Origin of the sequence: Magnetovibrio sp. (assembly GCF_036568125.1) — a bacterium.
GTDB lineage: Bacteria > Pseudomonadota > Alphaproteobacteria > Rhodospirillales > Magnetovibrionaceae > Magnetovibrio.
Map to the genome: position 1 here is coordinate 56,445 of NZ_DATCTF010000019.1, position 115,343 is coordinate 171,787.

Consider the following 115,343-nt stretch of genomic DNA (forward strand, 5'->3'; position numbering starts at 1 on the left):
AGCGCACCTGCGACGATTTCCGACGCCGAGGCCGAACCGCCGTTGATCAGCACCACCACCGGCAAGCCGTCGGTCAAGTCGCCCGGACGCGCGTTGTAGCGCTGCGCCGCATCGGGATGCTGTTCGGAACGGATGGAAACGATCTCGCCATGTTCCAAAAAGGCGTCCGATACGGCGATTGCCTGATCCAAAAGTCCGCCCGGATTGGCGCGCAGATCGAGCACAAAGCCTTTCAAGGTTTTATTCTTATCGTCTTTTTGCAGGTCTTTGCGCAGGCTTTTCATCGCCTTGGCAAGGCCGCTTGCGGCCTGCTCGTTGAACGACGTGATGCGCACATAGGCAATGTCGCCTTCCAAACGCGAGCGCACGGAGCGAATTTTCACCACCGCGCGGGTCAGCGTGACATCGAACGGATCCTTGCCTTCGCGAACCACCTTGATGGTGATCTCTGCGCCCACCGGGCCGCGCATCTTATCGACCGCTTCGGAAAGAGTCAGCCCCATGACCGGTTCACCGTCGAGATGGGTGATAAAATCGCCCGGCTGCAAGCCGGCGCGAAACGCCGGGGTATCGTCGATCGGCGACACCACCTTGACCACGCCGTTTTCCATGGTCACTTCGATGCCCAGACCGCCGAATTCGCCTTTGGTCTGAACCTGCATATCTTCGAAGCTGTCGGCGTTCATGTAGTTGGAATGGGGGTCCAGCGAGCTCAGCATGCCATTGATGGCGGCTTCGATCAGCTTTTTGTCAGACGGCTTTTCGACATAGTCGCCGCGCACCCGTTCGAACACATCGCCGAACAATTGCAACAACTTATATGTTTCCTGCGGATCCTTGCTTTCCTCTGCACGCACCTCGAAGGGAAGGGACAGGGCCGTCGCGCCCAGAAGAAACGCACCGACCAAGGCGGTGGTGATGTTCGGTCGAATGGTCATGCCTTGATTATCCCTTTGACTAACCCTGAGGTATCGATTTGCGTTGCGCGAGCCATGGTAGTGGGTTGATGGGTTGGTTGTCGCGGCGAAACTCTACATAAAGAACCGGCTGTTGACCACCGTCACTCAGGCCGTCGCTCATCACCGCGACGGGTTCACCGGCCAAAACCAGTTGGCCGATGGCCGCCCCGATGCGTCCCAGCCCGGCGAGAAGGCTATGATATCCTTCGCCATGATCAATGATCAAGAGTTGCCCATAGCCGCGAAACGGACCGGAAAACACGACTTTTCCGTCAAATGGCGCAATGACGTGGGCGTTGGCGCGGGTCTCGATCGATAGCCCTTTGCTGGTCATGCCGCCATCCAATTGCTGGCCGTAAAGTCCCGCCAAACGCCCCACGGCGGGAAATGGCAACTTGCCGCGCGCTTTGGAAATCGAACCGATGGTGCCCAGTGCGGCCAGATCGGCGGCGGCGGGGGTTTCCTGCGGAGCGACATGCAGGGTTGATCGTGCCTTGCGCTCCGCCTCCGCTTGGGCCTCGGCCAGGGCGCGGGCCTTGCGTTCGGCTTCGATGCGCGCCGTATTCAGCTTTTCAACTAGGTCACGCAGGTTTTTGGCTTGCTTGGCCAGTTTACGGGCCTCGGATTGGGCGGCGCGGCTTTTGGAAATCGCCTCGGCACGCAGCGCGGCCTTTTGCTTGCGCATGGTTTCAATGCGCTGTTCTTCTTCGCGTAGAACTTCAGCCGCGCCTTGCACGATCTGACGCTGATCGTCGACCTTCAGCCGGGCTGCGGCAAGATCGTCGAGTTCGGTTTTCAAGGTGTTGGCGCGTTTTTCGATCGCCGGCACGGCGGCGCGCAGCAAGATCGCACTGCGCACCGTGTCTTCGGGCGGAATCGGCTGGGCGATCAAGGCTTCGGTGGGAAACCGGGCGATGCGGCTGAGCGCCATGGTCACGCCCGAAAACTGCTTTTGCCGTGCCCGCAGTTGAACTTCCTTTTGCCGCGCGGCCCGTTCCAGACGGTTGAGTTCTTGTTCCAAACCGGCGACCGAGGCCTCTTGATCCTGCACCCGTTTCGCCGCCGCGACCAGTTTGCTGGAAAGACTGGCGAGATCTTGCTTTAGCGCAGCAGCTCGGGCTTTTTGGCGGTCGCTTTCGGCTTGTTGGCGCTTGATTTTTTCTTCGACGCTTTGCAGCTTGCTGTCGGCGTCCTTGACGTTTTGCGCCAGCGCGGGTGCGGTGGCGAGCGCCGTTGCGACCGCCAGCAGAACGCCACACAAATAGCCGGTTTGCTTACGCGCCAACAACCTCATCCCGGTCCAAGATGAGCGTGCTGCCAGTCATCGATCCCGGCACGCTCAGCCCCAACAGTTGCAAGATGGTCGGTGCGATGTCCGCCAAGCCACCGTTGCGCATGCCCTTGACCCAATCCGGTCCATTGACCAAAACGGCTGGGACCGGAAACAGGGTGTGCGCGGTGTGCGGGTTGGACCCGTCGCACATTTTTTCGCAGTTGCCGTGATCGGCGGTGATCAACATCACCCCGCCCGCAGCTGTGACCGCAGCCTCCAGTCGGCCGACGCAGGTGTCGACGGCCTCAACGGCTTGTATAGCAGCATCCATCACGCCTGTGTGACCGACCATATCGCCGTTGGCATAATTAACGACGATAAAATCGTATGTGCCCGCCTCGATGGCCGCAACCAGATTGTCGGTGACTTCGGGTGCCGACATTTCGGGCTGCAGATCGTAGGTCGGCACGTTGGGCGATTTGACCAAAATCCGGGTTTCGCCCTCGAACGGTTCTTCCCGCCCACCGTTGAAGAAGAACGTCACGTGGGCGTATTTCTCCGTCTCGGCGGTGTGCAGTTGCGTCATGCCCGCCTTGGAAATCACTTCGCCGAGAATGTCGTTGAGTTCGATCGACGGAAACAGCGCTTCGAAAAAGGCGTTGTGTGCATCGGAGTATTCCACCATGCCCGTGCAAGCCGCAAATTCGATGGTGCGCGAACGCTTGAAACCGTCGAATTCCGGGTCAGCCAATGCCGACAGAATTTCCCGCGCCCGATCAGCGCGGAAGTTGGCCATTAACAGGCCGTCGCCATTTTGCATACCGTCGAAATCGCCGATCATGGTCGGCTCGACGAACTCATCGGTGATACCGTTGGCGTACGCGGCGTTGATGGTTTCCAGCGCACTGGCGGAACGCTCGCCCTCGCCCTCGGCCAGGCAACGATAGGCTTTTTCCACCCGGTCCCAGCGGTTGTCGCGATCCATCGCCCAATAACGTCCGGTGACGGTAGCGATGGAAATGCAGTTCATGTGACGGATATCGACTTCGAATCGCGAAACCATGTTGGCGGCGCTTTTGGGTGGACTGTCGCGCCCGTCCAAAAATGCATGTACCTGAACGGGAATACCGTGCGCGCAGACGATTCCCGCCAACGTGCGCATGTGCCATTGGTGGCTGTGCACCCCGCCCGGTGACAGCAAGCCCATCAGATGGCAGGTGCCGCCGGTAGCTTTGAGTTTGTCGATGAACCGCATCAAGGCGGGATTGTTGTCGAGCGAACCGTCGTGAATGGCGCTGTCGATGCGCGGCAAATCTTGCAGCACCACCCGCCCCGAGCCCAACGTCATATGCCCGACCTCGGAATTGCCCATCTGGCCGTCGGGCAAGCCGACGCCGAGCCCCGACGCGTTCAATTGCGATTTCGGACAGGTCTTGACCAAACGGTCCCAATTGGGCGTTTCGCCCATCTTGATCGCGTTGTTGAGCGATTCCTGGCGTTCCCCCCAACCGTCGAGGATACACAGGACAACAGGCTTCATGCGTGGGCGTTCAGAGGTGCTGTTCATCGTCTATATATATGCCTTATCAGGTGCGTTTTCACATCAACAATCAATTAAACAATACGAACCCATTTGCGCTCATTCGCGATGATAGGGATGCCCGGTTAAAATCGCGTTGGCGCGGTACAATTGTTCGGCCAGCAGGCCCCGCACCAGCATGTGCGGCCAAGTCATGTCGCTCAGCGACAAGACCAGATTGGCCCGATCAAGAACCGCTTGGTCCAGTCCGTCGGCGCCACCGATCACAAATGCCACGTCCTTGACGCCTTCGTCGCGCCAGCCGCCGAGCAAGGCCGCAAACGCCTGACTGCCGAGCTTGCGCCCCCGTTCGTCCATAGCCACGACATGGGTGCCGTCGGCAATCGCGGCCAACAACAGTTCGCCTTCGCGGACCTTCAATTGGGCGGGGGGCAGGTTACGCTTTTCCTCCACCTCGCGCAGTTGCGGCGCGGGGTTGAGACGAGCGCTGTAATGCGCGTAGAGCTCACGCTCCGGCCCGGATTTCATACGGCCCACCGCGATGAGATGGGTGCGCATGAACATCCTTCGGACCTTAGACCAGGGCTTCGGCGGCGGGACCCTGTTTGGGATCCGGGCCGCTGGCGCCCCACATCTTTTCGATGTTGTAGAACTCACGCACTTCGGGACGGAACAAGTGCACCACGACATCGCCACCATCGACCAGCACCCAATCGCATTGGGGCATGCCTTCGACGGCGACGCTGATCATACCGGCCTTTTTCAGCTGGGTACGCAGATGTTCGGCCATGGCCCCGACGTGGCGCTGTGAAGTGCCCGACGCGACCACGAGATAATCCGCAATATCGCTTTTTCCCGTGAGATTGATGACGATGACGTCTTGTGCCTTGTCATCATCGAGTGAGCGTTCCACCACATCGAGCAAATTGGTGCCGACAGGCGGTGTTTTCTCAGATTGAGGAATGGTTTGGTTCCTCCAAGTTGTTTCCATAACAGTCTCTCTAATATCCCTTAACATCCAGCTAATGACGTGCGGATGACACGTCGATATGCCTGCGGATGCGGGTGGCCGATTGGCCGTGAAGGGGCGTTCGCAAGAACACCCATGCGGGGGGTAACATATCCACGAGCCGCGACGCCTTGGCGACAGGGATGCGGGCGCTGAAAAAACGTCGCGCCGCCCTGCCGTTCTGCGCCCTCAAAGAATAAGGAGCCCGTGGGAAAACCGCAATGGGAACGCGGCGGAAAATATCCCGCCAGCCTTTCCATCGCGGCATCTGGCGCAAATTGTCCGCGCCAATAATCCAAACAAACGCGTTTTCTGGATATTCGGCCTGCAACGCCGCCAAGGTATCCACCGTGAAACGCGTATTCAATTTCTGCTCGATATCGGTGACGCGAATGCGCGCATCGCCCTTCGCCACAGTTTTTGCGCTCGCCACGCGCTGTTCGAGCGGCGCCATTCCGGCCTCGGACTTGAGCGGGTTTTGCGGCGACACCAGCCACCACAGCTCATCCAGGCCCAAAATCTCCAAAGCCAGCTTGGAAATGTGCAAATGACCGTCATGGGCGGGGTTGAACGAGCCCCCCAGAAGACCGATTTTGCGTTTGAGCTGTGTCACGACGTTATCCAGGACCTCAAGACGGCCGGGTCTGGCCGGAGCCGACGACCTGGTACTTGAAACTGGTCAATTGTTCGACACCGACGGGTCCGCGGGCATGCATTTTGTCCGTCGAAATGCCGATTTCCGCACCCATGCCGAACTCGCCGCCGTCGGCGAACTGGGTCGAGGCGTTAAGCATCACGATGGCGCTGTCGACTGTGTTGAGGAACGTTTCCGCAGCTTTTTCATCCTCGGTGATGATCGCGTCGGTGTGGCCGGAACTGTGCGCCGCGATGTGACCGATCGCGTCATCGACGCCGTCGACGGTTTTGACCGCGATGATCGCATCAAGATATTCGGTATCCCAATCTTCTTCAGTGGCGGCTTTGACCCGCGCATCGGCGGCCTGGGCAGCGGCATCGCCACGCACTTCGCAACCCGCATCCAGCAGGTCCACGACCAGATCCTTGAGCACCTCATCGCCCGCCGCTTGGTCGACCAGCAGGGTTTCGGTCGCGCCGCAAATGCCGGTGCGGCGCATCTTGGCGTTCAGCACGATGGTGCGGGCCTTGTCCATGTCGGCGGCGCGGTCCACGTACGTATGACAAATGCCTTCGAGGTGTTTGAACAACGGCACCTTGCTTTCCGCCGTGACCCGTTCGATCAACGACTTGCCGCCGCGCGGCACGATCACGTCGATGTAGCCCACCATGGTGAGCATTTCGCCCACCGCCGCGCGGTCCGTGGTCGGCACGCGCTGGATCGCCTCGGCGGGCAGACCGGCTGCCTTGAGGCCATCGACCAAGCAACTGTGGATCAGGCCGGACGACAAAAAGCTCTCCGAACCGCCGCGCAAGATCGCCGCGTTGCCCGCTTTCAAACACAATGCACCCGCATCGGCGGTGACGTTGGGGCGGCTTTCGTAAATCACCCCGATAACGCCCAGCGGCACAGAAACGCGGCGGATTTTCAAGCCGTTGGGACGGTCCCATTCACTGAGCGTGCGGCCGACGGGATCGGGCAGTTCGGCAATCGCTTCCAGACCTGCGGCCATGGCTTCGATGCGCTCGTCGTTCAGAACCAACCGGTCGATCATCGCCGGGCTGAGATTCTTTTGCTTCGCCGCCGCGACGTCTTGGGCGTTGGCATCCATGATTTCGGCCTTGCGCGCACGGATGGCTTTGGCGCCCTCGCGCAGGGCGGTATTTTTGGCCTCCGCGCTCGCCATCGCCAAGACGCGACCCGCCGCCCGGGCGGCTTCGCCGATGCCTTTCATCAAGGCGGGGATATTGTGGGTCATGTCATCCATTGCTCTATCCTAGCTCAACATTCCTAGCTCAGGGCCATATCGTCGCGATGGACGAGTTCGTCGCGACCGCGATAGCCTAGCACCTGTTCGAATTCAGACGATTTGCGGCCAATGATCTTTTGCGCATCATCCGATGAATAGGCGCTGAGGCCACGTGCCAGTTCAACGCCGTTTTTATCTTCGATCACCACCGCATCGCCCTTGTCGAACGTGCCGTGCACGGCGGTTACACCGATGGGCAGCAGACTTTTGCCGGCCTTCAAAGCCGACAGCGCGCCGTCGTCCAAGATAACCCTGCCGCTGGGCTGCAGCGAGCCGGCGATCCAACGCTTGCGTGCGCTGGCGGGGGTCATGGAGGGCCTGAACCACGTCGCTTGCGCGCCATCACTCAAACGCTTCAAGGGGCGTTCATCCGCCCCCAGGGTGATCGCCATGGCGCAGCCGTTTTGCAAACAAATCTTCGCAGCCGCCAGCTTCGTCACCATGCCGCCCGAACCTACCGAAGAGGCGACGCCCCCGGCCATGGCTTCGATTTCCGGCGTGATGGCATCAACCTCGGCGATGTGTCGGGCGGTGTCATCCACATTGGGATTGGCGGTATACAGACCATCGACGTCGCTGAGCAACACCAGCACATCTGCACTGGCCATCGCCGCAACTCGCGCGCCCAAACGGTCATTGTCGCCGAAGCGGATTTCATCGGTGGCCACGGTGTCGTTTTCATTGATCAAGGGCACCGCGCCCAAACGCAAAATCGCGCCCAGGGTGTTGCGGGCGTTGAGATAGCGCCGCCGGCTTTCGGTGTCGTCCAGGGTCAACAGGACCTGCGCCACGGTGATGTCGTGGTGGCCCAGAACCTCTTGATAGGCATGCGCCAGACGGATCTGTCCAGTGGCGGCGGCGGCCTGTTTTTCGTCCAGCTTCAACGGACCATCCGCCAGCCCCAAATAACGCCGTCCGACCGCGATCGCACCGCTGGACACCAAAATCACGTCCTGGCCGCGCGCCTTCATTTCGGCGACGTCTTCGGCCAACGCTTCCAGCCATTTACGGTGCACGGTGCCATGGGCTTCGTCCACCAACAGGGCCGAGCCGATCTTGATCACCACCCGTTTGGCGCTTTGCAGACGATCCGCACTCACGGCGCGTACCCCTCTTCGTCCTCACCGGCTTCGGCCGCTCTCGCGGCGCGCACCGCATCGAACAACAGGTTCAACATATCGTCAATACCGATGCCTGCGACGCCGGAAATGACATGAACCTCTTGGCCCGAGGCTTTTTCCAAGGCGGCTTTTTTCTCGGCGATTTCGTCGGCTTGCAACGCATCGCATTTGTTCAGCGCGACAATCTCGGTCTTATTTTCCAAGACTTCGCCGTAGGCATCCAATTCGCTGCGCACGATGCGATAGTTTTCCGCCACGTCTTCAGCGGTGCCGTCGATCAGATGCAGCAATGCGCCGCAGCGTTCCACGTGGCCTAAGAAGCGCGTACCCAGACCGTGGCCTTCGCTGGCGCCTTCGATCAGGCCGGGAATGTCGGCGACCACCAATTCACTGTCCATGCGCCGCACCATGCCGAGGTTGGGGTGCAACGTGGTGAAGGGGTAGTCGGCGATCTTGGGATGCGCGCCGGACACGGCGGAAATAAAGGTCGACTTGCCCGCATTGGGCAACCCCACCAAACCGACGTCGGCGATCAGCTTCAAGCGCAGCCACACCCACATTTCCTCGCCGGGATACCCGGGTTCGGTGCGGCGCGGGGCGCGGTTGGTGCTGGATTTGAAATGTGCGTTGCCCAAGCCGCCGTCGCCGCCGTGAAGCAATACGATGCGCTGGCCGACCTCGGTCAGGTCGGCGAGCACGGTTTCCTTGTCTTCGGCCAGCACTTGGGTGCCGCGCGGCAGCTTCAAGACCAGGCTTTCGCCCTTGGCGCCGGTGCGGTCGCGGCCCATGCCGTGATGACCGCGCTGTGCCTTGAAGTGCTGTTGGTAGCGATAATCGATGAGCGTATTGAGGCCTTCGACGCATTCCAGAACGATGTCCCCGCCACGTCCGCCATCGCCGCCGTCGGGTCCACCCAACGCGACGTATTTTTCGCGGCGAAACGACATACAGCCATTACCGCCGTCGCCGCTTTTGACGAACACTTTGGCTTGGTCGAGGAACTTCATGTCAAATGGCCCTTACAGCCTCACACACACGGGTCACAAAAGGGGGGCAACGAAAAAAGAGGAAACGGCCCGTGCCATTCCCTCTTTTTCGAGAATCAATTCGGGCTGAACGTATCGTTACGCAGCCGGCTCCACACCCACGTAGGTGCGGCCTTTTTTCTCGGAAAACGCCACTTTGCCTTCGATCAGCGCGAAGATGGTGTGGTCTTTGCCGATGCCGACGTTCTCACCCGGGTGAACCTTGGTGCCACGTTGGCGGATGATGATGTTGCCGGGGATCACGGCTTGACCACCGAACTTTTTCACGCCCAGACGACGGCCGTCGGAATCGCGACCGTTACGGGAGCTACCACCTGCTTTTTTATGTGCCATGAGTGCTTACTCCTTGCTTGCCTTGGGCTCTGCCTTCGGCGCGGCTTTCTTGGCCGGCGCTTTCTTGGCTGCGGTTTCGGTGTCTGCTGCGGCCTTCTTCGGGGCTGCGGCTTTCTTCGCCGGGGCTTTCTTGGCGCCGGTGGCGCTGATGCCCGTGATCTTCACCAAGGTCAGGTCCTGGCGATGACCGTTTTTGCGGCGGGAATTCTGACGACGGCGCTTTTTGAAGATGATGATCTTCTCGCCACGCGTCTGACGCACCACTTCGGCGCTCACGGAAGCCTTGTCGATCAACGGCGCACCCACGGTGGGGGCTTTGCCTTCTTCGCCGATCATCAGGACTTCGTCGAATTGTACGGTGTCGCCGGCTTCGGCAACCAGCTTTTCAACGACCAAAACGTCGTTTTCGCTGACGCGGTACTGTTTACCGCCGGTTTTAATCACTGCGAACATGGTTTCGCTCTCTTTTTTCTGTTCCGCGTCCTGTGGCGCCGGAAACTATCCCGGACTTCGGCTCAGAGTGAAAGCCGCCTCGGACTGCGCATTACAAAACCCCGGAAAATCACTTTCCGGGCTAGGAAGGCGGCAATATACCCCGAAAACGGCGCATGTCAACGCTTTATGGCGTTCACCCCCAACGCCGGACGACACTCTATATATGGAGTAAAATTTTGGGCAAAATTTCGGGCGGACAAAAACCCGCAAAGAAGCGCATTGCCCGGCTTGCGCCCTCATAAGCTTTCGGTTAGTCTCCGCCCGCCTTAGGCCATAAGAACACCCAATACGGAGAGGTGCCGGAGTGGTCGAACGGGGCGGTCTCGAAAACCGTTGTGCGCTTGCGTACCCAGGGTTCGAATCCCTGTCTCTCCGCCATTATTTTTATAAGTATATACTTATGGTTACGCCCTTTTCGCGCTGCGGAAAGGGCGTAATACCTTGTGCGGTAACTCTAAATTTGGCACACTTTTGGCGCAGTCAGTAAATTAGTGGGGCTACGCCATGGCAACATTCACTAAACGTGAAGGGAAAAAGGGTGCATCTTGGCGCGCTCAGATTCGTCGCCAAGGCGTTCCCATCCAAACACGCACCTTTGCTAAGCGTAGCGATGCTCAAGCTTGGGCACGCGAAATCGAAGGCATGATGGATAAACGGACATTTGTGCCCCTTGGTGACGCTGAAAACACCACGTTGCATACTGCCCTGGGACGCTACCTTATTGAGGTTACACCTCACAAAAAAGGCGCGAAACAAGAAACGGCGAGAATTGACCTTCTGCAAAGAATGAAATTATCAGAGTTCACGCTCACCCGCCTCCGTTCCGCAGACATCGCCAGTTGGCGCGATGATCTGGTCTCCATGGGTAAAGCTCCCACCACAATCCGCAACATGACCACGATCATTTCCCAAGTTTATGAGACGGCAAAATACGAATGGGGGATGGAGGGGCTGCACAATCCGGTCAAGGGCGTGCCGATGCCGAAGCACCGCCCTGGCCGCGATCGCCGTCTGGTCGATGATGAAGAAGACCGTTTGCTGAAGGCTTGCGAGGAAAGCCGGAGCCATTGGCTCAAGCCGATCACTATCATTGCTCTTGAGACCGGCATGCGGCTTGGCGAGATCCTCTCTCTTAAACGCACCAACATTGATTACAAGGTTGCTGTCGCTCACCTGCCGGACACCAAGAACAACACAGCCCGCGATGTGCCACTGAGCACTCGCGCTATAGAAGCGCTTCAGGCTGCTCCAGCCTCTACGGACAAGGAAGGCCGAGCCTTCCCTATCACCACCCATTCTTTCGAACACCACTTCAAAAAAGCCCGTCAATCTGCAGGGATCGAAAACCTACGTTTTCATGATCTTCGGCACGAAGCCACCTCTAGGCTATTTGAGCGGGGGTTGGATATAATGGAAGTCGGCCACATTACCGGCCACAAGACCCTCGACATGCTCCGTCGGTACACACACTTGAAGGCTTCGGATTTGGCAAAGAAATTGGGCTGATAAAGCCCCTTAGCGGTTCTTGGCGTAATACTCACCCAGCCATGCGTGGTATGAGGGAAGGCCTAAGTACAATTGCTGTGTGAAATCGGACAGGTTTCTTAGGTTTGAAAGTTGTACTGACGAATGCTCAACAAGTTTAGCATGAGTACCACCAAGGTCTTCCCATGCCTTTTTCAAACTCCAGTTAGCAAACAACTCGTTACCCGTGAATACAATTAAAGAGGCTCGTGGCTCGCCTAAAGGTCCTGGCTCTCTTCCCCATAAGGCCAATTCTATTAATCGTTTCTGGTCATCAAGATTAAATTCTGGATTGAGTGTCGATACAACTAAGAAGGACCCGGGAAAGCGTTCGCCCAATGCTTTTAGCGTATCCAGGTCTGCATCCTTTAAGCACGGACTTGCAAAGCTTTTAGCTTCGCCAAAAATATATTGAACCTCACCTGCTTCATTGAACATACGGCTACGTTGGTAAAAAGCGACAAAATCAATCTCACGTTCTTTGTTCGGCAACTGAAGATGTACCCCAGTACAGTAAGCCAGCTTGGCCCTCCCACCGAGAGAGAGCAACCTAGAAAACACCCGTAGCGATAAAATGGTTGAATAGGCCCCACGCGCATAATCCGGCTCTGCAAATGGCCCAACGGGGCGAAAATGCCATGGGCTTTTGCTGAACTCAAAGTCCCCTTGCGGAAAAGAAAATTCATTTAGGCAGAGCTCACAGGGAAGACTGTATCCAATACCCTCTAGGCTGTACCAATTATCATGATCACAGTGAGAACACGGAACACTTAGGCCCAATCTGACGATGTTCATGTCTGTCAAGTGAGACAGCTTGATAGTATCAAAATGACCTCTTCGACTTCTCGCTTTCAGCAAGTTTTTGAATTTTTGGGCTTGCACGCCTGTTGCTCTAAATTGTTGTTCTTGGCCATTTTCTGCACCAGATTTGTGCCGAATGCTCATGGCCGATGTATTTAGAATTTTGATCGTATCTGCATCCGCAAAAACGCTTGCATCATGCAGAGAGTGTATTTTTTTTATTGCCTGATTAGCTATACGGCCTTCATACGACGGGCGTGTTTTAATCCCATTCTCTTTGAACCAGCCTGAGATCAACTCCTCTCCACTTAGAAAGCTTATGTAAACTTGGCTATTTTTGTACTGCTGAAAAAACACCCACCCTTCTCTGGAAACCAAGGCAGCCTCCCCTCCACTATTCAAGCGAGGGAAATCGGGCGTTTTGTGGTTTGACGGCATTGCCAGTGCAATGTCAATCTCTTGACTATAAGAGCTAAAACTCAGGACATTTACCCACCTAGCGTCAGCTCCATATCTTTCTGCAAAATCTGGCGCAAGTGACTCAAACTTAGTCGAGCGATCACTTTTAGAAACTAAAGCTTCATGACTCGAAGATTTACTTGTTATTCGTACTTTTTGAGACTGCGGAGCGAGGTCTTCATCATCAGGTTGAGACCATATCGAATCATACCAAAGTTTTTTTGCCCACCCTTCTGTTCCAACTCCATCCCGAATTTTTTGTGACAATTCATCCACGATATTTTCTGGTATTGACCTGCCAAATTCGATTGTTGAATGAACCATCACTTTGTTTGGGTTTCCTGGGAGGGGCCTATGATTTTTTTTGATGAAATCAACTAAATAATTTTCAAAAGCGTCAAACCACCTAACATCAATTGCTACAACATCGCGTTTAAACAGCCGAATGTTCCAAGCATCTATTAAATCTAAGGAATTCCGACCATCGAAGATAAAGACAAGAGGCCTCCAATTATCGCTGTAATCAAGCTCAAGGTCATGTTTGGTTATTGAGAAAGGGGTGGCAAGCTTCTCTCGATACACTTTGAGTGCCGATTGAGCATCAGCCTTTAGAGTAATGGGTTCGAATACATCTCTATACCCTTGCTCAACGAATTGAAGACCGGAGACCTCTGGAAAACCGCCAAACAAAACTTCTAATGAGTTTGAATATTTTCCACCTTTTACAAATTCAACAAATGGTTGGCCATCTTTACGGACAAATTGAAACATCTCACTATATAGGTGACGGTAATAATCAAATATATTCAAAGAACATCGAAAATCGAATTCTCCATGATGATTCTGGGTAATGAATTTATCCAAAGGTACTATCAAATTTGTGAAGGATGTTTTTGTCGCAGCATAACCTAATTTTGCCGCCATACCGGGAACGGCTTCAACCAACACATCCGGCTCAAAATACCTCAGATAGCCTTGTGCAAGATCACGCCCCCTCAATGAAAATACGCCCTCTTTCCATTTCGTTGGCAACCGGTCTGAAACAGGAATAATCGGATTAAATTGCCCCCCCCAAAGACACGCACAATACCGGACAAATTGCATAATAGATTGCTTGTCTGACGGGTTGACTAACAACCCAACCCTCGTCGGCCTTAACCGGATATCTCCGTAGACTGTAGACATGGTCGCACTCCTCAAAGACAGCTTATGAACTTACATTAGGCCACACCAATATGTGTTATTGCGACAGAAAAATCGAATATAAGTACACACATCAAGTAAAGAGAGCTTGAGGTCATAATTAAGGATCAAGGGTGAAGAGGGAGAGGACGCTTTAAACGAATAGCTACAAGATCAAAAACATAGCAAATCCCTGATGCATCCCTCCTCTTATTAGAACAAATACGCCAGAAAGGCTGCATAATTTAAGCATTATAAACCTCAGTTCAGATAGCCTCTTCGGGCCATGACCTGAACCTCAGAGACATCACCATCTATGCCATACCAAACAGTGGCGATACGAAATGCAATCGCATTGTGATAGGGATCAAACCGGATTGCCTCAATCGATCCCAAGGGGAGCTCTAGAGTGTTTTCAAGCTCGCCTGACAAGTCCAATATTTTGTGGTCATATGTGGCCTGATCACAGTCCATATATGCCTCATCGATTACAACTTGATAGTCTACACAGACTTTCCTTGCTTCCTTCCATTGTAGCGCCATCACTCCCTCCCCTTCGGCTTTGATGAATCTGATGCCCACGCATCTGTGCCAGCCGAACCCTTCTTAGGCATTGGACCCATTTCCATATCCGAAAATGGGGCACGACCACTCACATCGGAATTAATCGGCGGCGGTACCACAGGGTTCACCGGACCGCCACGCAGCGGATCACCGCCGGTCCCGCTATCGTCAAGGCGGCTCCCGATTTCACCTCCAATATTTCGTGTCAAATTGGTTCCACCTCGTACGGATTGACCAAACACATTCTTCGACATTGCAAGACCTACTCCTGCCGCACCGGTAATCACGGAGGCAACACCAGCTGCTGCACCTGGCCCATCTTGAGCACCGGCCAAGTTACTCGCCCAGGTCTTTGCCTTAAGGTGTAACAGAACCGAGATGAAACCAATTGCTATGAGCTGCATATAATATGAATCGAAAAGGCTGAACGCTGGCGCCGCCAAAATGGCCACTTGCTCTCGTGCATCTAAACATCTTTTTTGAGCATCGTTTCCTTTTTCACGTGCCTCGTTCCACTGATCAAACCAGTTCTTTGATGGGTCAAAGGTACCGTCCGTAAACAGTGGATTGATGTCCGGTGCAATCGCACAAAGTTCATCGGCTTTCTGCTGCGCTTCTGCAACGCGCTCATGCGTTTCATCTGTACTCGGATCAAGAACGGAACGAACCGTTGCTTGATGAGTTTGTATCGCGAACCCGGTGAAGCTGATCACGACAGATGCCAACATCACGGTCAACATCGCACCAAGAAGAATACGGCCCATGGCATGAAGATAAACGCGCCCCGGCGGAGCGACATAAACTGCTAACAACAGCGGAGCCATAATGCCTGCTATCGCGAACATAAATGCAGCTTCAATCATAAATGCTGCCTGCAATATGACGATAAATAGCCACGGTGCGAGTAAGAGCAAAGCACCGAAGAACCGCTCAAAAATTTCTAGGTTGTACCAAGGCGCACCAGTGATAATTTTTGTGGCAAGAACAATCACCCATTGAACCATATATTCCACCTGCCAAACGAGGCGCGTGTATAGGGTATATTCCTTCGGTGGATGCTGTGAACTGGCAGGAGAGAACTCCTGCATCATCGCCTCCGCGAAAGCCACCGCAAAGTTCTGCATTGGCCACAACAAGAATTCAAAAATGAACATGGGTGAGGCAAAGGTAACCACCACGACAGCTGTAATCAGCATCAGTTTTGGAAATGATGAAGCAGCTTGGCTCACGTACCCGCGATCGATGACCAATCGCAAGCCCATAACGACGACGACAAGTGTAAGAATGCTCTTCGCGACTGGATAGATTCCGTCATAGAAAATGGTAGAGCCACGGATTGCAAAATCATTCGTAAATGTGGTCAAGTCCTGAGCGAATTGACAAGTGAAGCATTCCATTACGACAGCTCCTTTGGTCCGCCATTTTGCTCACCAAATGCAGAACTGCGCCATATAGCCCATGCCAAAAATAAGAAGCCGAAAAAGAGCGAGGCATCTTGCCAATTTGGTCCGTTCCTGAACGCAAGATAAGCAAGCGGAATATAAATCAGAGCCAAATAGATGAAGGCGTGCTTTTTGGCGAAGGGATGCCCCGGAATCAAAGCCGTTAAGAAAGACGATTTTGCGGAAGGTTTGCTTGCGTCAGACAACGGCAATGGAGCGGTCAATATTTCATGACCGCGCGCCTCCCATTTGCGACGCTCTAGCTCTGGCAAATTTGCGTATGCAACCAGGCCATTAATACCCTGCGTATCTTCGCAAACGCCGTGCTCAGAAAGATATGCGTGCACACCCAAGCACAGCGCGCTCACATGATCGCCATTGGAGATGTGTGTGTCGTCAGATTGTTCCATAGGAACCTCCTTAATTTTTGAAACGCTTTCCGATCTCCCTTTGCGGTTCAAAATGGTTAAGACGACACATCTGCAACGGTATTTCATCCAGCTACTTTTGACAAGCCTAAAATGTATTAGTTATAATAGTGCTGGCGAGGATAATGTCATACGCATTCGCGTAACATTACCACCAGCTTTCGCCCACGCCTTCGGCGGAGCTCAAGGACACAAAATGACAAAAGCCCCCCCAAAAAAAACTAAAGAGCACCGTGAGCGTGTTTGGTCTGTCCGCTATAACGCGACTGAAAATGAACGGCTTGAATTACTAGCCGCTGACGCCGGATTTCAGAGCACATCCACCTATATTCGGAACGCTTCTCTTAAAGAGATTTTCTCTCGGACAGATGCAAAGACAATTCGTCAATTAATGATACTCGGAAACAACCTCAATCAGCTCACTCGCAAAGCACACGCAGATGGTTTTTCAACGATTGAAGAACGCATCCTGAGGCTTATTGATGAGATTGATAATTCAGTCCGGTGCATAGGCAAAAAAAATGATCACAAAGAAAATTCTGAAGCTTGAAGACGACCCCTCAAGGAGGACATTAAAAGGGTCATCTCATGATGAAGAACGAGCCACAAGATTGCTCGTCAGAGGCAAGCGTATTGGCATCATCGGGCCATCTAAAAATGTGTCTAATTCCAATCCACAAGGAAACCGCCGAACCGTTCCGGCCGTGCCTGTAGGATCAACGCCACGACCACGGTTTCAACATCGCCAAGATGCAATCCAACTTGCCGAATATTTTCTTGAAGGGGAGCCAGACGCCAATGGCGAACGCCCCCACAAAGACGGTAAGGGGCGTGTCGAATATGCAACCTCGATAAATTGCCAATTACCTGACAAGAAGCCCCTCAGCGCCGAAGAAGTTCGGCGCGTAGCAAATTGGATGGGGGAGACCGCTGCCCTCAACACGCGCGCCCGAAAAGCGTCCACACTTCACTATGTCGTCTCACTCCATGAGATCGATGCCGACAAATCCACTCCCGAACTTTGGAACGACACTGTAGAGCGCATGTTGAAAAGTTTAGGAATGGATGAGCACCAAGCATTGTTGGTCATCCATGGCGATACTGACAACCCACACATGCACATCATGGTCAATCGCGTACACCCGACAAAGCATACCGTAGCAGATCCTCTACGCGATCTAATTGCCCTGGAAGAATTAAACCGACAGCTTGAAAAAGATTACGGTCTGCGCGTTGACAAGGGACGCCATATCGATCCCGTGACAGGCCAGACCTACGACTGGGATAAAGTCCGCAAAGGCGAGATACACGTCCCTAAAAATCGAGCTCGTAAGTCTCGTATTGAGATGGAGAAATTTGCCCGGCAGGTTAAAAAAGATTTGGCAGATAAACCATTTTCCACGGCCATAAGTTGGGATCAACTTGAAGAACGCTTGTCTAAAAATGGATATCACCTCAAACCCTCCGGTCGAGGCATGAAAATATGCGACATCGCCGAAAACGAAGTGAAACTGACAAAGATTGCCGGCAAAGGAAATGGCCGTGAAAAACTCGAAGAAAGGCTTGGTCCTTGGAACGATTATCTAGCCTCAATCGAACTAGAAAATACTCGTGAGATGGCGCAAGAAGACGGTCAAAGCGAGAAGCCTGCCTTGCCACTGGGTACGCAAGAGAAGCTAAACAAACCTGATCCCCTTGCTGAATTTCGCCCCTCCCCAATTGGAAAGCCGCAACGATTAAATTACCGAGATGACAAAGAGCCTAGCGAGGAGGAAGAAAGCCAAATCGACAAAGGAGAAGACAATAAACGCGATGAAAAGAAATGCATTTACCGCAAGCAGATCGATAAAATCAAAGGGCACCCCTGGGTTGTTGGCATTAACCTACCGGAATGTTCCGAAATTAAAAACGAATCAGAGCTCAGAGAATTGATTGCATTCATGACCCCCAACGAAAGAATGGGGACCTACTGTGCAACAAAAGCACAACACGAGAAGATGATTGCAGCTGATGCGCCATGGCTAGAACTAAGGCAAATTGAGAAGACTTTAGGTAGGATAGAAAGGTCACTCGACGGCAATCAACTTGAAGTGATCAATCTGGCTCCGCTCGCAGTTGACCCTGAAAACGAATCAGACAAAGCCTGGGCACGTGGAACGCTTGATTTAAAAACTGAAAAGCATATTGGGCAACTTTTGGAAGCCACATGGAACGCTCATGTTCTCGCAAAGAAGAATATGAACAACAGGATCAATCCATCTGAAAATGCAAAAATGTCATCTCAGCACAGAGCTGCATTCAATCTAATTAAAGCATTCATGCACGAAAAGGGCATGGCTATACCGAATATGTTCCACCCAAATCAAACAAAGAGAAGCAGAGGACGTGGGCGGGGCAATTAAATATTTTACGCTCTACAAAGAAATAGCCGACTCCAATGAGGGCATCACCCGATCAAACATTCCTCCTATGCCACAAATCAAAATGTTCTCATTGCGTGCTTTAGGAACGCAAGCACCACAACACCTAACGGCCGCACAGCTCATTGAGATACCGTCCTCCAACACCGGAAGCCATCATCCCAATGGACGAAAGGCCGATCATGAACTAACAATTTAACTGGACCAGTCAGTGGGGGCTGATCATAAAGACCTCGCGGAGAAGTCTGGGGTGTCTCTTCCGACCGTAAAAAGGCTGGAAACAAGAGAGGGCGAATTAGGAGCTCACGCAAGCACCGTCGCTGCTTTAAGAGCTGCCTTAGAAGCCGCTGGCGTCCATTTTGTGGATCCTAACGGCATGGGACCGGGGGGGGGCGGTTGCGTCAGAAGGATAAACTTTTGGATATTCACTCTCAAAAATTTGATGTCTCACTCTCCTTTGCTGGAGAGGACAGGAAGTACGTCAACGAAGTGGCCCAACAGCTTGTGGATTTAGGCTTCTCCGTTTTCTACGATAAATATTTTGAAATTGAGCTAATTGGCCTCGAACTCGTGTCTACGCTCCGAGATATATATGGGCAACGGTCTAGGTACAGCGCTGTATTCATTTCAGATCACTATTTACATAAACGCTGGACAGAACGGGTAGAATGGGAAGCAATTTTAGACAAGTCAACCTTAACGAGCCGCAGCTTTATCATCCCAATCAAACTAGATGAATCATGGCTCCCAGGCTTACCTAGTTCTTACGGCTATATCGATGCATGTCAACTGCCCCCCGAATCTGTAGCACGTAAAATATCTCAAAAATTAGGCACGCCGACGATTAACGTAGAATCTGACGCAGAGCTTTTCACTCTTCTTGCCTCAGATTTTCACCTTGTATGGCAGTTCATGCAAGAATTCCGCGATGCTCCTAACCGTTGGATGGCGACATTCAGGAAAGACCCTATTGATATTGAAGTCTTAGAAAAATTTGGGCAAGAACTTGTTCAATATGACTTGGCAACAGTTGATAGCTCATTAAACGGTGACGGCGATTATTGGGTGGACATAAATCTGACTGATAGAGGAATTAGATTCATGTCTCACTTGAGGCAGAATCTAGTACCTAATTGGTAAAACGTTTTCATTGGACGCAGCTAACTTCACACTTCATCTTTTTCTATAGTCACCGGGACGGAATGACATCAAGCCACTTCTCGGAGGCCCCTACGGGTTTCTGAATGCAGCTTAACCGCATGCCATCATGGCACCCTCAGGGACGTGGATGCGTTGAACCTTTGGCGGATTGCTCTCCTTAGCAACCTCAAGGTCATAGTGAGCCTGTAGGTTGGTCCAGAATTCTGGCGTTGTGCCGAATGCTCCAGACAGCCTGAGAGCCGTGTCTGCGGTAATCCCACGGTGGCCGTTCACCAGGTGAGTAATACGGTTTGTGGGCACACCTAGGGCCTCAGCCAGCTTGTTAGCGCTTAGCTCCATTGGGACCATGAATTCTTCTTTTAAAATCTCTCCAGGATGAATGGGGGCAATCATCACTGCTCTCCTTGCCGGGTGTTAGTGGTAATCTACAATCTCTACGTCGTAAGCGTCTCCGTCCTTCCATACAAAGCAAACGCGGTATTGATCGTTGATCCGTATTGAGTGTTGCCCCAGCCTGTCTCCCTTGAGGGCTTCAAGCTGATTGCCTGGAGGGCACGTAAGGTCCCTAAGCTCCCTAGCCGCATGGACCATAACCAGCTTCCGTAGGGCAACACGGTCAAAGGCTCGCCATTTCCTGTGGAACTTCTCCCTCTTGAATAGGGCCTCTGTAGCTTTGTCGCGGAAGCTCTTAATCATTCTGTTATGATAGTGTTATTTACGCATTACGTAAAGCGTAATAGGTGAAATGTTTCATGAAACTTTCGTGTTATGTTTCTGGAAAGCCTGCCCGCCCCATTTATACCGGCAAATATTGGTATCACGTGATACCAGGAATTGCCCCCATTGCTGTCAACTACATTTGCAGCCTAGGCACGCTCAAGTGATGCCCCCTGCATTAACAGGGGCCGGTGTATTCCACAGTGTATTATCACCGACAAACTGGACCAGTCAGTGGGGGCTGATCAGTTTTGGCGTTGGGAGTTTCAATAAAATGGCTGATCAAAAATCTGAAAAAACTTTCCCTCAGACTATGAAGGGCCCGCCAGAAGCGTGTTACGCTCTGAAATCGCAACTTTACCCCCTTAGCGACAACCTATTTTCATTTCTAAAAGTCTGCGCGCCTGCTTTCAAACTCTATGCAGACCCACTTATGCTTATGTCAGCTTTTGACGCAGTCTAGACATCATTTAATTAGGTAGCTGTCCCCAGCATCCAAACTTTGATTATCTGGTAAAATCAATCATGGAAGAGATTCTGTCGATCACGAAGAAATATGATGAGGCATATGTTCAGGAGGGATTTGAAAACCTCGAAAGTCTCAAGACCTTCTCGCTCGTCTTCTACAAAGATGTGGCGGCGATTTACGACTGCATTACGAGGATCAAGAACGTAGAGCGGAACCCTTCGGGCTTCTCGATAGATGATGCCCCGGTTCTCGGCTTGCTAGTACGTGTCTGGAAACTTCTGAATGAGGTCATTGCCTATTACGAACAGGATAACGCTGAGATTATCAGCATCATAGAGCGTCCCCTCATCGAGGCGGCGGTGGTTGCTACCTACCTGATGTCGCACGGTGACGACGTAATCGTAGACTACCGGAAATGCTCTTACAAAGATCGCTTAAGAATTCTTCGTGATCTCGAAAGTGGCTCTGCCTTCTATGAAACCAAGGCGGGAAAACGACTACTCAAATCGGTGCAAGAGAAAATGGCATTTGAGGGCCTAACGAAAGACGATTTTGACGATCAAAAAAAGAACCGCTGGCGCATTCAAGGAAAAACCTTCTTTGATATCTTCGCTGAAGTCGAGCATGAAGATTTATATGCGGCGACGTATGGGATGATGTCGGAATCGATTCATGGTTCATGGAACGAGTCCATGGATTGGTGCCTGGCCAAAGAAGATGACGGTACGTTCAAGGCGTATCCGTTTCATTATCCTGCTGATGTTCGGTTTGCTTCTCCGATGTTGCGCTTTACCAATAAGCCCTATCGTCTCTGGCTACAGCGTATTGATGCCTACGACGACGGGCTGAAGGCACAACTTGACTGGATTGAGCGAGTCAATAACGCATTATTTTTGAAATTTGATGAGAAATTTGATGGTTAGATCAAAAGCCGATTACGATGGTCTCTTTCTGCCACGCGACGGTGTAGGCACAGGCCACCTGAACATTTCCGGGAAGGATACACAGCTAAAATTACTAAGTGCAGGTCCCTGGGAAGGAGGGGATGAAGAGTTTCGAGATTTACATGGTGTTCTAAGCGACGGAACGAAAGCCTCCCTGATCGAGTGCGTCTGGTTGGGAGCGACAGATCATCGCTGGGGGGAGGAGACACAGTCTGAGCAGAGATTTTTTCCTCACTACGTGCTTACAGGGGAATCATATATTTCATCCGGTGAAGATAAGATAAGAGCTATCAATTATCATTTCGAAAACGTCCATTGTCTCGTGAATGGTTTCAAAACTTTCGGGAACATTCATCCAACTCAAGATGAATTTAGAGACATCCTGAAGTCAGAGCACGAAAGGCATCAGGGAATTGCAGAAAACCATAATTGGGGAACTTCCGAATTTGATCCTGAAATAGGCGATCACCCTTTTCTCATGTATTTCAGTGGTCTGTGGGAAATTGTGAAATGTCATGCCGAACTTGGTGCTGTAAGCTTGACGAACCGTTCGTCGCATGGCTTCGGTAGCTCGCAGGGCGTCGGCATAAAAAACGAAATCACTGTGAATCTTGAGTTCGCGAATTTAATGCCGGTCTCGAAAGCCTTCCAATCATTAAGCATATTGCACAGCTTCTTTGAGTTGTGCCTTGGAAGAAGACAGCGTTACCTATGGATTGAAGCCGTATTGGACGATAAAGGTGTCGAGTCCAGTGGACGGATGCCGCCCCAGTTAGATGTCCATTGGAGTTATTGTAACGAGCAGATCACAGGTGAAACCGAACCCACACAGTATGGGGACATCCTAATTGATCCCGGAGCAGAAAAAGAAGAATTCTCCAAGATGCTCTCAGGTTGGTTAAACACCAATTCTGTTATAGGAGAGGCTCGGGGTAGATTTTCCAGCGCATTCCATTCTGGGGCGTACGGCATAGATCGTATCGTGGGGGCGGCCAACATGTTTGACCTTCTCCCAGAATCTCATGTTCCCGCAAAGATCGAACTGGATGATGAAACAAATGCGGCAGTGGAAACGTGCCGAAAACAGTTTAAAGGACTTCCTGATAGTTTTGCCCGACAGTCTGTCCTCTCTGTGTTAGGGCGGGTAGGCACGGCGAGCCTCCGCGACAAAATTTGCCATAGAGCCGATATATTAATCAAAGCCGCGCCAGAGAAATTTGCAGAAATACATTTGCCTTGCAGTCAGGCAGTCCACTGCCGGAATCATTTTGTCCACGGAAGTGATGTGGCGTTCGATTACAGAGAACATTTCAATGGGTTTGCTTTTCTCGTCGATACGCTTGAGTTCGTTTTCGCTGCCTCTGACCTTATCGAACTAGGATGGGACTATAACAGTTGGCGCGCAAAGGGGTCTTCTTTGAGCCATAATTTTGGGGCTTATGTGGTTAATTACGAAGGCAACCTTCGAATTCTAAAGGGCCTATTGAAGTCTTAGGCTCAAATCTAGTTTGAAACTCGAAGTTAGCTTGTCTTGTGCTTCCTGCATGCAATCATGGACCGCTTGCGGTCCTGTGTGCCGTGCCACGGGCACGATAAGCACACAACAGGTTGCGTGAGCTCGTCTCGCGCTCAGTCTGATTCTGATTATCCGATTCTTTCAATTATTATTAAAATCAGATTCTGATCTGAATCAGCCTTTTCTGTACCAAACGATAGCCGGGCCTTGCCCCCAGGACGCTCGCTACAGCGCTCCCTGAGGGCGCGCTTCGCGACCTGGGGACAACCCGCTTCGCGGGCCGGTGGCTAATATAAAAAGAAGGTGATGGTGATGGGCATACTCTAAGCATCCTCCAAGAATGCTTCAAGCATACCCTTATCTCCATCGAGCTTCTGCTGCATTCTTTGCTCGTTGAGTGTTTTTCTTTTTATTTTCTAATGCCCTAGCATACTCCTGATCTAATTGTGCATGCTTCCACATTCCGTTCTCAACAGAAAATAGTTTTGCGATTTTTGGTCGTATTTTTTTCCAAACATGCGAAGAAGTTTTTGAGATATTTCTGAGCACCTCATCATCATCAGGTAATGCCCCCCCTGCCTGCCAGTAAGCTATTCGCAGCAAAGAATACGCACCATGTTCCACAGTGCTTAACATCATTGTTTCTTTCAGATAGTCACCAATAAACGTTGGCATCCAAATTTGAATGCACCCGCTTGTACGTTGAATCTCTGTTTGGTAAGATTGGCCACCTATTGAATTGGACCCCTTTGCTGCCAGGCGGGGGTCTTTTTCTTTTGTCATCACTCACCCCCTTCAACTTCTTGAGCGGAATGGCTACGTTTCGGTTTTATATATGCCAACCCTTTCCCACCGGTTGAGAAGCGGTGATCTAGGTCGGTTTTGTTTGGTGATGTTTTTAGTGATCGTTGTCGAAGGAATGCTTCGACCTCATCTGGATCGTAAAATCGCAAGCTACCTGGGCCACCTGGTTGGTAAGGCTCCAGTCCCTTGTGCTCAACAAGATAATCAAGTCGCCTCTTATCCAAGCAATCTTTGAAACGATCAAGCTGAAGGAGTTTGTTCTGTGTAAGTAGCGCAGACACGACAGGCCTCCGTGCTGACCGCGCAATACGCGCGGTTAGTTACGAAAACCACCTAGTGTCTCGTGTTGGTGGCGGCGCACCCCCAATGGGTCCGTTTTGCTCGGATCACCGTGATCTGGGGGTGTCCCCCGGCGTTCGTGCACCTCACAGCGGGTCCCTTCTGAGCAGCCACCCGCAAGCCCCACCCTGTTTAGGCCCGGGTGCCTCCCTGCCCCCTCGAATCCGGTGGGGGCTCCACTTCCTTGGTTTCCGTTTACATACCTGTTTTCTGCTCTATCTAGCCAACGCAGATCACAACGATGACATAAGCAAAATCAAGCAGGGCAAACCCGGCGCGCATATGGATGATGCGCATCGCTGTATCAGCGACTTATGAACAATGTCAAACATCCCCATTCCAAGCAAGCACATTTTGTTCTGTTTTGGCACAATTTTGGCGCAGTAATTTGTGTGATAGGTTGGGAAAGGGTGTGTCAGAATGTGACAGGATTGTATATTTTTGTGATTATTTTTCAGATAGTTAAACCAACACCTCTTTGTCACAACGAATGCCAAATATTCAAAAAGTCGGTCTCGAAAACCGTTGTGCGCTTGCGTACCCAGGGTTCGAATCCCTGTCTCTCCGCCATTATTAAGGGGCTCTGCGACGACATGCAGGGCCCCTTTCGTTTTGAACCGGTCTTAGAAACTGATAAGCCGGGAAATGGCTCAGGGTTTCTTCATCAAGCTCCGTTGGTAGTTCAAATAGGGCGCGGCGAGACTGAAGCCTTGAACGTCGAGCGCCCCGGTGGCGATGGAACTCAACGCATAACCATCAAGATAATCGAAGCCAGTGCAGATGGCTGCCGTCAGCAGACTGATGGAGCGGATACCGTGCGCGTAAGTTCGCAATTGATTTTCTTTGGCGTTACTGACGAAGGTTTCGATGTCTTTAATCAACATCCGCTCGCTCTTGGTCTGAGAAAAAACGTCGATTCCAACCGCGTGCAGGCCCGCCGTGCGGTAAGCGGGAAAGTTTCCATGGTCGGGAGAAAAGCGCGCAATCACGGCGCGCGAGGACCGACGCAGCGACGAGGTAAATTCCAAGATGCGGGGTTGGGGTATATTTTCCGGAAGACCGACCATTTCAAAAACAATTCGGTCTGTGTTGTTTTGCATAATGCTTTCTAAATTGGCCAGGTACTTCAACCGCCGCTGTATATTGGCAAGAGTCTCAAAATGCACAGGCAGTGCAATCAGCGATCGCGCATGGTTTTTGATGAGCTTGGCGAGTTCCTCCGCCGCGACATGTTCGGTCAGATGATCCAGTTCGAAGAGTTCTTGCGGCGATGGCGTGGCGCCCAGAACGCTATAGCCTGATTGATATTGACCGAGCTTGTCCTTGTGCACGGGAATGCAGACATACGTCGAAACGACACGCGTGCGCGTCACCAACATGGGGCGATAGATAAATTCGATGTCATCGAGATATAGCGGTGTTTCATATCCGGCGGGGGGGCTGGCGACGGCACGGTCTTGATCCGCTTTGTCTACCATTTCCGCGATCAGTTGATTCTTGTCGGGAGCTTTGGAAATCAGCACCTCGCCCTTTTTGTCGATGGCAACGTCCATGACACAGATCAAGCTGCTTGCCTCTTTGACACCGACCAGGGCACGCGCGATTTCTTCATTGAGCACGTTGGCCTTAAGGTGTCCCTGCAAATGCGGCAAGGCGTCGAACACCACGAGATAGCTCGCATCGTCCCGGCGTATGAACAGATCACGCGCCGTCAAATGAGCCTTAATGATGCCCTCCACTTTGATGTGGATTTTTTCTATAGAGCGGTCCCATTTCGCGCCCAGATGGTCTTTGATTTTTGTCAGATCGAGTAAATAGACCTGATCTTTCAATTCCTCTCCCTTATGAGCTTTCAGGATGGAGTTCAGGCGGATTTGAAACTCGGTCAGTTGCTTGGTCGGTTGCTCACTATCTTCGGCGCCATTTTGATACGCCGATTTCAGGCCTGGCCACAATGTTCCCAGTATGCGTTCGATAACGGTTTGCAGCTGATCGGTCATGTGTGCGCCCTTGCATATTTGGCTATGACGCCAAGATATCGTTAACCGCTTCCAACAATTGACCCTCGGTAAACGGCTTGGCCAAAATCTTCCCGGCGCCGAAGCGTTCGGTTAATTTCAAGAAATCCAAATTGCGCGTCCGACCACCGCCGGATATGGCGATAATTTTCAAGTCGGGAAAATCCTGTTTCAGGTCGATGATGGTTTCGACCCCCTCTTTTTCCGGCATGATGATATCGGTGATGATCAAGTCGAAGGGGGAGGCTTTTTGTTTTTCGACGCCAATGCGGCCGTTTTCGGCTTCATCGACTTCGAAATTCGCGCTTTCGAGAATCTCACGAATGGTAAAACGCGCCAATTCCTCATCGTCGATTACCAAGACACGTGTCATGAAATTTCTCCAACTCCCAAATACTCGGTAAATGATAACACCATAAAAAACATATGTGAAACGGCACCGCTATCGCTTGAGCATTGCACGGAAGACATCGGATGGCTGGGCCATCGCTTCGGGCTGTGTCACATCCAACGGCGGAGCTATGGCGACAGAACTGATGTAATCATATTCTAGGTTTACTGCTGAAATGCAGGTGTCCATGTCTTGAAGACCGTGGGCGTGGCGGGTACAGCCCTGTTCCCGGGTCGCCTGGGTCAGGGACGTCAATTCGGCATGAATGTCCTCACTGCTACGCACATCGTATTGAAAGCCGAGCCCAACAGATCCGATCAAATCCATGGGGATGGCACCAAAATTTGAAAACCCGTGATCCAAGCGCAGCCAAATGGCCTGTCCGAATGGGGTCAGGGCATTGATGGCTTGGTAAAGGGTGTCGCCATCGACGTCAGAAGGAACCTTGATGATTTCGAAGATTACGTTATCCCTGACGGACCACACACCGTCATTGCACGCTTCGATAAAGAGCGTCGCCAGATCCGGGTTAGACATGGTGCTGTAGTGTACCGGAACGATTATGTTGGTGAACATATATCGGTCTAGAAAATCTTGAGCTTGAGCAACGGCCTTGTGCAGGGCCTCTTTGTCCAAAGCATAGACGTGACGATGTTTGGCGAAGAACGCATCTAAAGCTTCTTCGGAAACGTAAGAGCCCTCGCCGGTGTTCCAAACATTTTCACAGACGTAACCGATGATTTCGCCGGCGTGCACATCCCACATGGGAAAATAGCTGAACTCCGCATCCGTCAGAACGATGTCATGCTTGAGCGACGACGGATTGTTTTCACCGCTGGCCGCTTCGATATGCTCGACATCGAGTGGTACGAAATCCAGACCGTCATCGTGAACACCGACCGCGCGCCAGATTTTCAGTTGTTCCGTGGTCACATTCAGCACTTTTTGGGCCGCCCGCAGAACTTCCAGGTCCGTAACACCGGGTTCGATCACCAGCAAGCTGGTCGGGTCGTAGCGAACGCATGCGACGTCCGGGGTCAAAGCTTGTTCCATGCGCACGCAATGATCATGGGTCATAGGGCCCGCGCCGACCGCATGAAGCAGACGCAAGGTGGCGATGTCCGCGCCAGCCTCCAGCGAACTGTGCAACACCCTCCACCATGGACCGACGTCCGCATTCAAACCGCCTGCGGGGAAAAAAGTACTCATGAGCTTTGTCCTGACGTCGATTTAGACTTGGCTTTTTTTGTGATAGGGCCTTGTTTTAAGGGAAGGTACAAATCGACGCGGGTGCCTTTGCCTTCGGTGCTATGCACATCGATCGCACCGCCATGCTTGGTAACGATACCGTGGATCATCGACATGCCGAGCCCGGTTCCCTTGCCGGGTTCTTTGGTCGTAAAGAACGGATCGAAGGCACGGTTGAGAATTTCCGGGGCCATGCCGCAACCGTCGTCAATCACGCTGAGTTTTGCATAAGGGACTGCACGCAGCTGGGTATTGCGGATCAGTAAACCCATGTCGGGCTTTGACCTTTTCAATTCGATTGAAATGTGTCCGTTATGCCCGCCGATAGCGTCGCTCGCGTTGCTGACAAGATTGATAAGGGCCGCGTTGATCTGCTTCTCATCAGCATGAATACGGCCATTGAATTTGCTCATGGAAATGTTGAGTTCAATGGACGATGGCGTGGTGGATTTGATCAAAGGAAGCGCATTGTTCACGATATCGTGGATATCGTGATCTTTATATTCCGGGTCGTCCTGACGGGAGAATTCGAGAACCCGTTGCACCAATCCGCTTACCCGCTCTGCCGCTTGCAGCACCATGCCGAGTTTTTTTTCTTCGCTGCTGTCGACAGTCAAGGTCCGCTTGACCATGGCGGTCAAATTCAAAATAGGCAAAAGCATATTGTTGATATCGTGCGCCATGCCCCCCGCCAAGTTGCCGAGGCTTTCCATGTTTTGGGCCTGGCGGCGTTGGCGTTCGGCTTCTTCCCGGTCGCTGGCATCGCGGATGATGGCCGTACACAGGTCGGTGGTGCTCTTGGGCATGGGCGATAATGTCAGTTCGATCGGAAACTCCTGACCATTGGAACGCCGCCCGTATAAATTCAGGGTCTTGCCAAAGATATGGCCCTTGCGGGTCTTGGCGTAGTTCTGAATCGATTGCACATGTTGAGCTTTGAACCGCTCGGGGATGATGATGCTCACGTCGGCGCCAAGGGCTTCGTTAAAGGTGTAGCCGAACATATTCTGTGCGGCGGGATTGAACTGCGTGATGTGGCCTGAATCATTGATGGCGATGATCGCATCGTGGGCGGTTTCGACAATGGCAAGGCTACGCTCCTCGCTTTCGGCGAGTTTTTCCATCGTGTAAATACGCTCACGCTTCATGCGTAAGGAAATGAGCCCATAGGCCAAGTCGTTCGCCAGTTCATCGAGTAAATTCCGCTCTGTTTCGTGGAGGTCCCTTGCCTCTTTGTGGGTCAAGAATAAGAAGCCGAACGTCACGCCCGCATCCTTTAAAGGCCACAGGTACATCGAAGAGATCCCCAACCGCGCACGGAGCTTGTGCCAATTCGGCAGATGAGGATTGCCCTGCGTGGATGAAAAATGCATGGGACTGGAGGTCGCGGATAAATCCAGCGCGTCGACATCTTCGATCACCTCTTCGATGACATCCTTGTGAAGGCCGTACGCCGCCCTGGGAACCAAGTGCTTGCCGTCATCGAAACGAACAAAGGCGGTCCAGGCCGTTTGATATCCGCCTTCTTCGACGATGACACGACAGATGTTTTGCAGCAATTGATCTTCACTGGTCGCATGAACCAAGACTTCATTGCAATGCGATATGGTGTGCAAGGCACGATTGCTGCGTTCCATGTTCAGCAGTGACTGGCGCTGGTTTGTGATGTCAATTCCCGATGACAACATGGTCAAGATCGAACCGTCAGGTTCATGCAGGTAGGTGTTGTTCCAAGCGACCAGACGACGTTCACCGCTATGTGTAATGATTTCATTTTCGAAGTACCCAACCTCGTCGAGATCGCCATGGAGAATTTTATCGGCCACTCCCCGGATTTCCGCGCGATCGTCCGGGGCAATGGCAATATCGAACCAGTTCTTGCCCATCAATTGCTCTTCCTCATAGCCGAGAAGATGGCAGGCGTACTTGTTGATCAAGATGATATTGCCGTCTGTGTTCAAGGCGACGACCATGGTACCCGCTAAATCCAGATATGTGCGCACGCGGTCTCGCTGGCGGGCAATCTCGTTGCGATCGGCAATGCGCTCATTGATGTCCTCGATCACGCCGATAAAGTAATCGGGATCGTCATATCCACCACGCACCAATGTCCCCGTGACATGAACCCAGGTTTCCGCACCATTCTTGCGAATGTAACGTTTGTCCATTCTATACGTGGCGATATCGCCATTCCGCAGTTGGTCCAGGTAACTCAGATTCAAGGGCAGATCATCGGGATGAGTGATGTCTTGAAACGTCAGGTGCAACAATTCGTCGCGGCTGTAGCCAGTGATGTCGCACAACACCTTATTGACCCGCAGCCACCTCCCATCCAAACCAATGTGCGCCAAACCGACGGCCGCTTGCTCGAACGTTGAACGGAAGCGTTCCTCACTGGCGATCAATGCGCGTTCGGCATTGCGGAAGTCGGTAACATCTATAGAGATGCCACCGATGGCGTAAATTTCTCCATTGGGTGTTTCGAGAGGAAATTTTTTGGTCAAAAAAGCGCGTTCAACACCGTTGATGGTCAAGCTTTCTTCGATGTCGAGCGCGGTACCCGTTTCGACGATGGTCCTGTTTTGTTGTTGAAAACGTTCAACTTCATCGGCAGACAGTGACCGTTCGTGGAGGCTTTGCATCACCTGTTCGCGGGTTTCGCCGAATATATCGCAATAGGCCTTGTTGACTTCGGTGGCCTTGCCGTCGAGATCGGTGAGGAACATGATCGCCTGGGCGTTGTCGCGAAACCCATCGTACTGGGCTTCTTTGAGCTGAATTTCCCGGATCACCGGCAGTGTCACCCGCATGTAAATAAACATGATCAGCATGGCGATGGCGAAAGACAGAAAACTACCGTAAATGGCCATCTTGATATGCGGCGCCTGCAGGTCGGCAATGTCTATTTTAAGCACCACCCCCAAACCCAGCGTGTCGATATATTCGTAGGCCGCCAACACCCGTTCGTTACGGTAATCCAAACCGACAACGGTTCCGCGTTGGCCGCTCAAAGCCAAACGCATAGGAACCGCAATATCGCTTGCTAGCGGCACATACATTGGCGAAAAACGGTCCCAATCGCGTTGGCGCAAAATGAAATGAATTTCATCGCCGGATTTTTCACCGATGGTGATTTCGCTAAGCCCTGCATGACGACTTTTTGCCAAGCTCAGCCGTGAGATGACGGCATTACGCATGTCGGTCGATTTCACATCAACACCCGGCGACAGTGGAAGTTGGGCAAAACTTTCAATCATGCTCACCTGACTGGCGATCGTTTCATGCAGCGATTGCGTGACTTGCCCCATCGTCGCCCGGTAATGGAGATAGAGGGTTGATAATGTCGCCGTAACAAGCCCACCCACCATCACTGCGGACATCAACATGATCCGTCTGCGCAAGAGCTGGTCTGTTGTCGTGGACCTCAACACATCTTCCATGGACCCTTTGGGTATGAACCGAGAGCGGACGAAGTACCACAGCCATATCGTTATGATCGCGACGATGATAAGGCCGATGGAGATAACCACGAGATCGCGGACCGTCCAGGGATCGACTTTCCCGCCATGCCAAGTCCTATAAATATCTTCATATTCCTTGGAATCGAGGAAAACCTCGGTGGCGCTCTTCAGTCGTTCGAAAATTTTGTCTTGTCCTTTGGCGACCGCCAACGCGCGGGTAACTACGGCCAGCGGTTCACCCACCGGGATCAAAGCGCCGGGCATGTTGTGAAGCTGCATGTGCTCAAAGACCACCGGCTCAGGCAATGCCAACGCATCGACTTTGCTGGTCAGCAGAGCGTTGACTGCGGCGGTGGTGTCGTCAAACAGACGAACGTCGTACCCGCCCTGTTCCGTCAGAATTTTACTTGCTGCATTGCTGAGCGCTGTGGCGATACGTGAGCCCTCGGCAACACCGTTCGCAAAAAAGTCGTAGCGATCCCATGGAACAAAAAATGATATATGGAATTGTTCGAAAGCCGCTGTGAAATTCAAAAAATCCTCACGGTCTGGGGTGATGCCCATGTTGGGGATGATCTGTGCTTGTCCCGTCTTGACCGCGTCTTGGACTTCAGGCCAAGTATCGTAGACTTTGTATTCGATCTTAAGACCGGCCCGTTGGGCGATGGCTTCCATAATCTCAATGGCAAAGCCGGTGGGCGCGCCTTGTCGATTCGTGTCGTAATATGGCGGGAAGTACTTGGGAACGGCGGCGACCACGGGATCATTGACAATAGGCCGACCTGCAGCGCGCGTATTGGCTTCACGATGATCGGTATTGGATGTGGTCGGTATTTCATGGGCTTCGATTCCACGGGGTGCTGCGATGATAGCCATCATCGCCGCCAAAACCACAAGCGGAAGAGCTTTGAAGCCCAAAATGAAACTCCCTCGGAAAAACCCGGAAGAGAAAAATCATAGCACGAATACAATTGTAAGACTATATACTTATACTGGCATTTCGGGATCTGGCGAGAGTATCAAAGCATGGGCGATAACCTGCTCGACAAATGGAAAAACGACCCACGATACCGATTGCTTCAAGCTGAAGTTGAGGCGCTCGACAACCGCTTGGAAAGCAAAAGCGAATTTGGGCAGGTGCTCCGCGAGGTTTGGGGAAAACAGCAAACCGCGCTGGATGCGCCCGACCAAGCGCATCTGGCCTTTTACCGCCAAGTGTTGACTCAGATGCTGAACGGGCAGTTTGAACGCATCGTACCGTCGGATCCACTAACGGACATCGACAGTTTTGGCGCGAACCTAGCGAAACTGAATTTGGTCCTGGACCGAAAATTCACCGAGGTGCGGGCTTTGTCGGAGATTGCCCACGAAATCAATGAAGGCATTTTCATTGACGACGTTCTCAATCATATTTTCGAAACGTTTCGCCCGATTATTCCCTACGACCGCATCGGCTTTGCGGTTTTGGACGAAGATGTCCGCGGTGTGCAAATCGTCAAAGCGCGTTGGACGCGATCCGACTTTGATCACATTTGCATCCAACCGGGGTTTCATCAACCTTTGCATCAGACCAGTCTCAGCGACGTCGCGCAAAGCAAACGACCCCGCATCATCAACGACCTAACTTCGTACTTGGAACGCCACCCCAAATCCGTCTCCAGCCGCCTGATGGTCAAGGAAGGCGTGCGTTCCAGCCTGACCTGCCCGATGATTGCCAAAGGCGACACTTTCGGCTTTATGTTTTTTTCTTCCCGTGTCGCGGGAGCATACAAAACCGGTCACGTCAAAACCTTCCAAGATATCTCCAGTCAACTGGCGTCGACCCTCGAAAAAAGCCGTTTGTACGAAGACCTGACCATTCGCAATAAATTCATTCGCTCTATTTTCGGGCGATACATATCCGACGAAATCGCCGACTCTTTACTGGAAAATCCGGAAGCCTTGAAAATGGGCGGACGAAAATGCCAGGTGACTGTGTTGATGAGTGATATCCGCGGTTTTACGGCGATGTCAGAACATATGGAACCTGAACACGTGGTGTCCGCTCTCAACACCTGTTTCAATGTGATGGTCGACGTCATTCACAGACACAACGGCACCATAGACAACATCATCGGCGATGCGCTGATGGTTCTGTTCGGTGCACCCCTGAGTCATGACGACGATGCCCAACGGGCCGTCGCATGTGCCTTGGACATGCAGGCCGCCATGGCGGAAGTCAATCGCAGGAACGCCGAGTTGGATCTCCCGGAACTGGCAATCGGCATTGGCATCAACACAGGCGATGTCGTCGCGGGCAACATCGGATCGGAAGCTCACGCAAAATACAGCGTCATCGGTGCATCGGTAAACATGGCGGCACGCCTGGAATCTCAGGCCGGTCGCGGAGAAGTCTTGATTTCCCAGAGCAGTCTGGATCTCACCAGAGGTATTTTGTGCATAATCGACACGCGCGAAATCACTGTGAAGGGGTTTAGCACGCCCTTACGCGCTTACAGCATCGCCCCCCGCTAAGCACTTTGTTCGGCGCGACCACGACTGATCACGCGCGCGTGGGATCGGGTGTGGATCGTCCTGATCCGTGAGAGCGGCTTTTAGACCACATCAGGCCGACAAAAAAAGCCCCCAGTTACGGGGGCTTTTTTAAGTAGGGAGGTCGCAAACAATCGTTGCTTAGTGGTCTTTGCCCGCTTTGAAGTGGAACAAAGCACCTTCTTTCATGCCCGACGGCCAACGCGTGGTGACGGCTTTGAGCTTGGTGTAGAAGCGCACGCCTTCCATGCCGTGGATGTCGTGATCGCCGAACAGCGAGCGCTTCCAACCGCCGAAGCTGTGGTACGCCACCGGAACCGGGATCGGCACGTTGACGCCGACCATGCCCGCTTGCACGCGGGTGGTGAAATCACGCGCGGCGTCGCCGTCGCGGGTGAAGATCGCCGTGCCGTTACCGTATTCGTGATCGTTGACCATCTGCAACGCGGTTTCGTATTCGTCCGCACGCACCACACCCAGGACCGGACCGAAGATTTCGTCCTTGTAGATGTCCATGTCGGTGGTCACGTTGTCGAACAAGGTGCCGCCCAGGAAGTAGCCGTTTTCGTAACCTTGCAGCTTCAAGCCGCGACCGTCGACCACCAGCTTCGCACCTTGATCGACGCCGGACTGGATGTAGCCTTCGATTTTTTCTTTCGATTCCTTGGTCACCACCGGGCCCATTTCGGCTTCGGGGTCGGTGTAAGGAGCGACTTTCAGGGCTTGGATTTTCGGCGTCAGTTTTTCAATCAAGGTGTCCGCCGTGCCTTCGCCGACGGCGACCGCGACCGAAATCGCCATGCAGCGCTCACCGGCAGAACCGTACGCGGCACCCATCAGCGCGTCGACAGCCTTGTCCATGTCAGCATCGGGCAGGACCACCATGTGGTTCTTGGCGCCACACAGCGCCTGCACGCGTTTTCCGTGCTTGCAGCCTTCGGTGTAGATGTATTCACCCACCGCGGTGGAGCCGACGAAGCTGACCGCTTTGACGTCGGGGTTGGACAGAATTTCGTCGACCGCTTCCTTGCCGCCGTTGACCAGGTTCATCACACCCTTGGGCAGACCGGCTTCATGCAGCAGTTCGACCAAACGAATGGTCGAGGACGGATCGCGTTCGGACGGCTTCAGCACGAAGGTGTTGCCGCATGCCAAGGCGACGGGGAACATCCACATCGGCACCATGGTCGGAAAGTTGAACGGCGTGATACCGGCAACCACGCCCAAGGACTGACGGATCGAGTGGGTATCGACGTTGGTGGCGACGGCTTCGGAGAACTCGCCCTTCAACAGTTGCGGAATGCCGCAAGCGAACTCAACCACCTCGATGCCACGGCCAAGCTCGCCTTTGGCGTCGTCCAGGGTCTTGCCGTGTTCTTGCGACACCAACTGCGCGATTTCGTCTTGGTGGGCGTACAGCAGTTCGCGGAATTTGAACATCACCGCGGCACGCTTGGCCGGTGCGGTGGCGGCCCAGGCCGGAAACGCCGCTTTGGCGGACGCAATTGCGGCTTTCACCTCGGCGGCGCTGGCCAGTGGCACCTGAGCATGCGATTCGCCGGTCGCCGGATTGAACACGTCTTGAAAATTGCCCGACGTGCCGGGTACGCGCGCGCCGTCGATGAAGTGGGTCAGTTGTTCGGTCATGGGAATACCCCGTTTTCAAAAATTCGAGAGCGACGGCCTCCGACGTCATAGAAACGCCGGAAGCCGTGATCTTGGATAAGGCTGGCAATAGCGCATTTGAACGCCATTGGCATAGCCACACTTTCACGATGCGGAAGTGGCTTTCAGCCCGGATCAGTCCGTGGTTTTCAAGATGTCGCCGATGATACCAAAGATTTCATCGATCTGGGCCTTGGAAATGATCAGCGGCGGCGAAAGTGCAATGGTATCGCCGGTGGTGCGGATCAACAGGCCCTTTTCGAACGCCTTCAAGAATACGTCGAAAGCGCGCGCGCCAACCTTGCCGGGACGCGCCTGCAGCTCGATGCCTGCGACCAGACCAATGTTGCGCACGTCGATCACGTGCGGCGCACCGTTGAGGCTGTGGGCGGCGTCTTGCCAATAGGCCTCAAGCTCGGCTGCACGCGTGTACAGACCTTCATCGCGGTATACGTTTTGCGTCGCCAATGCCGCAGCGCAGGCCAGCGGATGAGCGGAATAGGTATAACCGTGGAACAGTTCGATCGCACCTTCGGGGGCCGTGTTCACGATGGTGTCGTATATGCCGTCGCGGGCGAAAACCGCACCCATCGGCACGGTGCCGCTGTTGAGACCCTTGGCGGTGGTGACTAGATCGGGTGTGACATTGAATTTTTCGACCGCAAACGCCGTGCCGAGGCGACCAAAGCCTGTGATGACTTCGTCGAAAATCAACAAGATGCCGTGCTTGTCGCAGATTTCGCGCAGACGGTCCAGGTAGCCCTTGGGCGGAATGAACACACCGGCGGACCCGACCATCGGCTCGACGATCACAGCGGCGATGGTCGATGCATCGTGCAGCGCGACCATGGCTTCCAGCTCGCTGGCGATCTCGGCGCCGGTTTCGGGCTGGCCTTTGGAAAAGCCCATGGTGTCGCGTTTGTAAAAGAACGGCATGTGATCGACGGCCGGCAATTGGTTGCCGAACTGTTTGCGGTTGTTGCCCAAACCGCCGACGCTGATGCCGCCAAAGCCGACGCCGTGGTAACCCTTGTCGCGGCCGATAAACTTGACGCGCGAACCCTCGCCGCGGGCCTTGTGATAGGCCAGCGCGATCTTCAACGCGGTGTCGACGGATTCGGAACCCGAATTGGTGAAGAACACGTGGTTCAAATCGCCCGGCATGATGTCGGCCAAACGGCTGGCCAGTTCAAATGCGACCGGATGACCGACTTGGAACGGCGGTGCGTAATCCATTTCCAGGGCTTGCTTTTGGATCGCCTCGACGATTTCGGGGCGACCGTGACCGGCATTGCAGCACCACAGACCGGCGGTGCCATCGAGAATCTGACGCCCATCGCTGCTGGTGTAATGCATGTCCTTGGCCGCAACCAACATACGCGGCGCGGACTTGAACTGACGGTTGGCCGTAAACGGCATCCAATAGGCTTCGAGATCGTTACGATTGTGGCTTGCAGCGGCCATGGGGCTCTCCTGTAGCAGGCATGATGAATAGATTGAGATCAAGCTATCAGGGCCAAGGATTTTTAGAAAACAGTTTCATTGAAACATTTAGTGTGTTGAATTTACTTATTTTATATATATTATTTATAGATATATTTAACAGGGTGCTTAAACATGTCTCATGAAATCGACATCGGCGCGCGTTTGCGCCAAGTGCGCCGCACTGCGGGATTGTCGCAACGCGACCTATCCAAACAGTCCGGCGTGACCAACGCCATGATCTCGTTGATCGAAAACAACCGCACCAATCCGTCCGTGGGCCGCCTCAAACGCATTCTCGACGGCATCCCCATTTCCATGTCGGATTTCTTCGCCTTGGAAAACGAACCGCAGCGCCAAGTGTTCTTTCAAGCCGACGAGTTGAAGGAAATCGCGGACGGTCGCATTTCCTATCGCCAAGTCGGCGCGGGCGGGGCCGGTCAAACCTTGCAGATTTTGCGCGAACGTTACCGCCCCGGCGCCGACACCGGCAAAGCCATGTTGCGGCACAATTCCGAAGAAGGCGGCATCGTCATCAAAGGCCGCCTGGAACTCACGGTCGGCAAACAAAAGCGTGTGCTCGGCCCCGGAGACGCGTATTATTTTGATTCTCGCGTACCGCATCGTTTTCGCAACGTCAGCGATGACGAGTGCGAAGTGGTCAGCGCCTGTACGCCCCCCAGCTTCTGACGGCGGCCGGCAGGAAGAATTAATTATTTTTGACGATTTTCGAATCTTTGATGATTTTTAGTGCTTTTTAACGGCCATCTGTCTAATATAATTGACGATTGAAGGAAAAGGATACCAATGGACAGTGATATCGGCGTGCGCCTCAAGGGGCTTCGTAACATGTATGGGCTTTCCCAACGCGAAGTCGCGAAACGCGCTGGCGTCACCAACAGTACCATTTCTTTAATCGAACAGGGCAGAGTCAGCCCGTCAGTCGATTCCTTGAAGAAAGTCTTGGACAGCTTCTCCCTAAGCCTGATCGAATTTTTGACCATGGATTTGGATGAAGCGGACGACAAGATTTTCTTCGCCAAAGAAGACTTGCTGGAATTTTTCGAAAACGGCGCACATCTGAAGCTCGTCGGCGCAAACCGCAAAGACCGCAAATTGAGGTTCTTGCACGAACGCTACGAGCCAGGCGCACACTCGGGGGATGAAATGCTCACCCACGACAGCGAAGAAGCCGGCATTGTCATTCAAGGCAAAATCGAACTGACGGTGGGTCAAAAAAGCAAAGTGCTGAGCGAGGGCGATTCTTATTACATCAACAATAAGATACCCCACCGTTTCAAAAACGTCGGTAAGGGGGAGGCCATCGTCATCAGCGCCGCCACACCACCGAGCTTTTAAGATTCAAAGCTGATCCCTGTTTGAGCATACATTTCACTCAAACGATCGGTGATCACACATGACACATTCGCGCACGACCGCATCCCTCAAAGCCCGCGCAGAGGAGATGACCCAATCGGGGGGGATTCCCGGTAAACTGTTTATCGACGGCAAGTCCGTCGATGCCGCATCGGGCAAGCTGTTCGATTGCATCAACCCCGGCACCGGCCAGGTCATCGCGCAAATCGCCGAAGGCGACGCCGAAGACGTCAACCGCGCCGTATCTGCTGCGCGTCGCGCTTTCGAAAAAGGCCAGTGGTCGAACATGGCGCCCAAGGATCGCAAGAAGGTCCTGATCCGTCTTGCCGATTTGATGGAAAAGCACGCCGAGGAACTGGCGATCTTGGAAACGCTCGATGTCGGCAAACCGATCGGCGATAGCTTGGCCGTCGACGTACCGTCGTCCGCCAACTGCATGCGCTGGTACGGCGAAGCGTGCGACAAGATTTACGACGAAGTTGCGCCTTCCGGCCCCAACGCGTTCGGCACCATCACCCGCGAAGCCATCGGCGTGGTCGCCGCCGTGGTGCCGTGGAACTTCCCATTGCTGATGGCGTGCTGGAAACTCGGTCCGGCGCTGGCCGCCGGCAATTCGGTGGTGTTGAAACCGGCCGAACAATCCCCGCTGACCGCCCTGCGCATCGCCGAATTGGCGATGGAAGCGGGCCTGCCCGAGGGCGTGCTCAACGTGGTGTCCGGTTTTGGCCCCACCGCCGGTCAAGCCCTGGGCATGCACATGGACGTCGATTGCCTAGTGTTCACCGGATCAGGCGAAGTCGGCAAGCTGTTCTTACAGTATTCCGGCAAATCGAACATGAAGCGCGTGTGGCTGGAATGTGGCGGCAAGACCCCGAATGTGGTGTTCGACGACTGCCACGATCTCAAGAAAGCCGCCGAGCACGCCGCCATCGGCATCTTCTACAACCAAGGCGAAGTCTGCACCGCGGCATCGCGCCTGATCGTGCAAGACACCATCAAGGACCAATTCGTCGAGGAAGTGCTCAAGGTTGCCGAAACCATGCAACCGGGTGATCCCATGGATCTCGACACCACCATGGGCGCGCTGGTCGAAGAAAAGCACATGGAACGGGTGCTCAGCTATATCCAGGCGGGCAAGGACGAAGGCGCGACGGTGCGCTGCGGCGGTGAGCGGGTGTTGCTCAACCAAGGTGGTTACTACGTCGCCCCGACGGTGTTCGACGGGGTCAAAAACTCCATGCGCATCGCCCAAGAAGAAATCTTCGGCCCGGTGTTGTCGACCATCACCTTCAAGGACGCCGAAGAAGCCGTGGCGATCGCCAACGACAGCATCTTCGGTTTGGCCGCGTGCTTGTGGACCGGCGACGTCAACAAAGCGATCAAACTGTCGCGACGCATCCGTGCGGGCAACATGTGGGTCAACTGCTGGGACGGCGGCGATATGACCATGCCGTTCGGCGGGTTCAAGCAATCCGGCAACGGTCGCGACAAATCGTTGCACGCGCTGGACAAATACACCGAAATCAAAGCCACGTGGATCGACCTGACTTAACCACAGACGACACCCTGAAACGAACGGTTACATTTTCGCCGTTTTGAGACACGTTGGAGAAACACCGTCGCTGTAGACTTATCCTTAACGATCCCCCGATCGAAAGGATTTGATCAAATGTCTACAGCGACGCCTTTCTCTCTGTCAGCCGTGTTCCGCAAAATCCCCAACACGACTTTTCAGACCTTTTTACAAAAGTACGCCACGGCCGCCACGGCCGCGACTTTCATGATCGTCGCGGTGTCCGGCGTGTTGTTGTTTTTTCATCTCGGCGAAGCCCAATTGATGGGCGTTCATGAATGGCTCGGCCTCACATTTGTTGGCGCGGCGGTCTTTCACGTTACGCGTCATTTGAAAACCTTTTCCACCTTGCTGAGCAAGCGTCGCACGCACGCACTGTTCGCGGTGACGGCGATGATCGCGGCGGCGATGATCGTGCCCGCGTCGTTCCAGAGCAACACCGGCAATCCGATGAAACAGTTCGTCGGCACGGCAAGCACTGCGCCGATTGCAGTAGTGGCGGCAATGGTGGGGAAGACACCGCAACAACTGATCGTTCAATTCACCCAAGCGGGTGTGGACGGCGTGGTCCCGAGCCAAAGCCTCAACGACATCGCCAAGGCGCAGCAACGCGACATGCGCGCGCTCTTTCGCATCGTCATGAGCGACGTCAAAAACGGTTGAGCGGATTGAAATAAAACGGGCCCGGCGCATTTTAAACGCCGAGCCCGGATCAATCAGAGATACCAGTCGTATTCGCGCTTGGAAATGTAATCGCGGAAGCTGGTGACTTCGGCAACCTTGGTCAGGTGATAGATTTCGGAATACATATCGCCGAAATAATCGGTGAGAATTCCACCTTCCTTGAACGCCACCAACCCTTCTTCGATGGTGCGCGGGAATTCGGGATCCGGTTCCGCCCCGGCGTTGCCGGTGTTGGGTTCGCCGGGATCGAGCTTGTTGACGATGCCGTGATGTAGCCCCGCGAGAACCGCTGCCAACGCCAAATACGGGTTGGCATCCGCACCCGCGACGCGGTGTTCGATGCGCCGCGCGCCGTTGTCGCCAAGCGGAATGCGGAACGCCAACGAGCGATTGTTGACCCCCCAGGTCTTGCCCATCGGCACATAGATGTTCGGCTGATAGCGGCGATAGCCGTTGATGCACGGCGCGAACACCGCCATGGACTGAAACAAAGCCGCCTGCATGCCGCCGATGGCGTTGCGCAACATCTGATTGCTCACTGGATCGTCACCGTCGCTGAACAAGTTCTTCCCCGCCTCGTTCAAAACGCTGGTGTGGATGTGCAGACCGTTGCCGGCTTGATCCAAGAACGGCTTGGCCATAAAGGTGGCACGAAAGCCGTGTTCAAGCGCGACGTTGCGTACCACCCGACACAGCAACGCCGCATGGTCGGCGGCAACAACGGCGGGCGAGGAGTGCTTGAGGTTGACTTCAAACTGACCCGAAGCGTATTCGGCGCTGGCGGTGTACGCCGGAACGCCCTGGGCGTGACAGGTCTTTTCGATGTCGCTCAGCACCGCCGAATAATCTTCCAGTTCCTCCATGCCATAAACCTGAGTGGAGATTTCCCGTTCGCCGGTGGCCGGAGAAATCGGCGCTTGAGGGCGGCCGTCGGGTGTGCGCTGAGGATCGATCAGATAGAATTCCAGCTCCAACGCGCACACTGCATTCAACCCGTCTGCACGCAAGCGCTCGTCGACACGTTCCAAGATATTGCGCGGTTCGAGAAATTCCTTGCCGCCATTGCTGGCGTCGAACGACACGATGCACTGGGCGGTCGGTTCATGCGCCCACGGCACCGGCACAAGGGTGCCGGGTACCGGAAACATAACGCCATCCGGATCGCCGTCGCTAAAGCCCACGCCGCCGGCGTCCGACGTATTGCCGGTAACGTCCACCACCATTGCCGAATACGGCATCAGCATGCCTTTTTCGTAAAGGTGCGGCACTTCGGCGCGGGGATAGCGTTTGCCGCGCATGATGCCGTTGATGTCGACGAACAAAGCGTCGACATGTTGAACGCGCGGATGGGCGTCAAGAAAGGCCTCGGCTTCCAAACGCGCCGCTTCCGGATTGTGGGACTTCATGGAAAGGTACTCCGATTATCGAACTTGAATGTCGTTAAGATGAGGCAGCGGCCAACATCTCATCTTTCTTGCGCTGGTCTTCGCGTTTCTTGTGCATGATGGACGTCAGCAACACCCCCACCGCGACAATGCCGATCAAAATCGTCGAAACCGCATTGATTTCCGGGGTCACGCCCAAACGCACCATCGAATAGATCTTCATCGGCAAGGTCGTCGCCCCCGGCCCGGTGGTGAAGCTGGCGATCACCAAATCGTCCAGCGACAACGTGAACGACAGCAACCAGCCCGACAGAACGCCCGGTAAGATCACCGGCAAGGTGATGACGAAGAACGTCTTCAGCGGCGTGCAGCCCAAGTCCATCGCCGCTTCTTCGATGGAGCGGTCGAACGAGTTGAGCCGTGCTTGAATGACCACCGCCACGTAACACATCGAAAAGGTCGTGTGCGCCAACGTGATGGTCCACATGCCGCGATCGAGCGAGATCGCCACGAACATCAACAGCAATGACAGACCGGTGATCACTTCAGGCATGACCAACGGCGCATAGATCATGCCGTTAAATAACGTACGGCCGCGAAAGCGCCCGAAACGCACCATGGAAAAACCCGCCATGGTGCCGAAAACGGTCGCAAAGGTGGACGAAATCAACGCCACTTTGATGGTCACCATGGCGGCGCTGAGAATGCCTTCGTTTTGCAACAGCGCCCCGTACCATTTGGTCGAGAACCCAGCCCACACGGTCACCAGACGAGATTCGTTAAAACTGTAAATGACCAACAGCAAAATCGGCACGTACAGGAACGAAAATCCCAGAACTAGGGAGAGTTTATTAAACCAGCTCCATTGTTTGAGCATGCCGTCTCTCCCCTACTCGCCCAGCGCGCTGCGGCGCGACTGGAATTTCTGGAACCACACGATCGGCACCACGAGCATCAGCAATAAGATCACCGCAGCGGCAGACGCCAACGGCCAATCGCGGTTGTTGAAGAATTCCGCCCACAGGGTTTTGCCGATCATCAAGGTGCTCGACCCACCCAAAAGATCCGGGATCACGAACTCGCCCACGGCCGGGATGAAGACCAGGAAGCACCCCGCGATAACACCCGGAAGCGACAATGGGAAGGTGACTTTCCAAAACGCTTGAAACGGCGGACAGCCGAGATCGGACGCCGCTTCCAAAAGCGAGTGATCCATTTTTTCCAGGCTCGAATACAGCGGCAGGATCATGAACGGCAGATACGAATAGACGATGCCGATATAGACCGCGACATCGGTGTGTAAGATCACCAGCGGCTCATCGATGATGCCAAGCCAAATCAGGAACATGTTGAGAAAGCCTTCGGGCTTCAAAATGCCGATCCATGCGTAAACGCGGATCAGAAACGATGTCCAAAACGGCAAGATCACCAGCATCACCAACGGCAACCGCCACGTTTTCGGCGCGCGGGCCATCCCGTAGGCGATGGGATAGCCGACCAACAGCGTCAGCACCGTCGACAGCACCGCAATCTTCAAACTGCTGAGATAGGAATTGACGTACAGCGAGTCCGAAAACAAACGCTGGTAGTTGGCCAGGTTCAGCGTGATCTGCAGATAGGTATCATTGACCATCTCATAGAGCGGCGCATACGGCGGAATGGCGATGCGAATTTCGGAAAAGCTGATTTTGAAAACGATGAAAAACGGCACCAGAAACAGCACCAAAAGCCACGCGTACGGAACCATCACCGTCAGCGTGCGGCCTTGAATGCCCCAGCGCCCGCATTGGCCGCTGGCCCATCGTGCCAAAGAGCAGGTGCGGATGCTTTGCACCCCCCGCCGCATCACAGTCAGTGCACCCATTTTGCCTTGTGTGCTTTGAGATGACATGCTCGTCGCCCCCCTGCTCAGCTCAGCAACACAACAGAGGCGTCGGGCGACCACGTTACATAAACGCGATCTTCCCACGTGATGGTGCGTTCCGTTTCGCGCGAACGATTGGTCATCGCCACCGTCACCATGCGGCCGTCATCCAGGCGTACGTGGTAAACCGACAACTTGCCGAGATACGCGATATCCCAGACTTCGCCCTGCAGAACGTTTTCCGTCATGTTCTTGGGTGGGTTCAAGCTGACGATCATCTTTTCCGGCCGGATCGCGACCCATGCCATTTCGCCCGCGACAGCGTTGACGCTGCGCCCCGAGCGCACCGGAGCATCGATGCCGTTGATCAGGATTTGTGCGGTGTCGGCCTGAACATCACCGATGCGACCTTCCAAGATATTCACGTCACCGATGAACTCGGCAACCTTGCGCGAATTGGGATATTCGTATACTTCGCCGGGGCCCGCAACCTGTGCCACGGTGCCGTGGTCCATCACGGCGATACGCGACGACACGGTCATCGCCTCTTCTTGATCGTGGGTCACGATGACGAAGGTGATACCCAGTTTTTCTTGAATGTTCATCAATTCAAACTGGGTTTCTTCGCGCAGCTTTTTGTCCAACGCGCCAAGCGGTTCGTCCAACAACAGCATTTTCGGGTTCTTCGCCAACGAGCGGGCCAAGGCCACGCGCTGGCGCTGGCCGCCGGAAAGCTGATCGGGCTTGCGTTTGGCGAAGCTGTTCAACTTCACCAAATTGATCATGCGTTCGACTTGGTCGGCGATTTCTGTTTTGGGCATGCGGTCTTGCTTAAGACCAAAGGCGATGTTTTGCTCGACGGTCATGTGCGGAAACAGCGCATACGACTGGAACATCATGTTCACGGGACGCTTGTGCGGGGGAACGGTCGACATGTCTTCGCCGTCGATGATTATGCGTCCCGAAGTGGGAATTTCAAATCCCGCGAGCATCCGCAGCAGCGTCGTCTTTCCGCACCCGCTGGGCCCCAGCAGGGAAAAGAACTCGCGTTCGTAAATATCGAGAGAGATGTTGTCGACAGCGGTAAAATTGCCGAATTTTTTGGTAACGTTTTCGATGCGCACGAAGGGCTTCTTATCCGCTTCGAGCCAAGGTGCAAACACCTTGCGCGCTTGTGAACTGGCGTCGGCCATGATGCCCGAGCCCTCCTCAACTGTGGAAGAAAAGTGCCGCCCCATCCGTTAACCGGGGGGGGATGGGGCGGCGTGGTCTTCAGATGTTATTGACCGCTTTTCACGCGGGTCCACAGGCGCGTCACGGCACGCTGGGAGTCCGTGTCGTACGGCGTGGTGATGTAAAGCGTCTTCAGCGCTTCCGGCGTCGGATAGATCGCCGGATCACCAATCACGTCCTCGGCGAGGAACTTCTCGGACGCTTTGTTGCCGTTGGCGTAGTAAACGTAGTTGGACGCTTTCGCCATTACTTCGGGACGCATGATGTAGTTGATGAAGGTGTGCGCGTTGTTCGGATGGGCGGCATCGGCCGGGATCGCCATCATGTCGAACCACATCAACGCACCTTCGTTCGGCGCTACATAGCTGATCTCGACGCCATTGTTGGCTTCTGCTGCACGGTCACGCGCTTGCAGCACGTCGCCAGACCAACCCACGGCGACACAGATGTCGCCGTTGGCCAGCGCATCGATGTATTCCGAAGAATGGAACTTGCGGATGTAGGGACGGATCGCCATCAACACGGCTTCGGCCTTGGCGATGACATTGACGTCCTTGCTGTCCGGATCTTCACCGATGTAGTTAAGCGCAGCCGGGATCATTTCGTCGCCAGCATCCAGCATGTAGATACCGCAATCGGCGAACTTGGCGGCGACTTCGGGTTTGAAAATCATGTCCCAAGAATTGACCGGCGCGTCGGCCATGCGTTCGTTGACCATGTTGACGTTGTAGCCGATGCCGGTGGTGCCCCACATATAGTTGACGGCGTATTTGTTACCCGGATCCCACTTGGAGGTGCGGTCCAAAACCAAGTCCCACAGATTACCCCAATTGGTCAGCTTTTCGCGGTCGAGTTCCTGAAACACGCCAGCTTGGATCTGACGGCCGAGGAACGTGCCGGACGGAACCACAACGTCATAACCGGAACCACCGGCCAGAAGCTTGGTTTCGAGAACGTCGTTGGAATCGAACACGTCATAGACGACCTTGATTCCGGTTTCGGCTTCGAACTCGGCAAGGATTTCTTCGTCGATATAGTCCGACCAGTTGTAGACGTTGACGATTTTTTCTTCCGGCTTATCGCCGCAGGCCGACAGGGCGAGCGCCGCCACGGCCAAAAGTGCTGCACCAAACTTTTTCATCTTAACCCTCCAACAAAAATGAGAATTTCATAATTCTACGGCTTGTTATGTTCCCCAACATTACACGCCCATATGCCACTTACATCATACCGATGTCCTTGGCCGTCAAGTCCAGACACATGAGCGCCTTATCCAAGAGCTCGTCAATCTCTGCCTTGGTGATCACCAGCGGCGGCGCCAACAACATGGAGTCGCCCGTCGCGCGCATAATGATGTTGTTCTCAAAGCAGTGATTGCGACAAATCATACCCACTTCTCCGACTTTGTCGAATGGCTGATGCGTTTCTTTGTCTTTCACCAATTCCAGGGCGGCGATCAAGCCGCGGCCGCGGACTTGGCCGACCAGAGGGTGATCGGCGAAGGCCTTGAGGCGCTCTTGCATGTAGGGTCCGATGTCGGTTTTGACCCGCTCGACCAAGCCTTCGTCGCGCAAAATAGAGATGTTGGCTTGCGCCACGGCTGCGGCAACCGGGTGGCCCGAATAGGTGTAGCCGTGGTTGAAATCGCCGCTGTCTTTCAAAACGTCGACGAGACGGTCGTGGACCATCACACCGGAAATGGGGATGTAGCCCGACGACATGCCCTTGGCCATGGTCATCATATCCGGCTCAAAGCCAAACGACTGGCAACCGAACCATTCGCCGGTACGGCCAAAACCGCAGATCACTTCGTCGGAAACCAGTAAAATGTCGTACTTGCGGCAAATGCGCTGAATTTCCGGCCAATAGCTATCGGGCGGCACGATCACGCCGCCGGCGCCCTGGATCGGCTCACCGATGAACGCGGCGACGTTGTCGGCGCCGAGTTCAAGGATCTTTTCTTCCAGCTTGCCCGCTGCCTTGATGCCGTATTCGTCTGAGGTCATGTCCGCGCCGTTGAAATACCAGTGCGGCTGTTCAATGTGCTCGAAGCCCGGCAGCGGCAAAGGACCTTGTTTGTGCATATAGCCCATTCCGCCGAGGCTCGATCCTGCCAACGTGCTGCCGTGGTAAGCGTTTTGACGCGCGATAAATACCGTCTTGTTGGGCTGGCCCTTGGCCGCCCAATAGCGCCAAGCCAAACGCACCACGGTGTCGTTCGATTCAGAACCCGAGTTGCCGTAGAACACATGGTTCAAGCCATCAGGCGTCACCTCGGACAGCAGCGTCGCCAAGGACGTTGCAGGCATCGTCGTGGTTTGGAAGAACGTGTTGTAGTATGCCAACTCATCCATCTGCCTGGCGGCAACTTCGCTGAGTTCCTTGCGACCATAGCCGATGTTGACGCACCACAGCCCCGACATGCCGTCGATGATTTTTTCACCCTCGGAATCCCAAAGGTACACGCCATCGGCTTTCGTGATAACGCGCACGCCTTTTGCGTTCAATTGCGCGATATCGGTGAACGGGTGCAGGTGATGCTCCCGGTCTTCTTGTTGCCATTGGCTGGTGCTGTTGAGTACGACGTTCATAGTGTTATTCCTTTAAACCAAAGCGATGTCGCAGCAGCCCGCCCACAGCAAATAGCCGGACCGCTTGCGCGCTTAAACATTCAGCAACAAGTGTTCACGCTCCCAAGAACTGATCACTTGGTCATAGGTGATCTGTTCTTCACGCTTCACAATGCAGTAGAGATCGACAAACCGGTCGCCCAAGACGCCGCGCACGGATTCGTTTTGCTCGAACCGTTTCAAGGCATCGGACAAATGGGTCGGCAGGTGTTTCGGCAAAATATAGGCATTGCCCTTTTCCTCTTCGGTGGGCGCGAGGTTTTCGATCATGCCCAAATAGCCACATGCCAAGGTGCCCGCAATCGCCAGGTACGGGTTCACGTCCGCACCGGGCAAGCGGTTTTCAATACGTCGGGCGCTTGGTTCGGAACGCGGAATGCGCAAACCGCAACTGCGGTTGTCGACGCCCCAATGGGTATTGATCGGTGCTTCTTCATAGGTAAAGCGGCGATACGAATTCACGTTGGGCGCGAACAGCGGCATCATCAGCGGCGCGTACGTTTGCAGGCCTGCCAAATAGGACAGGAACAACGTGGTGTTTTGACCGGCCTCATCGCTGAAGACGTTGTTGCCCGATTCGATGTCGTAGAGGCTCTGGTGAATGTGCAAAGCGCTACCCGACTCTTGTTGCATGGGTTTTGCCATGAAGGTCGCATAGACATCGTGGTTGATGGCGGTTTGGCGCAAGGTGCGCTTGAACAAGAACACCTGATCAGCCAGATCCAGCGCTTCGCCGTGCAGGAAGTTCACTTCCATCTGCGCTGCGCCGCCTTCGTGGTTCAGGGTGTCGATGTCGATGCGCTCCGCATCGCAATAGTCGTAAACGTCTTCGAACACGGCATCAAATTCGTTGGCGGCGTCGATGCCAAAAGCTTGGCGACCAGTCTCCTGACGGCCGGAACGCCCCACCGGCGGGGCAAGCGGATAATCGGGGTCGATGTTCTTTTGCACCAGATACATCTCGACCTCGGGCGCGACCACCGGCTTCCAGCCTTTATTTTCATAAAGCGCCAAAACCTCGCGCAGCACATGGCGCGAAGAAATTTCAACCGCGTCACCATCGGTGTAGAAGCAATCGCAAATCACCTGCGCGGTGGGCTCTTCGTACCAAGGCACGGGGCGAATGGTGGCGGGATCGGGACGCATCACCACATCGCGGTCAACCACGGAAACCAGACCGTCGGTTTCGGGAAAATCGCCGGTGACGGTTTGGGTGAACATGCTTTCGGGCATGCGGTGAGAGTCGGCCTTGAGGCCTTTGAGAAATTTTTCAGTGGGCAGGATTTTACCGCGCGCGATACCGGAAATATCCGGGACCAAACATTCGACTTCGGTAATGCGGTGCTCGATGCACCAACCTTCGATATCGGTAATTTTTTCGTCTTGTGTCATGATTCATTTCTTTGACTGGCGCGCTTTCGGCAGGCTTGGCCAAATCGCTCGAACAGCGCGCGTGAAAATGTATTGTCCATCACCTTCCATTCGGGATGCCACTGCACGCCGACGGCGAACGCTTGAGCATCCTTGACGCGAAAGGCTTCAATCAAACCATCCGGGGCGCGGGCCTCGATCTCCAAATTCGACGCGAGACGCTGCACCCCCTGACCATGTAAGGAATTCACCGTGATTCGGTTCGTGCCCGCGATATCTGCGAACAGACCGCCTTCCACCAAATCAACATCGTGGGCGGGGCCGAAATAGACGTCGGGCTCCTGCTCACGATCCTCGCGATGATCCATCATACCAGAAACCGTGTGCACTTTCTGGTAGAGCGCGCCGCCGAAGGCGACGTTCATTTCCTGAAAGCCGCGGCAAATCGCGAACACCGGCACACCGCTTTCCACCGCGCGGCGGATCAACGGCAAAGTGGTCGCGTCGCGCAACGGGTCGTGCAAGGTGCCTTCTTCGCTGGGCTCGCCATCGTAATGGTGAGGCTCGACGTTCGAGACGCTGCCGGTCAAATAAAGACCGTCGCACATCTCTAGAACATCTTCGGCGTGTGTCCCGTAACCGATGGCCGGCAAGATCAACGGCGTCACGTCCGAAGCTTGGGCCAGTGCGTCGACATACTTGGTGCCGACTGCATAATTTGGAAAGCCGTCCACGTTCTTCACGCACGCTGAAACGGCCACGATGGGCTTGGAGCGCATAATTTAAGTCCGCACCTAAGATTTGAACAGAACCATCGGGCTCTGCGTTCGATATATGCAACACTATCATGCGTATTTGAACGCCACAAGCGGCTTATGAAGATCTTTTTTAAATCTCCTCACAAAATATTATTTTTAAATATATTCAATTACTTATAAATCATTCATCGCACTAATCATGGACGCATTCGGTCATTTACCCCCAATCTCAGTGTTAAAATATAATGGACATTTCACTTGACAATCAGGGGTGTCCGAATGCCATAGTCGGCCCCGGATCAACGCGATCCTCTCTTTAATTATAAATTCCAAAGTATCAGTGGTGACGCAATGAGCACAATTCACAACGACCGCCATGCCGATTCGTATTATGCCGCATCGGCCAACCCGGCGCCGGAACGCGCCAAGTTGGAAGGCGAGGTCAGTTGCGACGTGTGCGTCATCGGTGCGGGCATCACCGGCTCATCTGCGGCCCTTCACTTGGCCGAACAAGGCTACAACGTGGTGGTGCTCGAAGGTCGTCAAGTCGGCTGGGGGGCCTCGGGGCGCAACGGCGGCCAAGCGATCATCGGCTACAACAAAGGCATTCGCGATATCGCGGGTTTGGTCGGCCGCGACGATGCGCAGAAACTTTGGGATTTGGGCCTGGAATCGAAGAAACTGCTCACCGAAACCGTCGAAAAGCACAACATCCAGTGCGACCTCAAGTGGGGTCACTTGATGATGGCCATCAAACCCCGGCAATTCCGCGAGCTGGAAGAAACCAAGGAAGAGCTTGAAACGGAAACCGGCTATCAAGGCCTGCAAATGCTGAGCAAGGCTGAAGCCCGTGACCGGGTCGGCAGCGACAAGTACATCGGCGCGCTTTATGACCCTGAGAGCGGCCATCTGCACCCGCTGAATTACACCTTGGGTCTGGCTGCCGCCGCCGAGGCCGCCGGCGCCAAGATTTACGAAAATTCGCCCGCCACCCACATCCAAGAAGGCGCGGCCCCTGTCATCACCACCCCGTCGGGTTCCGTGCGCTGCAAGCATGTAATCATGTGCGCCAACGCCTATTTGGAAAAGTTGGAGCCCCGCATCTCGAGCAAGATCATGCCGGTCGGCACCTTCATCATCGCCACCGAGCCGCTCGACGACGCGATGGCGAAAAGTCTGATCCGCGACGATGAAGGCGTGGTCGACATCAATTTCGTGCTCAACTACTGGCGACTTTCCGCTGACAAACGCATGCTGTTCGGCGGCCGGGTGAGCTATTCGGGTTTGGTGCCGTTCGACCTCAAGGCCACCATGGGCAACACCATGCGCAACATTTATCCGCAGTTGCAAGACGCCAGGATCGATTACGCCTGGGGCGGCAACGTCGCCATCACCGTCAACCGCCTGCCGCATTTTGGTCGGGTCGGCAAAAACATCTATTTCGCTCATGGTTTTTCCGGTCACGGTGTTTTGTTCACCGGCCTTGCAGGCAAACTGATGGCCGAGGCCGTTCAGGGCACGGCGGAACGTTTCGACGTGTTCACTCGCATTCCGCACATGTCGTTCCCCGGCGGCGCGCTGATGCGCAAGCCCGCGCTGGTCGCCGCCATGGCGTACTTCAAGCTGCGCGATCTGCTGTAACGCCCAAGGCTGATCCAACCCTTTTTAAAACCACCCAATTACCGAGTGCTGACCTTATGGACCTCCCCGCCAATTTGATTTTCAGTCAGGCCTTCATCGACGGCCTGTGGACCGACAGCGCGAACGGCGCGACTTATCCGATCACCAACCCCGCCACCGGCGAGGTCATCGCCACCGTGCCCGACATGGGGCGCGATGAAACCGCACGCGCCATTGCGGCGGCGGAAAAAGCACGCCCTGCCTGGGCCGCGCAAACCGCGAAGACCCGTGCCGCGATCTTGCGCACATGGTTCGACCTGATCATGGGCCATCAAGAAGAACTGGCGAAAATCGTCACCTTGGAATGCGGCAAGCCGTTGGGCGAGGCGCGCGGCGAAGTCGCCTACGGCGCATCGTTCATCGAATGGTTCGGCGAAGAGGCCAAGCGCCTTTATGGCGAGGTCATTCCCTCACCCGCAGGCAACAGCCGCATCGTCACCTTGCGCCAACCCATCGGCGTGGCCGCCGCGATCACGCCATGGAACTTCCCGCTCGCCATGATCACGCGCAAATGCGCACCCGCCTTGGCGGCCGGTTGTCCGGTGGTGGTGAAACCATCCGAAGACACGCCGCTGACCGCCTTGGCACTGGCCGCGCTGGCGCACAAAGCCGGTTTCCCGGCAGGCACCTTCAACATCGTCACCGCCAGCCGCGGCGCAGAGGTGGGGTTGGAACTGTGCGAAAACCCGATCGTGCGCAAACTGTCGTTCACCGGCTCGACCCCGGTGGGTAAAATTCTCATGCGTCAATGCGCCGACACGGTCACCAAGGTGTCTTTGGAACTGGGCGGCAACGCGCCGTTTATCGTGTTCGACGACGCCGACGTCGATGCCGCCGTCGAAGGCGCACTGGCGTCCAAGTACCGCAACGCCGGGCAAACCTGCGTGTGCGCCAACCGCTTTTTGGTGCAAAGCGGCGTCTACGACGAATTCGCGCAAAAAATGGCCGCCGCCGTGGCGAGCTTCAAGGTCGGTAACGGCCTGGAAGACGGCGTCACCCAAGGCCCGCTGATCAACGCCAAGGGATTGGCCAAGGTCGAGGAACTGGTCGACGACGCCCTGGCCCACGGCGCGAAGGCGTTGTCCGGGGGCGCGGTGCATGCTTTGGGCGGGACCTATTACGAACCCACGGTGCTCACCGACGTCACCCCCGAGATGCGCATCGCCAACGAAGAAATTTTCGGCCCCGTCGCGCCGCTTTATCGTTTCGAGACCGAAGAAGATGCCGTGCGCATCGCTAACGACACGCCGTACGGCCTGGCCGGTTATTTCTACAGCCGCGACATCGGCCGCGTCTGGCGCGTGGCGGAAGCCTTGGAATACGGCATCCTCGGCATCAACGAAGGCATCTTCTCGACCGAAGTCGCACCGTTCGGCGGGGTCAAGGAATCCGGCATCGGCCGCGAAGGCGGCAAGCAAGGCATCGAGGAATACACCGAGATCAAATATCTACGCATCGGCGGCCTTTGACCTCTGGACCTTTCGCGTATACTGGTGAAAATAGCGAATTCGTAACGGATCTTAAAAGGCGGCATCACCATGTCGGACCAACACGCATCCAACCCAAAAAGGGGTGATCAAGCGTTTCGCAAGGATAGCGTTTACGGACGCTGGCCGGAACTGACCCATGGCGGCGCGCTGAGCTTCCTGCGTCGCAAATACAGCGAAGATCTCAACGGCGTAGATGTGGCGGTCAGCGGCATTCCCTACGACTGCGCCACCACCTATCGTCCCGGCGCCCGTCTGGGCCCGCGCGCGATCCGCGCCGCGTCGGTGCAGTTGGCCGAATTGAAAGCCTTTCCCTTCGGCTTTGATCCGTTCGAGCATCTCGCCGTGGTCGACACCGGCGACTGTTTCGTCGACAGCCATTACCCGTCCCAAGTGATCGAGACGATCCAAAGCCACATCGCGCGCATTCTCGATGCGGGCGTACTGCCAATGAGCTTCGGCGGGGACCATTTCGTCACCTATCCGATCTTGCGCGCCATCGCCGACAAGCACGGCCCGGTCGCCTTGATCCATTTCGATGCCCATCCCGACACCTGGGATGACGATGGCGAGCGCTTCGATCACGGCTCGATGTTCCTGCGCGCCAAGAACGAAGGGCTGCTGGATGTCGAAAATTCCGTTCAGGTCGGCATCCGCACTTACAACGACAGCGATCACGGCTTTGAAATTCTCACCTCGCCGTGGATCCACAAAAATGGCGTGGACGCCACCATCGCCGCGATCAAACAGCGCGTCGGCGACACCAAGGTCTATCTGACCTTTGACATCGATTGCCTGGATCCGGCTTTCGCGCCGGGCACCGGCACACCGGTTTCGGGCGGCTTGAGCTCGGCCCAAGCGCTCGACATCGTGCGCGGGCTTGGCGCACTGAATTTCGTCGGCATGGACGTGGTCGAGGTCTCACCGGCCTATGACGTGTCCGAAGTCACTGCCATCGCGGCGGCCACCATCGCCCACGACTTGTTGTGCCTGCTGGCGGAAAAAAAGGGCGCGGTGCGCAGACCCGTCGGGCGTTAAGCCAACGCGTTGCCTGAACACACTTTTCCGTAAAAAGTGTCGTGATCCGATGTGAAAAATCGGGCATTGTTGGGTCATGCGCACACGTTCATCGACACCATCCGATTCTCAACATCGCGACAACATCCAAACGATGTTCGAGCTGGTGGCGCCGCGCTACGACCTGATGAACGATTTGATGAGCTTCGCCACCCATCGTTTGTGGAAGCGCGCCATGGTGCGCAAGGCACCACAATGTTCCGGTGGCTTCGCGGTCGATGTTGCGGGTGGCACCGGCGACATAGCCCGCTTGCTCCATCAACGCGGCTGGAACGTGACGGTGTGCGACCCCAGCGCCGGAATGATGCGGGCAGGACGCCCCCGCCAACCGAGCGAGATTTCTTGGGTTGCGGGTTTGGGGGAAAGCTTGCCGTTCGCCGACGCGTCGCTCGACCTGCTCACCGTCAGTTTCGGCCTACGCAACATGACCCGACCGCAACACGCGTTAGCGGAAGCCATACGCGTGCTCAAACCCGGCGGTCGCTTCATCTGCCTGGAATTCAGCACCCCGGCGTGGTGGTTGAAACCGTTTTACGATTGGTATTCCGAACACATCATCCCGCGCCTGGGCGCCATGGTCGCGGGACGACCCGAGGCTTATCGCTATCTGGTCGATTCGATCCGCGAATTTCCCGATCAAGATACTTTGAAGGAACAAATGCAAGCTGCGGGCTTTGCCGACGTGACCTACACGAACCTGTCGTTCGGCATCGCCGCCATCCATGTCGGAAGCAAGACGTCATGACCGCCCGCCCAACCGGCCTGAATTTGTGGTGGCAAGCCATTCGCCCAAAGACCTTGGGCATGGCAGCAAGCCCAGTGGTGCTGGCCAGCGCGCTGGCTTGGGCGGGCGACAGCCCCATCGCGCATCCGGAAGTTCCGATCGTCATCTTGCTGTGCGCGCTGGCCATTCAGGCCGGAACCAACCTGTTCAACGATGCTCAGGATTTCCTCAACGGTACCGACGACATCGACGGCGCTGAACGTCTGGGACCGCCACGCGTCACCGCACTGGGTTGGGCGTTGCCGCACCAAGTATCGGCTGCCGGATTGACGGCGTTTTTGATCGCGCTTTTGGGCGGGCTTTACCTCATCACCATCGGCGGTTGGCCGATCTTTTTCCTCGGCCTCGGGTCGCTGTGGGCAGGCTACCTATATTCCCATGGTCCCTATCCAATCTCGCGCTCGCCGTTCGGTGAACTCGTGGTGATCGCTTTTTTCGGCGTCGCGGCGGTATCCGGCACCTATTATCTGCACACTGGCCACGTCGGCATGTCGACTTGGATCTGGGGCATCGCCATGGGGCTTCCCGCAGGCGCGGTGCTGTTGCTCAACAATGTACGCGATGAAGCGGGCGATCGTCTTGCCGGGCGCAAGACCTTGGCGATTTTGATCGGCGTCAAGGCTTCACACGCCCTTTATGCCATCTTGGTGTTGGCTCCGTACGGCGTCTCGGCGCTGAGCGTTGCGACGGGTCTAATGGCTGTGGGTGCCTTGTTGGGCATCGCCACCTTGCCGCTGGCGTTGCGCAACGCGCGAACGTTTCGTGACACCGCGCCAAGCGCAAGCCTAAACCCCCTACTCGGCGCGACTGTGCGCTGCCAAGGGTTGTTCGCCATCTCGACCGCGCTGGGTCTGTTCGCGTCCCTATATGTCACGATGCCTGGACCATAAGACACCCTCGCCATTTGACTGGGCGGCATTCCCGCCTAAAATACGCAACCTTTTATGTCTGGAAAGCCCACACTATGTCGACGGATATTCTGCTCCCCATCGGTTTGGCCTTTATCATGTTCTCAATCGGCCTTGGCCTCAAAATCGAAGATTTCACCCGTGTGGTGCTCTATCCGCGCGCTATTTTCGTTGGGCTGCTCAACCAGATCATACTGTTGCCGTTGATCGGACTCGCGGTGCTGGTCGGTTATGAGGGGCGGCCTGAATTCGCTTTGGGCCTGATGATCTTGGCGGCCTCGCCGGGCGGCATCACGTCCAACCTGCTGACCACCCTGGCAGGCGGCAATGCGGCCTTGTCTGTATCCATGACAGCGATCACCAGCCTCATCAGCGTTGTATCCGTGCCCGTCATTTTGGGTTTTTCCCAAGTTTTCTTTCTCGGCACGGGCCAGGACGTGCAAATGCCCTTAGGCTTTATCATGGGCTCGATCCTGGTCGTGACCGGCCTGCCCATCGCGCTCGGCATGGGCTTGCAGGCGTGGAAACCCGACAGCGCCAATTGGCTGCGGCCAAAGGCACGTCACCTCGCCACCATCATCTTCGCGCTGATCGTCGCCAGCGCGTTCGTCGGTCAAATGGACAATATCCTCAATTATTTCACCGAAATCGGCCCGCGCTTGGTGATCCTCAACGTCGCGACCATGGCGCTGGGCATGTTCACCGCACGTGCCCTGGGTTTAGCCCACAGTGACCGCATTGCCATTGCATTGGAATGTGGGCTGCAAAATGCCGCCTTGGCGATCTTTATCGCCGTTTCGGTGTTGGGCAATCCGATTTTGGTGGTCCCGGCGATCACTTATGCCTTGGTCATGAACATCACGGCAGCCGGGTTTATCGTGTGGGCGCGCCGACCACAGCTTCGCACCGCAACCGACTGACCCTTGGCGATGCAACCCATCGTCCTTCAACGTGTCGTCGCCCTGAGCCCCGATCAGCTGTTTGCCGTCGCCGCCAACATCGAGGCTTATCCCGAGTTCGTGCCCAACTGCGTGGCGACGCGTATTCGCCAGCGCACCGATGACACATGGCTGGTGGACAATGTGTTTCGCTGGGGGCCGGTGCCGATCCGCTTTCGCACCCGTGCCACGATGCGACCGCCACGCGAGATCGATATCCGCTCGATCGACAGCGTGCTCATAGATTTATCTTTGAAATGGCGCTTCGTTGCCTATGACGGCGGCACCGAGGTGACGTTTGAAATGGCCCTCGACCTGCCCGGACCGAAACTCGGCCTGATGGAACAATCCCTGCGCAAGCAAGCCGAAGCCTTCGAGCGCGCATTTTTGGCGCGCGCCGCTCAGTCGTCGAGCGTGGAGAAATAAGCCAATAAATTCTGCACGTCGTCTTCCGACAGGGGGACGATCAACCGCTTAGGGCGCGGGTGCAACCGCGCATCGGCGCGCATTTCGCGAAATTGCTTAGCCAAGTACTTGATGTATTGCCCCGCCAGCGGTGGGTCATGGGGACGGCCCTCACCTTTTTCGCCGTGGCAGCGTGCACAGTTTTCTTTATAAAGCGCAGCACCTTTATCGACATCGCCCGGGGCACGGGGAATCTGCAACACCCGCTTGGCCGCCAACAGTCGTTCGTAGCCATCAACCTGACCTTCCATTTCCGGCAATCGGGTATCGAGGGTCATTTTGGTGATATACGCTGAAACGTCGAGAATATCTTGATCGTTCAGTTCCCGTTCGACGGTAAACGGATACATGGGAATATTGACCCGCTCGCGGGCTTTGAACGCTTTCAACTGGCTGATCAGGTACTCGGTTGAAAACCCGGCTAGACGTGGATAATCCCCGCCACCGCCGCCTTGACCCTCAGGACCATGGCACGGCGCGCAAACGACATAGATGTCCTTGCCGTCTTCGGCGTAGCCTTGTTCCTGCGCCATCACGACGCCGGGCACGGCGAAACTGCATGCCAAGACAAGGGCCGCCAAGCGTTTCACTGCAAGTCTCCTCGACGAAACAATACGAAGCCCAGTACCGCGCACAATGTGCCGAACACCGCCGGATACAGAAAACCGTAGATCAAGAACCCTGTACGCCCCAGCGCATCCAAGATCACGTGCGCAGCTGGCCCCATCAAAATCAGTTCCGGATCGAACACCAGCATCGACGCGGTGCGAAACACCTGCATGGGATTGAGCAGCGCAATTGTCACTACCACTTCGTGAGGCATCTGTTCGCGCACCATCGCGCCCAGCAAAATCAGATCGAGAAACAACAGCAACACCAACCACACGGTGAACGCCGCCCCTTGGGCAACGTCGGACGTCTTGGCGATGGTGGAAATCAACATGCCGATGCCCAAAAAGCACCACGTCAACGACACCAGCATGGCTGTACTGAAGAGGAACTCGGACCACGGCACGTCGAAACCGCGCACCGCCGCCCAGATCACCGCCAACACCACGGCCAGAAACACCGGCAAAAACACCGTAACGTACCGGCCCAACAGCTTACCCCAGTACCACGCACCCAACGGCACCGGCAGCGCCAGCATATATTCCAACACCCCGGCTTCGCGGTCGCCAGCGACCGAGCGCACCATGGTGATGAGAATAAAGATCGGCAAGATCGCCATACAAATCTGAATGTAGGTGGTCAGCGTGCGCGACAAACCGGTAAAGCCCATGACGCGAGATTCGGTCAAACCCGATGCCAACAGCAACACCATCACGGCACCGAACACCAGGCTGTAGACCAAAAACCACCGTGCCCTGATGGATTCCTGGTACTCGAGGCGCGCGGTATGGAGGAGCGGTTTGAGCATGGCGTTATTCGTTTCTATCCGGAACTTTGCAAATGTGATTCGGAGCATCGGCGAGAATTTTCGACGTCAGCGCGACAAAATCGATACCGACCGGATCGCCTGCCGACGTCGGCGCGAAAGCCGTGTAGCCGTAGTTCATCGGTGTCAATTCACCGCGCACATAGTGAGCCTCGCGCGCGTTCAGCCAGACCATTTTTTCACGGGTGCTGGAACCTTCGGCCACCCAGATTTCCGTCGCCTGGTCCCCCGCCCAATGCTGATCGTTAAGCCAATTGATGGCGCAACCGATATCGTCGAACTTATAGAGCTTGTTTTTCTCGCCGCCGCGCACCTCGGCGGCGAAGCGCGGATCGCTGACGAACATCTTGCACAGTTCGCACACGTCACGATCCCAGTGAATATCCTCGGGACCGGATTTATCACCGTCTCCGCACGCCGCCAGAACAAGCACCGCGCCAACCATCAACAGTCGGGTGATCAAACGTTGCATCACTTCAACTCCAACGCCGCGATGAGACCGGCGTAACGCGACATCATGGCCAAAAAGCGCAACCGATCGGGTCCGGCCACCGTGCCGGTCCACGCCAAGCCGTCTCCGGTGGCGACAAACCCCCACGACGTCAACGATTTGGATAAAGCTTCCTCGGCACGGACCAGTCGTAGCGTGCAGGCTTGCAACGCCGATGGGTCGACGGTGTCCTCGACGTGATCGTCAAGAACCACCTTGCCGCGATCCAGTTCGATCACGCGGTTGACCAGCGCAGCGACCTCGTCGATGCGGTGGCTGGACATCAGCATCACCGTACCGTCCAAACGCTCGGACAACAGATTGAAAAAGATCTTGCGCGATTCCGGGTCCAGGTTTGCGGCCGGTTCATCCATCACCAAGATGTCGCTGTCGCGCCCGAGCGCGATACCGATGAGCAGTTTCTGTTTTTGCCCGCCCGACAACTTGACGAACGGCTGGCGACGGATCACATCCATGTCCAGGCCCAGCTGTTCGGCGACGTGCTCCATCCGTTTGGGATCCGTGTTACACACGCTGGCGGAAAAATTGATCAGCTCGCCGACCGGTATTTTCAACGGCGGCGGCAATTGCGGCACGAAGCCGATGCGCGCCAAAACGCCACGACGGTCTTGGCGTGGATCGATGCCATCGACCCTGACCTTGCCTTGACAGACATATTCACCCAGCAGACAGCGGATCAACGTGGTCTTGCCCGCGCCGTTGGATCCCACCAGCGCCACCCGATTGCCACGGCCCAACGACAAGGAAATGTCGTCGAGCACGGCGCGACGCTGAAAGGTTTTCGAAATCGCTTGAAATTCGATCATCTGCGGACGGTTCTTTTCTTCGCTTAGAGTAACTTGTTGAGGCCTTTGACATCGTACGTCAAAGAATCTGTCGGGCAGATGTCGACACACATACCGCAGCGCGTACAGTCGGCGCCGATGTCGCTGTTCACGGTCAGGGCAAAGCCTTTTTTGGTCACCTCCAACACATGGGGAACCAAACACACGGTCCGGCAGTCGCCTTCATGCAAACAATTTTCCAGATTGTAGGTCACATGAACCGGCGAGGTGATGCCGACCATGCCATAGGTCAAGCCGATTGGGCACATGTAACGGCACCAGGCGCGGCGGGTAACGAACACTTCAAACGCCAACAGCACCGCGACCCAAATCAGCGCCAGACCGGGACCGTAAATCATCGCGCGGGACAAAATACCCACCGGCGAGATGGCCTCGAACACCGTATAACCAGTGGCGAACGCCAACCCGGCAAATATGACGTACAGCACCGTGCGCACGCCGCGATGCATGGGCAGATCGCGCACCAGCTTCATGTCGGCAAGACGCAGGTGGATTTTTTCCGCCAGTTCCGACAACAGATGATACGGGCACACCCACGAACAGAACGTGCGCCCCCCCAACAACCACCACAACAGCAACACCGTCGCCGTGCCGATCACCAGATTGATGAGGATTTCCTTGAACGCCAGCATCACCTGGATCGAGGCGTTGAGATCGGCGAAATGAAAGCCGATCACGCGCGACGCGGACAACGATCCTTCGATCAACTGCACGTCCCACGAAAACGAAATCACGAACAGTGCGTTGACGATCAAGATCGACGCCCAGCGGCGGTTGCGCCATTTGTGCGACGGATGCAGATCGCGCTCGGCCTTGATGGCGGCGACGCGTTCTTTCTTACCTTCCGTGCCGCGCTTGCTTTCGTGCATGGCGCGCGCATCATCGGAATAGGCGCTGTCATCGGGTTTGTTGCCGGGGGTGCGGCCGAACATTTCGGCGATGGAGCTCAACATAGACATCAGCCGTCCTCCCAACGCTTGCGAATATCGACGACGATCGCGGGCGGATCGACCGGGCAAATCATTTCACACATGCCACAACCGACGCACTTGTCGAACACCACCGGGGTGCCGCGCAGGTCAGAGGGATCGAAGTTGACGCGCTCCAACGTGATCGCGCCTTCGATCGGACATTCGCGCACACACAGGTCGCACAGCTCCAAATCATATGGATGGTCGGCGATGCGTATCGGCGTCCAGCGGTCCACTTCCATGTAACGATGCATGCCGGGGAAATCATCGCCGCGCGCGGTGCCTTTGACGCCCTTGCCCAGACGCGCTAGGCACGCCTTGGGGCGCGATAGCCGCGCCACGCCCATGCGCACTTGCTCTTTCACATCGACGTTGTGCGACAACGCCCCGGTGGGACACGCCAACACGCATTGCACCGCGTCGCAGGAAAAGTCGCATGCTTGGCTGCGCGCATCGATGTAGGGCACGCCGACGCCAAAGCCCTCATCGAGATCGCCCAGTTTAATGGCCTCGACTGGACAGACCTGAACGCACTGTCCGCACTTGATGCAGGCGGCGAGGAATTTGTCTTCCTCCAACGCGCCGGGCGGTCGCAAACGGTCCATCCAATGTTTGACCACCGGGAAAAACCCCAGCAGCGCCGCACCGACGACACCGGCCCCTGCACCGATGGAGCGCAAGATACGGCGGCGTTCACGGAGCTGACGCACCGTGACCGGCTTCTTCTTCGGTTTTGAATTGGCGTCGGACATTGTTCGTCTCTGATTGTTACTGGTTCATGTACTTGGGCACCCGAGTGGACAGGCCAAACGGATCGTATTTGATTTTGCTTTCGCTGTCGGGGTCGTTGTTCTCACCCTTTATTTCGGCGGCACGAGCCACCTTGACATCGGGGGTCATCTTCGGTCGCGGATCTTTCAACAGCACGATCGGTTCGGAAAACGGTGCCAAACGTTCTAGAAAATCGAGCATCGACAACACCGCCGAACCCTTGAAGAACGAAGCCGCCGGAACGTCCATCCACAACCGGTCGGCATAGACGCGCATCTCATGCACGCTGTCGCCGATGCCGTCGCGGTTGCGGTCGAAACCTTGGTAGTCATCCCAGTAGTTTCCGTCCCAGGCGTTGCGCTGGGCGCTGGCGCCCGCGTTCACCGAGACCTGCACGAAGTTGGATTCGAAACGATTGTCTTCCAATACGTTTCCGGTCCAATCGTTGTGAAACAGAATGCCGATGGAATTGAACGCGAGATAATTGCGGCGAATGCGGTTGGTGGTGTCGGGCTGGTAGGGCGAGACGTCCATATAGATGCCGGTGGCGCAATAGACGATGGTGTTGTCTTCCAACGTGACATCGCTGCTTTCCTTCATGCCGATGCCCATGCCCGTAGCGCCGAGACCGTGGGAAATGCGGTTTCCGCGCATTTCGACGCCGTCGCTGTACATCAGGAACGTTCCCACCGAATTCCCCTGGAAACGATTGTCCTTAACCAGATTGTACTGCGCATACATGAAGTGCAGACCGTAGCGTCCGCCGCTGATGGCGTTGGACGCGATGACGTTGTCGCGCGAATACCACACCACCATGTCGCGGGCGTCGGTGATGGTGTTGTCTTCGATGCGATTTTTGTTGCTGTACCACAAACGAATGCCGTCACCACGCACGCCCAAGTCGAATTTTTTCGAACCGATGCGATTGCGGGTCACGATGTTGTTGTCGGACTTTTGAATGTCGATGCCGAACAAATTGTCGGTGATGACGTTATCCTTGATGACGTTATAACTGCCGCGCACCTGAATGCCGGCATCCAGGTCGTTGTGGGATTCACCGGTGTTTCGCAGATGCAGGCCGCGAATGGTTGCGCCATCGGCCTGTAAGACGATGACGCTTCCAACGCCACCGCTATCGATGGTGACTTGCCCCGCGCCGTCGAGCGTAATCGCCTTGTCAATCAAGAGCGGGCCGGCGTACAGCCCCGGGTCCGGGGTGATGACGTCGCCGGGCTTGGCGGCGTCAATCAGCGGCTGCAGCGACGCCATCGCCGCCGCCCAAGCCGACCCCGGCACGGCGCATATCAGCCCTGCCACAACCGTGATCATTTTCGTTAGACAGCGATACGGGTTGCCCATGACCGCATCCTCGACAGCTTAGCTGTCGTCCCCCGTCTCGATCATGTGCTTGCGCCTCAGCAACGCTGCGAACGCCAACGCCACCGACGACGCCACCAACAACCCATAACCGTAGTGAGGATACGAATAGGTCGCAAACTGCGCCACCTTGCCTTGCCCCAACACGGTGGGCATGAAAGGTTTCAAGGTGAACGCGCCCATTTCGTTGAGGCTATGGCCGAACCACCACAGCCAACCTGCGTAATCGACGATGAAAAACACCGGCAGCAAGATCGGCACCAATATCGTCAGCCAGTAGATCGGCTTCCACCGCCCCACGCCGACGATCAGCAGCAACATGGCGGCCATGAGCACACCGTAAGAGATATGCGCCGCCAATGTCATGGTCTTGACGTTGGTATCGATGATGTCTTGTTGACGGAAGTATCGGCCCAGGGCTTCGTTGTAGCCTTCCTGCAGCATTTCGATGCCGGACCACGCCTCATATTCGTCGGGATCGAGATCCATGGTCGTGACCACGTCGGTAACGTAATTCGGCGACAAATACTGATGCCCGCCCGGAGTATAGAGGGAGACCGTCATCCAGCCGCCAATAGCCACACAGCCGACGGTCGTGACGATGGTTCGCGCTCGCCGTCCCGGCACCACGAAAATGACGATCATCAACCCCAACAGAGTAAACACGAACGGCGACAACACTCGTTCGACCGGACCGCCCGCGGCGATGGGATACATGCCGACATAGTGGTTGATGGCATCCATTTCGTGTTTGCAGTTGAGCGCTTCGTCTTCTTGCTTTTCGGCAACGTCGACTTTTTTGCAGCCGTTGAATACGCCGTCCATGTGGAAGTGGATACGAATGCCCTGGGGAAAAGCGACTTCGGGATACTGCGGCGCTTTCAAGGACACCCACCACGTCGGCGAGACATATGCGAACGCCAACATGACGAGCGCAGCGAAGGCCAAAGCGCGCACGACCAACATGCGGCCAGATGAGGTTGAACTGGAGCTATTTTGATCGGTCATGTGTTTGGTGTCCTCAATGCCTGCCCTGTTTTCAGGGCTTCGTATGCGGGGAGCTTTATTATGGCATGCCTTTCCCCGGAAAGGGAAAGGGGACCGAAGCGGAGGAACGGGGTCGCCCACCAACCCACGCTTCGGCCCGTACTTTCGAGATCAATCTTCAGCGGATCACTTGAAGTCCGGGTTTTCCCAACCGGGCGTACCGACTTTGTCCGCAGGCGGCTTCTGACGCGACACGAAATCCATCACGGCGACCATATCTTTGTCGGAGAAGCCTTGAATCTGCTTGATCATGTCAGGGTTGGCGTTGCGGCGCTTGCCATCACGGATCCATTCAAACTGGCGCAGCAGATAATTGTAGTGCTGGCCTTGGATGCGCGGATAGTATTTTTCCGGCATGCCTTCGCCGTTCTCACCGTGACAGCGCACGCAGTTGTCTTTGTACAACTGTTCGCCCAACGCCAAATCGGTGCCCGGCCCGACGCCCGGTTCCGGGTTCATCGGCAAGGTCGCGATGTATTCGGCGACGTCGGCGATCGACTGCGGGCCACCGATGGATTCGGGCAACGCGAACGGATACATGGTCGGGTTGTCGCGGTTCAGCGCGCGAATGTCGGCCAATTGCTTGATGATCACTTTACGGTGCTGGCCGGCCAACTGCGGGAAGGTGCCGTCGGTCTGACCCCAGCCTTCGTAGAGGTGACACGCTGCACAGACTTCATAGACCTCGATACCATTTTCGACATTCGGCTCCAGATGCAACGCTTCATCCTGCTCGCCACCGCCTTGGTTCCAGGTGGTCGGTTGCTGAGCAACCGTCGGACCGGCCATCAACACAGTGGCGGCTACGGTTGCGACAAGTGCGGTCATTTTAAATTGCATAGTCATTCTCATCTCCATCAATGCCTTTGGCGTGATGTTCGTTTAGAGGGGGGGGGGTATTTAATTTCCTGCGTTGCGATCAACCTGGGACAGGTAATCCGCCAGGGTCGCAAACTGCTCATCGGTCATGTTTTTCACGATGCCGTACATGCCCGCGCTTTTCGGCGTTTGACGCGCCTTACTCTTGATGTCTTGCATCTGGATGAACAGATAGTCGCGCTTTTGCCCGGCGACGTAGGGGTTGCCCTTAAGGGGTTTTTTGCCCTCGGCACCATGGCAGGCTTTGCATTTCGAATTGAACAATTTTTTACCGGCCTCGACGCTCGCGGGATCCAGCGGAGTCTTCGGTTCTTGCAGGTCGGCCGGCGGTTGCTTGGCGAGCCACGCGGCGACCTGTTGGATTTCCTCTTTGGAAATACGCGGCTTGTTGTCGCTGGGGCTGATCAAAGCGCCTTGCATGCCCTGCGCGCGCGGATTGCCGGTCGCATCATGGCTGCCCAGTCGCTTGCCTGAAATGATGTAGTTGATCTGGTTGACCATATACTTCTCATCCTGACCCGCGATGTTCGGGTAGTTCAGCATCGCCTTGCGGCCATCCTTGCCATGACAGGCCATGCAGGTCTTGGTCATGTAGATCTTCTTGCCGGGATCGCGCTTGGGCTTTTCTTCGGCGTTGGCCGTGAAGCTGGCCGCGGATACCGACATCAAAACGCCGGTGAGAACTGCGAAGCGTGTGAGGATGCTCTTGTTCATTCTTGGTCTCCAGTTTTTTGTAAACGATGGGGGAGCCTGAATAGGCGGGCTCCCCCTCGCTTATGCCTTAGGTGCAAGGCTTGCGGTCGTTACTTCTTGACCTCAACTGCACCATGCTGGTCGAGATAGGTCTTGGCGCGCAGACCGATGTCGGCTGCCTTAACCTGATACTGCCACCACTGGCCAGCCCACAGCGTCGCATTTTGCCAATCTCCCTTGGCGGCAAAATCTTCAGCTTTTTTGCGGGTGTCAGCAGCGAAGCCCAGCTGTTCGGTGGCGTCTTCGACCAACGAAACCACAGGCGGGAAGTCCTGATAGTTCCGTGCGACGATGTAGCCCACGACACTGTCGATTACGCCTTGCGTTTCAAGATTGGTCTTGTGCTGCTTTTCGTAATCGGCCTGGGTGTAAACGGTGCCTTCGGCGCCCTTGGTCGCCACTTCCTTGTAGCCCTTAGGCTGAACCAGGAGGTAGCCCTGCATTTCCAAGTGCAGTGCCGAGCAGAACTCGGTGCAATAGTACGGGAACACACCGGGTTTATCGGCATTGATCGTCACGGAAGCGGTTTTACCCGGTTCCAAGGACAAGTTGGCGTTGGTGCCGCTGATGGCGAACCCGTGGGTTTGGTCTTCAGCGCGTTCCAAGTTGGTCATGATGAACGTGACCTCGTCGCCTTCTTGAACTTCGACGATTTCAGGCGTGATGTGCGAACGGATGGTGGTGCCGTACACGGTGACTTTGTTGCCATCGCGAACGACGCTTTCTTTACCCGGACGGGTGCGGCCTTCGTGACGCTCATCGGTACGGGTGTTCCAACCGCTCTTGTAACGGATGATCGGTTTCAGCTTGTCAGCCGAAATCGCAACCGCGTAGTGCGGCTCGCCCAACGGCAGCGGCATGTCGTACAGCAGTTCCATCTTGTCACCGCTGATGTCGATCAACTGGTGGTTCTGCGGGTGCAGAGGACCGACCGGGTTGAAACGGTCAATCGCCAGCTTGTTCAAGGAGACCAAGTATTTACCTTGCGGCGTAACCGAGTCGCCTTCCATCGTCATCAAGTGGCCGATGTTGTAGTGGATGGAAATTTTGTCGAGCACTTTACCTTCACAGTAGTCCCACTTGGTGACCTGGCTGTCCACGTAGATGGAGGTGTAGACCGTGCAGGGCTTGGAATCGTACTGGGTGTGAAGCGGGCCCAAGCCGACTTGGACCTGGGTGTGCAAAGATTTCTTCAGATCGAGAATGGGGATGCCATAAGGGTCTGTGCCCATGAAATCCTTGTTCTTGATCAGGCCCATCATCTTGTCGAAGCTGTAGACGTAGGTGTGGCTGTCCAGCTTACCGGAAACGATGACGAACTTACCGTCCGGGCTGACGTCGGCGCCGTGCGGGCTTTTCGGTTCCGGAACCAAGAACAGCATGCCTTCCTTGACGGCGGTGTCCATGGTGATCACCGGGTGGCCGTTGATCATCTTGGTCTTACCGGCCTTGAACAGCTCTTCGCCCTTCTTCCAGTTGACCATGTGCAGGAAGTCGGTGTCTTTCTGCGAGCAACCGGCTTCGAACGGCGGACGACCTTTTTCGATGCCACCGACATAGCGTTCGGAACAGAACGAGTTGGTGAACGACCAGCCGTCAGACGGGCCTTTGCCGAAGTCCGACAAATCCTGGCTGTAAGGCGGCAGTTCGACCGAGAAGGACTGGGTCGGATCAATGCGGCCTTTTTCGCGGTTGAACTTCCAGTAGGTGACGGCGCCACGATACCGCTCGTTGAATTGATCCAACGGCACGTATTCGTCTTCCAGCGGAGCCGGATATTGCGCGGCTTCGATCACGTAATCGGTGTTCGGCGTGACGAATGCGCCGCCGTGTTCGGATTTCATGATCGGGTTGACGACGATCTGCTTGGTTTCAAAATCGTGCAGGTCGATCACAGCCATACGCGGGTTGTTCTTGTCGTTGATGAACAGGTAGCGTCCATCGTACTCACCGTTGGTTTCCGAAATGGCCGGATGGTGGGTATCGCCGAACAAGATATCCTTGCCGTTGACGCGGCCTTGGTCGAGAACGGCTTTCGATTCGTTGTCGAAGCCATAACCCTGCCAGGGTTCCGGCGTGAACACGCCGATGTATTTCAAAATCCGCATGGACGGAATGCCATAAACGATCACTTGACCGCTCTGCCCACCGGAACTGAAGGCGATGAATTCATCGCGCTTGCCCGTCGGCACATAGGTTTTCGCCGCGGCCAAAACATCCTTTTCGGTCAACCCGCGCCGTTTCATAACGGTATCCAGGTTTTCCGCCGACCAGGATGCCGACGCGGTAACCAGACCCACACTAACGGCGCTAAACGCCATCAGGGCCCGTTTGCCAAATTGTTGCATAGGATTATTCCTCCCTCGGGCTGCATTAAGGACTAAAACAAACCGCAGTATCCCCGAGCCGCTGCGGTTTTAGGACGTAGTGTATTTGGACGTGTAGCAGTCTATGCTAATGTACATGACAGGGGTTTGACGACGGTCAAGTCGCCTACCCTTTCAGAACGTCATTATAGACGCTAAGCGTCTGAGTTTCGATGAAATTCCTAAACTGCGCACAGGCCACGATCACCGGACGCCACCATAACAAGAACAAGGTAACAGCTTATGTTTCCATCTCGCCCCCGACTGCACCGCTTGCGGCATTTGTCCCGGTCGTTATTTTACACCCTAACTGCGTGTATTGCGATTTTGGCGTCATCGCCGTTGCAGGCTCAAGAGCAAGGCCAAGAAGAAGCGACCCTGTCGTCGAGCATCGGTGGCCGCTTCATGTTGGAAGACCACAACGGCCAGATCGTCACCGATCAGCACTTTCAAGACCGCTTCATGTTGATCACCTTCGGCTATACCTATTGCCCCGACATCTGCCCGACCAATTTGGTCAATATGGCCGCGGCTTTGGAAGCCTTGGGCGATCGCGCCGAAAAAATCGCGCCGATCTTCATCACCATCGACCCCGCACGCGACACGGCCGCCAAATTGCGTGAATATGTTGCCGCCTTCGACGACCGCATCATCGGCCTCACCGGTCCCCAGCCGATGATCGACAGCGTTTCAAAGCGCTACAAAATCGTCGCCGCCGTCCACAAGCCGGAAAATTGGAAAGACGGCGATTATCTGGTCGACCACACCGCATCGATCTTTCTGATGGCGCCGGATGGAAAATTCCTGGTCAAGTTCGCCCACGGCATGCCGCCCGAAGACATGGCCAAACGCATCGCCGATTTTATGTAAGCCTGCACGCCGCAACATCTCACGGCAGAACCACGAAACCAAAAGAGGCCCTGCAAGTCGTTGCAGGGCCTCATATATTGGCGGACAGGGAGGGATTCGAACCCTCGGTACGGGTTTACCCCGTACGGCGGATTAGCAATCCACTGGTTTCAGCCACTCACCCACCTGTCCACAGGTGTTCGGGTGGCACCGAACGCCCCTTCATAAACGTCTCTGGCCCCTGGATCAAGGCTTTATGAGCGCTGTTTCAAGAAGGATTTGCAGCTTTGCCCACGGCGTAGGAAACCAGCCCGTTGGTAAGGGTTTTCAGTTCATCGACCGATGTCTCGAAAACGCAGTGGGGATGGCCCGCGGCGGCATAAATCTTATCGAAGCGCTTCAGGCTCGCGTCGATGGCGGTGGGCAGCTTGGAGACCTGCCCCACCGGCGACACGCCGCCGATGGAAAAGCCCGTCACGGCGCGCACCAAATCGGCGGATGGCTTCACCACATCGCCTTGCAGGTGAAAGACCTTCGGCAGTTGTTCTTCGTTGCATTGGTGATCGCCCGCGACCAGCGCCACCACATAGCGGTTGCCGACGGTGAACACCAACGTCTTGGCGATCGCGCCTTGTTCGACGCCCAGTGCCTGGGCGGCCTCCGCCGCGGTGCGGGCGCTGTCGGCGAGTTCGATAACCGCGTCCGCACGGCCGACATCGGCCAACGCCTTGCGCACGCGCTTCACGGTTTCCAGTTCCAAATTGCTCAAGCAGGCCCCCTTAAGCTGAAATGGGTCAAAACGAGTTGGCTTACCCGGCGGGTCGGGGCGGCACGTTCATGCCGGCCTCGACCGATTCGCGCTGGCTGATCATATCATACCAACGCTTAACGTGAGGATAATCGCCAAGTTCGATGGGGTGCCAGGGGTGGCGCGCAACCCACGGATAAATGGCGATATCGGCGATGGTGAACAGCCCGCCGGCGAAAAAGTCATGCGCGGCCAAGTGGGCGTTCATCACGCTGTAGAGACGCTTTTGTTCGGTGGTGTAACGGTCCTTGGCGTAGGGCACGTCTTCCTTGGCGAATTTCAAAAAGTGGTGGGCTTGGCCGAACATCGGGCCGACCCCGCCCATTTGGAACATCAGCCACTGCAAAACCTTGTAGCGCGCCTCGCCGGAAGCAGGCAGCAAGTCTTCACGCTGGCATTTTTCCGCCAGGTAAATGAGGATCGCGCCGGATTCAAACAGTGCGATGTCTTGTCCGCCCGGCCCGTCGCTGTCGACGATGGCGGGGATTTTGTTGTTGGGGCTGATTTTCAGAAAATCGGGGGCGAATTGTTCGTCCTTGGTGATGTTGATGGGATGAGTGGCGTAGGCGAGGCCAACCTCCTCCAACATGATGGAAACTTTTTGGCCGTTGGGCGTGCCCCACGTGTACAGATCGATCATCGAAACCTCCTCAAACCGCGCCCCCAGCGGCGCATTGTACATATAGAGCGCTGTGCCCCAAGCACAAGAACTCAGCGGACCAAACTTAGCCGCACAGATCGGCAATATCGTCGGCCAGACGGTCGACGGTTTCGGGCAACAGATCCCACGAACACATAAACCGACAGCCACGCACGCCGATGAAGGCATAGAACTTCCAGCCCCGCGCCCACAGGCCTTCGCGCACATCTTGAGGCAGATCCAAAAACACCCCGTTGGCCTGCGGTTCGAACATCACCGTGACGCCCTCCAGATCTTTTACCCGCTGGTGCAGACGTTGCGCCATGGCGTTGGCGTGCCGGGCGTATTTCAGCCACACGTCGTCTTTCAACACGCCCAGCCACGGCGCGGAAATGAAGCGCATTTTCGACGCCAACTGCCCCGCTTGCTTGGCGCGATAGGCAAAGTCTTCGGCCAGGGCCTTGTTGAAAAACACCACCGCCTCGCCCACCGGCAGGCCGTTTTTGGTGCCGCCGAACACCAACACGTCGATGCCCGCGCGCCAGGTCAGGTCGGCGGGGCTGACATCCAAGCTCGCCACCGCATTGGCGAAGCGCGCGCCGTCCATGTGGATATGCAGGTTGTGGCGTTTGGCCATGGCGGAAATGGCGCGCAATTCCTCGACGCTGTAGACCGTGCCGACCTCGGTCGCCTGGGTCAGCGATATGGCCTTGGGCTTGGGATAATGAATATCGCTGCGCCGGGTGACCAGCTCTTCGATGGCGGCGGGCGTCAACTTGCCGTCGGGACCATCGCCCGCAAGCAGCTTGGAGCCGCCGGAAAAGAACTCCGGCGCGCCGCACTCGTCATTCACGATGTGCGCTTTTTCGTGACAAATCACCGAATGATACGACTGGCACAATGCCGCCAACACCAGCGAGTTCGCCGCCGTGCCGTTGAACACGAAGAACACCTCGCAATCGGTTTCGAACAGATCGCGGATGCGGTCGCACACCTGTGCGGTCCAACTGTCGTCGCCGTACGAAACCTCGTGCCCGGTTTCGTTGGCGCGCACGAATGCGTCCATCGCCTCGGGACACACGCCCGCAGTGTTATCTGATGCGAATTGCTGAGACATATCCCGATCCCCTAGTTGATGCTGGGACAGATTACGGGATTGAAGCGGATGAGCAAGGAAGGATTCATGCGTGATTTGCGCCCTTGGTAACGCAAAGGCCTCTCGATGAGTACACATGTCCAAGCCCGTCGGCGAACCCTCAGAAAAAACCCGCCACATCGCTGAGGCGGGTTTTGATTTTTGAAGATACCCGGCGTGGTTATTGCTGCAATTTCTTCATGCTTTCCTGAAACGCATTTTGCGCCGCCTGCATTTTTTCTTTGTGTTCCATTTGCACTTTGCGGCGGTCTTCCGGGGTTTTGGCGCTGCTCATGCTTTTTTGCATTTCTTCATTCAAGGCCCGCACCTCGTTTTGATGCTGTTCGTTCAGCTTGCGCATTTCTTCATGGCGGCTTTGCGCGGCGTTGCGCTTTTCCTCAGAGGCCTTTTTCTGGGCTTTCTGGCGCTCTTCCATGTCTTTGCGCTTTTCTTTTTGGTCTTTGCCCTTGTCTTTATCTTTGTTTCCCGCATAAGCCGAACCCAGGTCGAACGCGGGCGTCGAGACCAACGCCGGGGCACACAAGATTGCTAGCGCCAAGGCGCCGATGCTCAAAGATTTGTTGATTTTAGACATCGATTGTTCCTCTCCTCTAACTCACTTGCAAAAATCTAGCACAGCCCCAACGCAAAAACCCACCTCGATCATGAGGTGGGTTTTTCCTGTCTGCGTTGCGCAAGATCGAGGCTTCAACCGGTTCAGTTGTCGAGCTTGTCTTTCAACAACTTGTTCACCTGGCCCGGGTTGGCCTTGCCTTGGGTGGCTTTCATCACTTGGCCGACGAACCAGCCGAGAATTTTTTCGTTGCCGCCCTTGTATTGCGCAACCTGCGCCGAACCCGCCGCGATGGCGGCGTCGACGGCGGCTTCGATCGCGCCGGTATCGGTGATCTGCTTGAGGCCCTTGTCCGCGACGATCTTTTCCGGATCGTCGCCGCTTTCGATCATCAGCTCGAAGACTTCCTTGGCGATCTTGGTCGAAATGGTGTCGTCCGTGATCAACCCCAGAAGCTTGCCCAAATTGACCGCCGAAATCGGGCTTTCGGTGATGCTCACGCCCTTATCGGACAACACCGCGAACAGGTTGTTGATGACCCAGTTCGCCGCCATCTTGGCGTCGCGCCCTTCGGCGACCGCTTCGAAGTACATGGCGGTGTCCTTGTCGGCCACCAACACGCCCGCGTCGTAAGGCGACAGGCCGAACACATTGATGTAGCGGTCTTTGCGCTCATCAGGCAGTTCCGGCAAGGAGGCTTTGATTTCGGCGACCAAATCGTCGCTGAACACCAGCGGCAACAGGTCGGGGTCGGGGAAATAGCGATAATCGTGGGCGTGCTCTTTCGAACGCATCGACCGGGTGGTGCCGGTTTGGGCGTCGAACAGGCGCGTTTCCTGCACCACTTCGCCGCCGTTGTCGTAGATTTCAACCTGACGCGCGGCTTCGAATTCGATCGCCTGCATGGCGAAGCGCACCGAGTTGACGTTCTTGGTTTCCGCGCGGGTCCGCAGCTCCTCGGAACCCACCGGACGGACCGAGACGTTGACGTCGCAGCGCATCGACCCCTGGTCCATGTTGCCGTCGCACGTGCCCAAGTAGCGCACGATGGAGCGCAGCTTGCGCAAATAAGCACCGACTTCTTCCGGCGACCGCATGTCGGGCTTGGAGACGATTTCCATCAACGCCACACCAGTGCGGTTGAGGTCGATGAAGGTGCGCTTGGGATCTTGGTCGTGCAGCGACTTGCCTGCGTCCTGTTCCAGATGCAGACGTTCGATGCCGACTTCGCGTGTGGAACCGTCGGGCAGGTCGAGGATGATGGTACCCTCGCCGACGATCGGCTGATCGGCCTGCGAGATCTGATAGCCCTGGGGCAGATCGGCATAAAAATAGTTTTTGCGCGCGAACACCGACTTGGTGTTGATCTGCGCCTTGAGGCCCAAACCGGTCTTGATGGCTTGGCGCACGCATTCTTCGTTGATGACCGGCAACATGCCGGGCATGGCGGCGTCGACCAACGACACCTGGGTATTGGGCTCCGCGCCGAAATCGGTGGCGGCGCCGGAAAACAGTTTGGCGTTGGAAATCACCTGACAGTGAACTTCCAGGCCAATGACCACTTCCCAATCGCCGGTTTCGCCTTTGATCACATAAGACATGGCTTAGCCCTCCCGACCCGGCTTGAAGTTGAAGGCGGCGGCGCTTTCCAGCGAGGCGGCGACGTTGAGCAGCGTGCCTTCGTCGAACGCCTTGCCGATCAGTTGCAAGCCCAGCGGCAACCCGGCGCTGTTGAGACCGGCGGGCACCGAGATGCCCGGCAGGCCGGCCAACGAGGTCGGCACCGTGAACACGTCGTTCAAGTACATCGCAACGGGGTCGTCCTGCTTTTCACCGAGCGCGAACGCGGCACTGGGCGCGGTCGGGGTCAAGATCGCGTCGACGTCTTGGAACGCGGTCTTGAAATCGTTGGCGATCAAGGTGCGGACTTTTTGCGCCTTGATGTAATAGGCGTCGTAATAACCCGAGCTCAGCGCATAGGTGCCGATCAGGATGCGGCGCTGCACTTCGTCGCCGAAGCCTTCGCCGCGGGTGTTCATGTACATGTCGTCCAAGCTTTCTCCCGGCACGCGCAGGCCGTAACGCACGCCGTCGTAACGCGCCAGGTTGGCGGACGCTTCGGCAGGTGCGACGATATAATAAGCCGCCAGCGCATACTTGGTGTGCGGCAGCGAGACTTCCTTGATGTTGCAGCCCGCAGCCTTGAGCCAATCGATGCCTTTGTCCCACAGCGCTTGAATTTCGGAATCCATGCCGTCCATCTTGTATTCCTTGGGGATACCGATGGTCAGGCCTTTGACGTCGCCGGTGATGGCGGCTTCGAAATCGGGCACCGCAACGGGGGCCGAGGTGCTGTCTTTGGGATCGTGCCCAGCCATCGCGCCGAGCATGATGGCGGCGTCGCGCACCGTCTGGGTCATCGGACCGGCTTGATCGAGGGAGCTGGCGAACGCCACCACGCCCCAGCGCGAACAACGGCCATAGGTCGGTTTGATACCGACGATGCCGCAGAAGCTGGCGGGCTGGCGGATCGAACCGCCGGTGTCGGTGCCGGTCGCGGCCATGGCGAGGCCACCCGCAACGGCGGCGGCGGAACCGCCGGAACTGCCGCCCGGAACCAAATCTTTGCCGTCCTTGCCTTTCCAAGGGTTTTTCACCGGACCGTAATAGGATGTGATGTTGGCCGAACCCATGGCGAATTCATCGAGGTTGGCCTTGCCCAACATCACCGCACCGGCGGAACGCAGGTTGGCGGACACGGTCGATTCATAAGCCGGCACGAAACCGTCGAGGATGTGGCTGCCCGCGGTGGTCAACACACCTTCGGTGCAGAACAAATCCTTCATGGCGATGGGAATGCCATCCATCGCGCCGATGTGGTCGCCCTTGGCGCGGCGATCGTCAGATTCGCGTGCCCGTTCCAACGCGACTTCCGGCGTTTCGGTGATATAGGCGTTGAGATCGCGCCCGCCTTGCATGGCCTGGATATAGGCTTCGGCCAGTTCTGCGGCGGAAAACTCGCCTTTGGCGAGACCGTCGCGCGCGGTGGCGATGTTCAATTCTGTGAGCTTCGTCATGGCTTACTCCACCACCTTGGGCACGGTAAAGAACCCGTCTTCGGCATCGGGCGCGTTCTTGAGCACGGCGGCTTGGCAGTTGCCGTCGGTCACAGCGTCCTTGCGTTGCGGCAAGGTCACGTCGGAGACCGAGGCCATCGGCTCGACGCCATCGGTGTCGAGCTCTTGGAGCTGTTCGATCCAGTCCATAATGGAGGAAAGTTCGCCGGCCAGCGGTTCCAATTTGTCATCGGAAACGCGAATGCGCGCGAGGTAAGCGATGTTTTTCACGGTGTCCTTGTCGAGGGACATGGAGTGCCATCCTTGATCGAAGATCTTCAGAGAAATGAGAGGCCGGAAAGTAACACCCACCCGCGCGCATCGCAAGCGCTGAAAGGGCCTGTTTCCAAGCCTATTTGGGCTTTTTCAGCAACTCGGCCCAGGCCTCGTCGGTCCAACTGGCGACGGACGCTTCCAACGCCTGGGTCAAGGCGTCCTTGATGTTGTCGGTTTGAAAGCTCTGAATCTTGGGCGGCTTGGCGAAACGCGGCAAGGAATGGCCTTCGAACGTCATCGCCCCGGTCTTGGGGTGATAGAGATAACGGGTGGTGAGGAACTCCTCCATGCCGTCGCCGATGGAGCGCACGTCCAAACCGATCAGGTGCAAGCCGTCTTCCGACTTGACCGGCGCTTCGGTAAGAAACATGTGGGCATAAAATATTTTCGCCCCCGCCGTACTGGCGCAGCGAAAACGAACCTCATAATCGGCGGTTTCGAAATCGCCGCCCTCGACCGTTGTCTTGCCTTCGAAACGGAACCGGTAGTCGCACGCCACACCGTGTTTTTGATCTTGGGACATGTAAGAGCCAAAGAACTGCTCGCCCAAAGCACCGTCGACAACCGGCACCAAAACGGGTGTGAACACAAAGCCCAGGGTTTCGCCGTCTTTGCTGACCGCCATCCACGTGCTGCCATCGACTTTGCCGATGGCCCGCACGCGTTCGCCCGCTTCCAGGCCTGCCAAGCGTTCAAAATCGGTGCCGGGGCCGGAGCGCACATTGACGTCCTTGGTCACCTCGTAAAGGCCGACCATGGGCACCACTTCGTGCTCCATCACCACCACCGGCTCAACTTCCTCGTTGAGGGTCGGTTCCTCAATCTTGAAGTCGCGCGGCGCTTCGCCCGGCTCTTCGATTTGCGCATGCGCAGGACCCCAGGCCGGAGCCCCGAAAGCCAGCATCGACGCCAGAAGCAGTGAAATGGATTGCGCGCGTTTCATGAGCATAATCTAGCCCGCCGCCAACAATCGGTACATGACGAAAGCGTCCACATAGCCTTTTTGCGGATGATTGAAGGCTTCAGGCAGCACGCCCGCGATCTCAAAGCCCATGTCCCGCCACAACTTGACCGCCCCCACATTGGTGCGGGCGACGAAATTGAACTGCATGGCGTGGTAGCCGAACGTGCGCGCCACATCGAGCGAATGCGCGCACAAGGCCCGTCCCAGGCCGCGCCCGCGTTGGTCTTCGCGCACCATGTACCCGGCATTGCAGACGTGCGATCCGGCGCCGAGTTGATTGGTCTTAAGATAATAAGTGCCGACGACGACCTCACCCTCGAGCGCCACATAGGTCGCGCGAGGGATATCCAACCATAAACACTTGGCCTCGGCCTCATCGGTGTCGGGGGCGAAGGCATAGGTATCGCCCCGGGCGACCACATCGTGAAATATGGTCCAGATGCCGGGCCAGTCTTGGGGCATGGCTTCACGGATGACGTACATAAATCCTCTGTTCAAGCGACTTTCTCAAGATATGCTGCGCATCTTGATTGGTGCAAGCGCGAAGCATCGCTATGGTAGGCGAACCTTAAGACAACTTGGTGAAGCATGGCGATCATCGATATCAAAGAACTGCAGGGCACGCTCAAGCGCGGCGAAAAGTTGATGGGGCTCGATCTCGGCACCAAAACCATCGGCATCGCGCTTTCGGACGTGATGCTCACGGTGGCGAGCCCGCTGGAAACCATCCAGCGCACCAAATTCACCAAGGACGCCATCCACCTGGAAAAGCTGATCAAGGAACACGAGGTCGGCGCGCTGGTGTTGGGCCTGCCGCTGAACATGGACGGCACGGAAGGCCCGCGCTGCCAAGCGACCCGGGATTTTGCGCGCTCGTTTCAGGAACGCCTGGACATCCCCATCGCACTGTGGGACGAGCGCTTGTCCACCTCGGCGGTCGAACGCATGCTGGTCGGCGACGTCGACATGACCCGCAAGCGCCGTGGCGAGGTGATCGACAAGCTGGCCGCCACCTATATTTTGCAAGGCGCGCTCGACGCGCTCGCCCATCAAAGCGGAGCTTGATCATGGGCGCGATCTTCGAAGCCCTGGCGCCGGTGTTTTTGCTGATCGCGATGGGCTATGCGATCCGCCGCTACCGCTGGATCGACGATGCGTTTTGGCCGCCCGCCGAACGGCTGACCTACCGCGTATTGTTTCCCGCACTGCTGATCGCCAGCACCGCGCGCGCCAATCTCGCCAGCGATCAGGTGTGGGCCATCGCCGGGGCCTTGTTCGTCGCCACGCTGGTCGTGGCGGGGGCGGCGCTGGCGTTGAAACCGGTGCTGGGCCTTCGCAACGCGTCGTTCACGTCGTTTTTTCAAGGCGCCATCCGCCCCAACACCTACGTCGGCATGGTGCCTGCGTTTTTGTTTTGGGGCGACGAAGGCTTGGCGATGTTGTCCATCGGCGTGCTGGCGGTGGTGCCCTTGGTCAATCTGCTTAGCGTCACGGTGCTGGTGATTTGGGGCGACGGCCACGAAGGCGCGCGCACGCCCATGAAAGCGGTGCGCGAAGTGGTCCGCAATCCTTTGGTGGTGGCGTGCTTGATCGGTTTCGGCCTCAATGCCTTGGACATCGGTCTGCCACCGGTGATCGCGCCGTTACTCGACATTCTCGGCCGCGCCGCGTTGCCGATCGCCTTGATGGCGGTGGGCGCAGGTCTGGATTTCCCCGATCTGCTGGCCAACCGTTGGCTCGCGGGCAAGGCCACCGTGCTCAAGCTGCTGGTCCTGCCCGCCCTCGCCTGGGGGCTGGCGACCGCGTTCGGATTGGACGGTCAGGCCTTTCAGGTGGTGATGCTTTACGCGACCTTGCCGATGTCGGCCTCAAGCTACGTTCTGGCCCGCGAAATGGGCGGCGACGCCCCGCTGGCGGCGGGCATGATCACCGCCAGCACCGTGGCCGCCATGATCACCATGACGCTGTGGATTGTTTTGTCCTCTTAACGCGTTCTCGCGCTTGCGCGCACTGGGGTGCACGCGTATAGTGCGGGCATGTCAAAGACGCCCTTTGATTCCTCCGTTTTTCCTCAGCGCCACTTGCTTGGCATCGAAGGGCTTTCGCCTCTCGATATCTCGCTTTTGCTGGACCGCGCTGACGAATACGTCGAGCTCAACAGATCCGTCGGCGGTAAGCTCGATACGCTTGCCGGGCGGACGGTGATCAATCTTTTCTACGAATCCTCCACGCGCACGCGCACCTCGTTCGAGTTGGCGGGCAAGCGTCTGGGTTCCGACGTCATCAACATGTCGGTGTCCACCAGCTCGATCAAAAAAGGCGAAACCCTGATCGACACGGCGATGACCCTCAACGCCATGCACCCCGACGTCTTGGTGGTGCGCCATGCCTCTTCGGGCGCGGTCAAGCTGTTGTCGGAAAAGGTCAACTGCGCGGTCATCAACGCCGGCGACGGTCGTCACGAACACCCCACCCAGGCGTTGCTCGACGCGCTGACTATCCGCCGCCGCCGCGGTCACCTCGACGGTCTGCAAGTGGCGATTTGCGGCGACATCCTGCATTCGCGGGTGGCGCGTTCGAACATTCATCTGCTCAACACCATGGGCGCCCGGGTGCGCCTGATCGCGCCCAAGACCCTGCTGCCCGCCGAGGCCGAGCGCCTGGGCGTGGAAGTGTTCCACGACATGAAAGCCGGGTTGAAGGACTGCGACATCGTGATGATGCTGCGCCTGCAGACCGAGCGCATGAAAACCAACTTCTTCCCTTCGGTGCGCGAGTACTACAATTTCTTCGGCCTCGACTACTCCAAGCTCGAAGCCGCCAAGCCCGACGCGCTGATCATGCACCCGGGTCCGATGAACCGGGGCGTGGAAATCGCCTCCGACGTCGCCGACGACATCGGCCGCAGCGCCATCCGCGAACAGGTGGAAATGGGCGTCGCGGTGCGTATGGCGTGCCTGGAAGTGCTGACCCTCAACCTTGAGCGCGAGGCCGTGGCATGACCCTCAAAAACGTTCCCGGCCGCATTGCTTACGTCAACGCCCGCCTTTTGGACCCGGCCACCGGCCTGGACGCGCCGGGCGGCGTGCTCACCGACGGCGAACTGATCGTCGAAGCGGGGGCCGGACTGTTCGACACCTCGGTGCCCGAAGACGCCACCTTGGTCGATTGCCGCGGGCATTGTCTGTCTCCTGGCTTGGTCGATATGCGCATTCAGATCAGCGGCCGCGATTTCGAAAATGTCGGCGCATCGGCGGTGGCCGGCGGCGTCACCACGGCGGTGTGCCTGCCCAGCACCGCGCCGATCATCGACGACCGCGCGGTGGTCGAATTCGTCGCCCGCGCCGCGCGCAAGGCCGGACTGGTCAAGGTCTATCCCTACGGTGCGTTGACCAAGGGATTGGAAGGCGAAGAGCTGGCGGAAATGGGTTTGCTTGCGCAAAGCGGTGCGGTGGGCTTCACCGACGCCACCAAGGCCGTCGCCAACGCCCGTACCATGGCCCAAGCGCTGTCTTACGCCGCGACCTTCGGATTGTTGCTGGTCGAACATCCCGAAGAACCGACCTTGGCCGAAGAAGGCGTGATGAACGAAGGCGAAACCGCCACCCGTTTGGGCCTGACCGGCATTCCCGTCGAGGCCGAACTGATCATCATCGAACGCGATTTGCGGCTGGTCGAAATGACCGGCGGGCGGGTCCACTTCGCCCACGTGTCCACCGGCAAGAGCCTGGAGTTGATCCGCGCCGCGAAAGACCGGGGGCTTCCCGTCACCTGCGACACCGCGCCGCCTTATTTCGCGCTCAACGAAACGGCGGTGGGCGACTATCGCACCTTCGCCAAGCTGTCGCCGCCGCTGCGCGCCGAAGCCGATCGCGTCGCCATCATCGAAGGCCTGCGCGACGGCACCATCGACGCCATCGCGTCCGACCACACGCCCAAAAGCGAAGACATGAAGCGTCTGCCGTTCGCCGACGCCGCCGACGGCGGGCTGGGCATGGAAACGCTGCTCGCCACCGCCTTGGAACTGGTGCACAACGGCCACCTCAGCCTGCTCGACGCATTGAGCCTGATCACCCGCCAACCGGCCGATCTGTTGGGGCTGCCCGCAGGCCGCCTCGAAGCCGGGGCCGCCGCCGACCTGATCGTGTTCGATCCCAACCGGGGATGGAAAGTGTCGGACAGCGAACTGCATTCCAAAGCCAAGAACACCCCGTTCGACGGCCGCCCGCTGCAAGGCCGCGTGCTCAAAACCGTGATTGACGGCCGCTTGGTCTTCAACCTCGACGCTTAAAGAACTGGACCCCTGATGAACGAGACCTTTCTCATTCACGCCCTCGCCGGATTGGGCGGATACCTGCTTGGCGCGGTGCCGTTCGGCATCGTCATCGCACGGCTGTTCGGGCTCGGCGATTTGCGCCAGATCGGGTCGGGCAACATCGGCGCGACCAACGTCTTGCGCACCGGCAACAAGTTCGCCGCGCTGCTCACCTTGCTGCTGGATTCCGGCAAGGGTGCGATTGCGGTGGGCATCACCTACGCGCTGACCGACGAGCCGCACGCCCTGCTCGCCGCCGGTTTTTGGGCAGTGATGGGCCACAACTTCCCCATCTGGCTGAAATTCAAAGGTGGCAAAGGAGTCGCCACCACGCTGGGCGTGCTGCTCGCCACCGCCTGGCCGGTGGGACTGGCGGCCATCGCCACGTGGCTCGCCACGGCGGCGATTTTTCGCTACAGTTCCCTCGCCGCGCTGGTCGCGCTCGCCGCAGCCCCCGCATACGCCTGGTATTTCGCCACGCCGCAGCACGCCATCTTAGCCGGATTGCTGGCGGCTCTGGCCTGGGCGCGTCACCATGAAAACATCCGCAGACTGCTCAAAGGCGAAGAAAGCAAGATCGGCAAAAAGAAAAGCACCTAGGTTCGACCCGCAACTTTGCGCATAAATCAGTTCTGCCTAGGCCCCATTGCTGCCGTCATATTTCAGGGGCGACAACAATCGCGGCGCTCACCATAGACAGGCTTTTAGGGGCGGCCAATGGCGCGTCGACCCGTTGGTTAGTTTAGCCCCCACTTAGGGCAATATTTAAGTGAGGAATACACCTTGAACGTATATCGCATTAGCATTCTCGTAACTGACTTAGCCAAAGCAAAAGACTTCTTTGTTAACGTCTTCGGCTTCGAAGTCATTCAAGATGAAATGGTGACTTCTGAAAAGCGCGTCATCCGCGTGCAACCCAAAAACTCCAATACGCCATTTCATCTGGTTGTCCCCCAAAATGACGAGAAACATCTTATTGGGCAACAAGGTGGGAACCGGGCTCTTGTTATCCTTGAAACCGAAGATGTCACATCCTTGGAGGAAAAATTTAAATCGCACGCTGTCAAAATAATAAAGCCTTTGAAGACGGCTCCGTTTGGCAAGGTGATTCTTGTCGAAGATCTCGTTGGCAACAAATGGGAATTTGTTGAACGATTCAATTCGTGAAATTGTCTAAAAAGAAATGGGAGTAACGTGGGCTTTTGCGACATTGCTTCAACGGCCAATTCTACACTCAAGCCGTAACCGCCTGAATAATGGCATCATGATAGAAATCATCATTACCTGATAGTTGCCGCTCCCGGGTTTGTTCCCAAAGCAATCATTCAACGCTCGACATAAACGGCTTTCTTGGGCTCACTCGGAATTTTCCTCTGCTACTTGTCGATGACAGTGCTTGAACAACAGCTGTTCAAACCTAAGCGTTCTTCTTTTTACCGGCCTTGCTTTCTTCGCCTTTGCACTAATCGCAAACACAATTAACCCACCCTTGACCAAACGTGAATAATTACGCACCATCTCGCTCATGCAGAGAGGTGTGCAGCATGTCACCACCAAAGAATGAAACGCTCGACTGGCTGCGCCTGATCCGTAGCGAGAACGTTGGCCCGATCACGTTTTATAAGCTGTTGGAGCGTTTCGGCACCGCCAAGGCCGCGTTGGAGGCCCTGCCCGACATGGCCAAACGCGGCGGCGCGAAGACCTTCAAGGCCTACCCCAAGGCCGAAGCGGAAGCCGAGATCGAAGCCTTGAGCAAACTCGGCGGGCAAATCGTTTTGCGCACCGATGCTGACTTCCCGCCGTTGCTGTCCCAAGTGGAAGACGCACCGCCGCTGCTCAGCGTGCTGGGCCACAGCCACCTGCTGAAGAAACGCACCATCGCCATCGTCGGCGCGCGCAACGCGTCTTTGAACGGCAAGAACTTCGCCCGTCAGCTCGCCGCCGATTTGGGCGCGGCGGGTTTGCTGATTGCGTCGGGCATGGCGCGCGGTCTCGACGCCGCCGCGCACCAAGGGGCGATGGGTACCGGCACGGTGGCGGTGCTGGGCGGTGGCGTGGACGTGATTTATCCGCGCGAAAACGAAGCCCTCTACCGCGAATTGGTCGAGCGTGGCGCAATCGTTTCCGAGATTGAACTGGGCACCCAACCGCAAGCGCGCCACTTCCCACGCCGCAACCGCATCATATCGGGCATGGGGCGGGGGACCGTGGTGGTCGAGGCGTCGCTCAAATCGGGGTCGTTGATCACCGCACGCATGGCCTTGGAACAGGGCCGCGAAGTGTTCGCCGTTCCGGGTGCACCGAGCGATCCGCGTGCGGCGGGATGCAACAAATTGATCAAAGACGGCGCAAACCTCACACAAAATGCAGAAGATGTTTTAGAGGTCCTCAGACCCATTTTGCAGAGCCCCCTGTCTGAACCTAAGCAATTGGAATTTAATAAAAAAATACCTTCCACACCTGACGAAGCAGAGATCGGCAAAGCCCGTGCCGAAGTGCAAGAAATGCTCTCGCCCGCTCCGGTTACGGTTGACGAACTCGTCCGTAACTGCCAATTCTCCCTTGCTGCGGTGTCGCTGGTGCTTCTGGAATTGGAGCTTGCGGGCCGTTTGGAGCGACACCCCGGAAACCGGGTGTCACTTATATAGTATGTCCGAATCTGGCTCGAGGCTGCATGCACGTCGTCGTCGTTGAATCACCCGCGAAAGCGAAAACCATCAACAAATACCTTGGCTCCGATTACAAGGTGCTCGCCAGCTATGGCCACATCCGCGACCTGCCGTCGAAGGACGGATCGGTGCGCCCTGACGAAGATTTCGCCATGGATTGGGAGATCGACGCGCGCTCGGCCAAGCAGGTCAAGGAAATCGCCGACGCCATGAAGGGCGCGGACGCGCTTTACCTCGCGACTGACCCGGATCGCGAAGGGGAAGCCATCGCCTGGCACGTGCGTGAGGTTCTAGATAAGAAAAAGCTGCTCAAGGACAAGACCGTCAAACGCGTGGTCTTCAACGAGATCACCAAAAGCGCCATTCAGGAAGCCTTTTCCAAACCGCGTGAATTGGATCACGAGCTGGTCGACGCCTACATGGCGCGCCGTGCGCTCGATTATCTGGTCGGCTTCACGCTCAGCCCGGTGCTGTGGCGCAAGCTGCCCGGTTCGCGCTCGGCCGGTCGGGTGCAGTCCGTCGCCTTGAAGCTGTTGTGCGAACGCGAGACCGAGATCGAGGCCTTCAGGCCGCAGGAATATTGGTCCGTGCAAGGCGCGTTCGACACCGGCGCGGGCATCATGGTCAACGCCAACTTGACGGTGCTGAACGGCGAAAAACTCGACAAGATGAGCCTCAAGACCGAGGCGGACGCCAAGCGCGCCCAAACGGCCATCGAAAGCGGCCCGTTTTCGGTCGCCAGCATCGAAAAGAAACAGACCCGGCGCAATCCGCCGCCGCCGTTCACCACCTCGACGTTGCAGCAAGACGCGTCGCGCAAGTTGCATTTTTCGGCGAAGAAAACCATGCAGGTGGCGCAGCGGCTTTACGAAGGCGTCAACATCGGCGGCGAAACCGTCGGCCTGATCACCTACATGCGTACCGACGGCGTGACCATGGCCGGTGAAGCGGTTGGCGCGTGCCGTTCGCTGATCGGCAAAAATTACGGCGAAGCGTATCTGCCCGACCAGCCGCGCGTTTACAAAAGCAAAGCCAAGAACGCCCAGGAAGCACACGAAGCGATCCGACCGACCGACGTGTTCCGCAAACCCAAGGACATGGCCGGCCACTTGGATGCGGATCAGCTCAAACTCTACGAATTGATTTGGAAACGCACCGTCGCGTGTCAGATGGAACCCGTGGTCCTCGACCAGGTCGCCGTCGACATCGCCCAGGCGGAACGCACCGTGGTGATGCGCGCCACCGGCTCGATGATCGCGTTCGACGGTTTTTACCGGCTCTACACCGAAGGCCGTGACGACGACAACGGCAAGGGCGACGATGAAGAACGCATCCTGCCGGACATGCGCGAAGGGCAAGCCCTGGGCCTCAAGGAAGTGCTGCCCGAACAGCACTTCACCCAGCCGCCGCCGCGCTATTCCGAAGCCAGCCTGGTCAAGAAGCTCGAAGAACTGGGCATCGGCCGCCCGTCGACCTACGCGTCGATCATTTCGGTGCTGCAAGACCGCAACTACGTGACCTTGGACAAGCGCCGCTTCTTCCCCGAAGACCGTGGCCGCTTGGTGACCACCTTCCTGCAGAGCTTTTTCGAACGCTACGTCGAGTACGGCTTCACCGCCGATTTGGAAGAAAAGCTCGACGACATTTCCGGCGGCCGCATCAAGTGGAAAACGGTGCTCGACGAGTTCTGGCGCAATTTCTCCGCCGACGTCGACGGCATCAAGGAACTGCGCGTGCGCGAGGTGCTCGACACCTTGGACGAAGTGCTCGCCCCGCACTTTTTCCCCGAACCGGAAAAAGCAGGCGACCCCGACCCGCGCAAGTGCCCGACCTGCGACGACGGCAAGCTGTCTTTGAAACTGGGCAAGTTCGGCGCCTTCATCGGTTGCTCCAACTATCCCGAATGCCGCTTCACCCGTCCGCTGGTGACGCCGCAAAACGGCGACGGCGACCCGTTGGCGGCCGAGCTGGAAAAAGGCCCCAAGGTTTTGGGCGTCGATCCCGAAACCCAGTTGGAAGTGACGTTACGCAAAGGTCCTTACGGCGTTTACGTGCAGCGCGGCGACGTCGACCCCGAAGATAAGAAGTTCAAGCCCAAGCGCTCGTCCCTGCCGATGGGTGAAAATGCCGCTGAACTGACGTTTGAACGCGCTTTGGGATTGTTGAGCCTGCCGCGCAAAATCGGACCGCACCCCGAAGACGGGCAGATGATCCAAGCCGGCATCGGACGCTTCGGCCCCTATCTGCAATACGCCGGCATGTACGTGTCGCTCAAGGAAGACGACCCGGTGGAAATCGGTCTCAACCGCGCGGTGACACTGATTGCCGACAGCGGCAAGAAGCCGCCCGTGGAAGTCGGCAAGCACCCCGACGACAACAAGCCGATCTTGCTGAAGACCGGACGCTGGGGGCCGTTCATCACCCACAACCGCGACCGTGCCAACTTGCCCAAAGACTTGGACAAGGACGACCTGACGCTGGAAAAAGCGATTGAGCTGATCAACGCCAAGGCCAAGCCGAAAAAGGCCCCGGCGAAGAAAAAAGCCTCGCCCAAAAAAGCCACTGCGAAAAAGCCCGCAGCCAAGAAAAAAGCGCCGGTGAAGAAAAAAGCCGCACCCAAAACGAAGCCGAAGGCTGACACAGAGAAGGCCGCCAGCTAAGCTGGTCACATGTCAAAACACACACCCCATGTTGCACCGTTCCCGACCAAGGAACAGATCCTTGAATTCATCAAGGACAGTCCCGGCCGCGTCGGCAAACGCGAGATCGCGCGCGCGTTCCATTTGGATGCGGAACAAAAGATGCAGCTCAAGAAAGTCCTGAAAGATCTCAAGGACGAAGGCCAGCTGCAATCCAGCCGCAAACGGTTCGCCGACCCCACCGCGTTGCCGCCGGTAACGGTGCTGGAAGTCACCGCCACCGACCTCGACGGCGAACTGTTGGCGCGTCCGGTGGTGTGGGATTCGCCGCTGGAACCGCCGGTGATCTACATGGCCCCGGTACGCCGCGGCCAGGGTGCATTGGGCATCGGCGACAGGGTGCTGGCGCGCATGACGCGCATCGACGACACCGAAGACGGCAAACCCGCATATGAAGGCAACACCATCCGCCGCCTGGAGCACGCCCCCGCCGACGTGTTGGGGGTCTATAAGCTCGACCGTGCGGGCAACGGGCGCTTGCGTTCCACCGACCGCCGCCAAAAAGATGAATTTGTCGTCGTCGATCTCAACGACATCGACATCGCCGAAGGCGATCTGGTGCGCGCCGAGGTGCTGCCGGGCAAGAAGCTCGGCCTACGCCAAGTAAAACTGCGCGAAAAGATCAACCGCACCGGCGCGCAGGCGATCACCCAAATCGCCATATACGACCGCTCCATCCCGGTCGAGTTTCCCGAAGACGCCCTTAAACAGGCCCGCGCCGCCGGTCCCGCGACCATGGAAAACCGCGTCGATCTGCGCGACGTACCGCTGATCACCATCGACGGCGAGGACGCGCGCGATTTCGACGACGCGGTGTTCGCCGAGGCCGACGACGATCCCAACAATCCTGGCGGCTGGCATCTGATCGTCGCCATCGCCGACGTCAGTTGGTACGTGCGGCCAAACGATGCGCTCGACCAGTCGGCGTTCGTGCGTGGCAATTCGGTCTATTTCCCCGACCGGGTGGTGCCGATGCTGCCCGAAGAGCTCAGCAATGGCTGGTGCTCGCTTCGTCCCGACGAAGACCATCCGTGTCTCGCCGCCCACATGTGGATCGATTCTGAGGGCCACCTGAAACGCCATAAGTTCGTGCGCGCGATGATGAGATCGGTGGCCCGCACCACCTATACGCAGATCGAAAACGCCCATGACGGCAAGCCCGACGACCTGACGACACCGCTGCTGGAGCCGGTCATCGCGCCGCTCTATGGCGCTTACCGGACCCTTTTAAAGGCCCGCGAGCAGCGCGGCGTGTTGGAACTCGATCTCGCTGAGCGCCAGATCGTCTTGGCTGATGACGGCACCGTCGCCAAGGTGGTCGAGCGCGAGCGCTTCGACAGCCACAAGCTGATCGAAGAATTCATGGTGCTGGCCAACGTCGCGGCGGCGGAAACGCTGGAACGCCTCAAGCAACCGTGCATGTACCGCATCCACGACGAGCCGTCGTTGGAAAAGCTCGAAAGCCTGCGCGAGTTTCTCGAAGGCGTGAACATCCCCTTCGCCAAGGGCCAAGTAGTGCGCGCCAGCCACTTCAACCAGATCCTCGCCAAGGTCAAGGATACTGCCAACAGCCACTTGGTCAGCGAGGTGGTGCTGCGATCCCAGGCGCAGGCCGTTTACAGCCCAGAAAACATCGGCCACTTCGGCTTGGCGCTGCGTCGCTATTGCCACTTCACGTCACCGATCCGCCGCTATGCGGACCTGTTGGTGCACCGCGCGCTGGTGCGCGGCTTGAAGCTCGGCGAGGGCGGCCTGGAAGACGATCACAAGGACTTCAAGGACCAGGGCGAACACCTGTCGGTGACCGAGCGCAACGCCGCCGGTGCCGAACGCGATGCGGTGGACCGCTTCACCGCGCTCTATCTGTCCGACAAGGTCGGCAACATCTTCAAGGGCCGCATCAACGGCGTGACGCGCTTTGGCGTGTTCGTGACCTTGGACGAAACCGGCGCGGACGGTTTGGTGCCGATCCGCTCGCTGGGTGAGGACTTCTTCGTTCACGACGAACACAACCACGTTCTGTGGGGTCGTGAGACCGGCTATGAATATCACCTTGGCGACAAGGTCGAGGTCTTGATCGTCGAAGCCGATCCGATCACGGGCTCGACCGTGTTTCAAATCACCCAAGGCGGTCGCCAAGGCAAACCGCGACCGGATGGACGCGGCAAAGGAAAATTCGCAGGCGCACCGGGCAAAGGCCGTCCCGTTGGTAAAGCCAACGGCAAGCCGAAAAAGTCCAAAGGCAAGTCGCGCGCATCGCGGCGCAAAGCACGTCAATCTTGACCGCACCCCCATTACCCCGAAAGTTTTTTGTAGTTCTGAAACAAATTGGTGACGGAACTGAAAAAATGTACGACTATTTGACTCATGGGGAATGTAGCAAACGGACAGATACGATCTGGCGTTGCCGCCGTGTTGGGTCTCACGGCCATGGTCGGGCTCGGTGCCTGTACCACCGGCGAAACGTCTAGCCTCTCGCAACAGCGTCCAGTGGTGGCCGCTGAAGCTTTGGTTTTGCCGCCTCCTTCCGTTCCCGATACCGCGGCAAACACCGATTTCTTTCAATATCTTGATGCGCGAACCACGATCCGCGCCGGACTCCGGGGCATCGCCCAGCGCTACATCGATCTCGTCGATATGGATGTGTTGGCCTTAAACGGCATACGTGGGCTCGCCACCATCGACCCGGCGCTCCAGATCGGCCAGGAGGACGGCATGATCCGGCTGATCCTCGCCGACCAAAACGTCGCCGACTTCGCCCGCCCGCTGAGCGCCGATCCCGCAGCTTGGGCGCGCCTGACCACCGACATCATCCGCGCCGGACGGCACCAATCGGCCGATTTGCTGGATGCCGACAACGAGCGCGTCTACGAAGCTCTGTTCGACGGCATGCTGGCGGGGCTCGACGTCTTTTCGCGTTATTCCGGCGCCGAAGAGGCCCGCGCCAACCGTGCCCGCCGCGACGGCTTTGGCGGCATCGGCATCCGCTTCACCAAAACGGACGACACCATCCTCATTACCCACGTCCAAGAAGATAGCCCCGCACACACCGTCGGGCTGCGTCCCGGTGACCTGATCCTCAAGGTTGGCGAAGACGCCACCGCCGCGATGTCCTTGCGCCAAGTGGCGCAACACCTGCGTGGTCCTGTAGGCAGCCCCTTGACGTTGAGCATCGCACGCCTGGACAGCGACGTTGGCCGACCGGACCGCCAGATCAGCTTCAACCTTAACCGCGCGCACATCGTCCCCGAAACCGTGCGCGCCAGCGTCGAAGACGATCTCTTGAAGCTGACCGTTAGCGGGTTCAACAAGAATACCTCGACGAGCATGCTGAACGTCTTGCGCAAGAACGATGAAGCTTTCCAGAGCGGCCGCCTCAAAGGCGTGGTCATGGATTTGCGCGGCAATCCAGGCGGGCTTTTGTCGCAATCTGTGAGTGTCGCCGACTTGTTCTTGAACCAAGGCCGCATCATTTCCACCCGGGGTCGCCATCCCGATAGCTTCCACGATTACCGCGCCGGGGGCGCGGATTTGATCGACGGCAAGCCCTTGATCGTGCTGGTCGATGGCGACAGCGCATCCGCCGCCGAAATCGTCGCCAGCGCCCTTCAAGACCTGGGCCGCGCCGTGGTGATCGGGTCGTCGTCCTATGGCAAGGGCACCGTGCAAACCGTCATTCGGCTGCCCAATGACGGTGAGATGACCTTAACCTGGTCACGTCTCGTGTCCCCCTCGGGCTACGCCCTGCACGGGCTGGGCGTTATGCCGGCCGTGTGCGCCACCAACACGCCGATAGGCGACACTGCGGCCATCTTGGCCCTAGATCACATCGATGGGCAGCTCGAAGCTATGTCCTCATGGCGCGCCGCAGGCATGATTTTCGACGGCAGACGTCCACAATTGCGCGATTCTTGCCCGGCTAAGACCTTCCAAGCCGACAAAAATGGCGATCTTTTGATGCAATTGGCCAGCCGCGTGATCCACGACCCATCCCTGTATCAGCGCGCATTGCTGCAGCCGGAACCCATCAACACCGCCTCGCGACGTTAAATCGCACGATCCACACAACGATAGTCTTGACATCGGCGCTAAGGTCCGTATTTTACGCCGCTCATACGTTTTCACGGATTTATGGCGGAGCAAAAGAAATGGCCAAGCCGACCACCATCCTGATCAAGCTGGTCAGCACCGCTGACACGGGTTACTACTACGTGACCAAGAAGAACCCGCGCAACACGACCGAAAAGATGGAATTTCGTAAATACGATCCGGTCGTGCGCAAGCACGTGATCTTCAAGGAAGCCAAAATTAAATAAGGCTTTCCAGCACCAGGAATAAACAAAACGCGCCCTCACCGGGGCGCGTTTTTGTTTGTTCAGTTAGGCCGATGCAAAAAGTAGCCGAGGCTGGGGACTTAGCCCAAAAATTTAGAAAGCGTGTCGAGGAAGTTGGGCACGGAAATCGGCTTGGCGATATATCCCTCACAGCCGCCTTCACGGATTTTTTCCTCATCGCCCTTCATGGCGAAGGCCGTCACGGCGATCACTGGAATGTGCTTGAGGTCGTCGTCGGCCTTCAGCATCTTGGTGATTTCAAGCCCGGAAATTTCCGGTAGCTGGATGTCCATCAAGATCAAGTCAGGCGTGTGTTCACGCGCCAAGTTCAGCGCATCGCGACCGTCCTTTGTTTGCACGGTTTCATAGCCGTGTGCCTGCAATAGATCGTTGAAGAGCTTCATGTTCAATTCGTTGTCTTCAACGATCAGGATGGTCTTGGCCATGGTCTTTCCTTCGGCTTCGGGGCTTCATGAAGAAAGGCGTGCCCCGGAACGATTCGATGAGTATTCGAATTCCCCCATAAGGAGAACCCCTCTTACAGGCTTGATGATGGATCATTCCGAACGGCAAGTCAAACACCTCAAGCGCTTCAAACCTAGCAGGAAATTCTTCTATTTCAAAGCGGACTCGACGCCCATTTGCCATAAAAAAATGGCCGTCACATAGTGTGACGGCCAAGTTGGGATTGGGGAAAACATGGAGAAACCGGAAACGTCGTGCTCAGTAGCCTACTGGTGTGCTCAGCACCATCGGATCGATCAAACCCAAAGCCATCAAAAACAGCGAAAATGCGAGGCCTATAGCTTTGATCTTCGTCATGAGACATCCTCGTGCGACCAAATGTCCGGTGATGGAAAAACCATCGATGATATGATCATGATGGCTTACTCAATTTTTTTCTGTGACACCCATCACTCAAACATCGCAAAACCGCACATTTTTTGCGGTTATTTACCCCAACCTCATATGTGCAAAAACGTTTAAGGTTAGAAACATACCCACCATGCTGGAACAGTTCGTGAAAAAAACCATTGTGAATTGAGCCCAATCGGACAAAAATCCCCACAAGTGGGCACGAGATAATCCAAATGAGTAAGAGACTGTCTTGCTAGACCCACAACCGTGCGTCCAAGTAATCCCCGCGAAAGGGAGTAAGCCTTGCTCAAGTCTCTCAGTGCGAAAATCATCGCCGCTGCCGTTGTTCTGATCACCATCAGTTCGGCAGCCGATTTCATCATCGCCTCCAGCATTAATTCGACCCTCAATTCCGAAACCGAGGCACTCACGCATCGCATGCAGGGCGCCATCGTCGAGAAGGATCGTCTGATCAACACGCTGCTTGGCGAAAACTTGACCACGGCCGAGAAAAACCTCGAGGCTGAGCACGCCAAGGCGATCGCAGAGAACACCCTGCATACGGAAGAGACCCGCAAGTTCCTAGAAGGCACGCGCAACGGCATCGCGACATCGAGCCTGACGCTGATCAAAAATGCCATGATGATGGGCGAAGCCGCTTCCGCCCAGGACATGATGGACACGCTGTTGGAGAATCCCGATATCTACGCCATCAACCTGTGGCGCATCACCGGCGAACTGGCGTTCCGCGACAACAAAACCATCAACGAGGTCAACGCGCTTGCCGGCGACGAAGCCTTCGCCCCGCGCAAGGAACAAGAACCGATCTTTATCGAAGACGCGCGCTTCGATACCATGAGCGAGGTTGTACAAAGCTATAAAAGCGGATTGATCACCACCGGCGAAGTCGAAAACGACGACGGCCAAATGGAACCGGTCGAATACGCTTATTATCTCCTGGAGAACGAAGAAAACTGCCAGGGCTGTCACGGCGAAACCACTCGTCCGCGCGGTGTTTTGGAAGTCGCCGTTTCGCGCGCCGCATTGATCGCGCTGGAAAAATCAGCCGCCGAAAAGCTGGCGGAAATGGAAAGCCTGCAAGATAGCGAGCGCAAGAAATTGCAGCGCGCCAATGCCGACAACTCCTTCACCGTCAAGCAACAGACGGACGCCGTCAACACCGAGGTCACCCAAGGTAAAACCCGGGTAGAAGAGGCCCAGTCAAGCGCGTCGACCATGTCTGTCGCGTCCAAGATCGGTTTCTTCATCGCCACCGTTGGCGTGCTGTTTTTGGTCTTGAACACGCTTTTGACCAAGCCCGTTCACGCCATGACTGAGGCCATGGGCCGCTTGGCCGACGGCGATCTCGACGCCGACATTCCCGCTTCCGGTCGTGAAGATGAAATCGGCCTCATGGCCTCGGCCGTGCAAGTGTTCAAGGACAATGCCATCGAGGTCAAACGCCTGGAAGGCGAACACGCTGAAACCGAGCGCCGCGCGGTGCGCGACAAAGCCAAAGCCATGCAAGAATTGGCCGACGCGTTTGAAAGCAGCGTCGGCACGGTGGTTAAAGCCGTCAGCACTGCCGCGAGCGCTATGGAAAGTTCGTCGGAAGGTCTTGCCTCGACGGCGGAACAAACGTCCGACCGTTCCCAAGCCGTCACCAATGCTGCTGAGCAGGCGTCCGCCAACGTACAAACCGTCGCATCGGCAGCAGAAGAACTGTCCGCCGCAATTTCCGAAATTTCTCGCCAGGTTGCTCAATCGACCATGATCGCCAACGAAGCCGTCAGTGAAATCGACAGCACCAACGAGAAAGTTCAAGGCTTGGCCGATGCCGCCAACCGCATCGGTGAAGTGGTGGCGCTGATCACCGACATCGCGGATCAAACCAACCTTTTGGCGCTGAACGCAACCATCGAAGCCGCTCGCGCGGGCGAAGCCGGCAAAGGCTTTGCCGTTGTGGCGGGCGAGGTGAAAAATCTCGCCAACCAGACCGCCAAGGCGACCGAAGAAATCTCAACCCAGATCGACGCCATCCAAGGCGCGACGGAAGAGGCGGTCGGCGCCATCAAAAGCATTGGTGGCACCATTAACCGCATCAGCGAAATCGCCTCAACCATCGCCTCTGCGGTTGAAGAACAAGGCGCGGCGACCCAGGAAATCGCCCGCAACGTCGAACACGCCGCCAGCGGCACCACGGAAGTCACGACATCGATCCGCGAAGTCAACCGCGCGGCGGAAGACACCGGCGTCGCCGCCACCGACATCCGCACCGCGGCCCACGAACTGAGCCAGCAATCGGCCAGCTTGAGCGACGAGGTCGCCAATTTCCTCGTCGCCATTCGGCCTAAGCCGCAAGACTTGGCTTAAGCAGTTATCGAAATCAAAAAAGCCGGGCACGCCGCCCGGCTTTTTTTTCGTCTCGACTTCACCTTGGTTAGCGGCGCGTCTATTCGCCCCGCACGTCCTCGACCATGTCTTCGAGGCGCTCAAGATCCTTGACCACCAGCGCGTCCTTTTGTCGTTCGACGATGCCTTTGCGCGCCAAGTCGTTCATCACTCGCGCCACCGTTTCACGGGTGGTGCTGACGCGCGACGCGACGTCGGAATGAATCGGGATCGGCTTGATCACCGCCGTCATGTCGTCTTCGGTGACTTTGCGCGCCAAACGCAGCAGGTCGGCATGGATGCGGTTGTTCGCCCCCAGCGTCGACAGGTCCATGATGCGCATGGTCGATGTGCGCACCAGATGTGCAAGATGCTTCATCAGTTTCAAGGCGATGGCGGGATGATCCAAAACCATTTGATGGAATTGGTCGGACGGTAGCGAGGCGATCCGCGCTTCTTCCAACGCCATCACGCTGGCTGAACGCGGCAGACCGTCGATGGCCGCAAGTTCGCCGAAATGGCTACCTGGCTCGAGATCGTCGAAGGTGATCTCGCGTCCGGATAGGGAATAGTTCACCACCCGCACGCGCCCGGCAGCAACCAGAAAAATATCGCGGGTGTCGGAATGCTGATCGATGACCTGCTCACCGGCGCCGTAGGTGCGCCAACGACAGTTCTTCTCGACGACGGCGATTTCATCGTCGTCGAGTTCGGACAGCAAACGAATATCTCTGAGCGTATCGGTCACGCTTCCCCTCCTGACGGCGTCCTGGTTTCGGTCTTGAATTTGGGCCGCCGTTCTCGTCATTCCATCTGGCATGACAGTATCCCCTAAAACAGTTAACCAATTTTTGAGCTTTATTCACAACACTCTTCATTAGAGAGAACGTTTTAAATGCTCTCTTTCATCCACCCGATACCGGTTTTTCGCAGAAAACCTGGGATTCGGGTGAAAATGATTCGCAACTGCGTCGGAGGGGAGAATCCGAATCCGTCGCTCAGGAGGATTAGAATCATGGCAAAAACGGCCCAACTGGCCGTGCCTCAAGGGGATCAGAAGATCGCCGAGGGAAAAAAAAGCGGATTCGCAGAAAATCCGCACCACACTGCTCCCCGCGTAGAAGCGCGGTCACTTAGAGGTACATTCGCAAAGTCGATTTGTTCGGCGCATGGTCTGGCGACCCTAAAGGATCGCGACGCGTGCGACGACGGCGTACCGTGCGCAAAGCTGTCCGAATGCATGGGACAGGCGGACGCGACCATTCGTTATCTAGAGCTTCGCAAACGACTGATGGAAGACGATTAAGCGCCCAACCCGCTTGCCAAGTCCGTTGGCGCGAGCTTTCAGGCCTTAGACCGCCAACGCCACACCACCGCGGCGCGGGTCGCCGCCGCCGCATATCGCCTTCTTAGCGCTATCGTATTCAACGGCATGGACGCCGCCGAAAAACAGGTTCTGCGCCTCCCACAATTTGCATTGTGCGTAGGCATCTCTCAGTTGCTCACCTACGCCTTCGCCAAACCCCGCCTCGACGTTCAGCACGTCGCGTTCGAAATGGATGCGCGGCAGTTCCACGGCATCTTGCACATGCACGCCGAATTCCAAGATGGCCAAGATCACCTGCAAGATCGCGGTGCGGATACGGTTCGATCCGCCCGAGCCCAGCGCCACCAACAAGCCGTCCGGATGCTGGATCAAGCTTGGCGCCATCATCGACGATAGGCGCTTGTCCTCTGGCCACTGGTGGAAGCCCTTGGGGTTGATGTCTTCCTCGCCCAGCATGTTGTTGAACACCACCCCGGTGTTCGGCGCGATATAGGCCGAGCCTTCGCCGTTGGAAAGGGTCATGGATGCGGCATTGCCGGCGCGGTCGATAACGCTGACATGGGTGGTGCCACGATGTGACGCAGGCTGCCCCAGAACCTCGGCGCGATAGCGCGCCAGGAAGTCGGGGTCGAGCAACATTTCCGCGCCACTTTCGGGATGCAGGTTCAAGCCGCTTTCGACCCGCGCCTGATTGCTCAACGCCATCACCTGGGCCAAGCGATCCAAATGCGCGAACGATCCATAGCCCAATTTGCCCAGTCCGGTGCCTGCGATCAATTTGAGGGCGAAGGCGATCAGGATGCCGCCCACCGAGGGCGGCGGATTGGTCAGAATGCGCGCGCCTTCGAATTCCACCACCAGGGGGCTGCGCTTAATCACCTCGTAGCGCTCGAAATCGGCGCGTTGCAAATGGCCGCCCCGATCTTCGCAATCGCGCGCAACGCTGGCCGCGACCTCGCCGCGATAAAACAAATCGTCGCCTTCGTGGGCCAAGGCTTCCAAGAAATCGGCCTTGGCCACCACCGCCATGTGTTCGCCCGCGCCGATCAGCCTGTCGGGATTTGCGGGACTGGCGTATTGGGCGCGGCACTCGGGCGTCGCCATGTAAATCGGTCCGACAACTTCGAAAATATAGGCTTGTAGCGGCGACAGCTTGAAGCCGCGCCGTGCCAATTCGATGGCGGGTTGGATGATGTCCTTGATCGGCATGCGGCCTAAATCGCGATGGATCTCGAACGCGCCGCGCACCGCGCCGGGCGTGGCGATGGATCCCATGCCGATGTGAAATTCCTGGGTGGTCGCGCCGAAATCGGCCACCACCGGGTGAAAATCGACTTCGGTGCTTTTGCGCCTGGGGGTGTGAGCGAAAAAATCGTAAAGCAGCGGCTTGCCGGTTTCGGGCGCGGCCAGCAAAAAGCCCCCGCCGCCAAGGCTCGACAACACCGGTTCGGCCACACTCGATGCAAATAGCGCCGCCAGCGCGGCGTCGAAGGCGTTGCCGCCGGATTTCAAAATTTCCGCAGCGACCCGGGCGGTTTCCCCGTCTCCGGCCGCAACGGCGCCGTATTTTGCCAAACCGATCGTTCCCCCTCAGGTGTTGATGTGCGCCGGAGCCTATCCATTGACGTGCGGGCGGGCAATACTCATGTCTATAACCGATCCCCCGGCTCAATCCTATTTCGGACATAATTTATTGGTTAAACTAGCCCCCATGATGCAAAAAATGCTGCCCATCGCCATCGCGACCCTGCTGCTGAGCGGCTGCGTCGCCCATGCCACCCCCGTCCCCCCCGCAGATAAGACTGCTGACCAGGAACGCCGCGGCACTTCATGCGTGGCGGCTGGAACATGGTTCGATCCCGCCGCGCAAAAGACACTGTCGGCAGACCACGTGATCGAACGCTTGCGCGACAAAGACGTCGTGCTGTTGGGTGAAACCCATGTCATCGCCGACCACCACCGTTGGCAACTTCAAACCATCGCCCAACTGTATGCCCAGCGTCCCGACATGATCTTGGGCTTCGAGGCTTTTCCCCGCCGGGTGCAAAGCGCGCTGGATCGCTGGGTTGCCGGCGAGCTCAGCGAAAAACAGTTCCTCAAGGAAAGCGACTGGGAAACGGTGTGGAAATTCGATGCCGCGCAATATATGCCGTTGTTTCATTTCGCACGCTTGAACCGCGTGCCGATGGTGGCGTTGAACGTGGACCGTTCCTTGATCCGCGAAATTTCCGCCAAGGGCTGGAAAAACGTGCCCCAAGAACACAAACGCGGCGTCGGCGACCCGGTGCCCGCCACGCCCGGTTATTTGGCAATGCTGAGCAGCGTCTACGGTCGTCACGACAACGACAATGGCAAGGAAAACGGTGCGCCCAAAGGCCCCGGCTTGGAAGACCCGATGTTTTCCAACTTCGTCGACGTGCAGCTGACCTGGGACCGCGCCATGGCCGAAGCCGCCGACACGGCGCTCAAAGACGCCCAAGCCGAAGGCCGCGACCCGCGCATGGTCGCCATCATCGGACGCGGCCACATGGATCATTTTTACGGCGTGCCGGAGCAGCTCAAGGCCTTGGGCCGCCAAGATGTCGCGGTGCTCACCCCGTGGGATCAACTGCGCAAATGCGACGAACTGCGCGCACCAGACGGCACCCCTGCCGCAGACGTAGTGTTCGGCATCGAACACACGGCGGATATGATGGAACCCGAAAAGCCTAAGCTGGGCGTACTGATCGAAGGCACCGACCAAGGCGTTCGCATCGACAAAGTGGTTTCAGGCTCGATCGGCGAAGCGGCGGGCCTGCAAAAGGACGATCTCATCGTATCGGCTGCGGGCGTCAAGGTGAGCAAAAGCGGCGATCTGGTCGCGATCATCAAATCCATGAACCCCGGCACCTGGTTACCGATGAACATCCGCCGCGGTCAAGATAGCCTTGAGATCATCGCCCGTTTTCCCCGTATCACCCCCGCCCCCCGTCACGGTGATCAATGATGCGGCTTGGCGGTCTGCTGACGTTCGCTTTTGCTGTCCTCACCTTCGTCGCACCGACGTTTGCGGCCCAGGATGTTATCCATCACACCGCCACGGTGAAGATCGACCCGCAGCGCGCACACCTTGAAATCGAAGACACCATATCCCTCCTAGAGGGGGGCGACGTCACCTTTACGCTATCGCCCGCGTTCCACGTCGACGACATCATCGTCAACGGCCAAAGCGTGCCCGTTCACCGCGACGACGACGAACTGAGCTTCAGCTTAACCGGCTCCGGTCCTTTTGAGGTCCGCCTCAACTACCAAGGCCGGGGGGCGCCTCTGCTCGCGCCCGAAGGCGGTTTTGTCGAGGCCACGTGGCTGGCCCAACCCACAGGCGCGCTGGCGACCTGGACCATCGAAGGGCAAACGCCGCCGAATCAAAAATTCATCGTGCCGGGACGACTGCTGTCGGAAACGCATACGGCTGAGGCCTACACCGCCCAGTTCGAAAATCTAGTGCCCAGCACCCTGCCGGTGCTAATCACCGGGCCGTTCGAGATCGCGCAAAAGATGCTCGGCGATATCCGCCTGCGCACGTACTTCCACGCCGAATTGGCGTCGCTGGCCGACGGCTATCTTGAGGACACGGCGCGCTACATCACCCATTACGTCGAAAAAATCGGCCCCTATCCGTATCCCGGCTTTTCCATCGTCTCCGGCCCTGCACCGGTGGGCTGGGGTTTGCCCGGCATGACTTATATGGGACGGCGGGTGCTGGCTTTGCCGTTCATCCGCGACACCTCGTTGCCGCACGAAATATTGCACAACTGGTGGGGCAATGCGGTGGAGGTCGATTACGCCACCGGCAATTGGGCAGAAGGCCTCACCACCTATCAGGCCGATCATGCCATCGCCGAACTGCGCAAACCCGGCGGCGGCCAGGAAAAGCGCCTGGAGTGGCTGCGCAATTACGCCGCCTTGCCGCCGGAACGCGACCACCCGCTGAGCGCGTTCCGTTCCAAGACTCACGACGCGTCCCAAGTGGTCGGTTACGGCAAGACCGCGTTCGTATTCCATATGCTCAAAATCCAATTGGGCGCAGACACCTTCGACAAAGCCATCCGTCGTTTCGCCCACGACAATGTCTGGAAAACAGCCGGTTGGCCTGACATCCAAGCGGCGTTCGAAGCCGAAAGCGGCCAAGACCTCGCGGCGTTTTTTAAAACCTGGGTCTCGCGCCCCGGTGCGCCGGCCGTGACGCTCACAAACGCCACGGCCGACGGCAACACGGTACACTTCACCCTCAACCAGACCCAAGATGGCCCGTCTTTTGCCCTGACCTTACCCATCAACCTTGAAACGCAGCGCGGCCCTGAGCGTCACGACGTGACCCTCAACACCCCAACCCAGAGCTATACGCTTGCCGCCCACGCCCCGGTGAAAGCCTTGCGCGTGGATCCCGAAAGCGATGTATTCCGGCGCTTGAGCCCCAGTGAAACACCGCCAATTGTGCGCGATGTGACACTTAACCCAGCGACCGATCTGATGGCGTTCGGCAGTCCTGAGATGCGTGACGCCGCTTACGCTTTGGGGCGTCAATTGCTCCAGTCCCCCGCACATATGTCGCCATCGGCCACAACGTCGATCATCGTTGGCGCGCAACCGGCGGTTCGCCAATACCTCGCGTCAAACGGCTTGCCGCCCGCACCCGACCCCATCAAGGATCGGGGCGATGCCCGCGCCTGGACCGCGCGCACGGCCGACGGACGCACCATCTTGGTCATCGAGGCCGAAGACGTCGCGAGCCTGAACGGACTGGCGCGGGTTTTGCCGCACTATAAAAGGCGCAGCTATGTGGTGATGGAAAACGCCCAAACCATCGACAAGGGCACATGGTCCGTGGACACTTCAGCACCCCCCACACCGGGACGATTGACAGTCCGCTTCGACTGACCCACCCTCGCGTGATGGACGCGACACAACCCGAACTCAAACGCGCGCTGGGTCTGCTCAGCCTGACGCTTTACGGCCTCGGCACCATCATCGGCGCGGGCATTTACGTCTTGGTCGGCGCGGTGGCGGACCGTTCCGGCATGAGCGCACCGCTTGCGTTTTTGTTGGCGGGCGTGCTGGCCGCGTTCACGGGGTTGAGCTATGCCGAACTGGGCCAGCGCCTGCCCGAAGCCGCCGGGGCGGCAGCCTATGCCCGCGAAGGCTTCAAAAGCCACTGGATGGGACGGATCGCCGGTTTTCTGACCTTGGCAGTGGCCATGGTCGCCGCCGCCAGCGTGGCGCGCGGCGGTGCGGGCTATCTGTTGACCATGATCGACATCCCCCTGCCCATTGCCAGCGGCGGCGTCATCGTGCTGTTCACCGTGCTGGCGTGCTGGGGCGTCAAGGAAAGCGTCTATGCCGCCGGGGCCATGACGGTGATCGAAGTGGGGGGATTGTTGGCGGTGATCGTCATCGGCGGCCCGGCGCTTGCCGATTTGGGTGTGCGCCTGCCCGACATTTGGCCCGCCGACCTAAACGGCTGGGGCGGGGTCATGGGCGGGGCATTTTTGGCCTTCTTCGCTTTCGCCGGGTTTGAAAACATCGTCAACATGGCCGAAGAAACCCAGGATGTCGGCCGCACTCTGCCGCGCGCCGTGGTGCTGTCAATCATCATTTCGGCGGTGCTCTATATGCTGGTGATCTTGATCGCGGTGCTCAGCGTCGCGCCCGACCTTCTCGCCCAATCCGACGCGCCGTTGTGTCTGGTGGTCGATTGCGAAAAATCCACCATGGCGTTTTTCGCACCCGTGGCGCTGATCGCGACGCTCAACGGGGTGCTGATCGAAATCGTCCTGATGGCGCGGGTCGCCTATGGCATGGCCCGGCGCGGGTGGCTACCGAAGCTTTTGTCCGACGTGCATGCCGGACGGCGCACACCACTTAAGGCGACCTTGGCGGTCGGGGCGATCGTCTTTGCGCTGACATCCTTCGTCGAGTTCCAAGTGCTCGCCAAGGCCACCAGCGCGATGTTGCTGTTGGTATTTTTGGTGGTGAATTTAGCGCTGATCCGCCTCAAACAGGTCGATCCGGCGCCACATCTGGCCTTCCGCGTACCCAACTGGGCCCCAGTGGCGGGTGCATTCAGCTCAATTTTATTGTTAGGAGCGGAAGTGTTGGCTTAGGCCGCCAAAAGCAGCCCCATCAGGCCGACCACGGCGCCTGCGCCAATGCCAACCGCGTACAGCCCCAAGGTCACGGCGTCTTGGAATTTGGTCGGTGATTTCAAATCTGCGGTGGCGGTATTGATGTTCATGGGCTGTATCCTTAATCAAACTCACGTCATGACGCGCCTTTGGAAGACGGGTCACCATGCGTCATCTCAATTCATAGCCTTCGCGTGGTTAACGTTCGGTTACTGGGACGTTTACTGGGACGATTTCTGGGCCGCTCTTGCTCATATGAGCGTTTTCGGCTACTAAGCGAACGGTCGGTTCGGTGAAATCGGATCAAATGCGATTGCCGGACCTTTAACACGTGATTAAAAGCACCTGAGTTTCATGAGCGATATTACCGACAAGGCCCTGCTGCCCGCAGGCATGCAGGACGGCCTGCCGCCCGAAGCCGCCCGCGAAGCCACCGCTGCGGCGCGCTTGGTGTCCCATTTCGACGCCTGGGGATACGGCCTTGTGAAACCGCCGCTGATGGAATTCGAAGAAAATTTGCTTTACGGCCCCGGCTTGGCCATGGCCGAGCAAACGTTCCGCGTTCAAGACCCGATCAGCCAGCGCATGCTGGCGCTGCGCCCCGACATGACGCTGCAAGTGGCGCGCATCGCGGGTTCGCGGTTGAGCCATTCCCCGCGCCCGCTGCGCCTGGCGTATTCAGGCCAAGTTGTCCGCGTCAAAGGTTCGCAACTGCGTCCCGAACGCCAATTCGGCCAAGTCGGCGCGGAACTGATCGGCGCGTCCGGTCCCGCCGCCGACGTCGAGGTGGTGTTGATGGCGGTCGAAGCGCTGGAATCTATTGGCACCCAAAACCTCAGCGTCGACCTCGGCCTGCCCACCTTGGCTGCTTTGGTGGTTCAAGATTGTGTTTTTACCAACGATCAAGCCAATGACCTGCGCACCGCACTAAACCGCAAGGACAGCGCCGGCGTTGCCGCACTGGGCGAGGTGATGGGCGAACGCCCCACGGCGGCGCTGCTGGCCATGTTGAACGCAGTCGGCCCGGCCGGTGTGGCGCTGAAAAAGCTCAACGCCATCGACCTCGACAGCGACGCGGCTGCATTGCGCGCGCACTTGGCCGCCGTCATCAGTGGCATCCTCAGCGCCAACCCGCGCATTCAGTTGACCATCGATCCGGTGGAAAACCGGGGGTTCGAGTATCACAGCGGCGTGACCTTCGCGCTGTTCGCACGCGCCGTCAAAGGCGAACTGGGACGCGGCGGACGTTATGAAGCCGGCGGCGTTGGCGAATTGGAAAACGCCACAGGCTTTACCTTGTTCATGGACACCGTGCTGGAAGTTCTGCCAAAATCCGAAGGTCGAACCCGCGTTTTTCTGCCCATGGGCACGCCTGCGGATACCGCGCGTAAGCTGCGTGCCGAGGGCTGGTGCACCATCGCCGCGCTGGACGCATCGTGCACCACATCAAGCGATGTCGAGGCCGAAGCCCGACGTCTCAACTGTACGCACCTGTTGGAAAATGGCACGGTGCGTGAACTAAACTGATATACAGGGAATGAGGGACACAACATGGCCAACGTAGTGGTCGTCGGCTCGCAATGGGGCGATGAAGGCAAAGGCAAGATTGTCGATTGGTTGTCTGAACGCGCCAACGTGGTGGTGCGTTTTCAGGGTGGCCACAACGCGGGACACACGCTGGTCATCGACGGCGTCACGTACAAGCTGCACATCCTGCCGTCGGGCATCGTGCGCAAAGGCACCCTGTCCGTGATCGGTAACGGCGTGGTCCTCGATCCCTGGAACCTCTTGCATGAAATCGACAATTTGCGCGAGCAAGGGGTCGAAATCAGCCCGGAAAATCTCAAGGTCGCGGAAAACGCGCCGCTGATTTTGCCACTACACGCCAACCTCGACCAGGCTCGCGAAGCGGCTTTGGGCAAGGCCAAGCTCGGTACCACCGGTCGCGGCATCGGCCCGGCTTATGAAGACAAGGTCGCCCGCCGCGCAATCCGCGCCGGGGATCTGGCCGACGCTGAACTGATCGCCGCTAAGGTCGAAAAAATGCTGTTTCACCACAACGCCCTGCTGCGCGGCCTCGGTCAACCGGAATTGAACGGCGCGGAGATCGTATCGTCGTTGATGGAGCTGGCGCCGAAAATTCTGCCGTTCGTCGCCACCACCTGGAAGGTTCTCGACGAAGCCAAGAAATCGGGCAAGCGGATCTTGTTCGAAGGCGCGCAAGGCACGTTGTTGGATATCGACCACGGCACATATCCGTTTGTGACATCCTCGAACGTCGTCGCCAGCCAAGCCGCGGCCGGTTCCGGCATGGGGGCGAATGCCATCGATTACGTTCTGGGCATCACCAAGGCCTACACCACGCGCGTCGGCGCAGGCCCGTTCCCGACCGAACTGTTCGACGAGGTCGGCGCCGGGCTCGGCAAGCGCGGCCATGAATTCGGCACCACCACCGGACGTCCGCGCCGCTGCGGCTATTTCGACGCGGTGCTGGTGCGCCAAGCCGTAAAAGTCAACGGCATCAGTGGCATCGCCCTGACCAAGCTGGACGTTCTTGACGGCATGGATGAGTTGAAAGTATGCGTCGGCTATAAGCTTGATGGCAAACAACTCGACTACCTGCCCGCATCGACCAAGGACCAAGAAAACGTCGAGCCTATCTATGAAACCATGGAAGGCTGGGCGGAAAGCACCTTCGGCGCGCGCTCGTGGGCCGATTTGCCGGCTACCGCAGTCAAATACGTACGGCGCATCGAAGAACTGATCGAAGCGCCGGTGGCCCTGTTGTCCACCAGCCCCGAACGCGACGACACCATCTTGGTACGCGATCCGTTCGCCGACTGATTGGTTCTTCCCTGCCCATCGCAGCCTCACAACTCCGCGCGTTAACCAGACGTGCGGGGTTTAGCGCCAAATCTCATTGTTTTTTATGGGTTTTGCGAGTAATCTGAGCTCTCAAATGACACGCTCGTAGAATTCGAGCTGGAGAGCGAACATGGCGAACGCCCTGGACCAAGCCGTAGAAACGGCTGCGGCTCAAAAGGACGTGCCCCTGCCCCAAGAAGGTGAGGGGAGTGTTTCTGTGTCCGACAACCAACGAGATACCCCGCCCGACACGCCCTCCAATCCTCCAAACGGCACCCAGGCCGGCACCACGGCCTCAGCCCCCCCCGCATCGAACGGGGCTAAGGGCACAAACGGTGCTGAAAGCCCCCCAGCACCAGAAGGCAAAACGGAAAGCAAAGCGCCGGCCTCCAAGCCCAAAGGCAAATCCACAGGCATACCAGAGGCCGACCGCAACGCCCCGCAACCAGCGCTTGATCCGGCACAGTTCCCTCCCGTTGAGCTGAACGGGCGCTATCTCATCTACCCGTCCATGGCGTTGCCCGACTTGAATTCTCCGCAGGCGATGGCCTATGCGGTCGAGGATCGTCGTGAATCGGGCCGCCAATTGTTTGCCTTGATCTGTAAACCGGGTTTGCCGGTGCGCACCAGCCTGATGCGTGAACTCAAAGCCCAAAACATCAATGGCATGATCCCGATGGCCGATTTCGGCCCCGTGTTTTGGGGGCCCATCGATCAAACCGCCGTGGCCATCGTCTTCGAGCGCCCTTTAGGCGGACGTTTTCTCGATACCTTCGGCGATCGCCCGCCAAGGGTCAGCGAATACGAACTCGCCAAACTGCTCATTGAACCCGTGGCGCATGCGATATCTGAACTGCAGGCGATTGATTTCGCCCATCGTGCCATTCGTCTCGACCATCTGTTTTTCATGGACAAGGAACGACGCGAACTGGTCGTCGGCGAATGCTTAAGCTCGCCACCCGGTTTCGACCAACCCATCATCTACGAACCCCTCAACCGCGCCTATGCGATGCCGTCGGGTCGGGGGTACGGCATGTCTTATGACGACATGTACGCCCTCGGCATCATGACTGTGTTCGCGTTGCTCGGCGTCAATCCGGTTGCACGACTAAGCGACGAAGAAATGTTGGCCGCGAAAGCCGAATTCGGTTCGTATCAATGTATGTGCGGCAATGAACGCATCCCGATGACGTTGATCGAACCGCTGCGCGGACTGCTGTCCGACGAAGAGTTCGAGCGCTGGAACATGGAAGCGCTGGACCATTGGCTCAACGGCCAAAAGAAAACCCCTATTCAACGGCGCCCCGCGACCAAGCCCAAAACCCCCTTCAAGTTTGGCGGACGCGATCACATGACGACCCGCTCCATCGCCCACGCCTTTTCCAAGAATGTGCCCGAAGCGGTGAAAATCATCAAAAACGGCAAGCTTGACCAATGGGTGTCGTCGAGCCTGGGCGAAACTGCGCTTGCAGATTCGATTGTCGGCGTCATTGCCAACTGTAAGGTCAACGAAGGCTCACCCGACGGCGCGGACGATGTCTTGGTTTCTAAGGTGTGCATCCGCTTAGACCCACACGCCCCCATCCGTTACAAGAATTTTTCCTTTTTAACAGATGGTTTTGGCGCGGCGTTGGCGGTCGAATACCTGCGCAAGGGCAATTTTCAAATTCCCGGTGAAATTCTCGCGCGCGACTTGATCAGTTTTTGGGTAGCCGCCCAGTCCGCCCGTACCCCTGACATCACATCCCAGGAACGCACGTTTCAAACCCTGCGCGGCTTCGCGAAAATCAACGAAATGGGTTATGGCATGGAACGCTGTCTCTACGAGCTCAACCGTTCCTTACCCTGCCAAAGCGATCTCTTACGCACGACGTATGTCGATCACATCGACGATTTCATCACCGCGCTCGATCAAGTGGCGGATCATGTCGATACCCGATCACGCCCAATGGACAAGCACATCGCCGCATTTATCGCCACCCACTTCAAGTACGACATCGCGCCCCACCTCAAGGCGCTCAGCGACAAAAAGGAAGAAACGTCGCTGATCGGATTGCTGAGCCTATATGCTCTGATGCAGTGGCGCATGAAAATCCCGACGTTGTATGGATTGTCGAGCTGGCTGGGCGGTTTGCTCGCACCGGCGATTGGCACCTATCACAGCCGCACCACCCGGCGGCGTATCGAACAAGAAATTCCTGCCTTGGTCCGCCAGGGCAGTTTGCCGGAACTGTTCGATCTGATCGACAATGCCGAGCGGCGTCACGTGGACACAACCGAATTCGACGAAGCCCAAGTCGCATTCGCCCATGCCGAGGCCGAAATCGAAAGCATCGTTGGCGAGGGCGTTGACCAGAACAAAGCCGCCCTTCAAGTCGGCGAACGTGTAACCGCCACAATCTCGATCATCTTGTCGATGATCGCGACCGCCGTGATCATTTTTGTGCAAACCATGTGAGGGATAACCACCATGGCCATGCCAAAACAACCAACAGAAAATCAGGAAGAACGCCGTAAAAGAGGTCGTTCGAACCTCACCTGGTTCTTGCTGATTCTGACATTTCTCGGCGTGCTCGCAGGGCCGACAATGGTTGTCCTTTGTCTGGGGATGTTACCGACCCTGGTAGCGTTGCTCACCGATCGTTCGAAACAGAAGAGCAACTCGCTGTGCGTTGGCTCGATCAATTTCATCGGCGTGTTTCCCTACATCATGGGCTTGTGGTCGGGAATCAACGACTTCAACGCTTCACTGGTGATCATCAGCGATTTTTTCAACCTATTGGTCATGTATTCTGCCGCTGCGTTCGGCTGGTTTCTGTTTCTCACCATGCCATCGATCATCAGCTCTTTCGTATTGGTCTTACAGCAGCGCAAGGTCGCGCAGCTGCGTGGCGAGCAAAAGGACTTGATCGATGAGTGGGGCGCCGAAGTCGCCGCCATCGTCGAAGTGCAAAAGATGGAAAAAAAGGAACACCACATGGAACACGGCATGGAAATGTAAACCCAGCCTTGTCCCTTCCCCCGGTTCGGTCCAAATAAAACAAGCCGCCGTAGAGATCCTCTACGGCGGCTTGCTCGGTCAGTGGTCTTGATGACGCAATATGAGAGGGAGGACCACCTTCCGGTATCTGAGCCCAACGTGCAGTCGTTTGCGTTTATGCCATTATGTTTTGTTGGATCATGGCGTTCTTGACGGACTTTTGCAGTTTTTCAAACGCCCGAACTTCGATCTGGCGCACGCGCTCACGAGAAATGCCAAACGACTTGGAGAGATTTTCCAGCGTGGCCGGCGTGTCCTTTAAGCGACGTTCGGTGAGAATCGTTCGCTCGCGTTCCGACAATCCCTTCATCGCGCCTTTCAGCAAACTGCGGCGGCGAATGAGTTCTTGGAACTCGGCCAGCTGATCTTCTTGGCTGTCGCGATCGTCTTCCAACCAATCTTGCCACTGCTCTTCGCCGTCCATGCGCACGGTGGCGTTGAGCGAGCTGTCAGGCCCACCCAAACGGCGGTTCATGTTGATCACTTCGGTTTCCGAAACGCCCAGGCGTTCGGAAATCTTGGTCACGTGCTCGGGGCTGAGGTCGCCATCTTCGTAAGCCTGCATCTGGCCTTTGAGGCGACGCAAGTTGAAAAACAGTTTTTTCTGGGCCGCGGTGGTGCCCATCTTGACCAACGACCACGAGTGCAAGATGTATTCCTGAATGGCGGCGCGAATCCACCACATCGCATAAGTGGCGAGGCGGAAGCCGCGATCGGGGTCGAAGCGTTGAACCGCCTGCATCATGCCGACGTTGCCTTCCGAGATCAGCTCGGCGAGCGGCAAACCGTAACCGCGATACCCCATGGCGATTTTTGCCACCAGACGCAAATGGCTGGTGACCATCTGATGCGCGGCATCTTCGTCACCATGTTTTGCCCAAGCGATCGACAGCTGCTGCTCCTGCTCGAGGGTCAGCATCGGAAACTTGCGGATTTCTTGCAAATATCGCGTGAGATTTTGTTCCGGCGAAATTTCAAGTTTCGGCAAAGTATTGGCTTTATCGCTCGTCGCACTCATCGCATCAATCTCCCTAATCTCTATCGCCTGAGGTCTTGCTGCTTTGGGCTCATAATATACAACCCAGCGGTGGCCGCCTCATCAATACCATAGTAGAATACTCGGGATTGAATGCATGTCAAACTTTTTCTAATTCACACATTATCTCTTTGATAAATAATGGTATTTTCTTTTTGTTCAGTACGCGAAGCCCCGTTCTGGGATGGGTAAAACCAAGTTCAAAGGCATACAATGCCTGATGATCGAGCGCATCGACGCGCGCGCGTGCGGCATCATTCAACAAACTGCGCCTTGATCGCCCTCCACCACCATACAAGGGGTCGCCGATCAAAGGGTGGCCGATGGAGGTCAAGTGCACACGAATCTGGTGTGTACGCCCGGTCGCCAAGCGACATTCCACCAGTGAAGCCACCGTTCCGAAGGCCTTGAGCACTTTGTAACGCGTCAATGCGTATTTCCCGCCCCGTTCCACCACGGCCATCTTCTTGCGGTTTTGCGGTGAACGGCCGATGTGGCCTTCGATTTCACCGGCAAGCGGCTTGGGCACCCCCCACACCAACGCGTAATAAGCCCGATCCAAGGAATGGTCGGCGAATTGTTCGCTGAGGCTGGTGTGGGCGGCATCGTTCTTCGCCGCGACCATCAACCCGCCCGTGCCCTTGTCCAAACGATGCACGATGCCCGGCCGGGCCACCCCGCCAATGCCCGACAGGCTGCCCTTGCAATGCGCCAGCAAGGCGTTGACCAAGGTACCGTCGGCATTGCCTGCGGCGGGATGAACCACCAGCCCCGGCGGCTTGTCGATCACGATGACGTCGTCGTCTTCGTACACCACGTCGAGCGGGATGTTCTGGGCTTCGGGCTCGGCCGCAACGGCGGGTGGCACGCAGATGATGTAGACGTCACCGACGCGGGCTTTTTTCTTCCCATCCATGACCGCCGCACCGTCCAGATCGCCGACGAAGACGTGGCCATCTTCCATCAAACCCTTGAGGCGCGCGCGCGAAAGTCCCTCGACCTCCTCGCTCAGCAGCTTGTCCAAACGCATCCCGGCCTTGTTTTCATGTACGTGAACGGTGTATGTCGTCTCGCAGGTGATTTTTTTCATAGTTGAGCAACGAAGCGGATTTGGATCATGGCGGTGGCAAAGGCCCTGGTGATTGTGATGAGTTTTCTCATCGCGGTGTTGATGGGATTGATTATCTACGGATTCTATCAGAAATCTCAGAATCCGAATTATAAGATGTTCCGCGCCGACGATACGCCTGTTGTGCAAGCGGATGCAACGCCGCCTGCTCAGCCGGCGCCCCAGGCGAACGTCGGAACGAGTTTCGGCGAAGTCTCGCTTGATCTGCCCGCCACCGCGCGGGTGATTTCCGCGCAAGCCAACGCCAACCGTCTGGTTCTGGTCATCGCGCGTAACGGTGAAACCGCCGACCTGGTCGCCGTAGTGGACCTAAATTCCGGCAAAGTCCTGGGACGCGTCAAAACGGCCCCCTGAACCTCGACCTATAAGAGTGGGTGATGATCCATTTCAGCCCCAGCCAGCTCCAAGAGATCCGCGCCCATGCCGAGCGCGCCTATCCTTTCGAGTGCTGCGGTCTGCTGGTCGGCACCCGCGGCGGCGGCGATAGCGTCACCGTCACCCGTGTGGTGAGCAGCGACAACGTGCGCATCGATGCCGACGGCAGCGGTGGCCGCGACCGTTTCGAGATCGATCCGCAGGTGCGTTTCGATGTCATGCACGCGCTCAGAGGTACGGACGAAGACATCGTCGGCCATTACCATTCCCATCCCGATCATCCGGCCGAGCCCTCCGTCCACGATATCGCCATGGCGTTCGAACCGGATATGGTGTGGTTGATCGTCTCGGTGGTCCAAGGACAAAGCCGCGATGCCCGTGCCTGGAAACTCAACCGCGACAGCGACGCGGTGAACGACGTCACTCTGATCGTCGAACAGGGGTGATCGGCGAAAACAGTTGATCGTGCCCCCAAGGGGCCGTATATCTGCCACTTACTTGGCTGGGTCCCCTTCGTCTAGAGGCCTAGGACACCGCCCTCTCACGGCGGCAACAGGGGTTCGAATCCCCTAGGGGATGCCAAATATTTCAATGACTTACATGTCACACTCCAAAAATTTAGGTAACTTTTAGGTAATAAACCTGTGTGCACTCACGCGCACATGGTGAAACTTGAAATGTCTTGAGCGGCCCCAGGCGTACATAACTAAGAGTGCGCCGGATGAGCTGTTGATCCTGGCCAGATAGTCATCAGCACGCCTTTTCCGCAAAACAAACCCTTCGCCCATAAAAACTGTCCTAAGCCGACGGTTCCCTAAGGTAGAACGAACTTGATGGTCAATCGCAGGATCGAAAGAGTAGGTTAGGAAGGCTACCGGCAGCCCCATCTCTGCCATAGATGCCTCTTGAGACTACGCCAGTGGCACAAAGGCTACACACTCTATTCTGGCTAGAGTTATCCTCAAGAAAATTTAGGAGGCATGTCGTTGGTTTTTCAAAATATCCATTTTGTTCAACCCTTACCGAATTGGAAGCTGGGTGTTGAATACGAAAATATTCGAGGGCTTCGAAGTCGTGAGCTTGCGTGGCAATTTTTGCGGAGAAACCCAGCATACCGTTCTGACTACGAAGCCTGGAAAACCGTTTATGAAGAAGCCCCATTACAGGCAAAAGAGATTGAAATAAATTTATGCGAAAAATATGGAATAGCGACAAGGCCAGGCGACCTCCGGCCAAACCTTGGTCTTGCTAACCCTCATTTTTTTGTGCCTTCACCATTTTTCACGGTTGAAGATAAGCGAGTGACACCCGTTGTCCTAACGCGTTGGCCATCACCGGACAGGCCTCAGAAATATAATCGCGTGCCAGAAGTGCCAGAAGAACCATGCATTGATATCCGTATGTATGCTCACTCCCCCTTCTCTTACCAACAAAAGCAATTGAAAAAAATATTTGATAGCTTTGTCAATCTGGCTGAAGAAAGCCGGAGGCAAATTGATGATACTTACATTGAGTATTTACGTATTTTGGATGGGGTACATATCGGTGCAACGATTAAGGAGATAGCGAATCATTTAGGGCAAAAGACTGATTTCAAAGATAACCTTTACAATAGGTATAGTAAAAAGAAGAAGCGTGCCGTTCAGATTATGGAGTGTGATTACGTAAAGATTGCCAATAATTATACACGTAGGTGAAGTGGCATAAATTTACGTTTGGGAAAATAGCCGTACCCATGCCTATTTTCCGATGACGACAAACTCAGCTTGCCTAATTGTTGCTTTGTTCGATTTGTGTCAATGCAACGTTATTTTAGGTGAGAGATATGACGAATGGTCGAAACCAGGAACCAGTATATGCTTTTACAATTGATGAATTTTGCACCGCTCATGGCGGAATAAGCCGTACTCACTTTTATGAATTGAAGAGAACGGGGCGGGGGCCGACCGAGATGAAAGTTGGTGGGCGTCGATTGATATCCGTCGAGGCGGCAGCGGAATGGCGTCGTCGCATGGAGCACGTCGACGGGGAGGCCTGAGATGAGTGTTAAAAACTGTTCTGTCACGTTCAAAATGTCCCAGGCTGACCTTGAAAAACTCGATCAACGTCTGCGGAAATTAGGCTTTAGAACCAGAAGTCCCTACTTGCGACATCTTATTCAAGTCGCGAACCAGCAAGGTGAGGCGCAAGGGAAACTGATCAACCCGGTCATTATATCGGATTTCTGCCTTCAACTCCGCCGAATGAATTCAGCGCTTATGAAGGCGCTGACTTTGGGCTCAACATCTCAGGACCAAGGAACTGGTGAGGGGTTATCCACTGCTGTGCAGGATACACAAGTCCTGATGCGAAAAGTTTACAAGGCCATCAACGGCCCTAAGGTCTGACCTTATCGTTCCACCCCTGATCGGGTGTTTTGTTTCGGACGTATAATCGGGCGCGTCTTGACGGGGAAGGCGCGATCCTTTTTTGGCGTGGGTAAGGGCGTTTCATTTGGATATGTTAACCGCGATGTCTGTTTAACTGGCGTCATACCGTGTGTGCTTAGATCATATCTTGTCGGCTTTTGATATGTGATGGGAATACGCTGTGCTTGTGTCACAAGGTCAAAAATTCGCGCTGAGAGACGCAGGTTGTTCACTTCAGTCTCAATGCGCTTGGCAAAACGATTCAGTTCCCAAACGACGCGGTAACGGTCCTTATGGACTCGCCTGAGCCAAAAGCATTCAAAAATGCCATCATCAGAGTTTGTAGTCCCCCGTGCGCGATTTGGCGGCAACGTTTTTTGGTGATACAGGACCTTCCGCAAGCGATCGAGTGTCATCGTTTCAAACGCTTCGGCCCTGACGGGACCGAACCATTCCGGACGATGTCGGGCAACCCAGTTTGCCAGACGGGCACTCGAGCGTTTGCTGGAGGATGCGTTGGTTTGTCCAAAGTCGCTCGTGGCAAGACGGTGCCAGGAAACAAGAGCTCTATACGGATCAAGATACATTGGCCGAAATGTTTCCAACAAATCACGGTATTCATCGGGAACGTTTTTCGTTTTATTCGCAGCGCATTTCAAAACCAACTTACGTTTTAATAGGCCAAGTAGGTTTGGGGGTGGTGAAAGGGCCAGCCTTAAATATTTGGCGCACTGTTCGATCTTTCCATCCTGGAAGCATCTTAGAGCGCCTGCGCGCGCCTGCTGGAGCTGGTTTACACCCTCTGCCATCGGGGCGCCAATCGTTCGTGCGCAAATCTCCGAGACGGGTGCGTCTCGCCAATACAGGCGTGTGTTGGTCAACGGCACGGCCCCGGACATGATGTGGTCCCGCAACTTGGCGCGATCGACACGACGGGTTGCGTCGTAATCAAAACCGGCACGCTTCAAATGCTTTGCAAAGACCACGCGAAGCCCATGAAGGTAATCGCCATAAATGTCAGAATGGATGCGTCCACCCAAATCAGAGAGTGCCCTGACGATGACATGCGCGTGGGTGTGCTGCGTGTGCCCGCTATGAATACACCATAACGCTCTATGCCCATTAGCGGTAAATGCCTCGTCAATGGTTGCGTCAACGGCGGCCTGGAAACGTGAAAGTTCGCTCTCTTCTTCTAAGTCGTCTTCTATTGAGAGGATCAAGTGCCAAGTCTGGATGTATTGTCTTCGCCGAGGCTGTGGATGTTGGGGGGCATCTAAGTTTTCACCACTGTCGTTCAATTCCCATGTCTGCATCTCAGAGCACGCCGCGGTTGGTGTTATCGCATCACCGAATTCATTGAACAACGTAATGCCTTCGCGCTCGGCCTTGGTGTCTTGCGAACGTATTCTGGCGATGTATTTAAGTTGTGAGATGGCTTGGCTTTTGTGTTTGGTGCAAAATTTGACTGTAACGGCGGCCTCCCGACCTTGGGTATGCTCGTACCTCCAATTGAGTACGTTGCTGCGGCTGATGCGTTCTTGAACCCGCGGGCTGGAAGCCGTGCGTGTCTTGAACGTGTAGGAGGATTTGCCACTCTTTAGCCTTTGCGGAAACCGCTTATCCATGATGCGCATCACGAGCTGTTCGTCAGCATCTCTGAAGCGTCCTAGCTTAACGTGTTCCCAATCCTCTTGCGTATCGGTCACGGCAAGGCTCCATTCCTGAATATTGGAATGATAACGGTGTGGAATGGCCATGTCGGTAAGACGTTTTACCCTGATAGCGTTATTCTTAGGTTCTCGTGGTGCCAGCGATTCTGTGGATCAATCAAGCTTCTCTAAATCAGACAGAAAGGCCTTGGCGTCGAATTGAAGAATCTTCGCCAGTTTAAGGTACTCAACAACATCAAGGCGGCGCTGGCCGCTTTCCAGACGTGCAACGAAGGACTGATATTCGCCGAGCGCTTCGGCGAGCTCACTTTGCGTCATGCTTAGCTCTTCTCGTTGATGGATCAAAAAATCGATCAGAGCTCTGTGTTGATTTGAACCTAAGGTTTTTTCCAAAGCACCCTCCATAAGGGAGCTTCACTTAATCTATTTTTCAGATTATCTTAAAATCAGATAATGCGTGTGTGGTGCGCATTTGATCTGTTATTGATTGATAGAGGGTTTGAAGAAATGAGACGCGTGCTGAACCGATTGGCTCTTGTCACTGCCTGTATCTTATTAGCAATTGCTCCACCAGCTCATGCCGGTGCGTTGTGTTCCTGGTTTGGGGTAGCGTGTGGCACAGGTACTTCTGAGCCGGAACTCTCTGACAAGATCGACCAGAACAATCCACCAGAAGTGTTTTCGTTCACCGTGTCGGGAAAATTCGATGAATGGGCCGATCTCACGCCGAGAACGTTTGTATGCGACACCCGTAAACGCGAAGACCGCGCGTGCGTGTGGCAAGGCTACATTCCCGAGATCAAACGCAACGCGGTCCTGTCGTTCAAACCATTTCCACATGACCGCGGTATGTATAAAGTCCGCGGAATCATCGCCAACAAATTCGGCAAAGACACAAGTTTTGCAGGCAGCATCTCTGCACCGAATGGCGATTATATTATGGATGAAATGAGCATCACAAACCTGTCGCAAAACCCGTTCATCATTGAATATTACGGGCGCGACTATATGGGCAACATCGATTTCAAGAAAAAACACGGCCACCTCTCAGTTGCCTTTAAAGAGGTATTAAAATGAGCCTTCATAAACTGCGTACGTTTTGGAGTTTTTTCATTCCCGACTGTCGGCCAGTACGCATGGCAAACGACAACAAGGGATCACTCAACATCCGCTCGGCGGTCCTGCCATGGCGGCTTGAAGACTTGCCGGTCATCCGAACGAAGGAGCAGGCAACCAAGCCGAC

The 115,343-nt window shown here is 56.3% G+C and carries 104 protein-coding genes, 3 tRNA genes and 1 pseudogene (1 of these 108 only partly in view); 46 read left to right on the plus strand and 62 right to left on the minus strand.

Features of this window, described 5'->3' with window-relative positions; all coding sequences use genetic code 11:
- From VIN96_RS15515 to rplU, 11 genes and pseudogenes are all read right to left on the minus strand, one after another.
- A protein-coding gene (locus VIN96_RS15515; protein WP_331897430.1) for a S41 family peptidase crosses the window boundary here: on the minus strand, positions 1-938 show its 5' portion. It extends 442 nt beyond the left edge of the window; 938 of the gene's 1,380 nt are visible here — the first part of the coding sequence; its start codon is at positions 936-938; the stop codon falls past the left edge of the window.
- A gap of 19 nt (positions 939-957) precedes the next feature.
- The gene (locus VIN96_RS15520; protein ID WP_331897431.1) at positions 958-2,244 is read right to left on the minus strand and encodes a murein hydrolase activator EnvC family protein; all 1,287 of its coding nucleotides are present in this window, start codon (positions 2,242-2,244) and stop codon (positions 958-960) included.
- On the minus strand, positions 2,234-3,799 hold the full coding sequence (gene gpmI / locus VIN96_RS15525) for a 2,3-bisphosphoglycerate-independent phosphoglycerate mutase (RefSeq protein WP_331897432.1): 1,566 nt from the start codon (positions 3,797-3,799) through the stop codon (positions 2,234-2,236). The genes VIN96_RS15520 and gpmI overlap by 11 nt, the downstream gene beginning before the upstream one ends.
- Positions 3,800-3,871: 72 nt before the next feature.
- Positions 3,872-4,330, minus strand: a complete 459-nt coding sequence (gene rlmH, locus VIN96_RS15530) for a 23S rRNA (pseudouridine(1915)-N(3))-methyltransferase RlmH (protein ID WP_331897433.1) — start codon at positions 4,328-4,330, stop codon at positions 3,872-3,874.
- A gap of 16 nt (positions 4,331-4,346) precedes the next feature.
- On the minus strand, positions 4,347-4,763 hold the full coding sequence (rsfS, locus tag VIN96_RS15535; RefSeq protein WP_414675629.1) for a ribosome silencing factor: 417 nt from the start codon (positions 4,761-4,763) through the stop codon (positions 4,347-4,349).
- Positions 4,764-4,794: 31 nt separating this feature from the next.
- Positions 4,795-5,394, minus strand: a complete 600-nt coding sequence (locus VIN96_RS15540; RefSeq protein ID WP_331897434.1) for a nicotinate-nucleotide adenylyltransferase — start codon at positions 5,392-5,394, stop codon at positions 4,795-4,797.
- Positions 5,395-5,410: 16 nt separating this feature from the next.
- A complete protein-coding gene (locus VIN96_RS15545) occupies positions 5,411-6,685 on the minus strand; it encodes a glutamate-5-semialdehyde dehydrogenase (protein ID WP_331897435.1) in 1,275 nt (424 codons plus the stop codon).
- 23 nt (positions 6,686-6,708) lie between these two features.
- The gene (proB, locus tag VIN96_RS15550; protein ID WP_331897436.1) at positions 6,709-7,827 is read right to left on the minus strand and encodes a glutamate 5-kinase; all 1,119 of its coding nucleotides are present in this window, start codon (positions 7,825-7,827) and stop codon (positions 6,709-6,711) included.
- Positions 7,824-8,855: a GTPase ObgE gene (gene obgE, locus VIN96_RS15555; protein WP_331897437.1), complete on the minus strand. Its 1,032-nt coding sequence runs from the start codon at positions 8,853-8,855 to the stop codon at positions 7,824-7,826. Before obgE ends, proB begins: the two co-directional genes overlap by 4 nt.
- Before the next feature lie 117 nt (positions 8,856-8,972).
- Complete coding sequence (gene rpmA / locus VIN96_RS15560; protein ID WP_331897438.1) at positions 8,973-9,227, minus strand: 50S ribosomal protein L27; 255 nt, start codon at positions 9,225-9,227, stop codon at positions 8,973-8,975.
- A 141-nt stretch (positions 9,228-9,368) separates the two neighbouring features.
- Positions 9,369-9,680 (minus strand): annotated as a pseudogene (gene rplU / locus VIN96_RS15565) (50S ribosomal protein L21); the annotation flags it as partial.
- A gap of 332 nt (positions 9,681-10,012) precedes the next feature.
- On the opposite strand from rplU, the gene VIN96_RS15570 reads away from it, so the two are divergent.
- Positions 10,013-10,100, plus strand: a tRNA-Ser gene (locus VIN96_RS15570).
- 126 nt (positions 10,101-10,226) lie between these two features.
- Entirely contained in the window at positions 10,227-11,228 is a 1,002-nt protein-coding gene (locus tag VIN96_RS15575; protein WP_331897441.1) for a site-specific integrase, read from the plus strand.
- A gap of 9 nt (positions 11,229-11,237) precedes the next feature.
- On the opposite strand, the gene VIN96_RS15580 is transcribed toward VIN96_RS15575, so the two are convergent.
- The 4 genes from VIN96_RS15580 to VIN96_RS15595 form a co-directional block, all read right to left on the minus strand.
- Entirely contained in the window at positions 11,238-13,691 is a 2,454-nt protein-coding gene (locus VIN96_RS15580; protein WP_331897443.1) for a hypothetical protein, read from the minus strand.
- A 258-nt stretch (positions 13,692-13,949) separates the two neighbouring features.
- Positions 13,950-14,231, minus strand: a complete 282-nt coding sequence (locus tag VIN96_RS15585; protein ID WP_331897445.1) for a hypothetical protein — start codon at positions 14,229-14,231, stop codon at positions 13,950-13,952.
- Positions 14,231-15,649, minus strand: coding sequence for a hypothetical protein (locus VIN96_RS15590; RefSeq protein WP_331897446.1), 1,419 nt, complete (start codon positions 15,647-15,649; stop codon positions 14,231-14,233). Before VIN96_RS15590 ends, VIN96_RS15585 begins: the two co-directional genes overlap by 1 nt.
- Positions 15,649-16,104: a hypothetical protein gene (locus VIN96_RS15595; protein ID WP_331897447.1), complete on the minus strand. Its 456-nt coding sequence runs from the start codon at positions 16,102-16,104 to the stop codon at positions 15,649-15,651. The genes VIN96_RS15590 and VIN96_RS15595 overlap by 1 nt, the downstream gene beginning before the upstream one ends.
- Positions 16,105-16,318: 214 nt before the next feature.
- Here VIN96_RS15595 and VIN96_RS15600 point away from each other — a divergent pair, with 214 nt between their 5' ends.
- From VIN96_RS15600 to VIN96_RS15610, 3 genes are all read left to right on the plus strand, one after another.
- On the plus strand, positions 16,319-16,672 hold the full coding sequence (locus VIN96_RS15600; protein WP_331897448.1) for a plasmid mobilization protein: 354 nt from the start codon (positions 16,319-16,321) through the stop codon (positions 16,670-16,672).
- Positions 16,644-18,524 (plus strand): relaxase/mobilization nuclease domain-containing protein, encoded by a 1,881-nt coding sequence (locus VIN96_RS15605; protein ID WP_331897450.1) that lies wholly within the window; start codon positions 16,644-16,646, stop codon positions 18,522-18,524. The genes VIN96_RS15600 and VIN96_RS15605 overlap by 29 nt, the downstream gene beginning before the upstream one ends.
- 435 nt (positions 18,525-18,959) lie before the next feature.
- Positions 18,960-19,682 carry a TIR domain-containing protein gene (locus VIN96_RS15610; protein WP_331897452.1) on the plus strand — a complete coding sequence of 241 codons (723 nt, stop codon included), beginning with the start codon at positions 18,960-18,962 and terminating at the stop codon, positions 19,680-19,682.
- 111 nt (positions 19,683-19,793) lie between these two features.
- On the opposite strand, the gene VIN96_RS15615 is transcribed toward VIN96_RS15610, so the two are convergent.
- A complete protein-coding gene (locus tag VIN96_RS15615) occupies positions 19,794-20,096 on the minus strand; it encodes a HigA family addiction module antitoxin (protein WP_331897454.1) in 303 nt (100 codons plus the stop codon).
- Positions 20,097-20,117: 21 nt separating this feature from the next.
- Positions 20,118-20,399 carry a type II toxin-antitoxin system RelE/ParE family toxin gene (locus VIN96_RS15620; RefSeq protein WP_331897455.1) on the minus strand — a complete coding sequence of 94 codons (282 nt, stop codon included), beginning with the start codon at positions 20,397-20,399 and terminating at the stop codon, positions 20,118-20,120.
- 546 nt (positions 20,400-20,945) lie between these two features.
- Here VIN96_RS15620 and VIN96_RS15625 point away from each other — a divergent pair.
- Both VIN96_RS15625 and VIN96_RS15630 read left to right on the plus strand, forming a co-directional pair.
- Positions 20,946-21,812: a DUF5677 domain-containing protein gene (locus VIN96_RS15625; protein ID WP_331897456.1), complete on the plus strand. Its 867-nt coding sequence runs from the start codon at positions 20,946-20,948 to the stop codon at positions 21,810-21,812.
- Entirely contained in the window at positions 21,805-23,328 is a 1,524-nt protein-coding gene (locus VIN96_RS15630) for a HEPN domain-containing protein (RefSeq protein ID WP_331897458.1), read from the plus strand. Before VIN96_RS15625 ends, VIN96_RS15630 begins: the two co-directional genes overlap by 8 nt.
- A 378-nt stretch (positions 23,329-23,706) precedes the next feature.
- Here VIN96_RS15630 and VIN96_RS15635 read toward each other — a convergent pair whose 3' ends face one another.
- The 6 genes from VIN96_RS15635 to VIN96_RS15660 all read right to left on the minus strand — a co-directional run bounded on the left by VIN96_RS15635 (position 23,707) and on the right by VIN96_RS15660 (position 32,528).
- Complete coding sequence (locus tag VIN96_RS15635) at positions 23,707-24,132, minus strand: YdaU family protein (protein WP_331897460.1); 426 nt, start codon at positions 24,130-24,132, stop codon at positions 23,707-23,709.
- The gene (locus VIN96_RS15640) at positions 24,132-24,434 is read right to left on the minus strand and encodes a hypothetical protein (RefSeq protein ID WP_331897462.1); all 303 of its coding nucleotides are present in this window, start codon (positions 24,432-24,434) and stop codon (positions 24,132-24,134) included. Before VIN96_RS15640 ends, VIN96_RS15635 begins: the two co-directional genes overlap by 1 nt.
- A 708-nt stretch (positions 24,435-25,142) precedes the next feature.
- Positions 25,143-26,492, minus strand: coding sequence for a hypothetical protein (locus VIN96_RS15645; protein ID WP_331897464.1), 1,350 nt, complete (start codon positions 26,490-26,492; stop codon positions 25,143-25,145).
- A gap of 22 nt (positions 26,493-26,514) precedes the next feature.
- Positions 26,515-26,883 carry a response regulator gene (locus tag VIN96_RS15650; RefSeq protein ID WP_331897466.1) on the minus strand — a complete coding sequence of 123 codons (369 nt, stop codon included), beginning with the start codon at positions 26,881-26,883 and terminating at the stop codon, positions 26,515-26,517.
- 69 nt (positions 26,884-26,952) lie between these two features.
- Positions 26,953-28,110, minus strand: a complete 1,158-nt coding sequence (locus VIN96_RS15655; RefSeq protein WP_331897468.1) for a hypothetical protein — start codon at positions 28,108-28,110, stop codon at positions 26,953-26,955.
- The gene (locus VIN96_RS15660) at positions 28,107-32,528 is read right to left on the minus strand and encodes a PAS domain S-box protein (RefSeq protein ID WP_331897470.1); all 4,422 of its coding nucleotides are present in this window, start codon (positions 32,526-32,528) and stop codon (positions 28,107-28,109) included. Before VIN96_RS15660 ends, VIN96_RS15655 begins: the two co-directional genes overlap by 4 nt.
- 108 nt (positions 32,529-32,636) lie before the next feature.
- Between VIN96_RS15660 and VIN96_RS15665 the strand changes: the two genes are divergently transcribed.
- On the plus strand, positions 32,637-34,124 hold the full coding sequence (locus tag VIN96_RS15665) for an adenylate/guanylate cyclase domain-containing protein (RefSeq protein WP_331897472.1): 1,488 nt from the start codon (positions 32,637-32,639) through the stop codon (positions 34,122-34,124).
- A 159-nt stretch (positions 34,125-34,283) separates the two neighbouring features.
- Here VIN96_RS15665 and VIN96_RS15670 read toward each other — a convergent pair whose 3' ends face one another.
- Positions 34,284-35,789: a CoA-acylating methylmalonate-semialdehyde dehydrogenase gene (locus VIN96_RS15670; RefSeq protein WP_331897473.1), complete on the minus strand. Its 1,506-nt coding sequence runs from the start codon at positions 35,787-35,789 to the stop codon at positions 34,284-34,286.
- 153 nt (positions 35,790-35,942) lie between these two features.
- A complete protein-coding gene (locus VIN96_RS15675) occupies positions 35,943-37,271 on the minus strand; it encodes an aspartate aminotransferase family protein (protein ID WP_331897474.1) in 1,329 nt (442 codons plus the stop codon).
- 153 nt (positions 37,272-37,424) lie between these two features.
- Here VIN96_RS15675 and VIN96_RS15680 point away from each other — a divergent pair, with 153 nt between their 5' ends.
- The 4 genes from VIN96_RS15680 (at position 37,425) to VIN96_RS15695 (ending at position 40,902) form a co-directional block, all read left to right on the plus strand.
- A complete protein-coding gene (locus tag VIN96_RS15680; RefSeq protein WP_331897475.1) occupies positions 37,425-37,979 on the plus strand; it encodes a cupin domain-containing protein in 555 nt (184 codons plus the stop codon).
- A 117-nt stretch (positions 37,980-38,096) separates the two neighbouring features.
- Positions 38,097-38,648, plus strand: coding sequence for a cupin domain-containing protein (locus VIN96_RS15685; RefSeq protein ID WP_331897476.1), 552 nt, complete (start codon positions 38,097-38,099; stop codon positions 38,646-38,648).
- A gap of 58 nt (positions 38,649-38,706) precedes the next feature.
- Positions 38,707-40,218 (plus strand): aldehyde dehydrogenase, encoded by a 1,512-nt coding sequence (locus tag VIN96_RS15690; protein ID WP_414675630.1) that lies wholly within the window; start codon positions 38,707-38,709, stop codon positions 40,216-40,218.
- Between the two features lie 117 nt (positions 40,219-40,335).
- The gene (locus VIN96_RS15695) at positions 40,336-40,902 is read left to right on the plus strand and encodes a DUF4405 domain-containing protein (protein WP_331897478.1); all 567 of its coding nucleotides are present in this window, start codon (positions 40,336-40,338) and stop codon (positions 40,900-40,902) included.
- A 53-nt stretch (positions 40,903-40,955) separates the two neighbouring features.
- Here VIN96_RS15695 and VIN96_RS15700 read toward each other — a convergent pair whose 3' ends face one another.
- The 8 genes from VIN96_RS15700 to VIN96_RS15735 form a co-directional block, all read right to left on the minus strand.
- Positions 40,956-42,329: a glutamine synthetase family protein gene (locus VIN96_RS15700; RefSeq protein ID WP_331897480.1), complete on the minus strand. Its 1,374-nt coding sequence runs from the start codon at positions 42,327-42,329 to the stop codon at positions 40,956-40,958.
- 34 nt (positions 42,330-42,363) lie between these two features.
- Complete coding sequence (locus VIN96_RS15705) at positions 42,364-43,185, minus strand: ABC transporter permease subunit (protein ID WP_331897482.1); 822 nt, start codon at positions 43,183-43,185, stop codon at positions 42,364-42,366.
- A gap of 12 nt (positions 43,186-43,197) precedes the next feature.
- Entirely contained in the window at positions 43,198-44,055 is an 858-nt protein-coding gene (locus tag VIN96_RS15710) for an ABC transporter permease subunit (protein ID WP_331897809.1), read from the minus strand.
- 161 nt (positions 44,056-44,216) lie between these two features.
- Complete coding sequence (locus VIN96_RS15715; protein ID WP_331897484.1) at positions 44,217-45,365, minus strand: ABC transporter ATP-binding protein; 1,149 nt, start codon at positions 45,363-45,365, stop codon at positions 44,217-44,219.
- An 86-nt stretch (positions 45,366-45,451) separates the two neighbouring features.
- Positions 45,452-46,546 (minus strand): polyamine ABC transporter substrate-binding protein, encoded by a 1,095-nt coding sequence (locus VIN96_RS15720; RefSeq protein WP_331897486.1) that lies wholly within the window; start codon positions 46,544-46,546, stop codon positions 45,452-45,454.
- 79 nt (positions 46,547-46,625) lie between these two features.
- Entirely contained in the window at positions 46,626-47,996 is a 1,371-nt protein-coding gene (locus tag VIN96_RS15725) for an aspartate aminotransferase family protein (RefSeq protein WP_331897488.1), read from the minus strand.
- Between the two features lie 72 nt (positions 47,997-48,068).
- The gene (locus tag VIN96_RS15730) at positions 48,069-49,427 is read right to left on the minus strand and encodes a glutamine synthetase family protein (RefSeq protein WP_331897490.1); all 1,359 of its coding nucleotides are present in this window, start codon (positions 49,425-49,427) and stop codon (positions 48,069-48,071) included.
- On the minus strand, positions 49,424-50,185 hold the full coding sequence (locus tag VIN96_RS15735) for a gamma-glutamyl-gamma-aminobutyrate hydrolase family protein (RefSeq protein WP_331897492.1): 762 nt from the start codon (positions 50,183-50,185) through the stop codon (positions 49,424-49,426). Before VIN96_RS15735 ends, VIN96_RS15730 begins: the two co-directional genes overlap by 4 nt.
- A gap of 330 nt (positions 50,186-50,515) precedes the next feature.
- Here VIN96_RS15735 and VIN96_RS15740 point away from each other — a divergent pair, with 330 nt between their 5' ends.
- From VIN96_RS15740 to VIN96_RS15770, 7 genes are all read left to right on the plus strand, one after another.
- Positions 50,516-51,805, plus strand: a complete 1,290-nt coding sequence (locus VIN96_RS15740; protein WP_331897494.1) for an FAD-binding oxidoreductase — start codon at positions 50,516-50,518, stop codon at positions 51,803-51,805.
- Between the two features lie 56 nt (positions 51,806-51,861).
- Positions 51,862-53,313, plus strand: a complete 1,452-nt coding sequence (locus VIN96_RS15745; protein WP_331897495.1) for an NAD-dependent succinate-semialdehyde dehydrogenase — start codon at positions 51,862-51,864, stop codon at positions 53,311-53,313.
- A 69-nt stretch (positions 53,314-53,382) separates the two neighbouring features.
- Positions 53,383-54,369, plus strand: coding sequence for an agmatinase (gene speB, locus VIN96_RS15750; RefSeq protein WP_331897496.1), 987 nt, complete (start codon positions 53,383-53,385; stop codon positions 54,367-54,369).
- 76 nt (positions 54,370-54,445) lie between these two features.
- A complete protein-coding gene (locus tag VIN96_RS15755; protein WP_331897498.1) occupies positions 54,446-55,153 on the plus strand; it encodes a class I SAM-dependent methyltransferase in 708 nt (235 codons plus the stop codon).
- Positions 55,150-56,082, plus strand: coding sequence for a 1,4-dihydroxy-2-naphthoate octaprenyltransferase (menA, locus tag VIN96_RS15760; RefSeq protein WP_331897500.1), 933 nt, complete (start codon positions 55,150-55,152; stop codon positions 56,080-56,082). The genes VIN96_RS15755 and menA overlap by 4 nt, the downstream gene beginning before the upstream one ends.
- A 74-nt stretch (positions 56,083-56,156) precedes the next feature.
- The gene (locus VIN96_RS15765) at positions 56,157-57,020 is read left to right on the plus strand and encodes a bile acid:sodium symporter family protein (protein ID WP_331897501.1); all 864 of its coding nucleotides are present in this window, start codon (positions 56,157-56,159) and stop codon (positions 57,018-57,020) included.
- 9 nt (positions 57,021-57,029) lie between these two features.
- The gene (locus tag VIN96_RS15770; protein ID WP_331897503.1) at positions 57,030-57,464 is read left to right on the plus strand and encodes a type II toxin-antitoxin system RatA family toxin; all 435 of its coding nucleotides are present in this window, start codon (positions 57,030-57,032) and stop codon (positions 57,462-57,464) included.
- Here the strand turns inward: VIN96_RS15770 and VIN96_RS15775 are convergent.
- The 11 genes from VIN96_RS15775 to nosZ form a co-directional block, all read right to left on the minus strand.
- Positions 57,440-58,093: a c-type cytochrome gene (locus tag VIN96_RS15775; protein ID WP_331897505.1), complete on the minus strand. Its 654-nt coding sequence runs from the start codon at positions 58,091-58,093 to the stop codon at positions 57,440-57,442. The two genes, VIN96_RS15770 and VIN96_RS15775, sit on opposite strands and share 25 nt — an antisense overlap.
- Positions 58,090-58,920: an ABC transporter permease gene (locus VIN96_RS15780; RefSeq protein WP_331897506.1), complete on the minus strand. Its 831-nt coding sequence runs from the start codon at positions 58,918-58,920 to the stop codon at positions 58,090-58,092. The genes VIN96_RS15775 and VIN96_RS15780 overlap by 4 nt, the downstream gene beginning before the upstream one ends.
- A gap of 4 nt (positions 58,921-58,924) precedes the next feature.
- The gene (locus VIN96_RS15785) at positions 58,925-59,410 is read right to left on the minus strand and encodes a nitrous oxide reductase accessory protein NosL (RefSeq protein ID WP_331897508.1); all 486 of its coding nucleotides are present in this window, start codon (positions 59,408-59,410) and stop codon (positions 58,925-58,927) included.
- Complete coding sequence (locus VIN96_RS15790) at positions 59,410-60,255, minus strand: ABC transporter ATP-binding protein (RefSeq protein ID WP_331897510.1); 846 nt, start codon at positions 60,253-60,255, stop codon at positions 59,410-59,412. Before VIN96_RS15790 ends, VIN96_RS15785 begins: the two co-directional genes overlap by 1 nt.
- A gap of 23 nt (positions 60,256-60,278) precedes the next feature.
- On the minus strand, positions 60,279-61,253 hold the full coding sequence (locus VIN96_RS15795) for a NapH/MauN family ferredoxin-type protein (RefSeq protein WP_331897512.1): 975 nt from the start codon (positions 61,251-61,253) through the stop codon (positions 60,279-60,281).
- Positions 61,253-62,017 (minus strand): 4Fe-4S dicluster domain-containing protein, encoded by a 765-nt coding sequence (locus tag VIN96_RS15800; RefSeq protein ID WP_331897514.1) that lies wholly within the window; start codon positions 62,015-62,017, stop codon positions 61,253-61,255. Before VIN96_RS15800 ends, VIN96_RS15795 begins: the two co-directional genes overlap by 1 nt.
- A 16-nt stretch (positions 62,018-62,033) precedes the next feature.
- Positions 62,034-63,395 (minus strand): nitrous oxide reductase family maturation protein NosD, encoded by a 1,362-nt coding sequence (gene nosD / locus VIN96_RS15805; RefSeq protein ID WP_331897516.1) that lies wholly within the window; start codon positions 63,393-63,395, stop codon positions 62,034-62,036.
- An 18-nt stretch (positions 63,396-63,413) separates the two neighbouring features.
- Positions 63,414-64,421 (minus strand): hypothetical protein, encoded by a 1,008-nt coding sequence (locus tag VIN96_RS15810; RefSeq protein ID WP_331897518.1) that lies wholly within the window; start codon positions 64,419-64,421, stop codon positions 63,414-63,416.
- 165 nt (positions 64,422-64,586) lie between these two features.
- Complete coding sequence (locus VIN96_RS15815; protein WP_331897520.1) at positions 64,587-65,306, minus strand: c-type cytochrome; 720 nt, start codon at positions 65,304-65,306, stop codon at positions 64,587-64,589.
- A 54-nt stretch (positions 65,307-65,360) separates the two neighbouring features.
- Positions 65,361-66,053, minus strand: coding sequence for a c-type cytochrome (locus VIN96_RS15820; RefSeq protein WP_331897522.1), 693 nt, complete (start codon positions 66,051-66,053; stop codon positions 65,361-65,363).
- Between the two features lie 89 nt (positions 66,054-66,142).
- A complete protein-coding gene (nosZ, locus tag VIN96_RS15825) occupies positions 66,143-68,440 on the minus strand; it encodes a Sec-dependent nitrous-oxide reductase (protein ID WP_331897524.1) in 2,298 nt (765 codons plus the stop codon).
- Between the two features lie 261 nt (positions 68,441-68,701).
- On the opposite strand from nosZ, the gene VIN96_RS15830 reads away from it, so the two are divergent.
- On the plus strand, positions 68,702-69,328 hold the full coding sequence (locus VIN96_RS15830) for an SCO family protein (RefSeq protein ID WP_331897526.1): 627 nt from the start codon (positions 68,702-68,704) through the stop codon (positions 69,326-69,328).
- A gap of 78 nt (positions 69,329-69,406) precedes the next feature.
- Here VIN96_RS15830 and VIN96_RS15835 read toward each other — a convergent pair.
- From VIN96_RS15835 to VIN96_RS15880, 10 genes are all read right to left on the minus strand, one after another.
- Positions 69,407-69,499: transfer RNA gene (locus VIN96_RS15835), tRNA-Ser, on the minus strand.
- Between the two features lie 76 nt (positions 69,500-69,575).
- A complete protein-coding gene (locus VIN96_RS15840) occupies positions 69,576-70,076 on the minus strand; it encodes a YbaK/EbsC family protein (protein ID WP_331897528.1) in 501 nt (166 codons plus the stop codon).
- A gap of 40 nt (positions 70,077-70,116) precedes the next feature.
- Positions 70,117-70,755: a glutathione S-transferase family protein gene (locus VIN96_RS15845; RefSeq protein ID WP_331897529.1), complete on the minus strand. Its 639-nt coding sequence runs from the start codon at positions 70,753-70,755 to the stop codon at positions 70,117-70,119.
- A gap of 85 nt (positions 70,756-70,840) precedes the next feature.
- Positions 70,841-71,872: a low specificity L-threonine aldolase gene (locus tag VIN96_RS15850; protein ID WP_331897531.1), complete on the minus strand. Its 1,032-nt coding sequence runs from the start codon at positions 71,870-71,872 to the stop codon at positions 70,841-70,843.
- 199 nt (positions 71,873-72,071) lie between these two features.
- Positions 72,072-72,485: a hypothetical protein gene (locus tag VIN96_RS15855; protein WP_331897532.1), complete on the minus strand. Its 414-nt coding sequence runs from the start codon at positions 72,483-72,485 to the stop codon at positions 72,072-72,074.
- 122 nt (positions 72,486-72,607) lie between these two features.
- Positions 72,608-74,065 carry an Asp-tRNA(Asn)/Glu-tRNA(Gln) amidotransferase subunit GatB gene (gatB, locus tag VIN96_RS15860; RefSeq protein WP_331897534.1) on the minus strand — a complete coding sequence of 486 codons (1,458 nt, stop codon included), beginning with the start codon at positions 74,063-74,065 and terminating at the stop codon, positions 72,608-72,610.
- A gap of 3 nt (positions 74,066-74,068) precedes the next feature.
- On the minus strand, positions 74,069-75,541 hold the full coding sequence (gene gatA / locus VIN96_RS15865) for an Asp-tRNA(Asn)/Glu-tRNA(Gln) amidotransferase subunit GatA (protein ID WP_331897535.1): 1,473 nt from the start codon (positions 75,539-75,541) through the stop codon (positions 74,069-74,071).
- A 3-nt stretch (positions 75,542-75,544) separates the two neighbouring features.
- Entirely contained in the window at positions 75,545-75,832 is a 288-nt protein-coding gene (gatC, locus tag VIN96_RS15870; protein ID WP_331897536.1) for an Asp-tRNA(Asn)/Glu-tRNA(Gln) amidotransferase subunit GatC, read from the minus strand.
- Between the two features lie 100 nt (positions 75,833-75,932).
- Positions 75,933-76,805 carry an SH3 domain-containing protein gene (locus VIN96_RS15875; RefSeq protein WP_331897538.1) on the minus strand — a complete coding sequence of 291 codons (873 nt, stop codon included), beginning with the start codon at positions 76,803-76,805 and terminating at the stop codon, positions 75,933-75,935.
- Positions 76,806-76,808: 3 nt separating this feature from the next.
- A complete protein-coding gene (locus VIN96_RS15880; RefSeq protein WP_331897540.1) occupies positions 76,809-77,303 on the minus strand; it encodes an N-acetyltransferase in 495 nt (164 codons plus the stop codon).
- Positions 77,304-77,408: 105 nt separating this feature from the next.
- Between VIN96_RS15880 and ruvX the strand changes: the two genes are divergently transcribed.
- The 11 genes from ruvX (at position 77,409) to rpmG (ending at position 90,819) form a co-directional block, all read left to right on the plus strand.
- Positions 77,409-77,885: a Holliday junction resolvase RuvX gene (ruvX, locus tag VIN96_RS15885; protein ID WP_331897542.1), complete on the plus strand. Its 477-nt coding sequence runs from the start codon at positions 77,409-77,411 to the stop codon at positions 77,883-77,885.
- A 2-nt stretch (positions 77,886-77,887) separates the two neighbouring features.
- Positions 77,888-78,808 carry an AEC family transporter gene (locus tag VIN96_RS15890; RefSeq protein ID WP_331897543.1) on the plus strand — a complete coding sequence of 307 codons (921 nt, stop codon included), beginning with the start codon at positions 77,888-77,890 and terminating at the stop codon, positions 78,806-78,808.
- A gap of 48 nt (positions 78,809-78,856) precedes the next feature.
- Positions 78,857-79,822, plus strand: coding sequence for an aspartate carbamoyltransferase catalytic subunit (locus VIN96_RS15895; RefSeq protein WP_331897544.1), 966 nt, complete (start codon positions 78,857-78,859; stop codon positions 79,820-79,822).
- Positions 79,819-81,111 (plus strand): dihydroorotase, encoded by a 1,293-nt coding sequence (gene pyrC / locus VIN96_RS15900; protein WP_331897545.1) that lies wholly within the window; start codon positions 79,819-79,821, stop codon positions 81,109-81,111. Before VIN96_RS15895 ends, pyrC begins: the two co-directional genes overlap by 4 nt.
- Positions 81,112-81,126: 15 nt before the next feature.
- Complete coding sequence (plsY, locus tag VIN96_RS15905; RefSeq protein ID WP_331897547.1) at positions 81,127-81,735, plus strand: glycerol-3-phosphate 1-O-acyltransferase PlsY; 609 nt, start codon at positions 81,127-81,129, stop codon at positions 81,733-81,735.
- A 183-nt stretch (positions 81,736-81,918) separates the two neighbouring features.
- Entirely contained in the window at positions 81,919-82,302 is a 384-nt protein-coding gene (locus VIN96_RS15910) for a VOC family protein (RefSeq protein WP_331897549.1), read from the plus strand.
- Between the two features lie 377 nt (positions 82,303-82,679).
- Positions 82,680-83,783: a DNA-processing protein DprA gene (dprA, locus tag VIN96_RS15915; protein WP_331897551.1), complete on the plus strand. Its 1,104-nt coding sequence runs from the start codon at positions 82,680-82,682 to the stop codon at positions 83,781-83,783.
- A gap of 26 nt (positions 83,784-83,809) precedes the next feature.
- Positions 83,810-86,464 (plus strand): type I DNA topoisomerase, encoded by a 2,655-nt coding sequence (gene topA / locus VIN96_RS15920; RefSeq protein ID WP_331897553.1) that lies wholly within the window; start codon positions 83,810-83,812, stop codon positions 86,462-86,464.
- 9 nt (positions 86,465-86,473) lie between these two features.
- Positions 86,474-88,786, plus strand: coding sequence for a ribonuclease R (gene rnr / locus VIN96_RS15925; RefSeq protein WP_331897555.1), 2,313 nt, complete (start codon positions 86,474-86,476; stop codon positions 88,784-88,786).
- Between the two features lie 129 nt (positions 88,787-88,915).
- Positions 88,916-90,553 carry a S41 family peptidase gene (locus tag VIN96_RS15930; protein WP_331897557.1) on the plus strand — a complete coding sequence of 546 codons (1,638 nt, stop codon included), beginning with the start codon at positions 88,916-88,918 and terminating at the stop codon, positions 90,551-90,553.
- A gap of 98 nt (positions 90,554-90,651) precedes the next feature.
- Positions 90,652-90,819 (plus strand): 50S ribosomal protein L33, encoded by a 168-nt coding sequence (rpmG, locus tag VIN96_RS15935; protein WP_331897559.1) that lies wholly within the window; start codon positions 90,652-90,654, stop codon positions 90,817-90,819.
- Positions 90,820-90,917: 98 nt separating this feature from the next.
- On the opposite strand, the gene VIN96_RS15940 is transcribed toward rpmG, so the two are convergent.
- Entirely contained in the window at positions 90,918-91,283 is a 366-nt protein-coding gene (locus VIN96_RS15940; protein WP_331897561.1) for a response regulator, read from the minus strand.
- A gap of 715 nt (positions 91,284-91,998) precedes the next feature.
- Between VIN96_RS15940 and VIN96_RS15945 the strand changes: the two genes are divergently transcribed.
- On the plus strand, positions 91,999-94,068 hold the full coding sequence (locus VIN96_RS15945) for a HAMP domain-containing methyl-accepting chemotaxis protein (RefSeq protein WP_331897563.1): 2,070 nt from the start codon (positions 91,999-92,001) through the stop codon (positions 94,066-94,068).
- A 79-nt stretch (positions 94,069-94,147) separates the two neighbouring features.
- Here VIN96_RS15945 and VIN96_RS15950 read toward each other — a convergent pair whose 3' ends face one another.
- Positions 94,148-94,834, minus strand: a complete 687-nt coding sequence (locus tag VIN96_RS15950) for a Crp/Fnr family transcriptional regulator (protein ID WP_331897565.1) — start codon at positions 94,832-94,834, stop codon at positions 94,148-94,150.
- A gap of 267 nt (positions 94,835-95,101) precedes the next feature.
- Here VIN96_RS15950 and VIN96_RS15955 point away from each other — a divergent pair, with 267 nt between their 5' ends.
- A complete protein-coding gene (locus VIN96_RS15955) occupies positions 95,102-95,392 on the plus strand; it encodes a hypothetical protein (RefSeq protein WP_331897567.1) in 291 nt (96 codons plus the stop codon).
- Positions 95,393-95,437: 45 nt separating this feature from the next.
- On the opposite strand, the gene ggt is transcribed toward VIN96_RS15955, so the two are convergent.
- Complete coding sequence (gene ggt, locus VIN96_RS15960) at positions 95,438-96,988, minus strand: gamma-glutamyltransferase (RefSeq protein WP_331897569.1); 1,551 nt, start codon at positions 96,986-96,988, stop codon at positions 95,438-95,440.
- 136 nt (positions 96,989-97,124) lie between these two features.
- On the opposite strand from ggt, the gene VIN96_RS15965 reads away from it, so the two are divergent.
- Genes VIN96_RS15965 through VIN96_RS15975 form a run of 3 tightly spaced genes read left to right on the plus strand, consistent with a single transcriptional unit; the run spans position 97,125 to position 101,556 of the window.
- Positions 97,125-98,399: a ChaN family lipoprotein gene (locus VIN96_RS15965; RefSeq protein WP_331897570.1), complete on the plus strand. Its 1,275-nt coding sequence runs from the start codon at positions 97,125-97,127 to the stop codon at positions 98,397-98,399.
- Positions 98,396-100,333, plus strand: coding sequence for a M1 family metallopeptidase (locus tag VIN96_RS15970; RefSeq protein WP_331897571.1), 1,938 nt, complete (start codon positions 98,396-98,398; stop codon positions 100,331-100,333). Before VIN96_RS15965 ends, VIN96_RS15970 begins: the two co-directional genes overlap by 4 nt.
- Positions 100,334-100,347: 14 nt before the next feature.
- Positions 100,348-101,556, plus strand: coding sequence for an APC family permease (locus VIN96_RS15975; RefSeq protein ID WP_331897572.1), 1,209 nt, complete (start codon positions 100,348-100,350; stop codon positions 101,554-101,556).
- On the opposite strand, the gene VIN96_RS15980 is transcribed toward VIN96_RS15975, so the two are convergent.
- A complete protein-coding gene (locus VIN96_RS15980) occupies positions 101,553-101,687 on the minus strand; it encodes a hypothetical protein (protein ID WP_331897574.1) in 135 nt (44 codons plus the stop codon). The genes VIN96_RS15975 and VIN96_RS15980 overlap by 4 nt on opposite strands.
- 244 nt (positions 101,688-101,931) lie before the next feature.
- On the opposite strand from VIN96_RS15980, the gene VIN96_RS15985 reads away from it, so the two are divergent.
- From VIN96_RS15985 to VIN96_RS16000, 4 genes are all read left to right on the plus strand, one after another.
- Positions 101,932-103,104, plus strand: a complete 1,173-nt coding sequence (locus VIN96_RS15985) for an ATP phosphoribosyltransferase regulatory subunit (RefSeq protein ID WP_331897576.1) — start codon at positions 101,932-101,934, stop codon at positions 103,102-103,104.
- A gap of 24 nt (positions 103,105-103,128) precedes the next feature.
- Positions 103,129-104,421 (plus strand): adenylosuccinate synthase, encoded by a 1,293-nt coding sequence (locus tag VIN96_RS15990; protein ID WP_331897578.1) that lies wholly within the window; start codon positions 103,129-103,131, stop codon positions 104,419-104,421.
- 151 nt (positions 104,422-104,572) lie between these two features.
- Entirely contained in the window at positions 104,573-106,900 is a 2,328-nt protein-coding gene (locus VIN96_RS15995) for a hypothetical protein (RefSeq protein WP_331897580.1), read from the plus strand.
- Between the two features lie 12 nt (positions 106,901-106,912).
- Positions 106,913-107,443 carry a hypothetical protein gene (locus VIN96_RS16000; RefSeq protein ID WP_331897582.1) on the plus strand — a complete coding sequence of 177 codons (531 nt, stop codon included), beginning with the start codon at positions 106,913-106,915 and terminating at the stop codon, positions 107,441-107,443.
- Between the two features lie 154 nt (positions 107,444-107,597).
- Here VIN96_RS16000 and rpoH read toward each other — a convergent pair whose 3' ends face one another.
- Together rpoH and VIN96_RS16010 are read right to left on the minus strand one after the other, a co-directional pair.
- Positions 107,598-108,500, minus strand: a complete 903-nt coding sequence (gene rpoH, locus VIN96_RS16005; protein WP_331897583.1) for an RNA polymerase sigma factor RpoH — start codon at positions 108,498-108,500, stop codon at positions 107,598-107,600.
- A gap of 118 nt (positions 108,501-108,618) precedes the next feature.
- Complete coding sequence (locus VIN96_RS16010; protein ID WP_331897584.1) at positions 108,619-109,608, minus strand: RluA family pseudouridine synthase; 990 nt, start codon at positions 109,606-109,608, stop codon at positions 108,619-108,621.
- Positions 109,609-109,635: 27 nt separating this feature from the next.
- On the opposite strand from VIN96_RS16010, the gene VIN96_RS16015 reads away from it, so the two are divergent.
- The 5 genes from VIN96_RS16015 to VIN96_RS16035 all read left to right on the plus strand — a co-directional run bounded on the left by VIN96_RS16015 (position 109,636) and on the right by VIN96_RS16035 (position 112,409).
- Positions 109,636-110,001, plus strand: a complete 366-nt coding sequence (locus VIN96_RS16015; RefSeq protein ID WP_331897585.1) for a hypothetical protein — start codon at positions 109,636-109,638, stop codon at positions 109,999-110,001.
- 23 nt (positions 110,002-110,024) lie between these two features.
- Positions 110,025-110,468: a M67 family metallopeptidase gene (locus VIN96_RS16020; protein ID WP_331897587.1), complete on the plus strand. Its 444-nt coding sequence runs from the start codon at positions 110,025-110,027 to the stop codon at positions 110,466-110,468.
- Positions 110,469-110,528: 60 nt separating this feature from the next.
- Positions 110,529-110,604, plus strand: a tRNA-Glu gene (locus VIN96_RS16025).
- A gap of 404 nt (positions 110,605-111,008) precedes the next feature.
- Positions 111,009-111,719: a transcriptional regulator domain-containing protein gene (locus tag VIN96_RS16030; RefSeq protein WP_331897589.1), complete on the plus strand. Its 711-nt coding sequence runs from the start codon at positions 111,009-111,011 to the stop codon at positions 111,717-111,719.
- A gap of 342 nt (positions 111,720-112,061) precedes the next feature.
- Positions 112,062-112,409, plus strand: coding sequence for a ribbon-helix-helix domain-containing protein (locus tag VIN96_RS16035; protein ID WP_331897590.1), 348 nt, complete (start codon positions 112,062-112,064; stop codon positions 112,407-112,409).
- A gap of 2 nt (positions 112,410-112,411) precedes the next feature.
- On the opposite strand, the gene VIN96_RS16040 is transcribed toward VIN96_RS16035, so the two are convergent.
- Both VIN96_RS16040 and VIN96_RS16045 read right to left on the minus strand, forming a co-directional pair.
- The gene (locus VIN96_RS16040) at positions 112,412-114,187 is read right to left on the minus strand and encodes a hypothetical protein (protein ID WP_331897592.1); all 1,776 of its coding nucleotides are present in this window, start codon (positions 114,185-114,187) and stop codon (positions 112,412-112,414) included.
- Between the two features lie 66 nt (positions 114,188-114,253).
- Positions 114,254-114,493, minus strand: coding sequence for a helix-turn-helix transcriptional regulator (locus VIN96_RS16045; protein ID WP_331897594.1), 240 nt, complete (start codon positions 114,491-114,493; stop codon positions 114,254-114,256).
- Positions 114,494-114,607: 114 nt separating this feature from the next.
- On the opposite strand from VIN96_RS16045, the gene VIN96_RS16050 reads away from it, so the two are divergent.
- Positions 114,608-115,177 (plus strand): hypothetical protein, encoded by a 570-nt coding sequence (locus VIN96_RS16050; protein ID WP_331897596.1) that lies wholly within the window; start codon positions 114,608-114,610, stop codon positions 115,175-115,177.
- Positions 115,178-115,343: the final 166 nt, after the last annotated feature.

Excerpts from the sequence above, each read along its gene's own strand:
- plsY (WP_331897547.1), top strand. The coding sequence starts at position 81,127 with ATGAACGAGACCTTTCTCATTCACGCCCTCGCCGGATTGGGCGGATAC.
- VIN96_RS15830 (WP_331897526.1), top strand. The coding sequence starts at position 68,702 with ATGTTTCCATCTCGCCCCCGACTGCACCGCTTGCGGCATTTGTCCCGG.
- VIN96_RS15995 (WP_331897580.1), top strand. The coding sequence starts at position 104,573 with ATGGCGAACGCCCTGGACCAAGCCGTAGAAACGGCTGCGGCTCAAAAG.
- VIN96_RS15795 (WP_331897512.1), bottom strand. The coding sequence starts at position 61,253 with ATGTCTATGTTGAGCTCCATCGCCGAAATGTTCGGCCGCACCCCCGGC.
- VIN96_RS15670 (WP_331897473.1), bottom strand. The coding sequence starts at position 35,789 with ATGACCGAACAACTGACCCACTTCATCGACGGCGCGCGCGTACCCGGC.
- VIN96_RS15575 (WP_331897441.1), top strand. The coding sequence starts at position 10,227 with ATGGCAACATTCACTAAACGTGAAGGGAAAAAGGGTGCATCTTGGCGC.
- VIN96_RS15700 (WP_331897480.1), bottom strand. The coding sequence starts at position 42,329 with ATGAAGTCCCACAATCCGGAAGCGGCGCGTTTGGAAGCCGAGGCCTTT.
- VIN96_RS15725 (WP_331897488.1), bottom strand. The coding sequence starts at position 47,996 with ATGAACGTCGTACTCAACAGCACCAGCCAATGGCAACAAGAAGACCGG.
- VIN96_RS15850 (WP_331897531.1), bottom strand. The coding sequence starts at position 71,872 with ATGTCTCAGCAATTCGCATCAGATAACACTGCGGGCGTGTGTCCCGAG.
- topA (WP_331897553.1), top strand. The coding sequence starts at position 83,810 with ATGCACGTCGTCGTCGTTGAATCACCCGCGAAAGCGAAAACCATCAAC.
- VIN96_RS15800 (WP_331897514.1), bottom strand. The coding sequence starts at position 62,017 with ATGTCCGACGCCAATTCAAAACCGAAGAAGAAGCCGGTCACGGTGCGT.
- VIN96_RS16015 (WP_331897585.1), top strand. The coding sequence starts at position 109,636 with ATGGCGGTGGCAAAGGCCCTGGTGATTGTGATGAGTTTTCTCATCGCG.
- obgE (WP_331897437.1), bottom strand. The coding sequence starts at position 8,855 with ATGAAGTTCCTCGACCAAGCCAAAGTGTTCGTCAAAAGCGGCGACGGC.
- VIN96_RS15690 (WP_414675630.1), top strand. The coding sequence starts at position 38,707 with ATGACACATTCGCGCACGACCGCATCCCTCAAAGCCCGCGCAGAGGAG.
- VIN96_RS15785 (WP_331897508.1), bottom strand. The coding sequence starts at position 59,410 with ATGCAACGTTTGATCACCCGACTGTTGATGGTTGGCGCGGTGCTTGTT.
- nosZ (WP_331897524.1), bottom strand. The coding sequence starts at position 68,440 with ATGCAACAATTTGGCAAACGGGCCCTGATGGCGTTTAGCGCCGTTAGT.
- VIN96_RS15855 (WP_331897532.1), bottom strand. The coding sequence starts at position 72,485 with ATGTCTAAAATCAACAAATCTTTGAGCATCGGCGCCTTGGCGCTAGCA.
- VIN96_RS15695 (WP_331897478.1), top strand. The coding sequence starts at position 40,336 with ATGTCTACAGCGACGCCTTTCTCTCTGTCAGCCGTGTTCCGCAAAATC.
- VIN96_RS15815 (WP_331897520.1), bottom strand. The coding sequence starts at position 65,306 with ATGACTATGCAATTTAAAATGACCGCACTTGTCGCAACCGTAGCCGCC.
- VIN96_RS15600 (WP_331897448.1), top strand. The coding sequence starts at position 16,319 with ATGACAAAAGCCCCCCCAAAAAAAACTAAAGAGCACCGTGAGCGTGTT.
- VIN96_RS16040 (WP_331897592.1), bottom strand. The coding sequence starts at position 114,187 with ATGGCCATTCCACACCGTTATCATTCCAATATTCAGGAATGGAGCCTT.
- VIN96_RS15625 (WP_331897456.1), top strand. The coding sequence starts at position 20,946 with ATGGAAGAGATTCTGTCGATCACGAAGAAATATGATGAGGCATATGTT.
- VIN96_RS15590 (WP_331897446.1), bottom strand. The coding sequence starts at position 15,649 with ATGGAATGCTTCACTTGTCAATTCGCTCAGGACTTGACCACATTTACG.
- gatC (WP_331897536.1), bottom strand. The coding sequence starts at position 75,832 with ATGTCCCTCGACAAGGACACCGTGAAAAACATCGCTTACCTCGCGCGC.
- VIN96_RS15630 (WP_331897458.1), top strand. The coding sequence starts at position 21,805 with ATGGTTAGATCAAAAGCCGATTACGATGGTCTCTTTCTGCCACGCGAC.
- VIN96_RS16000 (WP_331897582.1), top strand. The coding sequence starts at position 106,913 with ATGGCCATGCCAAAACAACCAACAGAAAATCAGGAAGAACGCCGTAAA.
- VIN96_RS15880 (WP_331897540.1), bottom strand. The coding sequence starts at position 77,303 with ATGTACGTCATCCGTGAAGCCATGCCCCAAGACTGGCCCGGCATCTGG.
- VIN96_RS15755 (WP_331897498.1), top strand. The coding sequence starts at position 54,446 with ATGCGCACACGTTCATCGACACCATCCGATTCTCAACATCGCGACAAC.
- VIN96_RS15790 (WP_331897510.1), bottom strand. The coding sequence starts at position 60,255 with ATGATCGAATTTCAAGCGATTTCGAAAACCTTTCAGCGTCGCGCCGTG.
- VIN96_RS15845 (WP_331897529.1), bottom strand. The coding sequence starts at position 70,755 with ATGATCGATCTGTACACGTGGGGCACGCCCAACGGCCAAAAAGTTTCC.
- VIN96_RS15720 (WP_331897486.1), bottom strand. The coding sequence starts at position 46,546 with ATGAAAAAGTTTGGTGCAGCACTTTTGGCCGTGGCGGCGCTCGCCCTG.
- VIN96_RS15665 (WP_331897472.1), top strand. The coding sequence starts at position 32,637 with ATGGGCGATAACCTGCTCGACAAATGGAAAAACGACCCACGATACCGA.
- rlmH (WP_331897433.1), bottom strand. The coding sequence starts at position 4,330 with ATGCGCACCCATCTCATCGCGGTGGGCCGTATGAAATCCGGGCCGGAG.
- VIN96_RS15615 (WP_331897454.1), bottom strand. The coding sequence starts at position 20,096 with ATGATTGCCCCCATTCATCCTGGAGAGATTTTAAAAGAAGAATTCATG.
- VIN96_RS15895 (WP_331897544.1), top strand. The coding sequence starts at position 78,857 with ATGTCAAAGACGCCCTTTGATTCCTCCGTTTTTCCTCAGCGCCACTTG.
- VIN96_RS16035 (WP_331897590.1), top strand. The coding sequence starts at position 112,062 with ATGAGTGTTAAAAACTGTTCTGTCACGTTCAAAATGTCCCAGGCTGAC.
- VIN96_RS15745 (WP_331897495.1), top strand. The coding sequence starts at position 51,862 with ATGGACCTCCCCGCCAATTTGATTTTCAGTCAGGCCTTCATCGACGGC.
- VIN96_RS16010 (WP_331897584.1), bottom strand. The coding sequence starts at position 109,608 with ATGAAAAAAATCACCTGCGAGACGACATACACCGTTCACGTACATGAA.
- VIN96_RS15650 (WP_331897466.1), bottom strand. The coding sequence starts at position 26,883 with ATGACACGTGTCTTGGTAATCGACGATGAGGAATTGGCGCGTTTTACC.
- VIN96_RS15655 (WP_331897468.1), bottom strand. The coding sequence starts at position 28,110 with ATGAGTACTTTTTTCCCCGCAGGCGGTTTGAATGCGGACGTCGGTCCA.
- VIN96_RS15810 (WP_331897518.1), bottom strand. The coding sequence starts at position 64,421 with ATGACCGATCAAAATAGCTCCAGTTCAACCTCATCTGGCCGCATGTTG.
- VIN96_RS15940 (WP_331897561.1), bottom strand. The coding sequence starts at position 91,283 with ATGGCCAAGACCATCCTGATCGTTGAAGACAACGAATTGAACATGAAG.
- VIN96_RS15765 (WP_331897501.1), top strand. The coding sequence starts at position 56,157 with ATGTCGACGGATATTCTGCTCCCCATCGGTTTGGCCTTTATCATGTTC.
- VIN96_RS15680 (WP_331897475.1), top strand. The coding sequence starts at position 37,425 with ATGTCTCATGAAATCGACATCGGCGCGCGTTTGCGCCAAGTGCGCCGC.
- VIN96_RS15605 (WP_331897450.1), top strand. The coding sequence starts at position 16,644 with ATGATCACAAAGAAAATTCTGAAGCTTGAAGACGACCCCTCAAGGAGG.
- VIN96_RS15645 (WP_331897464.1), bottom strand. The coding sequence starts at position 26,492 with ATGACCGATCAGCTGCAAACCGTTATCGAACGCATACTGGGAACATTG.
- VIN96_RS15975 (WP_331897572.1), top strand. The coding sequence starts at position 100,348 with ATGGACGCGACACAACCCGAACTCAAACGCGCGCTGGGTCTGCTCAGC.
- VIN96_RS15580 (WP_331897443.1), bottom strand. The coding sequence starts at position 13,691 with ATGTCTACAGTCTACGGAGATATCCGGTTAAGGCCGACGAGGGTTGGG.
- pyrC (WP_331897545.1), top strand. The coding sequence starts at position 79,819 with ATGACCCTCAAAAACGTTCCCGGCCGCATTGCTTACGTCAACGCCCGC.
- VIN96_RS15955 (WP_331897567.1), top strand. The coding sequence starts at position 95,102 with ATGGCAAAAACGGCCCAACTGGCCGTGCCTCAAGGGGATCAGAAGATC.
- VIN96_RS15545 (WP_331897435.1), bottom strand. The coding sequence starts at position 6,685 with ATGGATGACATGACCCACAATATCCCCGCCTTGATGAAAGGCATCGGC.
- VIN96_RS15890 (WP_331897543.1), top strand. The coding sequence starts at position 77,888 with ATGGGCGCGATCTTCGAAGCCCTGGCGCCGGTGTTTTTGCTGATCGCG.
- gatA (WP_331897535.1), bottom strand. The coding sequence starts at position 75,541 with ATGACGAAGCTCACAGAATTGAACATCGCCACCGCGCGCGACGGTCTC.
- VIN96_RS15985 (WP_331897576.1), top strand. The coding sequence starts at position 101,932 with ATGAGCGATATTACCGACAAGGCCCTGCTGCCCGCAGGCATGCAGGAC.
- VIN96_RS16020 (WP_331897587.1), top strand. The coding sequence starts at position 110,025 with ATGATCCATTTCAGCCCCAGCCAGCTCCAAGAGATCCGCGCCCATGCC.
- VIN96_RS15675 (WP_331897474.1), bottom strand. The coding sequence starts at position 37,271 with ATGGCCGCTGCAAGCCACAATCGTAACGATCTCGAAGCCTATTGGATG.
- VIN96_RS15970 (WP_331897571.1), top strand. The coding sequence starts at position 98,396 with ATGATGCGGCTTGGCGGTCTGCTGACGTTCGCTTTTGCTGTCCTCACC.
- VIN96_RS15965 (WP_331897570.1), top strand. The coding sequence starts at position 97,125 with ATGATGCAAAAAATGCTGCCCATCGCCATCGCGACCCTGCTGCTGAGC.
- speB (WP_331897496.1), top strand. The coding sequence starts at position 53,383 with ATGTCGGACCAACACGCATCCAACCCAAAAAGGGGTGATCAAGCGTTT.
- VIN96_RS15585 (WP_331897445.1), bottom strand. The coding sequence starts at position 14,231 with ATGGCGCTACAATGGAAGGAAGCAAGGAAAGTCTGTGTAGACTATCAA.
- nosD (WP_331897516.1), bottom strand. The coding sequence starts at position 63,395 with ATGGGCAACCCGTATCGCTGTCTAACGAAAATGATCACGGTTGTGGCA.
- VIN96_RS15770 (WP_331897503.1), top strand. The coding sequence starts at position 57,030 with ATGCAACCCATCGTCCTTCAACGTGTCGTCGCCCTGAGCCCCGATCAG.
- VIN96_RS15595 (WP_331897447.1), bottom strand. The coding sequence starts at position 16,104 with ATGGAACAATCTGACGACACACACATCTCCAATGGCGATCATGTGAGC.
- rpoH (WP_331897583.1), bottom strand. The coding sequence starts at position 108,500 with ATGAGTGCGACGAGCGATAAAGCCAATACTTTGCCGAAACTTGAAATT.
- VIN96_RS15820 (WP_331897522.1), bottom strand. The coding sequence starts at position 66,053 with ATGAACAAGAGCATCCTCACACGCTTCGCAGTTCTCACCGGCGTTTTG.
- VIN96_RS15685 (WP_331897476.1), top strand. The coding sequence starts at position 38,097 with ATGGACAGTGATATCGGCGTGCGCCTCAAGGGGCTTCGTAACATGTAT.
- VIN96_RS15705 (WP_331897482.1), bottom strand. The coding sequence starts at position 43,185 with ATGCTCAAACAATGGAGCTGGTTTAATAAACTCTCCCTAGTTCTGGGA.
- VIN96_RS15735 (WP_331897492.1), bottom strand. The coding sequence starts at position 50,185 with ATGCGCTCCAAGCCCATCGTGGCCGTTTCAGCGTGCGTGAAGAACGTG.
- menA (WP_331897500.1), top strand. The coding sequence starts at position 55,150 with ATGACCGCCCGCCCAACCGGCCTGAATTTGTGGTGGCAAGCCATTCGC.
- VIN96_RS15875 (WP_331897538.1), bottom strand. The coding sequence starts at position 76,805 with ATGCTCATGAAACGCGCGCAATCCATTTCACTGCTTCTGGCGTCGATG.
- VIN96_RS15990 (WP_331897578.1), top strand. The coding sequence starts at position 103,129 with ATGGCCAACGTAGTGGTCGTCGGCTCGCAATGGGGCGATGAAGGCAAA.
- VIN96_RS15635 (WP_331897460.1), bottom strand. The coding sequence starts at position 24,132 with ATGACAAAAGAAAAAGACCCCCGCCTGGCAGCAAAGGGGTCCAATTCA.
- gpmI (WP_331897432.1), bottom strand. The coding sequence starts at position 3,799 with ATGAACAGCACCTCTGAACGCCCACGCATGAAGCCTGTTGTCCTGTGT.
- ruvX (WP_331897542.1), top strand. The coding sequence starts at position 77,409 with ATGGCGATCATCGATATCAAAGAACTGCAGGGCACGCTCAAGCGCGGC.
- VIN96_RS15710 (WP_331897809.1), bottom strand. The coding sequence starts at position 44,055 with ATGGTTCCGTACGCGTGGCTTTTGGTGCTGTTTCTGGTGCCGTTTTTC.
- VIN96_RS15620 (WP_331897455.1), bottom strand. The coding sequence starts at position 20,399 with ATGATTAAGAGCTTCCGCGACAAAGCTACAGAGGCCCTATTCAAGAGG.
- dprA (WP_331897551.1), top strand. The coding sequence starts at position 82,680 with ATGTCACCACCAAAGAATGAAACGCTCGACTGGCTGCGCCTGATCCGT.
- VIN96_RS15715 (WP_331897484.1), bottom strand. The coding sequence starts at position 45,365 with ATGGCCGACGCCAGTTCACAAGCGCGCAAGGTGTTTGCACCTTGGCTC.
- VIN96_RS15740 (WP_331897494.1), top strand. The coding sequence starts at position 50,516 with ATGAGCACAATTCACAACGACCGCCATGCCGATTCGTATTATGCCGCA.
- gatB (WP_331897534.1), bottom strand. The coding sequence starts at position 74,065 with ATGTCTTATGTGATCAAAGGCGAAACCGGCGATTGGGAAGTGGTCATT.
- VIN96_RS15730 (WP_331897490.1), bottom strand. The coding sequence starts at position 49,427 with ATGACACAAGACGAAAAAATTACCGATATCGAAGGTTGGTGCATCGAG.
- rnr (WP_331897555.1), top strand. The coding sequence starts at position 86,474 with ATGTCAAAACACACACCCCATGTTGCACCGTTCCCGACCAAGGAACAG.
- rsfS (WP_414675629.1), bottom strand. The coding sequence starts at position 4,763 with ATGGAAACAACTTGGAGGAACCAAACCATTCCTCAATCTGAGAAAACA.
- VIN96_RS15980 (WP_331897574.1), bottom strand. The coding sequence starts at position 101,687 with ATGAACATCAATACCGCCACCGCAGATTTGAAATCACCGACCAAATTC.
- VIN96_RS15780 (WP_331897506.1), bottom strand. The coding sequence starts at position 58,920 with ATGCTCAAACCGCTCCTCCATACCGCGCGCCTCGAGTACCAGGAATCC.
- VIN96_RS16050 (WP_331897596.1), top strand. The coding sequence starts at position 114,608 with ATGAGACGCGTGCTGAACCGATTGGCTCTTGTCACTGCCTGTATCTTA.
- rpmG (WP_331897559.1), top strand. The coding sequence starts at position 90,652 with ATGGCCAAGCCGACCACCATCCTGATCAAGCTGGTCAGCACCGCTGAC.
- rpmA (WP_331897438.1), bottom strand. The coding sequence starts at position 9,227 with ATGGCACATAAAAAAGCAGGTGGTAGCTCCCGTAACGGTCGCGATTCC.